At 71.2% G+C, this 115,343-nt stretch carries 92 protein-coding genes, 1 tRNA gene and 3 pseudogenes (2 of these 96 only partly in view); 60 read left to right on the top strand and 36 right to left on the bottom strand.

Annotation, left to right across the window (positions count from 1 at the left end):
- Both JT362_RS15670 and JT362_RS15665 read right to left on the bottom strand, forming a co-directional pair.
- Positions 1–288: the 5' portion of a DUF5938 domain-containing protein gene (locus JT362_RS15670; protein ID WP_260191936.1), read on the bottom strand. It extends 840 nt beyond the left edge of the window; only the first 288 of its 1,128 coding nucleotides appear in the window; it begins with the start codon at positions 286–288; the stop codon falls past the left edge of the window.
- 4 nt (positions 289–292) lie between these two features.
- Positions 293–1,027, bottom strand: coding sequence for an SDR family NAD(P)-dependent oxidoreductase (locus tag JT362_RS15665; protein WP_375546501.1), 735 nt, complete (start codon positions 1,025–1,027; stop codon positions 293–295).
- 261 nt (positions 1,028–1,288) lie between these two features.
- Here JT362_RS15665 and JT362_RS15660 point away from each other — a divergent pair, with 261 nt between their 5' ends.
- On the top strand, positions 1,289–1,927 hold the full coding sequence (locus tag JT362_RS15660; protein ID WP_260191934.1) for a TetR/AcrR family transcriptional regulator: 639 nt from the start codon (positions 1,289–1,291) through the stop codon (positions 1,925–1,927).
- A gap of 264 nt (positions 1,928–2,191) precedes the next feature.
- Here the strand turns inward: JT362_RS15660 and JT362_RS15655 are convergent, their stop codons facing one another.
- Together JT362_RS15655 and JT362_RS15650 are read right to left on the bottom strand one after the other, a co-directional pair.
- Entirely contained in the window at positions 2,192–5,599 is a 3,408-nt protein-coding gene (locus JT362_RS15655) for an FG-GAP-like repeat-containing protein (RefSeq protein WP_260191933.1), read from the bottom strand.
- A gap of 10 nt (positions 5,600–5,609) precedes the next feature.
- Positions 5,610–7,703 carry a family 43 glycosylhydrolase gene (locus JT362_RS15650; RefSeq protein WP_260191932.1) on the bottom strand — a complete coding sequence of 698 codons (2,094 nt, stop codon included), beginning with the start codon at positions 7,701–7,703 and terminating at the stop codon, positions 5,610–5,612.
- A gap of 203 nt (positions 7,704–7,906) precedes the next feature.
- On the opposite strand from JT362_RS15650, the gene JT362_RS15645 reads away from it, so the two are divergent.
- The 3 genes from JT362_RS15645 (at position 7,907) to JT362_RS15635 (ending at position 12,006) form a co-directional block, all read left to right on the top strand.
- On the top strand, positions 7,907–10,270 hold the full coding sequence (locus JT362_RS15645) for a glycoside hydrolase family 2 protein (protein ID WP_260191931.1): 2,364 nt from the start codon (positions 7,907–7,909) through the stop codon (positions 10,268–10,270).
- 14 nt (positions 10,271–10,284) lie between these two features.
- On the top strand, positions 10,285–11,649 hold the full coding sequence (locus JT362_RS15640; RefSeq protein WP_260191930.1) for an NPCBM/NEW2 domain-containing protein: 1,365 nt from the start codon (positions 10,285–10,287) through the stop codon (positions 11,647–11,649).
- Positions 11,650–11,859: 210 nt separating this feature from the next.
- On the top strand, positions 11,860–12,006 hold the full coding sequence (locus JT362_RS15635) for a nuclear transport factor 2 family protein (RefSeq protein WP_260191929.1): 147 nt from the start codon (positions 11,860–11,862) through the stop codon (positions 12,004–12,006).
- A gap of 4 nt (positions 12,007–12,010) precedes the next feature.
- On the opposite strand, the gene JT362_RS15630 is transcribed toward JT362_RS15635, so the two are convergent.
- Positions 12,011–13,753 carry a GMC family oxidoreductase gene (locus JT362_RS15630; RefSeq protein ID WP_260191928.1) on the bottom strand — a complete coding sequence of 581 codons (1,743 nt, stop codon included), beginning with the start codon at positions 13,751–13,753 and terminating at the stop codon, positions 12,011–12,013.
- Positions 13,754–14,500: a gluconate 2-dehydrogenase subunit 3 family protein gene (locus JT362_RS15625; protein ID WP_260191927.1), complete on the bottom strand. Its 747-nt coding sequence runs from the start codon at positions 14,498–14,500 to the stop codon at positions 13,754–13,756. It abuts the gene before it with no gap.
- A 60-nt stretch (positions 14,501–14,560) separates the two neighbouring features.
- On the opposite strand from JT362_RS15625, the gene JT362_RS15620 reads away from it, so the two are divergent.
- Positions 14,561–15,142 (top strand): ArsR/SmtB family transcription factor, encoded by a 582-nt coding sequence (locus tag JT362_RS15620; RefSeq protein WP_260191926.1) that lies wholly within the window; start codon positions 14,561–14,563, stop codon positions 15,140–15,142.
- Between the two features lie 11 nt (positions 15,143–15,153).
- A complete protein-coding gene (locus JT362_RS15615; RefSeq protein WP_375546500.1) occupies positions 15,154–15,363 on the top strand; it encodes a response regulator transcription factor in 210 nt (69 codons plus the stop codon).
- A 319-nt stretch (positions 15,364–15,682) separates the two neighbouring features.
- On the opposite strand, the gene JT362_RS15610 is transcribed toward JT362_RS15615, so the two are convergent.
- Positions 15,683–16,135, bottom strand: coding sequence for a MarR family winged helix-turn-helix transcriptional regulator (locus tag JT362_RS15610; protein WP_260191925.1), 453 nt, complete (start codon positions 16,133–16,135; stop codon positions 15,683–15,685).
- Positions 16,136–16,183: 48 nt separating this feature from the next.
- Between JT362_RS15610 and JT362_RS15605 the strand changes: the two genes are divergently transcribed.
- Positions 16,184–16,513: a hypothetical protein gene (locus JT362_RS15605; protein ID WP_260191924.1), complete on the top strand. Its 330-nt coding sequence runs from the start codon at positions 16,184–16,186 to the stop codon at positions 16,511–16,513.
- Between the two features lie 501 nt (positions 16,514–17,014).
- Here JT362_RS15605 and JT362_RS15600 read toward each other — a convergent pair.
- Positions 17,015–18,193 carry a cytochrome P450 gene (locus JT362_RS15600; protein WP_260191923.1) on the bottom strand — a complete coding sequence of 393 codons (1,179 nt, stop codon included), beginning with the start codon at positions 18,191–18,193 and terminating at the stop codon, positions 17,015–17,017.
- Positions 18,194–18,292: 99 nt separating this feature from the next.
- Between JT362_RS15600 and JT362_RS15595 the strand changes: the two genes are divergently transcribed.
- Entirely contained in the window at positions 18,293–18,922 is a 630-nt protein-coding gene (locus JT362_RS15595; RefSeq protein WP_260191922.1) for a TetR/AcrR family transcriptional regulator, read from the top strand.
- Between the two features lie 214 nt (positions 18,923–19,136).
- Here JT362_RS15595 and JT362_RS15590 read toward each other — a convergent pair whose 3' ends face one another.
- A complete protein-coding gene (locus JT362_RS15590; RefSeq protein ID WP_260191921.1) occupies positions 19,137–19,700 on the bottom strand; it encodes a DUF6292 family protein in 564 nt (187 codons plus the stop codon).
- Between the two features lie 1,040 nt (positions 19,701–20,740).
- Between JT362_RS15590 and JT362_RS15585 the strand changes: the two genes are divergently transcribed.
- A complete protein-coding gene (locus tag JT362_RS15585) occupies positions 20,741–21,892 on the top strand; it encodes a hypothetical protein (RefSeq protein ID WP_260191920.1) in 1,152 nt (383 codons plus the stop codon).
- 33 nt (positions 21,893–21,925) lie between these two features.
- Here the strand turns inward: JT362_RS15585 and JT362_RS15580 are convergent, their stop codons facing one another.
- Positions 21,926–22,309 carry a hypothetical protein gene (locus JT362_RS15580; protein WP_260191919.1) on the bottom strand — a complete coding sequence of 128 codons (384 nt, stop codon included), beginning with the start codon at positions 22,307–22,309 and terminating at the stop codon, positions 21,926–21,928.
- Positions 22,310–24,088: 1,779 nt separating this feature from the next.
- On the opposite strand from JT362_RS15580, the gene JT362_RS15575 reads away from it, so the two are divergent.
- Positions 24,089–25,768 (top strand): PLP-dependent aminotransferase family protein, encoded by a 1,680-nt coding sequence (locus tag JT362_RS15575; protein WP_260191918.1) that lies wholly within the window; start codon positions 24,089–24,091, stop codon positions 25,766–25,768.
- Positions 25,769–25,780: 12 nt separating this feature from the next.
- Positions 25,781–26,512 (top strand): hypothetical protein, encoded by a 732-nt coding sequence (locus JT362_RS15570; protein WP_260191917.1) that lies wholly within the window; start codon positions 25,781–25,783, stop codon positions 26,510–26,512.
- Between the two features lie 189 nt (positions 26,513–26,701).
- Here the strand turns inward: JT362_RS15570 and JT362_RS15565 are convergent, their stop codons facing one another.
- The 5 genes from JT362_RS15565 to JT362_RS15545 all read right to left on the bottom strand — a co-directional run bounded on the left by JT362_RS15565 (position 26,702) and on the right by JT362_RS15545 (position 31,092).
- Positions 26,702–27,265, bottom strand: coding sequence for a LuxR C-terminal-related transcriptional regulator (locus JT362_RS15565; RefSeq protein WP_260191916.1), 564 nt, complete (start codon positions 27,263–27,265; stop codon positions 26,702–26,704).
- Between the two features lie 320 nt (positions 27,266–27,585).
- Complete coding sequence (locus JT362_RS15560) at positions 27,586–28,002, bottom strand: nucleoside deaminase (protein ID WP_260191915.1); 417 nt, start codon at positions 28,000–28,002, stop codon at positions 27,586–27,588.
- Entirely contained in the window at positions 27,999–28,841 is an 843-nt protein-coding gene (locus JT362_RS15555; protein ID WP_260191914.1) for an LLM class flavin-dependent oxidoreductase, read from the bottom strand. The genes JT362_RS15560 and JT362_RS15555 overlap by 4 nt, the downstream gene beginning before the upstream one ends.
- Positions 28,842–29,000: 159 nt before the next feature.
- The gene (locus JT362_RS15550) at positions 29,001–29,843 is read right to left on the bottom strand and encodes a sugar phosphate isomerase/epimerase family protein (protein ID WP_260191913.1); all 843 of its coding nucleotides are present in this window, start codon (positions 29,841–29,843) and stop codon (positions 29,001–29,003) included.
- A gap of 373 nt (positions 29,844–30,216) precedes the next feature.
- A complete protein-coding gene (locus JT362_RS15545) occupies positions 30,217–31,092 on the bottom strand; it encodes a helix-turn-helix domain-containing GNAT family N-acetyltransferase (RefSeq protein WP_260191912.1) in 876 nt (291 codons plus the stop codon).
- A gap of 98 nt (positions 31,093–31,190) precedes the next feature.
- Between JT362_RS15545 and JT362_RS15540 the strand changes: the two genes are divergently transcribed.
- From JT362_RS15540 to arsB, 5 genes are all read left to right on the top strand, one after another.
- Positions 31,191–32,549, top strand: a complete 1,359-nt coding sequence (locus JT362_RS15540) for an FAD-dependent oxidoreductase (protein WP_260192054.1) — start codon at positions 31,191–31,193, stop codon at positions 32,547–32,549.
- 9 nt (positions 32,550–32,558) lie between these two features.
- Positions 32,559–33,761, top strand: coding sequence for an MFS transporter (locus JT362_RS15535; protein WP_260191911.1), 1,203 nt, complete (start codon positions 32,559–32,561; stop codon positions 33,759–33,761).
- On the top strand, positions 33,758–34,798 hold the full coding sequence (locus JT362_RS15530) for a flavin-containing monooxygenase (RefSeq protein ID WP_260191910.1): 1,041 nt from the start codon (positions 33,758–33,760) through the stop codon (positions 34,796–34,798). The genes JT362_RS15535 and JT362_RS15530 overlap by 4 nt, the downstream gene beginning before the upstream one ends.
- Before the next feature lie 399 nt (positions 34,799–35,197).
- Positions 35,198–35,518: an ArsR/SmtB family transcription factor gene (locus JT362_RS15525; protein WP_311202713.1), complete on the top strand. Its 321-nt coding sequence runs from the start codon at positions 35,198–35,200 to the stop codon at positions 35,516–35,518.
- Positions 35,515–36,612 carry an ACR3 family arsenite efflux transporter gene (gene arsB / locus JT362_RS15520; RefSeq protein ID WP_311202712.1) on the top strand — a complete coding sequence of 366 codons (1,098 nt, stop codon included), beginning with the start codon at positions 35,515–35,517 and terminating at the stop codon, positions 36,610–36,612. Before JT362_RS15525 ends, arsB begins: the two co-directional genes overlap by 4 nt.
- 193 nt (positions 36,613–36,805) lie before the next feature.
- Here the strand turns inward: arsB and JT362_RS15515 are convergent, their stop codons facing one another.
- Both JT362_RS15515 and JT362_RS15510 read right to left on the bottom strand, forming a co-directional pair.
- On the bottom strand, positions 36,806–38,920 hold the full coding sequence (locus JT362_RS15515; protein WP_260191909.1) for a sialate O-acetylesterase: 2,115 nt from the start codon (positions 38,918–38,920) through the stop codon (positions 36,806–36,808).
- Positions 38,921–38,937: 17 nt separating this feature from the next.
- The gene (locus JT362_RS15510) at positions 38,938–39,657 is read right to left on the bottom strand and encodes a FadR/GntR family transcriptional regulator (RefSeq protein ID WP_260191908.1); all 720 of its coding nucleotides are present in this window, start codon (positions 39,655–39,657) and stop codon (positions 38,938–38,940) included.
- Between the two features lie 139 nt (positions 39,658–39,796).
- On the opposite strand from JT362_RS15510, the gene JT362_RS15505 reads away from it, so the two are divergent.
- The 8 genes from JT362_RS15505 (at position 39,797) to JT362_RS15470 (ending at position 53,517) form a co-directional block, all read left to right on the top strand.
- Positions 39,797–41,902, top strand: a complete 2,106-nt coding sequence (locus JT362_RS15505) for a dipeptide ABC transporter ATP-binding protein (protein ID WP_260191907.1) — start codon at positions 39,797–39,799, stop codon at positions 41,900–41,902.
- Complete coding sequence (locus tag JT362_RS15500; RefSeq protein WP_260191906.1) at positions 41,899–42,786, top strand: ABC transporter permease; 888 nt, start codon at positions 41,899–41,901, stop codon at positions 42,784–42,786. The genes JT362_RS15505 and JT362_RS15500 overlap by 4 nt, the downstream gene beginning before the upstream one ends.
- A complete protein-coding gene (locus JT362_RS15495) occupies positions 42,787–43,734 on the top strand; it encodes an ABC transporter permease (RefSeq protein ID WP_260191905.1) in 948 nt (315 codons plus the stop codon).
- 32 nt (positions 43,735–43,766) lie between these two features.
- Entirely contained in the window at positions 43,767–45,317 is a 1,551-nt protein-coding gene (locus JT362_RS15490; RefSeq protein WP_260191904.1) for an ABC transporter substrate-binding protein, read from the top strand.
- A 12-nt stretch (positions 45,318–45,329) separates the two neighbouring features.
- On the top strand, positions 45,330–46,259 hold the full coding sequence (locus JT362_RS15485; protein WP_260191903.1) for a dihydrodipicolinate synthase family protein: 930 nt from the start codon (positions 45,330–45,332) through the stop codon (positions 46,257–46,259).
- Positions 46,259–47,764: a sulfatase-like hydrolase/transferase gene (locus JT362_RS15480; RefSeq protein ID WP_260191902.1), complete on the top strand. Its 1,506-nt coding sequence runs from the start codon at positions 46,259–46,261 to the stop codon at positions 47,762–47,764. The genes JT362_RS15485 and JT362_RS15480 overlap by 1 nt, the downstream gene beginning before the upstream one ends.
- 13 nt (positions 47,765–47,777) lie before the next feature.
- Positions 47,778–49,766 carry a sialidase family protein gene (locus JT362_RS15475; RefSeq protein ID WP_260191901.1) on the top strand — a complete coding sequence of 663 codons (1,989 nt, stop codon included), beginning with the start codon at positions 47,778–47,780 and terminating at the stop codon, positions 49,764–49,766.
- A gap of 61 nt (positions 49,767–49,827) precedes the next feature.
- Complete coding sequence (locus JT362_RS15470; protein WP_260191900.1) at positions 49,828–53,517, top strand: glycosyl hydrolase; 3,690 nt, start codon at positions 49,828–49,830, stop codon at positions 53,515–53,517.
- A 190-nt stretch (positions 53,518–53,707) separates the two neighbouring features.
- Here the strand turns inward: JT362_RS15470 and JT362_RS15465 are convergent, their stop codons facing one another.
- Positions 53,708–54,886, bottom strand: a complete 1,179-nt coding sequence (locus JT362_RS15465; RefSeq protein ID WP_260191899.1) for a XylR family transcriptional regulator — start codon at positions 54,884–54,886, stop codon at positions 53,708–53,710.
- A gap of 85 nt (positions 54,887–54,971) precedes the next feature.
- Here JT362_RS15465 and JT362_RS15460 point away from each other — a divergent pair, with 85 nt between their 5' ends.
- The 10 genes from JT362_RS15460 to JT362_RS15415 all read left to right on the top strand — a co-directional run bounded on the left by JT362_RS15460 (position 54,972) and on the right by JT362_RS15415 (position 68,770).
- Positions 54,972–56,075 carry a Gfo/Idh/MocA family protein gene (locus JT362_RS15460; protein WP_260191898.1) on the top strand — a complete coding sequence of 368 codons (1,104 nt, stop codon included), beginning with the start codon at positions 54,972–54,974 and terminating at the stop codon, positions 56,073–56,075.
- A 106-nt stretch (positions 56,076–56,181) separates the two neighbouring features.
- A complete protein-coding gene (locus JT362_RS15455; RefSeq protein WP_260191897.1) occupies positions 56,182–57,228 on the top strand; it encodes a branched-chain amino acid ABC transporter permease in 1,047 nt (348 codons plus the stop codon).
- Complete coding sequence (locus JT362_RS15450) at positions 57,225–58,232, top strand: branched-chain amino acid ABC transporter permease (protein WP_260191896.1); 1,008 nt, start codon at positions 57,225–57,227, stop codon at positions 58,230–58,232. Before JT362_RS15455 ends, JT362_RS15450 begins: the two co-directional genes overlap by 4 nt.
- The gene (locus JT362_RS15445; RefSeq protein WP_260191895.1) at positions 58,229–59,695 is read left to right on the top strand and encodes an ABC transporter substrate-binding protein; all 1,467 of its coding nucleotides are present in this window, start codon (positions 58,229–58,231) and stop codon (positions 59,693–59,695) included. The genes JT362_RS15450 and JT362_RS15445 overlap by 4 nt, the downstream gene beginning before the upstream one ends.
- A gap of 11 nt (positions 59,696–59,706) precedes the next feature.
- Positions 59,707–60,492 (top strand): ABC transporter ATP-binding protein, encoded by a 786-nt coding sequence (locus tag JT362_RS15440; protein ID WP_260191894.1) that lies wholly within the window; start codon positions 59,707–59,709, stop codon positions 60,490–60,492.
- Positions 60,489–61,262: an ABC transporter ATP-binding protein gene (locus tag JT362_RS15435; protein WP_260191893.1), complete on the top strand. Its 774-nt coding sequence runs from the start codon at positions 60,489–60,491 to the stop codon at positions 61,260–61,262. The genes JT362_RS15440 and JT362_RS15435 overlap by 4 nt, the downstream gene beginning before the upstream one ends.
- A complete protein-coding gene (locus tag JT362_RS15430) occupies positions 61,259–62,146 on the top strand; it encodes a sugar phosphate isomerase/epimerase family protein (RefSeq protein WP_260191892.1) in 888 nt (295 codons plus the stop codon). The genes JT362_RS15435 and JT362_RS15430 overlap by 4 nt, the downstream gene beginning before the upstream one ends.
- Positions 62,147–62,223: 77 nt before the next feature.
- A complete protein-coding gene (locus tag JT362_RS15425) occupies positions 62,224–66,939 on the top strand; it encodes a ThuA domain-containing protein (RefSeq protein WP_260191891.1) in 4,716 nt (1,571 codons plus the stop codon).
- 114 nt (positions 66,940–67,053) lie between these two features.
- The gene (locus JT362_RS15420; RefSeq protein WP_260191890.1) at positions 67,054–67,611 is read left to right on the top strand and encodes a hypothetical protein; all 558 of its coding nucleotides are present in this window, start codon (positions 67,054–67,056) and stop codon (positions 67,609–67,611) included.
- A gap of 4 nt (positions 67,612–67,615) precedes the next feature.
- Entirely contained in the window at positions 67,616–68,770 is a 1,155-nt protein-coding gene (locus tag JT362_RS15415; RefSeq protein ID WP_260191889.1) for a C69 family dipeptidase, read from the top strand.
- Between the two features lie 802 nt (positions 68,771–69,572).
- Here the strand turns inward: JT362_RS15415 and JT362_RS15410 are convergent.
- The 4 genes and pseudogenes from JT362_RS15410 to JT362_RS15395 form a co-directional block, all read right to left on the bottom strand.
- On the bottom strand, positions 69,573–70,019 hold the full coding sequence (locus JT362_RS15410; protein ID WP_260191888.1) for an STAS domain-containing protein: 447 nt from the start codon (positions 70,017–70,019) through the stop codon (positions 69,573–69,575).
- Between the two features lie 113 nt (positions 70,020–70,132).
- A pseudogene (locus JT362_RS15405) lies at positions 70,133–71,059 on the bottom strand (anti-sigma factor RsbA family regulatory protein); the annotation flags it as partial.
- 433 nt (positions 71,060–71,492) lie between these two features.
- Positions 71,493–72,599, bottom strand: coding sequence for an NAD(P)/FAD-dependent oxidoreductase (locus tag JT362_RS15400; RefSeq protein WP_260191887.1), 1,107 nt, complete (start codon positions 72,597–72,599; stop codon positions 71,493–71,495).
- Between the two features lie 20 nt (positions 72,600–72,619).
- On the bottom strand, positions 72,620–73,510 hold the full coding sequence (locus tag JT362_RS15395; protein WP_260191886.1) for a MurR/RpiR family transcriptional regulator: 891 nt from the start codon (positions 73,508–73,510) through the stop codon (positions 72,620–72,622).
- Between the two features lie 58 nt (positions 73,511–73,568).
- Here JT362_RS15395 and solA point away from each other — a divergent pair, with 58 nt between their 5' ends.
- The 6 genes and pseudogenes from solA to JT362_RS15365 form a co-directional block, all read left to right on the top strand.
- Positions 73,569–74,741, top strand: a complete 1,173-nt coding sequence (solA, locus tag JT362_RS15390; protein ID WP_260191885.1) for an N-methyl-L-tryptophan oxidase — start codon at positions 73,569–73,571, stop codon at positions 74,739–74,741.
- A complete protein-coding gene (locus JT362_RS15385) occupies positions 74,738–76,792 on the top strand; it encodes a hydantoinase/oxoprolinase family protein (protein WP_260191884.1) in 2,055 nt (684 codons plus the stop codon). Before solA ends, JT362_RS15385 begins: the two co-directional genes overlap by 4 nt.
- Positions 76,789–78,468 carry a hydantoinase B/oxoprolinase family protein gene (locus JT362_RS15380; protein WP_260191883.1) on the top strand — a complete coding sequence of 560 codons (1,680 nt, stop codon included), beginning with the start codon at positions 76,789–76,791 and terminating at the stop codon, positions 78,466–78,468. The genes JT362_RS15385 and JT362_RS15380 overlap by 4 nt, the downstream gene beginning before the upstream one ends.
- The gene (locus JT362_RS15375) at positions 78,461–79,435 is read left to right on the top strand and encodes a Bug family tripartite tricarboxylate transporter substrate binding protein (protein WP_260191882.1); all 975 of its coding nucleotides are present in this window, start codon (positions 78,461–78,463) and stop codon (positions 79,433–79,435) included. Before JT362_RS15380 ends, JT362_RS15375 begins: the two co-directional genes overlap by 8 nt.
- 17 nt (positions 79,436–79,452) lie before the next feature.
- Complete coding sequence (locus JT362_RS15370) at positions 79,453–79,941, top strand: tripartite tricarboxylate transporter TctB family protein (protein ID WP_260191881.1); 489 nt, start codon at positions 79,453–79,455, stop codon at positions 79,939–79,941.
- 12 nt (positions 79,942–79,953) lie between these two features.
- Positions 79,954–81,252 (top strand): annotated as a pseudogene (locus JT362_RS15365) (tripartite tricarboxylate transporter permease); the annotation flags it as partial.
- 48 nt (positions 81,253–81,300) lie between these two features.
- On the opposite strand, the gene JT362_RS35765 reads toward JT362_RS15365, so the two are convergent.
- Positions 81,301–81,924: a nitroreductase family deazaflavin-dependent oxidoreductase gene (locus JT362_RS35765; RefSeq protein ID WP_311202711.1), complete on the bottom strand. Its 624-nt coding sequence runs from the start codon at positions 81,922–81,924 to the stop codon at positions 81,301–81,303.
- A gap of 16 nt (positions 81,925–81,940) precedes the next feature.
- Positions 81,941–82,501 carry a TetR/AcrR family transcriptional regulator gene (locus JT362_RS15355; RefSeq protein WP_260191879.1) on the bottom strand — a complete coding sequence of 187 codons (561 nt, stop codon included), beginning with the start codon at positions 82,499–82,501 and terminating at the stop codon, positions 81,941–81,943.
- A 183-nt stretch (positions 82,502–82,684) separates the two neighbouring features.
- Here JT362_RS15355 and JT362_RS15350 point away from each other — a divergent pair, with 183 nt between their 5' ends.
- From JT362_RS15350 to JT362_RS15335, 4 genes are all read left to right on the top strand, one after another.
- The gene (locus JT362_RS15350) at positions 82,685–83,335 is read left to right on the top strand and encodes a TetR/AcrR family transcriptional regulator (protein ID WP_260191878.1); all 651 of its coding nucleotides are present in this window, start codon (positions 82,685–82,687) and stop codon (positions 83,333–83,335) included.
- On the top strand, positions 83,335–84,249 hold the full coding sequence (locus JT362_RS15345) for an ABC transporter ATP-binding protein (protein WP_260191877.1): 915 nt from the start codon (positions 83,335–83,337) through the stop codon (positions 84,247–84,249). Before JT362_RS15350 ends, JT362_RS15345 begins: the two co-directional genes overlap by 1 nt.
- Positions 84,246–85,856, top strand: a complete 1,611-nt coding sequence (locus JT362_RS15340; protein WP_260191876.1) for an ABC transporter permease — start codon at positions 84,246–84,248, stop codon at positions 85,854–85,856. Before JT362_RS15345 ends, JT362_RS15340 begins: the two co-directional genes overlap by 4 nt.
- A 145-nt stretch (positions 85,857–86,001) precedes the next feature.
- Complete coding sequence (locus JT362_RS15335) at positions 86,002–89,316, top strand: S8 family peptidase (RefSeq protein WP_260191875.1); 3,315 nt, start codon at positions 86,002–86,004, stop codon at positions 89,314–89,316.
- A 200-nt stretch (positions 89,317–89,516) separates the two neighbouring features.
- Here the strand turns inward: JT362_RS15335 and JT362_RS15330 are convergent, their stop codons facing one another.
- The gene (locus JT362_RS15330) at positions 89,517–90,272 is read right to left on the bottom strand and encodes a peptidoglycan recognition protein family protein (protein ID WP_260191874.1); all 756 of its coding nucleotides are present in this window, start codon (positions 90,270–90,272) and stop codon (positions 89,517–89,519) included.
- Positions 90,269–90,463, bottom strand: coding sequence for a hypothetical protein (locus tag JT362_RS15325; RefSeq protein ID WP_260191873.1), 195 nt, complete (start codon positions 90,461–90,463; stop codon positions 90,269–90,271). The genes JT362_RS15330 and JT362_RS15325 overlap by 4 nt, the downstream gene beginning before the upstream one ends.
- A 327-nt stretch (positions 90,464–90,790) precedes the next feature.
- Here JT362_RS15325 and JT362_RS15320 point away from each other — a divergent pair, with 327 nt between their 5' ends.
- Positions 90,791–91,483 (top strand): DsbA family protein, encoded by a 693-nt coding sequence (locus JT362_RS15320; protein ID WP_311202710.1) that lies wholly within the window; start codon positions 90,791–90,793, stop codon positions 91,481–91,483.
- A gap of 1 nt (position 91,484) precedes the next feature.
- Here JT362_RS15320 and JT362_RS15315 read toward each other — a convergent pair whose 3' ends face one another.
- The gene (locus tag JT362_RS15315; protein WP_260191871.1) at positions 91,485–92,804 is read right to left on the bottom strand and encodes a phenylacetate--CoA ligase family protein; all 1,320 of its coding nucleotides are present in this window, start codon (positions 92,802–92,804) and stop codon (positions 91,485–91,487) included.
- A gap of 84 nt (positions 92,805–92,888) precedes the next feature.
- On the opposite strand from JT362_RS15315, the gene JT362_RS15310 reads away from it, so the two are divergent.
- From JT362_RS15310 to JT362_RS15300, 3 genes are all read left to right on the top strand, one after another.
- A tRNA-Ala gene (locus tag JT362_RS15310) sits at positions 92,889–92,961 on the top strand.
- Between the two features lie 377 nt (positions 92,962–93,338).
- Positions 93,339–93,512, top strand: coding sequence for a hypothetical protein (locus JT362_RS15305; RefSeq protein WP_260191870.1), 174 nt, complete (start codon positions 93,339–93,341; stop codon positions 93,510–93,512).
- Positions 93,496–93,753, top strand: coding sequence for an exonuclease/endonuclease/phosphatase family protein (locus JT362_RS15300; protein ID WP_260191869.1), 258 nt, complete (start codon positions 93,496–93,498; stop codon positions 93,751–93,753). Before JT362_RS15305 ends, JT362_RS15300 begins: the two co-directional genes overlap by 17 nt.
- 86 nt (positions 93,754–93,839) lie before the next feature.
- Here the strand turns inward: JT362_RS15300 and JT362_RS15295 are convergent, their stop codons facing one another.
- Positions 93,840–94,244 (bottom strand): hypothetical protein, encoded by a 405-nt coding sequence (locus tag JT362_RS15295; RefSeq protein WP_260191868.1) that lies wholly within the window; start codon positions 94,242–94,244, stop codon positions 93,840–93,842.
- Positions 94,245–94,355: 111 nt separating this feature from the next.
- Entirely contained in the window at positions 94,356–94,661 is a 306-nt protein-coding gene (locus tag JT362_RS15290) for a hypothetical protein (RefSeq protein WP_260191867.1), read from the bottom strand.
- A 106-nt stretch (positions 94,662–94,767) separates the two neighbouring features.
- On the opposite strand from JT362_RS15290, the gene JT362_RS15285 reads away from it, so the two are divergent.
- Positions 94,768–95,313 (top strand): dihydrofolate reductase family protein, encoded by a 546-nt coding sequence (locus JT362_RS15285; protein WP_260191866.1) that lies wholly within the window; start codon positions 94,768–94,770, stop codon positions 95,311–95,313.
- Positions 95,314–95,319: 6 nt separating this feature from the next.
- Here JT362_RS15285 and JT362_RS15280 read toward each other — a convergent pair whose 3' ends face one another.
- Complete coding sequence (locus JT362_RS15280) at positions 95,320–95,916, bottom strand: class I SAM-dependent methyltransferase (RefSeq protein ID WP_260191865.1); 597 nt, start codon at positions 95,914–95,916, stop codon at positions 95,320–95,322.
- A 304-nt stretch (positions 95,917–96,220) separates the two neighbouring features.
- Between JT362_RS15280 and JT362_RS15275 the strand changes: the two genes are divergently transcribed.
- Together JT362_RS15275 and JT362_RS15270 are read left to right on the top strand one after the other, a co-directional pair.
- A complete protein-coding gene (locus JT362_RS15275; protein ID WP_260191864.1) occupies positions 96,221–98,413 on the top strand; it encodes a DUF6351 family protein in 2,193 nt (730 codons plus the stop codon).
- A 238-nt stretch (positions 98,414–98,651) separates the two neighbouring features.
- Entirely contained in the window at positions 98,652–99,734 is a 1,083-nt protein-coding gene (locus JT362_RS15270) for a M23 family metallopeptidase (protein ID WP_260191863.1), read from the top strand.
- On the opposite strand, the gene JT362_RS15265 is transcribed toward JT362_RS15270, so the two are convergent.
- Complete coding sequence (locus tag JT362_RS15265; protein ID WP_260191862.1) at positions 99,724–100,698, bottom strand: helix-turn-helix transcriptional regulator; 975 nt, start codon at positions 100,696–100,698, stop codon at positions 99,724–99,726. The genes JT362_RS15270 and JT362_RS15265 overlap by 11 nt on opposite strands.
- Positions 100,699–100,774: 76 nt before the next feature.
- Here JT362_RS15265 and JT362_RS15260 point away from each other — a divergent pair, with 76 nt between their 5' ends.
- Together JT362_RS15260 and JT362_RS15255 are read left to right on the top strand one after the other, a co-directional pair.
- On the top strand, positions 100,775–101,302 hold the full coding sequence (locus tag JT362_RS15260; RefSeq protein ID WP_260191861.1) for a DinB family protein: 528 nt from the start codon (positions 100,775–100,777) through the stop codon (positions 101,300–101,302).
- 40 nt (positions 101,303–101,342) lie between these two features.
- Positions 101,343–102,059, top strand: coding sequence for a VOC family protein (locus JT362_RS15255; protein WP_260191860.1), 717 nt, complete (start codon positions 101,343–101,345; stop codon positions 102,057–102,059).
- On the opposite strand, the gene JT362_RS15250 is transcribed toward JT362_RS15255, so the two are convergent.
- Together JT362_RS15250 and JT362_RS15245 are read right to left on the bottom strand one after the other, a co-directional pair.
- Complete coding sequence (locus JT362_RS15250) at positions 102,035–102,796, bottom strand: EI24 domain-containing protein (RefSeq protein WP_260191859.1); 762 nt, start codon at positions 102,794–102,796, stop codon at positions 102,035–102,037. The genes JT362_RS15255 and JT362_RS15250 overlap by 25 nt on opposite strands.
- A 9-nt stretch (positions 102,797–102,805) precedes the next feature.
- The gene (locus tag JT362_RS15245) at positions 102,806–103,972 is read right to left on the bottom strand and encodes an MFS transporter (RefSeq protein WP_260191858.1); all 1,167 of its coding nucleotides are present in this window, start codon (positions 103,970–103,972) and stop codon (positions 102,806–102,808) included.
- A gap of 40 nt (positions 103,973–104,012) precedes the next feature.
- Here JT362_RS15245 and JT362_RS15240 point away from each other — a divergent pair, with 40 nt between their 5' ends.
- A complete protein-coding gene (locus JT362_RS15240) occupies positions 104,013–104,585 on the top strand; it encodes a TetR/AcrR family transcriptional regulator (protein WP_260191857.1) in 573 nt (190 codons plus the stop codon).
- Positions 104,586–104,641: 56 nt separating this feature from the next.
- A complete protein-coding gene (locus tag JT362_RS15235) occupies positions 104,642–106,285 on the top strand; it encodes a RecQ family ATP-dependent DNA helicase (protein ID WP_260191856.1) in 1,644 nt (547 codons plus the stop codon).
- Here the strand turns inward: JT362_RS15235 and JT362_RS15230 are convergent.
- Positions 106,269–106,931, bottom strand: a complete 663-nt coding sequence (locus tag JT362_RS15230) for a response regulator transcription factor (protein WP_260191855.1) — start codon at positions 106,929–106,931, stop codon at positions 106,269–106,271. The two genes, JT362_RS15235 and JT362_RS15230, sit on opposite strands and share 17 nt — an antisense overlap.
- A gap of 166 nt (positions 106,932–107,097) precedes the next feature.
- Here JT362_RS15230 and JT362_RS15225 point away from each other — a divergent pair, with 166 nt between their 5' ends.
- From JT362_RS15225 to JT362_RS15205, 5 genes and pseudogenes are all read left to right on the top strand, one after another.
- Positions 107,098–107,952, top strand: coding sequence for a manganese catalase (locus JT362_RS15225; RefSeq protein WP_260191854.1), 855 nt, complete (start codon positions 107,098–107,100; stop codon positions 107,950–107,952).
- A gap of 76 nt (positions 107,953–108,028) precedes the next feature.
- Complete coding sequence (locus JT362_RS15220) at positions 108,029–109,087, top strand: putative manganese transporter (protein WP_260191853.1); 1,059 nt, start codon at positions 108,029–108,031, stop codon at positions 109,085–109,087.
- 24 nt (positions 109,088–109,111) lie between these two features.
- Positions 109,112–109,690: a hemerythrin domain-containing protein gene (locus JT362_RS15215; RefSeq protein ID WP_260191852.1), complete on the top strand. Its 579-nt coding sequence runs from the start codon at positions 109,112–109,114 to the stop codon at positions 109,688–109,690.
- Positions 109,691–109,761: 71 nt separating this feature from the next.
- Positions 109,762–110,334 (top strand): annotated as a pseudogene (locus tag JT362_RS15210) (MEDS and STAS domain-containing protein); the annotation flags it as partial.
- Between the two features lie 59 nt (positions 110,335–110,393).
- On the top strand, positions 110,394–111,497 hold the full coding sequence (locus JT362_RS15205) for a glycosyltransferase family 9 protein (protein WP_260191851.1): 1,104 nt from the start codon (positions 110,394–110,396) through the stop codon (positions 111,495–111,497).
- Positions 111,498–111,550: 53 nt separating this feature from the next.
- Here JT362_RS15205 and JT362_RS15200 read toward each other — a convergent pair whose 3' ends face one another.
- Both JT362_RS15200 and JT362_RS15195 read right to left on the bottom strand, forming a co-directional pair.
- Positions 111,551–112,270: a methyltransferase domain-containing protein gene (locus JT362_RS15200; protein WP_260191850.1), complete on the bottom strand. Its 720-nt coding sequence runs from the start codon at positions 112,268–112,270 to the stop codon at positions 111,551–111,553.
- A 62-nt stretch (positions 112,271–112,332) separates the two neighbouring features.
- A protein-coding gene (locus JT362_RS15195) for an nSTAND1 domain-containing NTPase (RefSeq protein WP_260191849.1) crosses the window boundary here: on the bottom strand, positions 112,333–115,343 show its 3' portion. 829 nt of this gene lie beyond the right edge of the window; only the last 3,011 of its 3,840 coding nucleotides appear in the window; its start codon lies beyond the right edge, outside the window; the stop codon is at positions 112,333–112,335.

Below are 115,343 nucleotides of genomic sequence, written 5' to 3'. Positions count from 1 at the left end.
GCTGGCCAGCACGGCCTCGTGGCCGTAGCGGGAGAACGGGCCGACGGTGTTCACCACGACCTTCGCGCCGCGGAACGCGTCGGTCAGACCGGCCTCGGTGTGCTCGACCTCCACGATCTCGTGGTCGACGGTCTGGACGCCGGGGACCGCCTCGACGGCCTCCTTGACACGGTTGTGGTCGCGGCCCGCGGCGAGGAAGGGCACGCCGTACTCGCGCAGGTACTCGCAGACCAGGCGCCCGGTGTAACCGGAGGCGCCGTAGACGACGACGGGCTTGTCGGTGGGCACGGCGTCACATCCCCATTCCGCCGTCGACCGGGAGACCGGCCCCGGTGATGAACTTGGACGCGTCGGAGGCCAGGAACACCACGGCGTCCGCCATGTCGTCCACCTGGCCGAGCCTGCCCAGCGGGGTCAGCTCCACGACGGCGCCCGCGGCCGCCTCGGGGGAGGGGAACAGGCCGAGTTCGGCGCAGTCCACGGCGAGCTGGTTCCCCATCGTCGTCGGCGTGAGACCCGGGTAGATGCAGTTGACCCGCACGCCGTAGCCGAGCTTCCCGGACTCCGCGGCCGCGACCCTGGTCAGCCGGTCGATGCCGGACTTGGTCGCCGAGTAGACGCTGATCCCGGGGAACGCGATGGTCGCGGCCACCGAGGCGACGTTGATGACCGAGCCGCCGGTGCCCGACGCGCCGCCCGGGCGCATCGCGAGCAGTGCGTGCTTGAGACCGAGCGCGGTGCCCAGCACGTTGACGTCGAGCATCTTGCGCACCTGCGCCGGGTCGAGGTCGGTCACGAGGCTCGTGATCTCGATGCCCGCGTTGTTCACCACGATGTCCAGCCCGCCGAACATGTCGATCACCGTGGCGACGGCGGTGGCCCAGTTCTCGTCGTCCGTGACGTCCAGGGGTACGAACTCGGCGGTGGCACCCGAGTCCCGCAGAGCCTGGGCGGTCTGCTTGCCCTCCTCCTCGAGGATGTCGCCGATCGCGACTGACGCCCCGGCGGCGGCCAGCGCCTCGGCCATGCCGGCACCCAGCCCCCTCGCACCCCCTGTGACCAGCGCTTTTCGTCCGGTTAGCTGAAAACTCGTCATTGAGTGACCTCCGTCGGTGATGTGGCTCACCCTAACCGAGTTGGGACGAACGTCAAGATTTTCTAGGACATCTGTCCGAAGTTTTTCGGGCGACTGTCCGATGCGCTAGGACGGGGGAAGATAGACTTCGGACAGCGGCTCGCCGGACACGAACCGCGCGAGGACCACGAACGCCGCCGACAGGACGCCCACGTGACCGACGTCGTTGAGACCAAGCAGGACAAGATCGCCCGCCGCCAGGTCGACAAGTTCCAGGCGCGGCGGACCCAACTGGCCACGGACGCCCTGAACACGCTCGCCGAACTGGGCTACGCCAGGACCAGCCTGCGGGACATCGCGCAGAACTCGGAGTTCTCGCTCGGCGTGATGCACTACTACTTCGCCGACAAGCGCGACCTGATCACCCAGGCCGTCCGCCAGTACGAGGCGGTATGCGTGACCCGGTACGACGAGGTGGTGGCCCGCGCGACGAGTGCCGAGCAGCTCCGCGACGAGTTCGTGGAGATGTTCTTCGACACCCTCGCCGAGGACGCCCCGCTGCACCGGCTCTGGTACGACCTGCGCAACCAGAGCCTGTTCGACGAGTCCTTCCGCGCCGACGTCCTGGAGATCGACGGACACCGGGAAGCCATGGTGGGCCGGGTCGTCAGCCGTTACGCCAGTCTGCGCGGCGGTGAGCTCACCGGGACACCGGCCGTCGCCTACACGCTGCTCGACGGCATCTTCCACCGCGCGTTGCTGCACCACCTGACCGGGATGACCGAGGCCGTGGCGCGGCTGCGGCTCGAGTTGTCGAAGGTGATGGACTACCTGGTGGCTGGTCCTCAGTAGACGGCGACGCCGTTCCCCGCGGACGCCATAACGTCCGCGTCGTCGTGCCGATCTCCCGTCAAGAGAGAGGGGAGTGCGATGACGCGCGGGTCGTCCATCCGAGTTCCTGGTCAGTCACCGCGCACGATGCTCAGTGCGACGGCACGCGCGACGTCGACCGGGACGGCGTCGGTCGGGGAGGTGAGCACACCGAGCACGGCGAGCGGGACGAGCATGGTGAGAACCAAGCCGAGGATCGGGGACGGGTGGGCCGTGGCTGTCTTCTCAGAGCGCGGTCTCGCCCGGTTGGCCGAAGAAGTCGTGCCACTTCACGCCGGGGCCGAACGTGGTTCCGGTGGACAGCGCGACGTAGGTGTCCGCGCTGGAGGTGTGGGTGAACGTGACGATGTCGTCGCGGCCGTCGCCGTCGAAGTCGCCCACGTACGGGAACTCACCGGCGAGGCAGAAGTGGTCGTGCCACTTCGCGTCCGCGCCGGAGCCGACAAACGACGACGTCCCGTCGGACAGCGCCACGTACACCTCGCCGCGGGCGTCGTGGGTGAAGGTGACGATGTCGTCGCGGCCGTCGCCGTTCAGGTCGCCGACGCGCGGGACCTCGGCGCCGGGCGCGAAGTGGTCGTGCCATCTCCTCGCCGTGCCGAACCCGGTTCCGGTGGACAGGGCCACGTAGACGTCCGCGTCGGCGCCCTGGGTGAAGGCGATGAGGTCGTCGCGGCCGTCCCCGTCGACATCCCCGAGCGCGGGGAACCACCCGCCCGGCGCGAACGACTCGTGCCACTTGGCCGACTCGCCGAACGAGGACCCGGTGGACAGGGCCACGTAGACGTCCGCGTCGGCGCCCTGGGTGAAGGTGACGATGTCGTCCTTGCCGTCTCCGTCGACGTCGCCGACCGCGGGTGCCTCACCGCGCAGCGCGAAGAAGTCGTGCCACTTGGCCGACTCGCCGAACGCGTTACCGGTGGACGCGGCCACGTACACGTCGGCGTCCGCGTTCTGCGTGAAGGTGACGATGTCGTCCCGGCCGTCCCCGGTGAAGTCGCCGGTCATCGGCGTCTCGCCGGGCGTGGCGAAGAAGTCGTGCCACTTCGCCGCCGCGCCGAACCCGGCCCCGGTGGACGGCGCGACCCACACGTTCGCCTCGGCGTTCTGCGGGAAGGTGACCACGTCGTCGCGGCCGTCGCCGGTGAAGTCGGTCGGCGAGCCGCCGTAGAACCGGCCGCCGCCCAGCATTACGTTGAGCTCACCGACCGACGCCAGCCCCTTGACCCCCGCCGTGGCGGTCAGCCGCACGAACCGCGTGTCGGCCCTTGCCGGCCAGGTCACGACCTTCGACCCGGTGGTCACCGGCCAGGTCCCGGACGCGACCTGGGTGAACTGTGTCCCGTTCGGACTGACCGACACCGTGTATCCGGTGATCATGCCGTTGGACGGGGACTCGTAGCGCGGCTGCACCACGATGCCCTGCACCCGGTGCGCCGCGCCGAGGTTCACCGTGAGCGACTCCGGCAGCGGTGCCGCACCGCCGAACGCCGAGTGCCACAGGGTTTCCGGCTTGCCGTCGACCGCGTGGCGCGCGTAGTAGGTGTAGCCGCGGTGGAAGCCCTGCTGGCTGGAGGCCGACGCGGTCATCTGGCTCTGCGGCACGAAGCTCGGCGGGTTCCCCACCGGGGTCACCCGCACGTTGTCGTACTGGGCGTTGACCCACGTGCTGGCCCGCAGCCCCGCGTTGCCGGTGCGGTGGCGGTGGTCGGTGACCGCCCCGACCTGCGTCCCGTCGATGAAGACCGTCAACCGTGGGCCCTGCATCCGCAGGCGCACCGAGTGCCACTGACCGACACCGATCGACTGCGGTCCCTTGACGAGGAAGTGGGTGCCCGCGTACTCGTCGACGCTGCGCAGTTCCCAGCCGGCGCCGCTGGAGACGTTCAGGTGGTAGCCGCCGAGCTTGTGCGAGCCGACGGTCTGGGTGCTGACGCGGCCGCTGAGCTCGGCGAACCCGGGCTGTTCGAGCATCAGGTCCGCGGACACCTCGTAGTCACCCCACCAGCGCGGGTCGCCGAACACGGTGGTCGGATGCATCCGCCCGGAGTTGTTCCACCGAATGGGTTGGCTGACCGTCTGCTGCCGGTAGCAGGTGCCCGCGCGGCCGGCGCCGCACGGCATGGCCTCGAACGCGCCGTTCACGTCGGAGAAGTAGCGCGCCAATCCGTTGGACGGCACCCCTTCGAAGTCCTCGGCGAACGGAAGCGGCAGCTGCTCGTCGACCCCGGCGCTCGGCGCACCGGTGCCCTTGGCCTGGCCGGTGGTGCTGGTGACCGTGTACAGGTGTCCAGGTTGGACGGTGAGCTGGAACCGGCCGTTCACCGGCCGGATCGTGCCAGCCGGCACGAAGTGCGTCGACTCGTTGTCGGAGGCCAGGTTCGTCGACCACACCCGCAGCTCGCCCGCCGGGAGCCCGCCGGTCACCGTGACGTCCACGGTGGTCTGCTGGGCGAGATCGAGCCCCTCGATGACGCTGGAGAACGCCGACCGGTCCGGCGCGGCGAGCGAGACCATGGTGGCCCCGGAGCCGAACCGGCGGCTACCCGAGTCCAGGTACTTCCAGCCCGGCTCGGTGAACTGCGCGGTGTGCGCGTAGGACCAGATCGACTTGCCGACGTCGTAGTGCCCCGACCACGGCCACTCGGCGAGCATCATCCCGGTGTCGGCGATCGGCAGGTTCGCGTACCACGCGGAGATCGGCGACCACGCCATGTACCCGGTCATCTTCGCGTCGATGTACATCCGGTTGAGCGCCCGCGCGATCGGCGCCGCGCCGACGTCGTTGGCGAGCGCGCTGTTCTCGCTCATCCACAGCGGCTTGTTCAGGTTCCGCGCCGCCTGCGTGCTGGAACAGTTCCGGTAGTGGCTGCGATGACCGCAGGCGAAGTGCACGCCGACCACGTCGACCGCCTCGCGCAGCGCGGCGTTCGTGGTCATGTCGTCGGCGATCCGCCAGATGGTGCTGCCCGAGGGCGGGCAGCAGTCGTCCGCTGCCACGATCTCGACATCCGGGTGTCGCTCGGCGAGTGCGCGGTCGAACCGGATCAGCCAGTCCGCGTCGTAGCCGCGCTCGTTCCAGCCGCCCATGTGGTCGATGTCGAGCCCGTTGCGTTCCGCACAGTCCAACCAGGACAGCAGGTAGTCGATGTTGTCCTGGGACCAGAACCCGCCGGAGAGCCAGCCCGGCGCGCCCCACTGCAGGCCTTGGAGCACGATGTCCGGGTTGCGTTTCACCGCCTCCTTGGCCAGCCACCACTCGTAGCCGCGGTCGCAGTTCACCTGACCCCGCACCCGCATGTGGCTGGACTCGGACCCGGACGTCGAGTTCGTGTCGCCGCCGATCTCGACCTTGAGCACCTGCATCGCCGCGCCGTAGTTCGGCTTGAACAGGTAGTCCAGGATCTGGCTTCGTTCCGGCTCGGGATAGTCGAACAGCAGCCGCGAGGACGCCCCCGCGCTCACCCCGCCGATGCCGCCGAACACGCGGCCGCCGCTCGTCCCGTCCACGGTGACCGATTCCACCGCGGCCGGCTCCGCCGTCACCGGAGTGGAGCCGGTGGCCGCCAGGTGCGGTACCGCGACCGCGAGGGCGGTGGTCACCCACAACGCTCTGCGCCAGACCGGTTTCATGTCCCGCCTCCTAGCCGGAGTTCACTTCCGCGTGCAGCACGTCGCCGAGATTTTCGAGGTCGTTCGACTCACTGACGCCGAACCGCCACCGGCCACCGGGGTACACGCCGGCAGGCCAGGACCGGCCGCCCGCGTCCCAGAGGGACTGCATGGAGATCAGCCCGTGCCTGCGCTGGTACCACTGGTTGTCCGTGGACCACGAGGAACCGTCGCGGTAGGCGGCGACCAGGGTCACGTCGGAGGTCCTCGTCACCAGCCACCTCGGGTACCCGGGCTGGTCGCTGTCCAGGTCGAGACGCACGTTGTTGCCGACCATGGCCGTGTCCACGGAGTCCAGACCCAGCGCCGTCTCCCACACGCCCGTGGTGGTCGCGCCGGTCACCCGCCAGCTCAGCGAGGTGTCGAGCCGGTCGTCGGTGAACTCGAGCGTCCAGTCCGCGGTCACCGGCTCGTTGCCCATGGGGATGCCGAGCAGGCCGATCCGGGAGCCGTTCGGCGAGATCACGATCCTGGCCGCGGCCCGCGCGCGGTCGGTCGGGCCCCACCCGCCGACGGCGAGGTAGGGCGCGGTCGACCTGGCCGAGGCGTCCAGGATGTCCCGGTGGTCCTGCCCGGTGCCGGACTCGTCGGCTGCCAGCGAGCGGACCTCGGTCGTCGGCCAGTGCCGCACGTCGGCGCGCAGGTACGGCGTGGTGATGTGGTGACCGCGGGCGACCACCGTGCCGTCGAGCCTCAGCGGTGCGAGGTACACTCCGCCCTTGCCCCAGCCGGCGCCGGTGACCCAGGTGGAGCCGTTCGGCTCGGTCACGATCTCGGCGGCGTGGCTGGGAATGCGGCCGGCGAGGTCGTTGATGGAAAACCGCAGCGGGGTTCTGCTGCGGTACACCCGGGTGTCCTCGTAGCCGGAGTCGCAGCAGATGGTGAGGTACCACCAGCCGTCGCGTTCGAAGACGAACGGTGACTCGGTCGGCCCGCCGTAGGTGCCGAACTTGGGGTGCTCGAACGCGATCCGCTTGGAGGTCCAGCGTTCCAGGTCGGTGCTGGTTCGGTAGGCGACCTGGTGGTTGCCGCCGAACGGCCCGCTGGTGGCGGTGTAGAACATCGCCCACTGCCCGTCGTGGCGCACCACCATCGGGTCGCGGGCGTCGTACCCGTCGGTGAACAGCGGGTTGGCCGGGCTGCGGGTCCACGTGTTCAGGTCGGTGGAGGTCGCCAGGTGCATCCGGTAGGAGGAGTGCTCCGGCGTGCCAGCCGCGTAGAACATGTAGTAGCGCCCGTCGTGGTGGATCACGTGCGGCGCCCAGATGTGGCTTTCCCCGGCGGCGGGATCGGCGGTCAGCGCGAACGGCCGCTTGGTCCACGGTCCGCGCGGCGAAGGCGCTGTCGCGTGGCCGAACTGCTTCTCGTCCAGCGGGTCCGCCGGCTCGGGGTGGGTGATCCCGAACAGGTGCCAGGTGCCGGTCGTCACGTCCCGGATCATCGTGTGGTCGTTGTAGTACCACTGCTTCTGCTCGCCGATCGACGGGTCGTAGACCCAGGTGAAGCCGCCGGCCGATACCGACGCGCCGGTCGTCGCGTACGGCTCGATCCGCACGTCGGGCATACCGCCGATCGGGTTGAGCGAGAGCAGGTCCAGGCCGGCGAAGTAGCCGGTGGACCGCCCGGAGCGACCGACGACCTCGATGGTCAGTTCGTGGGTGCCGGCGGACAGCGGCACCCAGCCGAGAGCGACCTGGACCTTGGTCACCGACGTCCGGTAGCCGTCGAAGGGCTGGCCGACCGGCACGCCGTCCAGCGACAGCCGCAGGATGCCGTAGTCGGGGGCGCCGGTCATCGTCGCGATGACGTCGTACTCCGCCGACTCCGGCACGGTGAGGGTGAGGGTGGCGCGGTCCCCGGCGCGCCCAGCGCGGAACCACAGCTGATGAGAACTGGACCACTGCACGCCACAGCAGTTCGCCTGGGACTGGATCGGCGCGGTGGCCTGCGCGCCGGCCACGAGCGACTCGCCCTCGATCCGAACGTCGTGCTCGGCGGTGGCGGTTCCCGTCAGCAGCCCGGCGGCGAGCAGCGCGACCAGCGCAGCGCACAGTGTTCTGACCATCGGGTTCCATCCCTTCGCGGGGCGAAACTGCGGGTTGCGGGTAATCGTTTTCTGATCCAGTCTGGGAGCGGTGGCTTATTGGCGTCAATCGCCCGAATGGCGGTCAGATGACTTACCTCCATCGCGTTAGCATCCGTTTTCGGGTGTGGTAAGAGGTCGGGCCAGTGGGAGCGACTATGGCGCGGGAAGGTGGCGGGACCCGGATGTCCCGGCGACGGCTGCTGCACACCGGGGCGGCGAGCATGCTCGGCCTTGCCGCATTGCCCGTGCTGTCGGCGGCGGCGAGGGGGGCGGGTGGCGCACCCGTGCGCGGCGCGGCGACCGTGACCGTGCCGCTGGTGTCGAACTGGCGGTTCGGCGGGCGGTTCGTGAACGACAACGCCACCCAGCCCGGCTTCGACGACAGCGGGTACGGCGTGGTCACGTTGCCGCACACGGTGGTCCCACTGTCCTGGCGGGACTGGAACCCGGCGGCCTGGGAGCACGTCTGGATCTACCGCAAGCACTTCGACCTGCCGCCGGACGCGGCCGGGCTGCGGGTGTTCCTCGATTTCGACGGGGTGCTCACCGCGGGCACGCCGTGGTTGAACGGCGCCTCGCTCGGCGCGCACCGCGGCGGCTACCTGCCGTTCAGCCACGAGATCACCGGCCGGGCGCGGTCGAGCGGCAACGTCCTCGCGGTCACGGTCGACTCCCGCTGGCTGCCGGTGCCGCCGAGTGGACACCCGAGCGGCGCCGGCGCGGTCGACTACTTCCAGCCCGGCGGCATCTACCGGCCGGTTCGGCTGCGCGCGGTGCCCCAGGCGTTCCTCGCCGACGTGTACGCCCGACCGGTGAACGTGCTCGACCCGGTGAACCGGCGGGTGGAGGTCGACTGCACCGTCGATGCCGCGACGCCGTTGTCCGGCGACATCGTGGTGGAACTGCGCGATCCCGACGGCTCGGTGGTGGCCACGCGGACCGTTCCCGCCGCCATGACCGCGCCGGGCCGAACGACGGTGCACGCCACGCTCACCGGTGTCGACGCGGTTCGGTTGTGGGACGTCGGCGAGCCGAACCTGTACGACGTGGTGGCGACGTTGCGGGTGGACGGTACCGCGGTGCACGACCACGTGGCGCGGATCGGCTTCCGCGAGGCGCGGTTCGAGAACGGCGGGTTCCACCTCAACGGCCGCAGGCTCACGCTGTTCGGGCTCAACCGGCACCAGATCTACCCCTACACCGGCATGGCGATGCCGGACCGGGTGCAGCGCCACGACGCGCGCATCCTGTTCGAGGAGTTCAACTGCAACATGGTGCGCTGCGCGCACTACCCGCAGTCGACGGCGTTCCTCGACGCCTGCGACGAGCTGGGGATGCTCGTGTTCGAGGAGGTTCCCGGCTGGCAGTACGTCGGCGGCGCGGCCTGGCAGGACCTCGTGGTGCGCGACGTGGAGCAGATGATCCGCCGCGACCGCAACCACCCGTCGATCGTCACCTGGGGCGTGCAGGTCAACGAGTCGGCGCCGTACCGCGACCTCTACACCCGCACCCGCGACCTCGCCAAGCGGCTCGACCCAGGCCGGCAGACCACCGGCGCGCTGCACGGCGGCCGGTACACCAGGACCGACTTCGTGCAGGACGTCTACTCCTACAACGACTACACGCACACCGACCAGGTGGCACCGCTTCGCCCACCGTTGCCCGGCATCCCGTTCCTGGTCAGCGAGGCGGTCGGGTCACTGGCCGGGCCGCACTTCTACCGGCGCACCGACTCCCAGGCCGTCCAGGCGCGTCAAGCGTATCTGCACGGCCAGGTGCACAACCAAGCCGCGGCGGACTCCCGCACCGCCGGGCTGCTGGCCTGGCAGGCATTCGACTACGACTCGATGAACGGGTTCACCGACCACCGGCTCAAGTGCAACGGCGTCGGGGACACCTTCCGGGTGCCCAAGCTCGGCGCCGCGATCTACCAGGCCCAGGTGGACCCACGCGTGCGGCCGGTGATCGCACCCGCGTTCTACTGGGACTTCGGGCCGGGCTCACCGGCGAACGGCCCCGGCGCGCGGGCGATGATCTGCGCCAACTGCGACCGGCTCGAGGTCTACGTCGGCGGCACGCACCGGGCCACCGTGCGGCCGGACGTCGCCGGCTTCGAGTACCTGCGCTACCCACCGTCCTTCGTGGACCTCACGGTCGACCCGGCGGGAGACCCGGAGCTGCGGATCGACGGGTATGTCGGCGGCGAGCTGGTCCTGTCCCGCCTGTTCTCCGCGAACACCGAGGGCGACCGGCTGTCCGTGGTCGCCGACGACGACGCGCTCACCGCCGACGGCTCCGACGCGACGCGCGTGGTGTTCCGCGCGGTCGACCGATACGGGGCGCCGAGGCCCTACGTCGGCGACGAAGTCCGGCTGACGGTGTCCGGCCCGGGTGTTCTAGTGGGGGACAACCCGTTCCCGCTGGGGCAGAACGGCGGTGTTGGTGCCGTGTGGGTGCGCACGCGCCTCGGACAGCCGGGCACTATCCGGCTCACCGCCACCCACGCCGGGCTCGGCGCGGGCACGGTCACCATCGAGTCCGCCTGACGCGGGGAGTGCCCATGTCGAAACGAACTGAGCGGGCCAGATTGGTCTTGGCCGGGCTCCTGCTGGTCGCGGTCCTCCCGGCGGGCGCCGGGACTGTCGAGGCGACCGGGCGGGCCGCGCCGGCGGTCACGGTTACCGCGCCGGAGCGGATCGCCCAGGAGCTGACCGGGTGGGACGTGGCGTTCGATTCGATCGGCGGCCGGCCGAGTCCGCCCGCACCGGCGCACGTCGGGTCGGTCGACGCGGAGATCGCACTGCCCGAGACGGTCCGCGACGTGCGGGTGGTCCCGGACGGGCCGGGCACCTTCACCGCCACCACACCCACCAGCTGGGACACCCTCGCCGCGGGCAGCCGCGTGTCGGTGAACTGGCGGTGGACCGCGCCGTTGCGGGTCGAGGACGCGCCGGACGAGCTGGGCCTCCGGGTGCTCGTGCGGTACGTCGACACGGCGGGCGAGCACGTGGTCGCCGGGCGCGACGCGGTCGCCACCCCGCCACCCGCCGCGCCGGCGCACGACGCCTACGTGAGCGACCTGCCGCTGAGCTTCGCGGTCAACGGCTACGGTCCGGTCGAACGGGACCGCAACAACGGCGAGCTCGACCCGCGCGACGGCGGGCCGATCCGGCTGGACGGCGTCACCTACGCCAAGGGCCTCGGGTTCAACGCGCGCGGGGTCGCCGGCGTCCACCTCGGCGGCCGGTGTGGCCGGTTCAGCGCGCAGGTGGGCATTGACGACGCCAAGCGCGGTGGCGGCTCGGTGGTGTTCCGGGTGTTCGGCGACGGCCGCGTGCTGTTCGACAGCGGACGGATGACCGGTGGCACCGCGTCGAAGCCGGTGGGCGTCGACGTGAGCGGGGTGCGGACGCTCAAGCTCGTCGCCGACCCGACCGGGGACGGTCAGGGCAACGACTGGGCGAACTGGGCGAACGCGCACGTGGCCTGCGGCGGTCCGGCACCGGCGGAGTACCGGCTGCGCAACGTCCGCAGTGGACTCTGTTTGGATGTTACCGCGAGCTCGACCACGCCTGGTGCGAACATCGAGCAGTGGACCTGTAACGGCGGCGCCAATCAGCGTTTCCGGCTGTCCGAGAACGCGAACTCGATCAAGTTCAGCGCCGTCCACAGCGGATTGTGTGTCGGAGTGGCCGGCAGCGTGCCGACCGACGGTGGGAACGTTATCCAGTGGACGTGCGGTCCGAGCGTGTCGCAGAACTGGCACGCGGTCACCGTCGGCCAGGGTGGCTACCAGTTGCGCAACGCCAACAGCGGCAAGTGCCTCGAGGTGCACCAGGCTTCGACCACGGCCGGCGCGAACGTCCAGCAGTGGACGTGCGCCGGGCGGCTGCACCAGTTCTGGGTGCTGGAGCGCGTCGGTTGACTCCCGTGACGTGGTCCAGCCGCCCAGAGGGTCAGCTGCCGGTTCTAGCCTCCGGCGCGCGACGGCGGGTGACCACGTCGTCGCGGTCGTCGGCGAACGCGACCAGTTGGAGGTTGCTGCGGGACGAGGTGCTCGCCCTCCACCGGAGGACGTCCCCCGCGTTCCCGGCCGGTCTCCGGGACCCCGAACGCGCGCGTCGTCCTGCACGACGTGATCGCCGCTTCGGGGCGAGTGGCCGTGCGAGGCGAGCTGACCGCCACCCATCGCGGAAAGTTCCACCAGATCGAGAACGGCCGCATCGTCCGCAGCTGGCACATCGAGGATCTGCATGGGTGGATCCGGCAGATGAAGGCCTGACGGGTCAGACCAGGGGGCCTGGTTTCGTGCGGTACTTGTTCACGATGCCGTCGGCGGCGCGGTAGGCGAGTGCGCAGACCGTGCCGGTGGGGTTGTAGCCGGGGTTCTGCGGGAAGGCCGACGCGCCGACGACGAACACGTTGGGGTAGTCCCACATCTGCAGGTAGTTGTTGACGGCTGAGTCGCGTGGGTCGGCGCCCATGATGACGCCGCCGCAGTTGTGCGTCGACTGGTAGCGCGCGCCGTCGTAGTGGTCGGACAGCTCTCCCACACTCATGGCGAAGTCCGCGCCCATCGCGTCGACGAGCTCCTTGAGCTTCGTGCCGAGGAAACGGACCATCTCCCGCTCGTTGCGCCGCCAGTCGAAGGTGATGCGCAGCAGCGGCAGCCCGTTGGCGTCCCGGTAGGTCGGGTCGAGGTCCAGGAAGTGGTCGCGGTAGGCGGGGCTCTCGCCCTGCGCTCCGACGATCAGCAGATGGGGGTAGTACTGGCGGATCGCCTGCTTCCACTCCGCGCCCCAGGTCGGCGTGCCCGGCGGGACACCGACGTCGCCGATCGGTAGCGTCGGGGTCGTGTACTTCACCAGCCCGCCGCCGAGGAAGCCGAGGCCGGTGTGGTCGAAGTTGTCGCCGTTGAGGTCGTCGAAGGCGACCGTGCTGCCGCAGGCGGTCATGTACGGCTTGAAGTCCTTGTCCCTGAAGTACGCCGCCCCACCCGCGCCGTCGACCTGGTAGGTGTAGTTCTTCCCGATGACACCGGCCCCGGTGGTGGGGTCGTAGGGCGTGCCCATTCCAGACAGCAACAACAACCGGCAGTTGTTGAGCGTGAACGCGGTCAGCAGGACGAGGTCCGCCGGCTGCTCCCGCAGGCGACCGGCGGCGTCGTAGTAGCGTACCCCGGTGGCATGCGTGCCGTCGTGGAGGATCTCGACCACGGTCGCGTTGGTGCGCAGCTCGAACCGGCCGGTGCGCATCGCCTCGGGGATGACGGTCACGGTGGGGTCGGACTTCGCCCCGACGCGGCAACCGAAGTGCCCGGTGAAACCGCAGTAGGTGCAGGACTCCCTGGTAATGCCGGCCGGGTTGGTGTACCGCTTGGACAGTGCGGCCGCCGGACCGGGGAACGGGCTGTAGCCGAGGTCGTCCGCCGCCTTGCGGAGGACCGACCCGGCGTAGGTCTCGATCAGCCGCGGGACGGGGTAGTCGCGTGCGCGCGGGCCCTCGAACGGGTTGCCCCCTGGCACCTTCCTGCCCCTGATGTTGCCCGCCTTCCCCGCGATACCGGCCATGTACTCGAACCGGTCGTAGTAGGGCTCCAGCTCGTCGTAGGTGATTCCCCAGTCCTGAATAGACATGTCCGCCGGGATGGCCCGCTCGCCGTAGCGCCGCACCGTCCTGCTGCGGATCTCGAAGTCACGCGGGGTGAACCGCCAGGTCTGACCCGACCACGACACACCGGACCCGCCGATCCCGCTGCCCGGAGCGAACGACCCGACGCGGCGAAGGGGCAACGCGCGCTCGCCCAGGCTGTGCCGCAAGGTCCAGGTCTCCACCGACGTGTCCTGCGCGAGCTCCTTGTCCACCGAGTACCGGAGCTCGTCGTGGCCGTGCTGGAAGTTCTCCCGCCCGCGCGGCCCACCGCGTTCCAGGCCGACGACCGACATGCCGGCCTTGGTCAGCTCGGCGGCGAGAATCCCGCCCGTCCAGCCGACTCCGACACAGACGGCGTCTACTTTGGACAGCTTCATCTACCGCACACCTTTCGGGACCACGTGATAGGGGAGGTGCCACTTGCCGACGTACTCGGCGTACGGCTCGCCGTATGCCGAGGGGTCGCCGGGGAACCCCACCCACTTCCAGCCGACCATGCCGCGGTTGCCGTCGTGCATCGGGTCGGAGAACAAGCCCTCGCGGACGTTCTCCAGGAACATCGCGAAGAACGACGCGGACGTGTATCCGGACCGGCCGTCGGCGAGCCTCAGGTCGACCTCGCCTCCCTCCAGCGCGGTCAACGTCTCGTCCTGCTTCGCCGCTGGCAGCTCGACGAAAGTTCTGTCGCCATAGGTCTTCTGGCAGTGGTCGTCGATCGTGCGCAGTGCGCGCCGGTAGACCTCGCGCGGCGTGAGCGGCAGCTGGTAGCCGTGCCCGCCGTGCCCTGGCTCCTCGAACGGGCCCCGCAGGTACATCCGCTCGCCGCGGCCCCACCCGCCCGCGAGGCGGCCGTCGATGTAGTGCATCACCCCGGCGTCGCGAGCGCCGGGACTCCCGTCCTCGGGGAAGACGCGTTCCGCCATGGCCTCGACGGTCGCCGCCTCCGCGTCGGTGAAGAACCGCAACGGCGGCACCGCGCTCCCACCGGCCGTCGCCGGCGCGCCGGAAGCGACCTGACCACCGATAACCAGACCACTGGTCGCAACGGCGATCAGACCTCCGGCGCCGGTGAGCACCGCACGGCGGGTCGGCCCACTACTGGACATCTCTGCTCGTCGTGTCATGTCAGGCAGCGTGCCGGCGTGGACGGGTGGTGTCAGTAGACCTAGTGCTACTATCGGAACATGTCTTCCGGGAATAAGCATTCCCATAGCACGGACCCGCGCGCACTGCGGGCGCTGGCGCACCCGGTGCGGCTCGACCTGCTGTACCTGATCGAGCGGGAAGGTCCGCTGACCGCGAGCCGCGCCGCCGAGCTGCTGGGACTCACGCCAAAGGTGTGCTCCTACCATTTGAACCAACTGGGCAGGTACGGCGTGGTGGAGGAGACCGGCGAGGGGAAGGGTCGGTCCCGGCCGTGGCGCCTGGCGATCGCCGACATCACCTACGTCCACGACCCGGACGAGGAGCCGGCGACCACGCGAGCGGACGACGCGTTCGCCAAGGCGATGCTGGCCAGGGATGCCAAGGTGATCGAGACCTTCATCGACGATCGGCACGGGCTCCCGCTGGGCTGGCGCAACGTGTCGACGATGTCCAGCAACCCGTTGCGGCTCACCCCGGAACAGCTTCGTGAGCTCGGGCGCGAGCTGACCGAGGTGGTGGAGCGCTACCGGACCATGAGCCGGGAGCCGGCCGAAGGGGCGCATCCGGTGCACATCGTGCTGTACGCCCTACCGACGGAGCTGACGGGTCTCACCGACTGAGGAGAAATCAGGTGCTGAACCGGCTCACCGACCGCGAGCGGCAGGTTCTGGCCCTTATGGCACAGGGCCGCTCCAACGCGGACATCGCCGCGACCCTCGTGCTGAGCGAACGTGCGATCGCCAAGCACATCAACAACATCTTCACCAAGCTCGACCTGCCTCCCGCCGGTGACGTCAACCGCCGGGTGCTGGCGGTGCTGCGGTTCCTCCGTCAGGCGTAGCGGCTGGCCGTGGTGACGGAATCGGGCGGTGCGGGTGACGATCATTGGCAGTGCGGACGCGTTCGGCCCGGGCGGGCGCTTTCAGACCTGTATCGCCGTCAGGGCCGGTGGAGACGCCGGTCCTCGGCCGCAGGTCGAGGACCATCGTCCCGAACTCCGGCTCGGGGTGAGCTCGCCGAATCTCCGGCCAGCGAAGGAGCTCAGCGAGAGGTCCGCACGCTCCTCTACACCCTGTGAGATCAGGAGCTAGCGGCTCGTCTAAGTGTGGTGGGTCAGCCGCGGGAGCCCGGAAACCGCCGGGCACCGGTGCGGGCGGTCGTCAGGGTGTGCCGGGGTCGTCGGAGCCCAACGCGGTCACCAGGGCGCGGATCACCTCACGGGCTTCGTGTAGGCGGGCGGGGGGCACCGCCGCGCGGGCGAGGACGGCCGCCCGGTTCTCATCGGACTTCGCGAAAAGGTCGGTCGCCGTCGCCTGGCCGCGAGCGGTCAGGGCGATCAGCGGGGAACGGGCGTGGTCGGGGTTCGCCTGGGTCGTCACCTGCCCGTCGGCCAGCAGGTCGGTGACCACGCGCTGCACGCTCTGCGGCGCGAGGCCCAGTCGCCGAGCCGCGCTCGGCACCGTTCGCGGACCGTCCGACAACACACTCAGCACGTGCCACCGCGCCGCCGTCTGGCCGGACGCCCGCGCGATGGTCTCGCTCGTGCGCCGGGACAGCCCGGCCAGTTCGTAGACGTCCGCCATCAGCAGGCGGTAGGCCTCCAGGTCATCCATGACGACAGTGTACTGTTGAAATAACAGCATCCTGTTATGGAGGACCTGATGATCATCCGAACGTGGCGTGGCTGGACGGACACTGCCGACACGGCCGCCGCCTACGAGGAGCTCCTCAACGGCACGATCGCGCCCGACATCATGCGGCGCCGCATCGCCGGACTCCGCGAGCTGGCGGTGTTCCGGCGCGCCGGGGAGGGCGGCGGCGCCGAGCACCTCACGCTCATGACGTTCGACGACTGGGACGCCGTGACCGAGTTCGCCGGCCCGGACCCGTCCGCGTCGGTCGTACCGGCGCCGGCGCGTGCCCTGCTCGCCCGACACGACGAGCACTCGCGGCACTACGAGCTGCTCCAGAGCCACCTTCCCCTGCCCTGACCTCCGCGGGTGATCCGCGCACGGCCGAAGGCGGCGGGCCGGCGACCAGCAGTGCTCCCGCTCGCTGGCGCTGACGTTCGAGCCGGACCCGCTTCCAGTTGCCGTGCGGAACCGGTCGCCAGATTGGGGTATCGCCACGGCGCACCAGTCTCCTGTCCGGCCGGACGAACCCCCGGTGAACAGCCACTCACCGCTGCGGCGGAGGAACGGTTCAGGTGGGCACGGTGGGGTGTGCGGACCAGACTCGGAGCGCGGCGCGAGGGATTCGCTCGAGGCTGTCGGACCGAACCGCGACGGCAACCCTTTCGGCGGGGGCCGTCAACTCGCTGCCGTCCTCGGGCAGCGTGGTTGACTCGTCGAGTTTCGCGCTGGAGCTCTACTGGTTCGGCCGCACCTTGCACGGCTGCGTCTACGGCTCCATGGACCCGGTGGTGACGCGATTCCGCGCAGGCTGGGTCTCGCCGCGCTGACGACCGACCTGGCCGGCGTCAACGACGCTCGTTACCAGCCGACCGGGAGGCTGTGGAGGCCGTAGACGGCCGCGTCGTCCTTGAACGACAGCTCCGAGACCGGGACCGTCACCCGCAGTGTCGGCACCCGTCGGAAGAGGGTGTCGAACACGATTCGCAGCTCGACCCGTGCAAGGTTCTGGCCGATGCACTGGTGTGCGCCGTAGCCGAACGCGATGTGGTTGCGGCCGCCCCGGTGGATGTCGAGCTGGTGCGGGTTCTCGAACACGTCCGGGTCGTGGTTGGCGGCGTTGCCCAGGGTGAGCACGCCTTCGCCCGCCTTGACCGCCACGCCGCCGACGACCGTGTCCCGTACGGCGACGCGGGAGGTCACGAACTCGGTGATCGTGAACTCCCGCAACAGCTCGTCGACCGCGCCAAGGGTCTTCGTCGGGTCGGCGCGCAGCTCCGCCAGCTGGTCGGGGTGTCGCAGCAGGGCCAGCGCGCCGAGCGAGATCATGTTGGCGGTGGTCTCGTGCCCCGCGATCAGCAGCAGCACGGCGAGGCTGACGAGGGCGTCGTGGTCCTCGACGCCCTCCGCCCTGCGCTTGACGATCTGCCGGCCGACCAGGTCGTCGGTCGGTGCCGCCTCCTTCTCGGTCACCAGCTTGTCCATGTACTCCCGCAGGTCGTCGGCGGCGGCCTTGACCTGCTCCGGCGTCGAGAGCCGGGAGATGAGCGTCCTGGACCGGGACTGGAAGAAGTCGTGGTCGGTGTAGGGCACGCCGAGCAGCTCGCAGATCACGAGGGAGGGCACCGGCAGCGCGAGCGCCGGCACGAGGTCGGCCGTGCGGTCCTGGCTCGCGAGCATGGCGTCCACGTGGTCGTCGACGATCTGCTGGATGCGTGGCCCGAGCGCGGCGAGCCGCTTCACCGTGAACTCGCCGAGCACCATGCGCCGGGCCGGCCCGTGCTCCGGCGGGTCCATCGTGAGCAGCGCCGGCTTCAGCCCGTTGTCCTGCTGGACCCGGCGTGTGCCCAGGAACGGGAAGTTCGGGTTGGCGCGGTCGGCGGAGAACGCCGGATCCGTGAGCACGGCGCGGACGTCGGCGTGTCGGGACGCCGCCCAGACCTCCTGTCCGCCGTGCAGGGTCACCCGCGTCATCGGTCCGGGTTCGGTCGTCGACGCGTCACCCTCGAACGGGCAGACGCGCGGTGGAAGGTTCTCCATGTTCACCCCATGCATCCGGAAGGAAGTCGTCCGTTTATCTCCACAGTAGCCATCCGGAAGCGTTCCGTCCACATTCGGTAGGAATGGGATAATCCCCGGATGGCGACTTCGGACAGCCCGCTGCGCGCGGACGCACGCCGCAACCGGGACCAGATCCTGGTCGCGGCGCGCGAGATCTTCACGGAACGGGGGGCCGAGGTGGCGATGGAGGAGATCGCGCGCCGCGCCTCCGTCGGCGTCGGCACGCTCTACCGGCGGTTCGGCGACCGCGAGACGCTGATCCGCGCGGTCTTCCGGGAGACGATCCAGACCGTCGTCGACGAGATCCGCGCGGCGCTCGCCGAGGAGCCGACCGGCTGGGCCGCGCTGACGCGGATCATGCGGCAGTCGGCCTGGCTGCACGTCGGCTTCCAGTCGGAGTCGCCGCTGGTGCGTGCCGCGATCCGCGTGGACGAGGAAGGGGTGCGGCTGCGCGAGCAGGCGCTGGACATGCTCGAGGAGGTCGTGCGCAAGGCGCAGGCGGAAGGTGCGTTGCGTCGCGACGTGGGGGTGGGGGACCTCGCGCTGCTGTTCATGTACGTGATGAAGCAGACGCAGGCGGCACCGCCGCAGGCGGCGGCGCTCGCTCCCGGCCGCCTGCTCGCGATCCTGATGGACGGGTTGCGCGCGCCCGCTGCCGACGGGTTACCCGGCCGGCCGCTGACGCGCGCGGACCTGGAGTTCCACTAGCTTGAGTGTCAACGGGGTCGCGGGGTGCTGGGCTTGGTCGGCTGGTTCCGGTGCACTGGGACAAACAGGACCAGGACCGGCTCGACGCGTTCGTCGGCGCCGTGCGTGGGGCGGCACCACGCACCCGTACACCTTCACGTGACGGGCCGGGCGCACCGTGCTCGGCGACGGTCCTCGATGACGTGCTGGGCCGAGCGGTGCCACTGACCCAGAGTCAGGAGACAAGCGGGCACACGGCCGCCATCCGCGCGGCCAGCTCTCCGCGGTCGGTCGGCAGCGGGACCGGTCGGATTCTGGTCGCGGTCTGGTCGGATGCCGTGTCGGCGACGAACCGGGCCACCGTGTCGGGTGTCGGTACGGTGTCGCCGTCGAGGTAGGCGAGGACGACGGGTGCTTCGGCGGGGGTGGTCTCGACCGCGAGGTACCAGCCGAGGCGCTCGTCCCAGAGCAGCATCAGATCGTGGTCGGGCCGGGTGCGCAGGCGCCGGTCGAGGCCCAGGTAGGCGGTGGCGGTGTCGCTCACCTCGCACCCGGTCGCCTCCGTCGGCACCCCGACGGCCTCAGCCACGTGGCTGACGTAGACGGCCAGTCGCCCGCTGAGGGGTACCTGGCCGGGCACGGAGTGCTCCAGGCCGAGCATGGACAACATGGCCGTGAACTCGACCTGGTCGCGGGCCTGGCCGGCGACGGTTCGCACGGCTCGCCGCCGCTGATCGCCGCGTTCCCGTTCGGCTTCGGCCCGGGCCTCGTTGAACTGCGATCGCGGGGTGGATGTCATGGCGCTCCTGTCGTCAGGCGTGGCTCGGCGGTCGGGTGCGGCATCGTTCGGTACGGTCCGTGCCGCCACACCGTCGCGGCCGTCTCCGGACGGATCACCGTGAACAGGGTCGTTGACGCTCGGGGGCCGATCCGCACAACGAGGCGAGCGAAAACCAGCGAACGGGCCGGAAGAACGCGACCCAGGACGGCGTCACGACCAGACCTGGTCCGTCGACGACGAGGCCGGCGCCGGTGTCGACATGCGGGATGCCCTCGACATTTTCACGGTACACCATGCGCGGGCGTGTCGTGGTGTACGTTGGAGGGTAATGGGATCCTTCGGAGTGGCCGCGATGTGACGCGCTGTTCTGAACAGCGAGCATCCTGCCGCGCCCTGTCGTGCTCCGTCGACCGGGCGACCACGAGCCACTGTCTCGAAAGGACATTCGTCATCAACACGCCACCACCCAACGACGTGCAGTTCAGCCACCCGTTCGTCGAGCCCGCGCGGAACGCACTCGCCCACGGCGACACGACCTACGGGGATCTCTTCCGTGAGCCGGATTTCGCGCCCGGGACCATGCCCGCGGACGAGCCCGTCGACGTCGTCCGGTCCGTGCCCCGCCGCAGCGGGGGCGGCGCCGCTAGGACCTCCGCCAGTACCAGGGCGAGGAACCGTCGCCGGGCGGCGTGACCTCACCGTCCATGATGGATCGCCTGATGACAGGCGTACGGCTTCGGATCCGTGTGGCCGCGACCGCGCGTGTCATTGCGGCCATCGCCGATCTCCCGTCGGACCACTTGACGTTTCCGCGCACCGCCTTCGGGTGTTGATGGTTGACCGGCTGGCGCTCGGACGGAACACGCCGGCCGCGTGCTCGTGCGGGTTGCCAGGGCGGCGGGTGGGAGAGTGGCCAGCAGCGCGACGCTGGCTACCGGTCCGGCGGCGGAGTCGTGCCATGGTGTGGCACACCACCTCTCCCCGGCCGTTTCCCCAGGCCACCGGCCGGGTAGCCGGTGCCGGCGCGACCGACGTCCACCGGCGAGGAGGGAACACCCTTGAGCACGGCCGGTTTCACCGGAGACGAGCACGTCGTGGCCATCGGCCTGCTCGCTGATCCCGGCTTGCCCGCGACCCTCGTCGACCGGTTGCACGAGGTGCTGCTCGACCAGCTGCGCACCGAGGTCAGCGAGTCGATCGCCTGGACGGTCGACACGGTGTACGACCCGTTCGAGGAGATGTACCCGGACTACAGCCAGCTGGCCGAGAAGGCACGCGAGCACGTCCGCGACACCGTCTGGGACCTCGTCGTCTGCGTCACCGACCAGCCGATGCAGGACGACTCGACGGTGGTGGTGGCCAACCTGCACCTCCGTGACCGGGTCGCGGTGGTCTCGCTGCCGGCGCTCGGCGGGCGGCGGCTGCGCCGGCGACTGACCGCGGCGGTGGTGGCGGTCATCGCCCGGCTCCTCGCCGACGATCCGCGCGTGGTCGGTCCGCACGGCGGGTGGCGGGCCCGCCACCTGCCCAGCGCCCGGTTCCGACCGAGTCCGACCTCCGACGATCCCGACCAGGTCGACATCGTCCGCCCGCGCCGACGGGCACTGCTGCACCTGCTGGCCGGGATGGTGCGCGTCAACCAGCCGTGGGGACTGCTCCGCGGGTTGTCCAGGGCGCTGGCCGGTGCGCTGACCGGGATCGCGTTCGGCCTGCTGTACTCGAGCATCTGGACCCTCGCCACCTCGATGGGCCCACTCCGGCTGGCCGGACTGGTCGTCGCCGCGATCGCCGCGATGGTGGTGTGGATCATCGTCAGGCACCAGCTGTGGGAGTCCCCCCGCATCGGCGAATCCGGCCGGGAAGCGCACGTCCGGCTCCGCAACGCCAGCACCCTGCTCACGGTCACCGCCGGCACCGTCGCGTTCTTCCTCGCGATGCTCGCCATCGCGGTCGCCGCGGTGGCGCTGGTCATCCCGCCCCCGTACCTGGCCACCACTCTCGGCCACCCGGTCGGGGTGATCGACTACGTGGTCATCGCCCTGATGGCCAGTGTCCTCGGCACCGTCGCCGGCGCGGTCGGCTCGGGCCTGGAGAACGACACCGCCGTCCGCGAGGCCACCTACGGCTACCGCGAACAGGAACGCCGGGAACGCGTCGCACGGGAGGCGGACAACGGCACCACACCCACCCAGCGGTACCGGCGGAACTGACCCGGACGGTGTTCACCACCGACCCGTTCCGGGTCACGCCTGGAACGCCGCTTCCCGTGGCCGGTGTGCGTGGCCCCGGGTGTACTCGTCGACGCGGAGCAACATCGCCACGACCATGGCCGGCACCATGAGCACGTGCCCGACGACCATGACCGCGGTCGTCGTGACCCAGCCCGCGAAGTAGGCAGGGTACATGGCCACGAACGGCAGGAACATCGCCAACGCCATGTCCCGCACCGCCGGCCAGCCGCACCCGCGGAAACGCATCCACAGCGACATGCCGATGGTCATGTAGGTCGCCATCAGCAGTGTCCGCGGCACCGTGTCCTCGGTCAGGGCGGTCCAACCGAGCCATTCCCACAACATTCTGGCCGGCATGCCGAGGGCGAACATGCCGACGAACATGGCAGCGGTCATCTCGAGCAGATGCCGAACGAAATTCCAGATCGGACCTCTCACGACGGCAACCTCCGGGTTCTTCGACGGACACCTGCACTGCATACCGTTGGGGGGTATCGTATGAGAGGAAGTTAGCACGCGCCAACATCGGTGACAAGTGCCACCGGTCCGGGCACGGACGATCTCCGGGGTCGCCAACCGGACGCCGAGCAGTCGCAGCACCTCGTACTCCCGCGCGGTGCCGCCGGCCCGGCGCGACTGCTCCGGCACCCAGCGGTGACCGGTTGACTCGGCGTGATCCGCGGGGGTGCCGCTGCACCTGGGTAACCAGGAGGTCCGCCTCATCCAGGACGTCACCCGGCGTCGGCATCCGCGGTTCGGCCCGCCGCGGCACAACCCGCCAACCTGACCTGGTCGGCAGTGAAACGGTCGCGTCGATGGGGTCGAGTGCGCTCGAACCGTCGGCGCGATGGTGACCAGCGGCCGGTAGTAGTCGGACGGGTGGGGTCCTCGACGGGCCGGCCATCCACCTGAACCTAGGCGTCGGCGAGAAGGGTGGGTGTGGGCGCGGCAGAGCAGAGCGGTGGCGATGGAGCGTTGCGGGCAGCCACGTCCGGCGGCGGGCTGACCGACACCACGGCGGCCCCTGCTCGGCGGTGACGGGCCGGGCACGGCGGCGCAGGGTCTCCAGGACGGCGGCGCACGCGGTGGGGACGCTGGTTGGCCAGCACCCGGGCGGCAGCGACGGCGAGCAGCGGCAGACGCGCTGGTGGATGCGCAGGTGGGCCCGGTGTTCGAGGGTGACCGGCCGCGCCCGCCCGCGGAGTGCGGTACGACCTCGGGCTTGCCCAACCCCTCGGCGAGCCGCGACCGCCACGAACGTGTTCGTGGGACGTCCGGCAACGCCAGCCATCCAGGCTCGCTGTGGGTACCGTCGATCCACTCCCTTCAGTGACGGAGTTCGTCGCGGACGGTGTGAGGGCACTCGGAAGCTCACAACACTGTCGTTCTATGGGTGTACAGCTCGGAGCCGACGGTCAGCGCCACGGCGGCCAACCAGTCCGGGCCGATGTCGGTGAACCTGCCGTGGGCCGGAGGGCGGCTTCAACCGGTCCCCGAGCGGGAGGTGGAATCACATCGAGAGATCGGATGCCCTGATGCGGTAGTCGCGGACCGAACGGTCTCACCGTGCGCCACCGGCCGCGCAACCCGTGGAGGTGGACTCCGCTTCCGATCGGGTTTTCACACCTCGGGAAAGCGGGGGCCGGTGGCATGGTTGCCCGTATGGGAAGTTCGGCAACGTGCTCCAGTTCGACGGTGCTCGAACCGACCCGCACCCGTGGGGCGCGGAGTGGTTGCGGGGCTCCCGATCCAGCGCCCAGCTCGGTGCCAGTCCCCGCAGCTGAAGGCCTACTTCCCTTGTGTGACAGCGTCGAACGCCCATGTCCGCCTGTTGCCCACCGGAGGAACCCATGACCGCCGTCATCTCCGAACAGGGACCGCACGATCACGTGCGCGACCCGAACCCGCCCTACCGGCGCGGCTCGGCCGACGACAAGTCCGGGGTCGTCCTGCACCGTTGTCGCGCACGCCGGTCAGGGCGGCTCCATCCCGCTGATTTCCGCGATCCACGCTCGAGGAACCGCTGGCCAACATCCACGGCGACAACGAAAGCGTCAGCGGGTCCGAGCTGGAGCACGTGACCCTCGCCGAGGCGCTGCTGCTCAACGCGCTCGCCAAGCCCCGCCACCGAACTCCTCGCCCGATCGGAGGGCGGACCAACACAGGAAGGTGACAATGACCATCGCAGACAAGGCACGCAACCACGCCCGCACAGCGGGCGCGAACACCGCGCCGACCCCGACGGACCAGGACTTCGCGCTTCCGCCAGAAGGTGTGCCCGAGCCACAGCGCAAGGCGGTGCTGGACAAGCTGGAGAACTACTTCGCCGACCTCCAGAGCAGGTTCCTCGGCTACCAGACCAACGAGGACCTCAAGCTGCGCGAGCCGATGGCCCGGTTCCTCGACTACCACTTCAACAACGTCGGCGACCCGTTCGAGGACTCGCACTTCACCCTGCACACCCGGTGGGCCGAGCGCGCGGTCCTGGACTACTACGCCAAGCTGTGGCACGGAAAGCCGCGCACCAAGGTCAACGGCGAGGTGCCAAAGGACGCCTACTGGGGCTACGTGCTCACCATGGGTTCCTCCGAGGGCAACAACTACGCCCTGTGGAACGCCCGCGACTACCTTTCCGGCAAGACCCTCATGCGTGAACCGGCCGAGGACGGCGGCGCGCAGTACGTCTGGGTGCAGGACACCGCGCCCGTCGACAACCAGAACGCCTACTCTCCCGTGGGCTTCTACTCGCACGACACGCACTACTCGGTGGCCAAGGCGCTGCGGGTGCTGAACATCCCGAACTTCTACGAGGTCGGCACGAAGCTGTACCCGTACGCCAACCCGCTGGACCCGGGCAAGCCGTGGGACCACGAAGTGCCGTCCACCGACGGAGACAGCGGACCGGGCAGCATCGACGTGGACAAGCTGACGAAGCTGGTGGAGTTCTTCGCGAGCATGGGCCACCCCGTGGTGATCAACCTCAACTACGGCAGCACGTTCAAGGGTGCCTACGACGACGTCGCCGGCATCTGCGATCGGCTGCGGCCGATCTTCGCCCGCTACGGGCTGGACAAGCGCAAGGTCCGCTACGGCCGCGACGAGAACGGCAACGAGCTGGTCGACGAGCGCACCGGCCACTGGATTCACGTCGACGGCGCACTCGCCGCGACCTACGCACCGTTCGTGGAGAAGCTCGTCGACGCCGGCGAGATCAAGCCGGCGACCCCGCTCCCGAAGTTCGACTTCCGCATCCCCGAGGTCGCCTCCATCGTCACCAGTGGGCACAAGTACCCCGGCGCGCCATGGCCCTGCGGCGTGTTCATGACCAAGGCGAACCTCCAGATGCAGCCGCCCGAGCAGCCCGCCGTGATCGGGTCGCCGGACACCACGTTCGGCGGGTCGCGCAACGCGTTCTCGCCCCTGGTCATGTGGCACTTCTTGGCCAAGCACTCCGAGCGCGACCAGATGACGATGATCCGCAGGGCGCTGGAGGTCACCGACCACGCGGAGAAGAGGCTCAGGGAACTGGGCGGCACGTGGGAGGCCGCGCGAACGCCACTGGCGCTCACGGTGCGGTTCAAGCAGCCACCGCCCGAACTCGTGCACAAGTACTCGTTGGCCACGGTCCCGCTCCAGGTGGGGGACAGGGTGGTCCACTACGCACACCTGTACGTGATGCCCCACGTCACGAAGGAAGTGGTCGACGCGCTGGTCGCCGACCTTGCCAAGTCCGGCCCGGTCAGCATGCCGGTGCAGCGTGGCGGCACTGACCTGGCGACCTACGTGGACGGCTCGGCCGACACCGACGACGTCGCGCGCCTGGCCCTGGTGCGCCTCTCCGGCAACGCGTTCTAGGAAGGACCGGCCATGACCACGTCCCACGACGAGGAGACACCGGACATCCACGGCTTCGTACTGATGGGTGACCAGGTTGTGTACGGCGGTCACCTGGCGATGTTCACGATGGCGGCCCACCGCTACCAGGTGGTCGCGACGTTCGGGTTCAGCGCCAAGGTCGGGAAGACCTACCTCGACGCTCGGCACGCGGCGCCGACGGCGACGTTCGTCGTCGTCAACCAGGAGAAGCTGCTGCTCGAAAAGATGGTGACCGAGCGGAAGTTCACCGGCTCGATCCTCAAGGTGGTCGACAACGACCTCCACGACGCCAAGCCGATCGTGTCGGACGTCCCGGTGGAAATCACCGCCGTACTGCACAACCGGCAGTTCCTGGACAACGGGGACTACCCGCCCAAGCCCTCGTACCTGCTGTTCGGGAACGGCCAGGAGGCGCACGTGACGCACTACATGACGAAGAAGCCCGACTACCAGTTGCTGGCCGCCGTGAGCGTGACCGACTCGGAACTCACGTCCGCCGAGCTCGCGGCAGGGGTGCTCGTGGAACTCCAGGGAGTGGAGGAGAACCACACCCCCACGACGACGCCGATCCCACCGGGCACGGTCGTGCGGGCCCTCGGCCCGCAGGGAAAGAAGGTCACCCTGAAGGTCACGCACACCCACTGGTTCGACACCAAGGAGCTGAACGGGCCGACCAACTACTCCGCCAGCCTCGTCGAAGCACTGGACGCGGCCGCCGTCTGAGCATCATGACGGTGGTGCCGGATCGGGCGGCCCCGATGGTCGACACGGCACGCGATCCGGCGGCCGTCGAGTCCCGGTGCCGGGCCACCCTCGCCGCGAACTCACCCGGCAGTCCGGGTTCCGGCGAGCCGAGTCGCGTTGGGTCCGGGTGCGGTACAGCCGCGGCGGGCCCTCCGCGGACCGTGGATGTCAGGAGTTGCGCGGGGTTACCAGGCCGGATTCGTAGGCGAGGACTACGAGTTGGGCGCGGTCGCGGGCGTGGAGTTTGGTCATGGCTCGGTTGATGTGGGTTTTCGCGGTCATCGGGCTGATCACCATGCGGTCGGCGATCTCGTCGTTGGACAGGCCCCGCGCGACCAGGACGACGGCCTCGCGTTCGCGGTTGGTCAGTTCCTCGAGCCCCGTGCCGGTGCCGTTGTCGAGTGGCTGGGTGACGTACCGGTTGATCAGTTTGCGGGTGATCGAGGGTGCGAGGAGGGCGTCGCCGCGCGCGGCGACGCGTATGGCGTGCAGGAAGTCCTCCGGCACGATGTCCTTGACGAGGAAGCCGGCCGCGCCGGCACGCAGCGCGTTGAAGACGTACTCGTCCAAGCCGTAGTTGGTCAGGATGACCACGTGCACCCGCGCCAGGGTCGGGTCCGCGGCGATGCGCCTGGTCGCCTCGATGCCGTCGATGCCCGGCATCTGGTCGGCGCGGTCCTCGGCGGGCTGGCACTGGCCCGCTCCCGCCGCACCGACGTGCGGACGGTGCACATCGGGTGAAACCCGGCGTCGAGCACCGCTCCTAGCGCGGTCTGGCGGGACTCGTGGTCGGTCGACAGCCACGGACAGCCCGGCTGCACGCGATGGTCGACGTCCGGGACGGGATCGTCGTGCACGAACACGCCATCGCTGGGACCGGCGGCTTCCGTCGCCACCCAGCGATGGACTGGCTGAGGCGAACGCCGCCTATGCCGGGCCGTTCGCTGTCGCGCACCACGCCGGCCGCGGTGGGTGGCAGTCCCGAGCGAGTGTCCGCACCGGGCGGTGGTCGATCGTCCATGACGGGCAGGTTCGTGCCACCGCGAGCCTTGTCATGGGTAGTAGCCCTCGACCGGGGTCTTCGCCTCCTCGTACAGGTGTGGGCCGTCGGTCGGCACGGCGGGGAAGTCGCCCGCGGTGCGCAGTTCGCCGAGCTGCGCGCCGGACAGGGCGAAGACCACCCGTCCGATCCCGGAACGGGACAGCGCGCCCGCGCACATCCCGCACGGTTCGCAGCTGGTGTACATGGTGGTTCTCGCCGCCGTCACCGGGTCCAGCTGCTGTGCCGCCCAGCGGGCCACCTTCAGTTCGGGGTGCGCTGTGATGTCGTCGTCGGTGAGGGTGGTGTTGCGTTCCTCCACCAGCACCGAGCCGTCCGGACCGGCCAGGAGCGAGCCGAACGGCGGGTTGCCGGCCGCGCGTGCCTCGGCGGCCAGCGCGATCGCTCGTCGCAGGTGTTCCTGGTTCACTGGATCTCCCTCTCTGGCAACGCTTCTCGGACGGCGGCCAGCATGCGCCACGCCGCCCGCGGGTGCCGGGTCTCCTCGGGGTCGCCCGCGTACGGGTCAAGCACCACCGCCCGGACGCCGTCCGCGCGCAGCTGTTCGAGGTCGTGGGTCACCTGGTCGAGCGTGCCCTCGCCGAGCCGCCTGTCGTCCACCGGCGCGTCGGTCAGTCGCAACAGGACGCGTGGGGCCAGGGCGGGCACCGGGCGGCCCTCCTCGTCGGCGATCTCCTTCAGGCGGGCCAGGTACTTCCGCCAGTCCTCGGGGGTCTGTCGCAGCGGGTGCCAGGCGTCGCCGAGCCGGACCACCCGCCGCAGCGCGCCGTCGCTGTGCCCGCCGACCCAGATCGGGATGTCGCCGGCGCGGTAGCCCTCGTCCCGCCACGCCTCGCGGACGGTCGTGATCAGCTCGTCGGTCAGCGCGCCCCGGCGGTGGAACGGCGCACCGAGCGCCTCGAACTCCTGCCGGGCCCAGCCGACGCCGACCCCGAGCACGAACCTGCCGCCGCTCAGGTCGTTCAGGTTCGCCGCCATCCTGGCGACGAGCAGGGGATGCCGGTACGGCGCGATGAGCACCGTCGTGCCGAGGGTGATCCGGTCGGTGACCCCGGCGAGCCAGGACAGCGTGGTGAACGGTTCGTAGAAGGGTGCCGGGTACTGCGCGGCCACGTCGGAGGTGATCACGACGTGGTCGGACACCATGAGCAGGTCGAACCCGAGGCCTTCCACCGTGCGCGCCCAGTCGCGCAGTACGGCGGGGCGGCTGCCGGGCCCGAAGTTGGGGACGTTCACACCGATCAACACGCCCCAAAGACTATGCCGCCGAGGCGCCGGGAACGAACCGACCGCGCTCGGCACCACCACCGACGTCGTCCACCCCCCGACCCCTCCCGCTCCGCGGGATCGTCGGATCACCGCGGGGCGGGAACGGTCCGGTGTGGAGTGACGCGAACGGCCGCTGGCTCAGCAGGACCGGGGGACCCGGATGCTCCTGAGGTAGTCGTAGGAGACCCTGGCGGTGCGCACCGGGTCTGGTTGCTCGTCGCGCTCGACCACGAAGTGGTGCGAGCCGAGGCTCCGCAGGTGCGACAGGATGCTCGGGAAGTCGACGGTGCCCTCGCCGAGGTCGGTTTCGATGCCCTCGGTCGGAACGCCGTCCTTGAGGTGGAACAGCGGGAACCTGGTCGGGTACCGGTCGATGTAGTGGATCGGGTCGGCGCCCGCACGCAGGATCCAGTACAGGTCCAGTTCGAACCACACCGACTTCGGGTCGGTCTCGGCGAGCCAGATGTCGAACAGGACCTCGCCGGTGTCCGGGTCGGTTTCGAACTCGTTGTCGTGCAGGTGCGCGTACCAGCGCAGGCCGTAGGACTTCGCGGCCTCACCCCAACGGTTCATCTCCTCGGCCATCCGCCGGTAGCCGTCCGCGGTCTGCTGGCCGTCCATGTAGGAGACGCCGACGTACTTCTGGCCGAGCGTGACGGCCCGCTCGAAGGTGACCTCGGCGAGGTCGCCGCGGAAGTCGTAGGGGTTGTGGTGGCTGCCGACGACCTTCAGACCGTTGTCGTCGACGATCCCGCGGAACTGCTCGGGCGTGCGGTTCCCGTAGTCGTAGGCGGGTTCGATCTCCGAATAGCCGGCGTCGGCGATCATCGCCAGCGTGCCCTCCGGGTCCTCGGCCAGCATGCTCCGCACCGAGTACAGCTGGAAGCCGATCTTGCCGGGCGGCACGGGACGGCCGTGGCTCGGGCTCGCCGCGGCGGCGGTGCCCGGCGCCGCCAGCGAGGCCGCGCCGAGCACGGCCACCGCCCCGGCACCGCGAATGAAACCCCTGCGTGACGACTTTCGTTCAAAACCAGCCATCTTTTGCATCCTATCGCCAAAAGTCGGGTCGGCTGACTGTAAGCGTTGCTAAGGAACGAGCGCAAGAGTCCTGGGCGGGGAGCCGCGTTCCAGTTGGCCGACCGGACCAGGCGGTGTTTCAGCTGTGGCGTAGCTAGGTGGCGGACGGTGGCGTTGCCCCCAGCTTCGCCCATGGGAGGACGCGGTGTGGCGGGTGACCGAGGTCGGCGACGCGTGCCAACTCCTGACCGCCTGATAGGAGAACCGGGGCCGGGAGCAACTGCCCGTACCGCGCGGCCGTTGAGGTCCGGCGCGGATGCCCGGTGGACCCCCTTGGTCAACTGGGGCAGGTGACGGTGTCGGCGCGGCGTTCGATGAGGACGGTGTCGTGCCAGGTGTCGTTGACCTGGGCGATGCGTTCGCGGATGCCGACGGTGCGGTAGCCGGCGGCGTGGTGCAGGGCGATGCTGGCGCGGTTCTCGGTGAGGATCGCGGTTTGCAGGGTCCAGAGGTCGGCTTCGTCGGCGGCGAGGACTTGCTGACGGATGAGGGCTTTGCCGATCCCGCGGCCGCGGTGGCCGTCGGCGACGTAGATGGAGCTTTCGGCGACGCCGGCGTAGCACTCGCGGGCGGAGACCGGGGACAGCGCGGTCCAGCCGACGACTTCGCGGTTGTTCTCGTCGCCGGTTTCGGCGACCCAGCGGTGGTCGGGCAGCCACTGGGCGTCGAGGGTGGCGCGGCTGGGGACGGTGGTGTCGAAGGTGGCGAGGCCGGTGGCGATGCCCTCGGCGTAGATGCGGCGTACCGCCGGCCAGTCGCGAGGCTCCATGGCGCGGACCGTGACGTCGGCTGGCACGTCCTCGGGGCAGCAGGGGCGGGGTGCGAGCAGGCCCATCACCGCGTCGGCGGCGTGGGGTAGGCCGGCGCAGCAGGCTTGGTTGACGGTGACCCGGGTGCTGGTGCCTTCCTTGTGCAGCAGGAGGAAGCCGACGTCGGCGAGCTTGCGCACGTGGTGCGAGCAGGTGGACTGGCTGATGCCGAGCAGGTCGGTCAGCGCGCCGACGCTGAGTCCGCCGGGGGTGGTGGCGACGGCGTGCAGCAGGCGGACCCTGGTGGGCTCGGACAGGCAGGCGAACCACTCGGCGTAGGTCGCGGCCTCCGCGTCGGGCAGTACCGGGTGAGCGGGGGCCGTCCGCGGGGTGGCGATCGTCATACGCCCATTATCGACCAGGGTCGATGGTTGCGTCAATCGACGACCGTCGATACAGTCCACTCTGATCAATCGAGCTGGATCGATGAATGGGGCGTGTGATGGTGGAGTTGCCCGTGGTGGTGGTCGGTGCCGGGCCGGTGGGGCTGGCGGCGGCGGCCGAGCTGGTGGAGCGTGGTCTGGAGCCGCTGGTGCTGGAGCGCGGCGAGCAGGCTGGTGCGGCGGTGGCGCAGTGGCACCACGTCCGCCTGTTCTCGCGGTGGGCGGAGTTGGTCGACCCGGCCGCCCGCCGCCTGCTCGAGGCCCGTGGCTGGACGCATCCCGCCCACGACGAGTACCCGACGGGCGCGGACTGGGCGACCCGGTACCTGCGGCCGTTGGCCGAGGCGCTGGGGGACCGGGTGCGGTTCGGTGCCCAAGTGGTGGGCGTGGCTCGCCGTGGCCGGGATCGGGTGGTCGACGCGGGTCGGGACAGCCAGCCGCTGACCGTGCATGTGCGCGCCGCGAGCGGTGAGGAGCGGATCACCGCGCGCGCCGTGGTCGACGCGTCCGGCACGTGGGGGTCGCCCAACCCGCTGGGTGGTGACGGGTTCCCCGCGGTCGGCGAGGCCACGGCGGCGGATCGGATCGTGTATCGGGTGCCGAACCTGGACGACGGCGTCGTGCGCGCTCGGTACGCGGGGCGGCATGTGGTGGTCGCGGGCAGCGGCCACTCGGCGTTGACCGCGCTGGTCGCGCTGGCCGGGGTGGCCGAGGAGGAGCCGTCGACCAGGATCACCTGGCTGCTGCGGCGGGGCGAGGTGGGCGCGGCGTTCGGCGGTGGTGACGCCGACCAGTTGCCGGCGCGCGGGGCGTTGGGGTCGCGGGCGAAGGCGGCGGTCGAGTCCGGGCGGATCGAGGTCGTGCCGGGATTCCGCACCGAGGCGGTCGAGCACGCCACCGACGGGCGACTGACCCTCGTCTCGTCCGACGGGCACGAGGTGTCCGGTGTGGACGAGGTGGTGGTGCTCACCGGGTTCCGGCCGGACCTGTCGTGGCTGTCGGAGGTGCGCCTGGAGCTGGACGCGACGCTGCAGGCGCCGGTCGCGCTGGCGCCGCTGATCGACCCGAACGTCCACTCGTGCGGCACCGTGTACCCGCACGGCGTCACGGAACTCTCGCACCCGGAGCCGAACGTGTTCCTGGTCGGGATGAAGAGCTACGGCCGCGCACCGACGTTCCTCGCGCTGACCGGGTACGAGCAGACCCGCTCGATCGCGGCCGCGCTCGCCGGCGACCACGCCGCGGCGGAGCTCGTCGAGTTGGTGTTGCCGGAGACGGGTGTGTGCGGCGGCGGCGGGCTGGTCGACGAACCAGCGCGGGAGGGTGGCTCGTGCGCCGCACCCGACGACAGCTCGGCGGGCGGATCATGCGGGGCACCGGCCGAGCAGCCGTCCCCGCCCCTGTCGGCGACCCGCTGATCGATACCGGTGGCGACCGAGGCGGACCTGCTCACCGATTCGGGGCGGCGGCTGGCGCTGTCGACATTGTGCGCGACGCAGATCACCAGCTGGGGCGTGTTGTACTACGCGTTCCCGGTGCTGGCCGGCGACATCACGGCTGCCACGGGCTGGTCGACCGCGGCGATCACCGCGGCGCTGTCGGCCAGCCAGCTGGTCGCCGCGCTGATCGGAATTCCGGTCGGCCGGTGGCTGGACCGGTACGGGCCGCGCGAGGTGATGACCGCGGGCTCGGTGCTCGCCGTCCCCGCGGTGGTCGCGGTCGCGACGGCGTCGAGCCTGGTGTGGTTCGTCGCGGCCTGGCTGCTGGTCGGTGCGGCGATGGGCGCGGTGCTCTACCCGCCCGCGTTCGCCGCGCTGACCCGCTGGTACGGACCCGATCCGGTGCGCGCGCTGACCGTGCTCACGCTCGCGGGCGGGCTGGCCAGCACGGTGTTCGCCCCGCTGACCGCCGCGCTCGCCACGCGGCTGGACTGGCGCGGGACCTACCTCGTGTTGGCCGCGGTCCTCGCGGTGGTCACGGTGCCGGCGCACTGGTTCGGGCTGCGGCTGCCGTGGCCACCCCGGCCGGAACCCGAGCCGGGGCGCGCCCACACCGGGCCTCGACGCGTCGCGCGCAGCGGGCCGTTCGTGCTGCTGGCCGTGGCGTTGAGCCTGACCGCGCTCGCCACGTTCGCCGCGGTGATCAACCTGGTGCCGCTGCTGGCCGAACGCGGTGTGTCGACCGGGGTGGCCGCGGTCGCGCTCGGGCTCGGTGGCGCCGGACAGGTCGTCGGCCGGCTCGGCTACGCCACGCTCGTGCGCCGCACCAGCGTGCTCGCGCGCACCACGGGCATCCTGCTCGCGATCGCCGCGACCACCGCGGCGCTCGGCCTGCTGACCACCGGTCCGGCGCTGGTCACGGGCGCGGTCGTGGCCGGCATGGCGCGCGGGGTGTTCACCCTGCTGCAGGCCACCGCGGTCACCGACCGGTGGGGCCGCCGGCACTACGGCCACCTCACCGGGCTGCTGTCCGCCCCGATGACGATCACCATGGCGCTCGCGCCGTTCGCCGGCGCGGTTCTCGCCGACCTGCTCGGCAGCTACAGCACCGCCTTCCTCGTCCTCGGCGCCATCGCGGCGGCCGGGGCCACGTTCTCCCTTTCGACCATCCCGAGTAAGGACATGTCATGACCGAGATCGACGCGACAGTGGTCGGTGGCGGGCAGGCCGGCCTCGCGGCCGCGTACGCCCTGCGCCAGGCCGGCCGGACGCCCGTGGTGCTCGAGGCCGGTCCGGAACCGGTCGGTTCCTGGCCGTCGTACTACGACAGTCTGACCCTGTTCTCCCCGGCCCGGTACAGCGCGCTGACCGGCATGGCGTTCCCCGGCGATCCGGACCATTACCCGCACCGCGACGAGGTGGTCGACTACCTGCGCCGCTACGCCAAACACCTCGCCGACGAACTCAACGTCGACATTCGCACCGGGCAGCGCGTGACCGCCGTCCGCCCGGCCGAGCGCGGGTTCACGGTCCGCGTCGAGGACGGCTCGGTACTCACCACGCCGATCGTGATCGCCGCCTCCGGCGCGTTCAGCCGGCCGTACCGGCCCGCGCTTCCCGGCCTGGGGTCGTTCACCGGCACGGTGTTGCACTCCGCCGACTACCGCGAACCCAGCCCGTTCACCGGCCAGCGGGTGGTCGTGGTCGGCGCCGCCAACACGGCCGTGCAGGTCGGCGTCGAGCTCGCCGAGCACGCCACCGTCACCCTCGCCACCCGCCGTCCCGTGAGGTTCGCGCCCCGACGGCCCTGGGGCCGGGACGTGCACTTCTGGTCGGTGGCCAGCGGGTTCGACCACCTGCCGATCGGGCACCTGATCAAGAACCCGCCACACATGCCGGTCAACGACGACGGTAGCCACCGCCGCGCCATCACCGCCGGTCGCCCCGACGAACGCCGCGTGTTCACCGCCATCGACGGCGGTGCGGTCACCTGGCCGGACGGCAGCCGCGAGCACGTCGACACGATCATCCTCGCCACCGGATACCGTCCCGCCCTGCCCTACCTGGACCCCGATGCCGTTGCGCACTCGCGGGGCCTGTCCACCGTCCACCCGGGACTCGGGTTCGTCGGCATGGAATGGCAGCGCAGCTTCGCCTCGGCCACCCTCCGTGGCGTCGGCCGCGACGCCCGCTACGTGGTGCGCAAGCTCCTCCGCGCCACCCGCTGACCGGGAACCGGCAAATCAGCCGCAGGTGGTGCGAGGTTCACCTCGGCGGTCGATGAATCGAAATGTACTGGGCTATTCGCTGGAAGACCCCCGACGGTGCCGGGTCGAGGATCTCGGCGACCAGCTCGCGGACGCGGCGGTCGGTGTCGTCGCGGATGGGGCTTACGGCGTCGACTCGGCCGCGGCGGGGTTGACCTTCTCGGTGGTTCGGAGCCGGCGGAGCGGACGGCGATCCGGCCGAGCGCGTCGTGCCGCAGCAGGGCGGCGGCCATCCGCGACCGTCCGGTTCGACTCGGAACTGGCGTGCTTCGATGATGCTCGGTCCAGCTGGACGGCCGGTGACGTCCCGCGTGACGAACGCCAGGAAGTCGAACGAACCGACTGTCATATCATGCTGGTGTGATCTCAGTACGCGCTGATATGTCCGAGGCCGACCTGTTCCGGGTGCTGGCCGACCCCCTGCGCGAGCGGATCGTGCGACTACTCGCCCGCGAGGCCCTGTGCACCTGCCACCTCGTCGAGGAGACCGGCGCGACCCAGACCAACGTGTCCAACCACTTGCGGCACCTGCGCGCCGCCCGCCTGGTCACCACCGAACCGCACGGTCGCTACACCTACTACCGGCTACGGCCCGACGTGCTGCGCGAACTCGCCGCCACCCTGACCGCCCTCGCCGACACCGCCGAGGAGAACACCGGCTCGCGGAGGCCGTGCCCGTGAGCCAGACCGACCAGACCGCCGCCCAGGAGACCGGCGACGTCGACGTCCTGCACCGGCTGTCCTTCCTGGACCGCTTCCTGCCCGTCTGGATCATCGCCGCGATGGCCGCCGGGCTGCTGGTCGGCACCGTCGTGCCCGGCCTGCAGGACGTGCTCGACGCGGTGAAGATCGGCCAGGTCTCACTGCCGATCGCGCTCGGCCTGCTGCTGATGATGTACCCCGTGCTGGCAAAGGTCCGCTACGACCGGCTCGACACCGTCACCCGCGACCGCCGCACCATGGCCCTGTCCCTGGTCCTGAACTGGGTCGTCGGCCCGGCGCTGATGTTCGCGCTCGCCTGGCTCATGCTCCCCGACCTGCCCGAGTACCGCACCGGGCTGATCATCGTCGGCCTCGCCCGCTGCATCGCCATGGTGATCATCTGGAACGACCTCGCCCGCGGCGACCGCGAGGCCGCCGCCGTGCTGGTGGCGCTGAACTCGGTGTTCCAGGTGGTCATGTTCGGCGTGCTCGGCTGGTTCTACCTCGACCTACTGCCCGGCTGGCTCGGCCTGGAGTCGGAGTCGGTGCCGTTCTCCCCATGGGAGATCGCACTCAACGTGGTGATCTTCCTCGGCATCCCGCTCGCCGCCGGTTACCTCTCTCGTCGCCTGGGTGAGCGCGCTCGCGGCCGCACCTGGTACGAGGAGCGGTTCCTGCCGCGCGTCGGTCCGATCGCCCTGTACGGGCTGCTGTTCACCATCATCGTGCTGTTCGCCCTGCAGGGCGAGACGATCACCTCCCAGCCGCTGGACGTCGCCCGGATCGCGCTGCCGCTGCTCGTGTACTTCGCGGTCATGTGGGCGGGTTCCTACGCCCTCGGCCGCGCGGCCGGGCTGAGCTACCCGCGCACCACCACCCTCGCGTTCACCGCCGCCGGCAACAACTTCGAACTCGCCATCGCCGTCGCCATCGGCGTCTTCGGCGTCACCTCCGGCCAAGCCCTCGCCGGCGTCGTCGGCCCCCTCATCGAAGTCCCCGTCCTGGTCGCGCTGGTCTACGTCAGCCTGCGGCTCCGCCGACGCTGGACCAACCAGGAGGCTCACCGCGACTGAGCCGGGTGCACGAACGGGCTCGGTGGTCGACCGTGAACCGTCCACTCGGCGGCCGGGACAGAGGACGGGCCGGTGATCGCGAAGGCGATCGCCAGGTCCGTAACTGCCTGAGCGATTGTCGACCGACGAGGACGGGCGCCCGTTCACTGATCCTGGGATGTGTTTCTCGCGGCGGTGGAGTTCGGCGGGACAGCTATTCGACGGGGATCTGGAAGGCGAGCAAGCCAAGGCCGAGACGGTCGATGACGCGGGGGCCGGAGTGACGGTGGGCCACATACGCCACGGTGGCGTCGGCGGGGACCGGGCGGTCGAGGGTCAGTACCAGGCCGCGACCGCGTTGCCAGCGGACCGACTCGACGACGGTGCCCGGCACGCGGAAGTCCGCCGCCGCGCCGGTTTCCACGGTCAGTGGAGTCCTGGGGGAGTGGAGTTTCACCACCAGCTGGTTCGGGTTGTCGTCGGTCCGGTGAACCGTGCGGGGGTTGGGCGGCGCCAGCTTCGCAGCGCCGGGGCGATACAGGTCGTCCAGGAGCAGGGCGGCGTTCTGTTCGCCGAGGGTCCGGTAGCCGTCGACGTAGTCGAAGTGGCAGCCGTCGTGGCCGTTGAGGCCGGTTGTCGACTGGAGGCGCAGGTTGTCGATGGTGTCCGGCAGCCGTCGTTGGGCGTCTCGCAGGGTCACCGGGTCCGACTCCAGGCAGGGGGAGCTGCGGACCTGGTGGACGTAGACCGGCAAGGTGGCTCCGTAGTCCTTACGCCAGTCCGCCACCAGCTCGGTGAACCCGGCGACGTGCACCGCTGTCCGGTCGCGGTCGGCCTCGCCCTGGTACCACAGCATGACGTCGATGGCGCCCGGACCGGCCAGGCCCGCACGGGTGAGGCGGTTCAGCAGCATCCCGTAGCTGGTCGTGCCGTCGGTGGGGTCGTCGTCGTCACGGGCGAAGTAGCTGATCGGCTGGCCGCCGCGGGCACCGTTGACGATGGCGATCGGGACGCGGAGCCTGGCGGACATCAGCTGCCCCATCCGGACCGCCCACTGGCCGACCGCCGCGACGCGCTGGACGTTGTCGCCCGTGGCGTAGGTCCAGCCGTCGATGGCGGCGGCCAGTTCGGGGCGGTTGTTGTTGGACGTGCCGAACGTACGCACCCACCGGGACCGATCGGCCTCCGACGACGTCGCGTTCGGCTGCTTGCCGGCCTGCGCGTTCGACTGGCCCTGCACCACGATGACATCACCCGCGACGACGTCGACCGCCCGGCCGATCCGGTGGCGCCCGCCGTCGGCGGTGCGCGCGACGAGCTCCAGGTCGGTCGAGGTCAGTGCGACCGGCAGCGTGACGGTGAAGGCGAACCGTGGTCGCGCCGGTGACACGGCCGCCCGCCGGACCGTCTGCCTGCCGTCGCGGGTGGTACGCAGCTCGACCGCGGTGACGGCCGGATCGGTCGCGGCCCCGGTGACCGGCACCCGCACGGTGCTGGCGGTGCGGCCGGGCCGGGGGACCACCTGCCGCGACCGCGGGGCGGTGTCCACCCGGACCAGCGACGGCCGGGCGTAGAAGGCGAGCCGCCGGCCGGTGTAGTCGCCCGCGTTCTTCGCGGCGGTCCAGTCGGGGCTTCCGCCCTGACTCGCGCCGATACCGACGTCCATCGTCTGCGGGGCCGGGGTGGTGAACCCGTTGACGGCCAGGACCGGGGTCGCGGACGGCGCTGCCGCCGCCCGGGGGCCACGGGCGTCCCGGGCGTCGGCGAACGCGTGCACCTGGAACGAGCCGTACCCGTTCGCCCACAGGACCGCGTCGTCGGCGTCGTGGACGGTCTCGGACGCACCCGGGATCTGCCCGGAACCCGTTGCGTTGGACTTGTTCGGCCACATCTCGACCCACCCGGAGCCGCCGTCGGTCTCCGTCACGCCCGGCACGTTGGAGGCCACCGTCAGGTCGTCCACGAACCGGTGCCGCGACCGCTCCATCCTGGTCGGCAGGCCCAGGTCGTCGACGTCGGCGCCCAGCGCCTCCATCGACGTCCACACCCAGCTCGTGCCTTCGTCCGTGGTGAGCTCCAGGCAGTAGCCGAACCGGTCGGCGCCGTCGTCGAGGCCGGTGGTGTCCTCGAACGTGTACGGCGGCGTCTCGTCCAGCCAGTTCGCGGCGGTGGGCAGATCGAGTACCCGCACCAGGCGGTAACCCTCGGCCTCGGCGGCGCAGGACGTCGACGGGACCGGTTCCGCACCGGCGGCACCGGGGGCGGCGGAAACGGTCGCCGCGGCGAACACCAGCGCGGCGCAACCGCCGACGAGGCGGGTGGGCGTCATGGGCTCTCCCTCACAGGTCAGTTCGGCGGGTCCTCGGCGAGCTTGGACTCGATGCCGACGTAGTGGTCCTGGATCGCGGCGCGCGCCTGGTCCGGGTCACCGGTGAGGATCGCGTCGAGGATGGTGGCGTGGCCGTGATAGGCGTCCATCGGCGTGCGGCCGCCGCGCGCCGGCGGAGCCGCCGCGTGGAACGCCAGCCAGAACAGGTCGAACAGCCGCAGCAGCATCGTGTTGCCGAGGTCGCGGAACAGCAGCTGGTGGAACATCCGGTCCTGCTCGGCGAAGCTCTCGCCCCGCTCCGCGAGGTCGCGCATCGCCGCCAGGGTCTCCCGCAGAGCGGTGACGCTCTCCGGGGTCATCGCCCGGATCGCGTCGGTGATGAGCGCGGTCTCGAGGGTCTTGCGTAACGCGGCCAGCTCGCGCAGTGCCCGCTTGTCCTGCATGAGGCCGTACGGGAGGTGGTCGAGCAGCGGGTCGAACGAGAAGTCGCGGACGTAGACGCCGCTGCCGCGCCGCGTCTCGAGGACGCCGGTGGACTCCAGTGCCTTGACCGCCTCGCGGATCGAGTTGCGACTGACGCCGAACACTCTGGCCAGTTCGGACTCCGGCCTGAGCGGATCGCCGGGGCGCAGCCCTTCCTTGAGGATGTGGTTCCTGATCTCGTGCTGCACGAGCTGGTGTAGGGGAGCCCGGTCGGCCAGCCGCCGGAACTCCTGGTCGCCCTGCTGAGTCGCCACCTTTTCGATCAACCTCCTGTTCGGTGCTGGCTTGTAGGATATCTTACGAATCTTGACACCCGCTTCACAGGACCCTTACGGTGCGAAACCTGTAGGACATCTTGCAGCACTTGCAGGTTGACGCCAAGGAGGTCGTCGGTTGTCTGGAGTCGTCAACGACGTGACCCGGACCGCCCACAGCGGCGCCACACCCGTCGTCCCGGTGCTGAGCCTGCGTGACCTGGTCGTCGAGTTCGGCACGCCCTTGGGCGTGGTGCGCGCGGTCGACGGGATGACCTACGACGTAGTCGGGGGCGAGACGCTCGGCGTGGTGGGGGAGACCGGGTCCGGCAAGAGCGTGTCCGTGCTCGCCGCGCTGGGTCTGCTCAGCTCCCCGAACCTGCGCCGGGTGACCGGGCAAGCCGTGCTCGGCGACGTCGACCTGCTCGCCCTGCCCCAACCGGAGCTGCGTCGGCGGCTCGGCCGGGACGTGGCCGTGATCTTCCAGGACGCGATCTCCGCGCTGAACCCGGTACAGCGGGTCGGCCAGCAGATCGCCGAGGCGCTGCGGGTGCACGACCGCGCGCTGTCGGCCGCCGCGGCGCGGGCCCGGGTCGTGGAACTGCTCGGCATGGTCGGCGTTCCCCATCCGGCGACGCGCTACGACCAGTACCCCCACCAGTTCTCCGGTGGCATGTGCCAGCGCGTGATGATCGCGATGGCGATCGCCAACCGCCCGAAGGTGCTGATCGCGGACGAGCCGACGACCGCGCTGGACGTCAGCGTGCAGGCGCAGATCCTCGACCTGCTGCGGGTGGCGCGGCAGGAGACCGGCGCGGGCGTCGTGCTGATCACCCACGACCTCGGGGTGGTCGCGGAGACCGCCGACCGGGTCGGCGTGACCTACGGCGGCCGGATCGTGGAGTCGGGCGACGTCACCCAGATCTTCACCCGGCCACGACACCCCTACACCGCGGCACTGCTCGGCGCGCTGCCCCGGCTCGACTCGGCGTCCCACCGCCTGCTCCCGATCCCGGGACAGCCGCCCGACCCGAGCGAACCGCCACCGGGGTGCGCCTTCGCGCCGCGGTGCCCGATCTCCCGCGGCCGCACCGTGTGCACCGAGGTACGGCCGGAACCAGTTGCCACCGGCGGTGGCGCGAGCGCCTGCCACTTCCCTGACGAGGCCGCGAGCCTGCTGGCCGCCAAGCCGGACGACGACAGCGAACCGGACAGCGAACCGGCCGTCGAACCGCGGGACGAACCGGCCGACGCCGTGCTCGACGTCCGGGACGCCGTGGCGCGCTTTCCGGTGCGTTCCGGGGTCTTCGCCCGCGCGTCCGCGTGGGTGCACGCCGTGGACGGGGTGTCGCTGCGGGTCCCGGCCGGGCGGACCCTGGGCCTCGTCGGCGAGTCCGGGTGCGGCAAGACCACGCTCGCGCGGCTCGTGCTGCGCCTCGTCGAGCCGACCGCCGGCAAGATCCTGGTCGACGGCGACGATGTCGGCAGGGCGGGCCGGTCCCAGCTGCGGCGGATCCGGCGGCGCGCGCAGATGGTGTTCCAGGACCCGTACGCCTCGCTGAACCCCCGGCTGTCCGTCGGGGACAACGTCGCGGAACCGTTGCGGCTGCAGGGCGTTCCCCAGGGGCAGCGCCGGAGCCAGGTCGCCGAGCTGTTCACCAGGGTGGGGTTGCGGACCGAGCACGCGGACCGCCTGCCGGCCGAGTTCTCCGGCGGCCAGCGCCAGCGGGTCGCGATCGCGCGGGCGCTGGCCTCGCGGCCTGGGCTGCTGATTCTCGACGAACCGGTGTCCGCGTTGGACGTGTCGGTGCAGGCACAGGTGTTGAACCTGCTCGCCGACCTGCAGCGGGAGACCGCGATGGCGTACCTGTTCGTCAGCCACGACCTGGCGGTGATCCGGCAGGTCGCGGACGAGGTCGCCGTGATGTACCTGGGCCGGATCGTCGAGTCGGGTTCGGTGCGGCGGGTGTACGAGGACCCGCGTCATCCGTACACGCGGGCGTTGCTTGCCTCGGTTCCGGTGCCGGATCCCGTCGGTCGCGCCGGCCGGCAGCGGGTGCCGCTCGGCGGTGACGTTCCCAGCCCGGTGAACCCGCCATCCGGTTGCCGCTTCCGGACCCGGTGCCCGATCGCGACCGACCTGTGTGCCGAGGAGGAACCACCGTTGCGGCTCGTCGCGGGCGGCCACACCGCGTGTCACTTCGCCGAGCGGACCGCCGGCCAGGTACTGGAGGCACGCTCATGACCACGGCCACCTCACCCCGGCGGCGGCTCGCGCCGCTGCGCCGGTTCACCCGGTCCCGGTCGGCCGTCGTCGGCGCCGTGGGGTTGCTGGTGCTGGTCGTCCTCGCGGTGTTCGCGCCGCTGATCGCCCCGTTCGACCCGACCGCGCAGGACGGCGAACCGCTGCTCGGCCCGTCCGGGGCGAACCTGCTCGGCACCGACCAGCTCGGCCGCGACATCCTGTCCCGGCTGATCCACGGCGCGCGCGCCTCGCTCATCGCAGCCGGCGGCGCCGCCATGGTCGGTGCGGGCATCGGGGTTCCACTGGGGCTGCTCGCCGGCTACCTGGGGCGGTGGGTCGACGCGATCGCGATGCGACTGGTCGACCTGCTGCTCGCGGTGCCGGGGATCCTCCTCGCGCTGGTCATGATCGTGGTGCTCGGCCCCGGCCGGCTCAACCTGGTCCTCGCGATCGGGATCGGCGCGGTGCCGGAGTTCGCCCGGCTCACCCGGGTCGCCACGCTCGGCATCCGGGACCGCGACTTCGTGCTGGCCGCCAGGGGGATGGGCGCGAGCACGGCGGACACGATGGTGCGGACCGTGCTGCCGAACGTGCTGGGTCCGATCGTCATCCAGTTCGTCATCACCGCGTCGATGGCGGTCGTGGTCGAGGCCGGCCTGACCTTCCTCGGCCTCGGCACCCCGCCGCCGGCGCCGTCCTGGGGCGGGATGCTGCAGGACGCCCGTTCGTACCTCTACCAGAGCCCTAGCTACGGGCTGTTCCCCGGACTCTGCCTGGTCCTCACCGTGTTCTGCCTCGACCGGATCGGGCGCGGTCTGCAGCTCGCGGTGAGCGGCGGCGGCCAGCACCCGGCGACACGCGTCAGCATCGGAGGTGCGGTCTAGATGTACGGACACCTGGTTCGCCGCCTGCTGCAGTTCGCGGTCGTGCTGCTGCTCGGCTCGGTCGCGGTGTGGGGCTTCACGTTCGCACTGCCCGGCGATCCCGCGACGGTGCTACTCGGCCCGAACGCGACAGCGGCCGAGCTGGCCGCGACCCGCGCCCGGCTCGGCCTGGACGAGTCCTTCGCCGGGCAGTACCTGTCGTGGGTCGGCCACGCGGTCACCGGCGACCTCGGCGCCTCGTACTACTCGGGGCGGCCGGTCGTCAGTGAGCTGCTCGACCGGATCCCGGCGACGGTGCAGCTGGCCGGGGTCGCGATGTTCCTGACCCTGGTCATCGCGGTGCCGGTCGGCATCACGGTGGCGCTGCGGCCGTACTCGGTGGCCGGCCGGGTGCTGCAGGGCTACCTCACCGCCGGCCTGGCGGTGCCGACGTTCTGGCTGGGGCTGCTGCTGATCATAGTGCTCGCCGTGCAGCTGCGGTGGCTGCCCGCCTCCAGCGACTACGTGCCGCTCTGGGAGGACCCAGGTGGCGCGCTGACCGCCACGATCCTGCCCGCGGTCGCCATCGCCGTGCACACCTCCAGCGTCACCGCCCGGTTCCTCGCCACGTCACTCGGCGAGGTCATGGGCAAGGACTACATCCGCACCGCCCGCGCCAAGGGCGTGCCGGAACGGGACGTGATCCGCCGCCACGCGCTGCGGAACGCGTCGCTGCCGACGGTCACCATCGTCGGCCTCCAACTCGGCACCTTCCTCGGCGGCACCGTCGTCATCGAGGCCGTCTTCAACTACCCCGGACTCGGTCGCCTGCTCTACACCGCGATCGGCGAACGCGACTACGCCCTCGTACAGGGCGGCGTGCTGTTCGTCGTCGCCACCTTCCTACTGCTGAACCTGCTGGTGGACGTGTTCTACGCCGTCCTCGACCCCCGCATCCGGCTCACCTGACCCCACCCGTCCAACCCCCAGAGGGCATCACCATGACCATGTCACCGATCCAGTCCCGCATTCTCGCCCGTCGAACGTTCCTGCGGACCGGGTTGCTCGCGGCCGGCGCGCTCACCGCTGCCCCGCTGCTCGCCGCCTGCGGTTCCGGCAGCGGCACGGGCGGGGGCGCCACGGCCGGCAAGATCACGCTCGGCACGACGAAGATCATGCAGTTCGACCCGTACCTCACCAACACCGACATCCACATCCACGCCTTCTACACCTACCTCGTCGACTACCCGTCCGACGGCACCTACGAGCCCACTCCCGCCGGCGCCGAGAAGTGGGAGTTCGCCCCCGACCGGGGGTCGATCACCATCACCCTGCGGGAGGCGACGTTCCACTCCGGGGCACCGGTGACCGCCGCCGACGTCGTCGCCGGGGTGAAGCGCGCGCAGGACCCGGACGCCGCGTTCACCCTCGCCCAGCCGACCGCGTTCGTCGCCTCGGCCACCGCCGTCGACACGCGCACCGTGCGGCTGGACTTCAAGCGGCCAACCCCCGAGCCGCTCGTGCTCGACTGGATGTTCGCCTTCCCACTGATCCCGGCGGCCAGCAACATCCCGGCGAAGCTGGAACGCGAGCCCGCCGGCTCCGGACCGTTCCGGCTCGAGGAGTACCGGCGTGACCAGCGTCTGGTGATGCGGAAGAACCCCGACTACTACGAGGCGGACAAGCCGTTCCTCGACGAGGTGGAGTACCGGTTCTACACCGACGAGGACGCGCTGGTCGCCGCGTTCGAGTCGGGTTCGGTCGACGGCGCCGCGTACATCGGGTTCCGGCACGCGGACCGGCTGCGGGACCGGTTCACCCTGGTCGAGGGCAGCGGCCGGATGTCGATCTTCTTCATGAACGCCACCATCCCGCCCTTCGACAACAAGCTCCTGCGGCAGGCGGTGGCGCGGGCGATCGACCGGGACCGCATCCTCAAGCAGGTCAACTTCGGCATCGGCGACCCGGTGTACACGGCGTTCATGCCGTCCTCGCCCGCGTTCGACCCGGCCTACCTCGACTCGCACGGGTTCGACCTGGACGCGGCCGGGGCGCTGCTGGAGCAGTCGGGCGGCGCCCGCAAGGCGGTCGCGGGCGTGGTCTCGGGGACCCCGGACGTCTCGACGCTGGAGATCATCCAGGCCGACCTGAAGAAGATCGGGTTCGAACTGGAGATCGCCCCGCAGGAGGAGGCGTCGTACCTCGACGCGCTGTTCGCCAGCAAGCTGGAGTGCTGCGCCGCGGCGCAACCGAACAACCTGCAGAGCCCGTCGCTGATCGCCCGTGGCCGGCAGATGCTGACCACTGAGGAGAACACCACGTTCCGCGACAAGGTGCCGCCCGCGTACGTCGACGCCGTCGCCGCCGCCGCTTCCGCCGTCACGCCCGAGGCGCGAAAGACCGCCTACGCCGCGCTGAACGACGTTCTCGTCGACGAGGCGTGGGCGATCGGCATCAGCACGACGCCCTCGCTGTTCGCGCTCGTCGAGCGCGTCACCGGCCTGGTGACCGACCCACGCGACTTCGTCGACCTCACCGAGACCAAGGGCTAGAGAGGGAACCGCATGACTGGCTTGCGTTACTCCGGTGGACCGAACATGGCACTGCTCACCGCCGTGTTCACCCCGTTCGCCGAGACCGGTGAGCTCGACCTGGACACCGTCGCGAAGCAGGCGGACGACCTGGTCGCGTGGGGTTCGGTGGCGGCGTACGTCGGGGGCACCGCCGGCGAGGGCGCCTCACTGTCCACAGCGGAGCGCAAGGCACTGGTCGAGCGGTGGTGCGAGGTCGCCGAGGGCCGGCTGGACGTCATCGTCCATGTGGGACACACCAGCCTCACCGAGGCGCGCGCGCTCGCCGCGCACGCCAAGTCGACCGGGGCGAAGGCGATCTCCGCGGTCGCGCCCTACTTCCACCGGCCGGAGACCGTTGACGCGCTGGTCGACGCCTGCGCGGCCATCGCCGACGCCGCACCGGGTCTCCCGTTCACCTACTACCACATCCCGTCGATGACCGGCGTCCACCTGCGGGCCAGCGATGTGCTGCTGGCCGCCAGGGAGAAGATCCCGACGTTCGCCGGGGTCAAGTTCGCCCACAACGACATGGTCGACCTGCAACGGTGTCTGCACCTCGCTGGCGAGGACCACGAGGTCTTCGTCGGCGTGGCCAAGCTGGTGCTCGCCGCGTGGCAGTGGGGTGCGCGGGCGGCGATCGGCTCCGTGTACAACTTCGCCGGCCCGCTGTTCCGGCAGCTGCTCGACAACGCCGTCCGCGGTGAGCTGGACAGCGCGCGGGAGGAGCAACTGCTGGCGCAGCGGGTCATCGACACGGCCGCGCGGTACGGCGGGGAGCTGGCCGGCTTCAAGGCGCTTGGCTCCCTGTCCGGGGTCGACTGTGGACGGTGCCGTCCGCCGCTGGTGTCACCCGGGCCGGAGCAGGTGGCGGCGTTGCGCGCCGAGGTGACCGAGCTCGGGTTCCTCGGCCGGGTCCGCTGATGGCGACGAACGTACTGGTCATCCAGGCCGACCAGTTCCGGGCCGACTGTCTCGGCATCGCCGGGAACCCCGACGTGCGTACCCCACACCTGGACCGGCTCGCGGGCGACGGCGTGCACTACCGCGACGCGTACGCCCCGTTCCCGGTGTGCACCCCGTCCCGGTACTCGCTGCTGTCCGGTCTGCACGTCCGCCAGCACGGCGGCTGGACGAACCACTGCACGCTCGCCCCCGGCATCCCGACCTTCCCGAGGGCGCTGCGCGAGGCCGGGTACCGGACGGCCGCGGTCGGCAAGATGCACTTCACGCCCACCTACCTCGACGTCGGCTACGACGAGATGGCCCTGGCCGAGCAGCACGGGCCCGGCCGGTACGACGACGACTACCACCGCGAGCTGGCCGCGGCCGGGCTGGCGCCGGTGACCGACCTGCTCGACCAGGATCACGAGCTGCGCGTGCGGGCTCCCCAGTCCTATTGGGACTCCTACGGCACCGGCCGGTCGAACCTGCCGGAACAGTGGCACTCCAGCACCTGGATCGGCGAACGGGCGCGCCGGGCGCTAGCGGACTGGTCCGACGACGGCAGCCACCTGCTGCACGTGTCGTTCATCAAGCCACACCACCCGTTCGACCCACCCGCGGGTTGGGACGACCGCTACGACCCGACCGAGCTGACCCCGCTGCCCGGCTGGACGGACACGATTCCGGCCGCGGACCAGCGGCACCGGCGGGAGTACTTCGACTTCGAGCCGCTGGACCTGCCTCGGCTGCGGCGGGTGATGGCGCACTACTACGCGACCATCACGCACCTGGACCACGAGGTCGGCCGCATGCTCGACCTGCTGCGGGAGCGCGGGCTCTACGACGACACCCTGATCTTCTTCACCGCCGACCACGGTGAGTACCTCGGCTTCCACCACCTGCTGCTCAAGGACGGGCCGATGTACGACCCGCTCGTGAAGGTGCCGCTGCTGGTCAAGTTCCCCGGGCGGCAGCGAGCGGGCGAGACCTCGGACCAGCTGGTCTCGCTGATCGACCTCGCACCCACGGTCCTGTCCACCTGCGGCGTGACACCGGCGGCACCACTGCCGGGAAAGGACCTGACCGACCCGGCGGCCGGGCACGACTGCGTCTTCGCCGAGGACCGCAGGCGCGGCGTCGCGGGGATGGCCCGCACCGACGCGTACAAGCTGCTGTGGTCGGACGTCGCGGGAGAGGCGCTGTTCGACCTGGGCGCCGACCCGCACGAGCTCACGAACGTCGCCGACGACCCGGCGCACGGCGACACCCTGCGGCGGATGCGTGAGGCCGCCGCGCGGTGGGCGCTGCACGACGCGACACCACCGACCTACCTGGACCCCGACGCCCCGCGCCGTCCCTCGGTCACCGGCGGCGGGGCCGACCGGCGGGAACAGTTCGCCGACGCGGTGGCCGAGCACCTCGACGGCTCCTGCACACCGGCGGCGCACCCGCCGATGAACACCGTCCTCCCGTCCGGCCACTGAGAAGGAGCGCACCATGCCCACTCGTCGTTCCATCCGATATCGCGCCGTCCTGGCCGCCGCCGTGGTGACCGCGACGGCGGCGGCACTCGCGCCGGTCCAGCACGCGGCCGCCACCGACACCGCCACGGTGGACCCGTTCCGCGACACGACCACCGTCCTGTTCTCCAGCCCGAACGTGCCGTCCGGGTGCTACCGCATCCCGTCGGTCACCCGGGCCGTGGACGGGACGCTGCTGGCGTTCGCCGAGCACCGGTTCCACACCTGCGCCGACAAGTCCAACATCGAGACGGTCGTCCGCCGGCTCCCGCCCGGCGCCACCGAATGGCTGCCGCCGGAGACTGTGGTACGCGGCGAGCCCGGTGCTCCGGAGGCGCCCGCGACGCGCGGCAACCCCGGCCCGGTGGTGTACCGGAAGCTGCCGGGCGCGCCGAGTACCGACGCACCGCACGGCCGGATCGTGCTGCTGGGCACGCACAACCCGGTGAACCCGGAAACGCCGGGGAGCAACCACCGGAACGCGCCGCGCACCCCGTACGTGGTGCACAGCGACGACAACGGGGCGACCTGGAGCCAGCCGACCACCCTGTCCCACCTTGACGATCCGGCCTGGGGTCACTACGCGACCGGGCCGGTGCACGCCATCCAGCTCACCCGGGGCGCGCACGCCGGCCGGATCATCGCGGGGATCAACTACGGACACGGCACGGCCCACGGGGCCATGCTCGTCTACAGCGACGATGCCGGCGTCACCTGGCACCGGGGTGCCAGGGCGGAGTATCCCGCGGAGCGCCGGTTGGTCCCGCAGGAGCACAGCCTGGTGGAGCTGGCCAACGGCGACGTCATGGTCTGGACCAGACAGAACTGGTCCCGCGGCACCCCCGAGGAGGAGGCCGACCCGAACGTCCGGCCGCACCGGGCGATCGCGATCAGCAAGGACGGCGGCGCGACCTACCACCGCGACTTCACGCTGGTGCCGGGATTCGAGGCGCCGCCCATCCAGTCGTCGGCGCTGCGGCTGCGCGCCACCGACGAGGGCGACGCGTACAACCGGATCCTCACGATGGCGCCCTCGGTGAACGTGGAGCCGAGGATCCGGCCGACGATCCGCTCGTCCTTCGACGAAGGGCTCAGCTGGCAGTCGGTCGACACCCCGCTGGACTCCAGCGACGAGGGCAACCAGGTGTACGGCACCAACGACCGCGACGTCTCCGTCGAGGAATGCGCCTGCTGGGGCGGCTACTCCGACATGGTGGAGCTGCCGGGCGGGAACGTCGGCCTGCTCTACGAACGCGGAACCACCGACTACCGTTCGGAGATCGCGTTCGTCCGGCTGAGCGCCCGCGACCTGAACACCCCGTCCAGGACCCACGACCTGCGCGGCCGGACCGCACTGGCCTTCGACGGCGTCAGCACCACCCGGGGCCGGTTCGGCCGAGGGCTGAGCTTCGACGGACAGCAGGGCCGGGTGCAGCTGCCCTACCGGACCACCCCGGTACTGGGCACCGGCGACTTCACCGTGTCCACCTGGATCAGGTACGACGACACCAGCCGGGACCAGGCACTCTTCTGGGCGTACGGCATGAACGGCGCACCCCAGGTGTGGCTGCGGGCCGAACCCGGCCGTGACCGGCTCCGGGGCACGGTGACCACCGAGACCGGCTCGACGACGGTCACCTCAGCCGACGCGTACGCCGACGGCGGGTGGCACCACGTCGTGCTGCGCCGGCAGGGCGGCAGGGTTTCGCTGCTCGTCGACGGCGTCGCGGTCGGCACGGCGTCCGGTGCGGCGGGAGCCGTCCGGTCCAGCGATCCCACGCCCGTCTACATCGGACAGCGGCTGGACGGGGCGAACCGGTTCCACGGCGCCATGGACGAGTTCCGGGTGTACGACCGCGCCCTGTCCGGCGTCGAGTTGACGTGGTTGCGGTTCGGCAACCTGGGCGGCAAACGTGGCCTCACGGCACACCTGCCGATGAACGCCGTCCTCCCACCGAGCGCCTGAGCGGGGGCGCGCGATGTTCTCCGGACGCCGCCCTTCGCCGGCCGTGGGTGCCGTTCTGGTGATGTTGCTCGGTGGTGGCCTGGTCGCCGCCGGCCCGACAGCCGCGACGCCGGTGAGCGCGGGGCCAGCCCCGGCGTTCACCGCCGCGACCTTCGCCGACCCACCACCGACCGTGCGGCCGAAGTACCGCTGGTGGATGCCGATGGCCTTCACCGACGACGAGCAGCTCCGCTCGGAGCTCGCCGACATGAAGGCCATCGGTGCCGGTGGCGCGGAGGTCCAGACGACCACCGCCGCCGGCCCACGGGCGTTCGACCCCGACTTCCTCGCCGAGTACGGCTGGGGATCACCGGCGTGGGCGCGGAAAATCGAGACGATGGCCGAGCGCGCGGACGAGCTCGACCTGGCCCTGGACTTCACCATCAGTCCACGGTGGCCGGCCATCGTGCCGACGGTGACCGACGTCAACGATCCACGGGCGTCCCAACAGCTGGTGTTCTCACACGCGTTCGTCAGGGGCGGCACGACCTACGACGGTGCCCTGCCGACGAACTACCGCCCCCGACACCCGAACGGCGCGAAGCGCACGCTGGTCGCCGCGCTGCTCGCCCGCTGCGCGGACCCGGCGTGCGCCAGCCAGCGCGGCGAACCCCTGATGCTCCACCGCGACAGCGTGCGCGACCTCACCGGCGAGGTCGGTGACGACGCCACGCTCCGCGTCGACGTGCCGGGCGGCGCGGGCGACACCTACGTGCTGACCGGCTTCTTCCAGACCGGTGACGGTCAGCGCCGCAACAACTTCACCACCACCAAGCCGAACTACTTCCTCGACCACCTCAGCGAACAGGGGGTCCGGGCGACGACCGAGTTCTACGACTCGGCGATCCTCACCCCGTCGGTGCGCGAGGCACTCGACGGCGTCGGCCGGGTCGACCTCTTCGAGGACTCACTCGAACTCGGCGAGTCACAGAAGTGGACGTGGGACTTCGCCGAGGAATGGGAGCGTCGGCGGGGGTACTCGCCGGTCTCCGTGCTTCCCGCGCTCGCGGACGGGGGAAGCTCCGGCTTCACCGGCGCGCCGTTCTTCGACTTCACCGACGGCAGCGGTCCGCGCATTCGGACCGACTACCGGCAGACCTGGAACGACCTGTACCTCGGCGCGCGGCTCGATCCGTTGCGCCAGTGGGCGAACGACCGCGGTATGGCGCTGCGCGGCCAGCCCTACGGCGGACCCATCGACACACCGGAGGCCGCCACCCACGTCGACGTGCCCGAGGGCGAGTCCCTGGTGTTCCACGACAGCATCGAGCCGTACCGTCTGGTGTCGGTCGGCGCGCACCTGAACGGCACCCCGGTGGTGTCCAGCGAGTGTTGCGCGGCACGGGAGAGCGTGTGGGCCACGACCGCGGGCGGCGCGCAGCGGCCGGGCAACCTGCGCTCGGTGTACCGCGGCTACGCGGGTGGCGTGACGCAGGTGGTGTGGCACGGCTACCCGTACCTGACGAAGGGGGAGGGGTCGTCCGACCAGACGGTGTGGCCGGGCATGTCCTACGGCGGCAACAACTCGTTCTCCGAGGGGTGGGGCGCCAAGGGCGGTCCGAACTGGGCGGACTACCGGGCGATCAACGACCACCTGGCCCGGCTGCAGCTGGTGCTCCGGCAGGGCACGCCGACCTTCGACGTGGCCGTGTACCTGCAGGACTTGGGCCTGCGTTCACCCGCGACGCGGCTCACCGGTCCGGACGCCCTGCTGGAGAGCGACTCGCCGCTGGCCGAGCGCGGCTACACCCATGAGTACCTCAGTCCGGCGCACCTCCGGCTGCCGTCGGCCCGGGTGTCGGACGGGCGGCTGTTCCCGGAAGCCGGGGCGTACCAGGCGATCGTCCTCGCGGACCAGACGACGATGGCGGTGGACACCGCACGCCGGTTGCTCGACCTGACCCGGGACGGGCTGCCGGTCGTCTTCGTCGGCGACCTGCCCTCGGCGACCCCCGGCTTCCACGATCCGGCCGCGCGGGACGCCGAACTGCGTCGGGTGATCGCCCGGCTGGTCACGCGGCCCACCGTGCACCGGGTCGCCGACCTCGCAGCCGTCCCGGACCTGCTCGCCCGGCTCGGCGTCACGCCCGCCGCCGCGCACGCGACCGACTCCGCGGACGTGCTGAGCGTCCGCCGCAGCGACGAGGCCACCGACTACTACTACCTGTTCAACCAGCGGTCGTGGGCTACCGAGCAGCGGCTGACCCTCACCGGTGACGGCCGGCCGTACGAGCTGGACACGTGGACCGGCGAGATCACCCCGCTCACCGACTACCGGCGTACGGCGCGCGGCGTGGTCGTCGACGTCGCGCTCGAACCCGCGGACATGAAGGTCATCGCGTTGTCCATTCGCCGGGACGACACCTTCCGCCCGGCGCCAAGGACCGGACACGGCCCGACCGTCGGGCGCAACCACGGCCTCGGCCCGGTGCCGCTCGACGACTGGACGCTCCAGGTGGAGAGCTGGAGCCGGGGCGAGTCGGGGCTGCCGGGCGACACCGCCAGGACCCGGCTTCCGGCGACGCCACTGACCGCCGGTGACCGCGGCGCGCTGCCGCCGTGGTCGGCGATCACCCCGGAGAAGGGGTACGACGTCGATCTCGGCGACGTGTCCGGGATCGGGACGTATCGGTCGACGTTCGCCCTCGACGGCGCGTGGCGAGATGTGCGGACCGCGCACCTCGACCTGGGCGCCGTCGTCGACACCGCGACCGTCACCGTGAACGGGACCAGGATCCCGGCGATCGATCCGCAGGACCTCCGGCACGTCGACGTGGGCGACTACCTCCGGCCGGGCGAGAACACCCTGGAGGTACGCGTCTCGTCGACCCTGCTCAACGCGGTTCGGGTGGCACCGGGCACGGGCGCGGCCGACCGGGATCGCATGGCCTACGGTCTGCTCGGTCCCGTGCGCCTGACACCGGTCGCCGCCCGGCAACCGACCCTGACCGTCGAGCCGCTCGAGCGGGAACTGCCGCTGGCCGAGGGTGGCGTCAACCGGTCACGAGTCCGGATCGCCAACCACTCGCCACGACCGGTGCGGGTGTGGGTCGACGCGGTGTCCGGCCACGGCATCCAGGCGGTGCCGGACCGGCGGAACCTGCGCGTTCCCGGCCGGTCGTCGGTGACGACCGCCGTGCGCCTGAGCGGCGGGAACGGAACGGGGACGTCCACGCTTGAGATCGACGTGGCGGCGTCCAACGGCGCGCGCGGGCAGGCCCACGTGACGCTGCGGCATTCGGGCGACCTGGCGCTCAACCCGACCGGCAGCCCGTACCCACGGGTCTGGGCGTCGAGCCACCAGTATCAGCATCCGCCGTCGTTCCTCACCGACGGGCAGGCGTCGTCGTACTGGGTGTCGAGCGGCCAGACGCCCGGCGAGGCGCCCACCACCGAGCGGCCGGAGATCATCGGCGTGGACTTCGGGCAGCCCACGGTCGTGCGCGCGGTGAGCACGAGCGGACGGGGAAACTGGGCACCGAGGACGTACGATGTGCAGGCCTCCAGGGACGGCAAGCGGTGGACGACCGTGGGGTCCGAAGTGGACGCTCCGAGCGCCGGCCACGTCACGGCGGTCACGCCGGTCAGGGCGCGCTATGTGCGGCTGCGCGTCACGCGGGGCTGGTATCCCAGCCTGCCAGGTCACAACATCCAGCTGGCCGAGTTCGCCGTCCACGCGAACCCGGTCACCGAGCCCGGAGGCCGACGATGACCAGAACGCCGGCCATCCGCGCGCGGTCGCCCACTACTCGTAGGTCGTTGCGGCCCGCATCGCGTCCCGAACGACCGCCCAACCGTGTAGCCGGCACAGTCGTCCAGCCAGCCGGCAACGCCCGCACCGTCGTCGGGACCCGCGTGCGGGTCGGCCAAGCCGTGCTCGAAAGGAGCACCCGGGCGCGCCGTCACTCCTGCCAGAACGCCTGGCGGGCGACCGGGCCGTTCACCGTCCGGCGGTACTGGCCCGGCGATTGGCCGGTGTGCTTCTTGAAGGCGACGCTCATGTACTCCGAGTGGCTGAAGTTAAGCCGGTCCGCGATCTGCTGCAGGGTCCAGTCCGTCGAGGAGAGCAGCTCGGCGACGTGTCCCATTCGGACCCTGATGATCTCGCCGTGCACCGTTCGGCCGAGGGTCGCGACGAACCGGTGGTCCAGTGCGCGCCGAGAGAGGCCGACGTGCCGTAGCACGGCGCTCACGGCGACGTTCTGGTCCGACCGGGCCCGGATGAACCGCAGCGCCTCGGAGACGAGCGGATCGTCCACGGCGAGGATGTCGGACGACTGCCGGGCGGCGATCCGGGTGGGCTCGATGAGCCGGAGGCCGGGCTCGAGGGCGTGGCCCTGCATCATCAGATCGAGCAGATGTGCCGCCAGGTACCCGGTCGCGGTCGTGTTGGGTTCGATGCTCGACAGCGGCGGTGTCGTGAGGTTGCCGATCAGCTCGTCGTTGTCGACGCCGATGACCGCGACGGCGTCGGGCACCGCGAGCCCGGCGATCTTGCAGGCCTCCAGGACCTCCTGCCCGGCGATGTCGTAGCAGGCGAGGACTCCGACCGGCTTCGGTAGCCCGGTGAGCCAGGCCGCGAGACGCTCGCGGTCGGCCGCGAGCATGCCCGACGGCTTCATCCGGAACTCGTGTGGTGTCGCGCCGCGCTGGCGGACGTAGCCGGCGAACCACTCGCTCCGCTTCACCGACCAGGCGAACCGCTCGTCGCCGCAGAAGGCGAAGTTGCGCAGGCCTCGCTCGGCGAAGTGCCCGACTGCCCAGCGGGCGATCGTGCCGTCGTCGGTCTCCGCCCCGGGCAGCTCCGGCACGAGCCGGGCCGCGCTCAGGTCGACGGTCGGCAGGCCGAGCCGCCGGATGAACCTGGCGGTCTCCTCGGTCTCGATCCGGGCCAGCACTCCGTCGCCGTGCCAGCCCTCGAGCCACGAGAAGTCGGTCTCGTGCCTGCTGTGCTCGGCGAGGTAGAGCGACCAGTGCGGATGCTCCTCGACGTACTTCTTCACCCCGACGAGCAGTCCGCGCGCGTAGGCGTTCGAGGTCTCGACCAACAGACCGACGTGTCGCGTCTCCTCGACGGGCATGTAAAAAATCTAAGCCCTGATGCTGGATTGCGCATGGTTCGCGTCGGCGTGTCCTCCGTAACCTTCACGACACAGGAGGTCAACGATGACGCAGCCAGTACGGATGGCCATCGCAGGACTCGGTTTCGGGTCGGAGTTCGTGCCGATCTACCAAGCCCATCCGGACGCCGAGCTCGTAGCCGTGTGCCAACGGACCGAGGCCTCGCTCCACGAGACAGCCGACCGGTTCGGCGTTCCGCGCCGTTACACGGACTTCGCCGCGATGGTCGAGGACCCGGACATCGACGCGGTGCACATCAACACCCCGATTCCGGATCACGCGCACCACACCGTCACCGCGCTTCGAGCGGGCAAGCACGTCGCCTGCACGGTGCCGATGGCCACGACGCTCGAGGAATGCCGGTCGATCGTCTCGGCCGTGCGGGAATCGGGCAAGAACTACATGATGATGGAGACTGTCGTCTACTCCCGCGAGTTCCTGCACGTCGCGGATCTCCTCGCGAACGGGACGCTTGGCCGGATCCAGTTCCTGCGCGGGGCGCACCACCAGGAGATGGCCGGGTGGCCCGGATACTGGGAGGGCCTTCCGCCGATGCACTACGCCACCCATGCCGTGAGTCCGGTGCTGTCACTGGCCGGTGCGCTGGCGGAGAGCGTGGTGTGCCTCGGCTCGGGACGCATCTCCCCGGAACTCGCCGCGAAGTACGGGTCGCCGTTCGCGGTGGAGACCGCGCTGATCACCTTGCGGGATTCGCCGATCGGGGCGGAGATCGCTCGGTCGCTCTTCGAGACCGCCCGCGAGTACGTGGAGAGCTTCACCGTGTTCGGGGAACTGGCGACATTCGAATGGGAACAGACGCAGGGATCGGGCCACGTCCTGCACGTCGGCGAAATTCCCAAGCCCGTCGACATCCCGGACTTCGCTCACCGGCTGCCACCGGAGGTCGCGCCGTTCACCACCCACGGCGTCTACGACGCCGAGAACGAGCACCTCTCGTTCATCCAGGGCGGTGGGCACGGCGGATCACACCCGCACCTGGCACACGAGTTCGTCCGCAGCATCGTCGAGGGCCGGGCGCCCGCGATCGACGAGGTCACGGCGGCGAACTGGACCTCCGTCGGCATCTGCGCCCACGAGTCGGCAATGGACGGTGGGCGTCGGGTGACGATCCCGGACTACACCACCTGACGGACGCGCGGCCGACGGCCCGTGCGGCGCGCCGCACGGGCATCACCGAGTCACAGGTCGTCCGACGACCATGCGCCGATCGGCGCCGAACTTGTGGGAGGTAGCGATGACGCCTGCCCCGAGCAGGCTGGCGCCGCTGCGCCGGCCCCCCGTCTGGGTCGCCACCGTGGTCGCGGTGGCCGTCGCCGCCTGGGTGCTGTTCCTCGCCGACGGCACCCCCGCCGGCGCGGCCGTCGACGACCCCGGCAGGTTCCTGGTGACGGTCCTGGACGGCATCACCTTCGCCGGCCTGCTGTTCGTCGCGGCGTCCGGCTTCACGCTGATCTTCGGCCTGATGCGCACGGTGAACATGGCCCACGGGTCCCTGTTCCTGCTGGCCGCCTACGTCGCGATCCGGGTGCAGGAGGCGATGGTCGGCCGGTCCCGCAACCTCGACCCGGCCGACGTGGGCGTGCTCGACTGGCTGGTCCCGCTGCTGGCGGGCGCTGGTGTCGCGGCCGTGCTCGGTCTGCTGATCCAGCAGGTGTTCCTGCAGTGGAACGAGGGCCAGGAGATGCGGCAGACCCTGCTGACCCTGGCCATCACCGTCGTGCTGGCGGACCAGATGTTGCGTGAGTTCGGCGGGCTGGCGCAGCGGATGGTCTGGCCGGGCGGCGTGACCCACTTCTTCTCCGTCCTGGGCGAGCGCTACGCGGTCACCAGGATCTTCATGCTCGCCATCGCCGTGCTCGTCGGCGTCCTGCTGTGGCTCTGGCTGAACCGGACGAGCGTGGGCATGGTCATCCGGGCCGGCGTGGACGACCGCCAGATGGTGCGCGGCCTCGGCATCAACATCCGCCGGGTGTTCGCCCTCACCTTCCTCGTCGGCTCGTTCCTGGCCGGGGTCGGCGGGGTCCTCGGCGCGTCGTTCGCCGGTGCGGCACCGGGGACGGACGGCAACTGGCTGCTCAACGCGCTCGTCGTCGTGATCATCGGCGGACTCGGCTCGCTCAAGGGCGCCGCCGCCGGTTCGCTGTTGTACGGCACGGTGGTCGCCTTCTCGCCCGCCTATCTGCCCGCTCAGTACTCCTACTACGCGATCATCATGACGTTCGGTCTCCTGGCGCTCGTGCTGGCCGTCCGTCCAAACGGGCTGTTCGGGAGGCCGGCATGAAGCTGCGCGAACACCTGACCGGGGAGACGCTCGCCCTCGCCGGCCTGGTGCTGGTCCTGGCCCTGCTGCCGAGCCTGGCCACGGCGTTCTTCGTCAACTTCGTCATGACCCAGACCCTGATCCTGGGGCTGGCCGCGGCGACCATCGTGTTCCTGGCCAAGTACGGCGGCATGACCTCGCTGGCGCAACTCCTGATGTTCGGGATCGCGGGCTTCATGTTCGGCAACGCGGCCCTCGACGGTGGCGCGCGCGGCCTGAACCTCGGCTGGCATCCGTGGGCGGCCGTGGGGTTCGCGATCCTCGTCACGACGCTGGTCGCGTTCGTGCTCGGTGCGGTCGCTAGCCGGACCACGGGCATCTACTTCCTGATGCTCACCCTGGTCTACGGCGTCGTCGGCTACTTCGTGTTCGCCCAGATCGTCGAGATCTCCGGTCCTGGCGGCATCACGAGCATCCAGCGGCCGGAACTGCTCGGACCGCCGGTGCGGCTGTACTACGCGGGCCTGCTCCTGTCGGTGCTGGCCTACGCCGGGTTCCGGATGCTCGGGCGAACGGCGTTCGGGCTGGCGCTGCAGGGCGTCCGCGACGATCCGGTCCGGATGGCGTCACTGGGGTTCAACGTGCCGCTGCACCGCGCGCTGGCCTTCACCCTGGCCGGGTTCGTGGCCGGTCTGGCCGGCCTGCTGAACGTGTGGTGGAACGGCCAGATCGATCCCGCTTCGATCTCGATCGGCCCGACGCTGATCCTGCTGATCATCGCCGTGATCGGCGGCATGTCCTCGCTGGCGGGCGCCTGGCTCGGCGCGTTCGTCTACGTCCTGGTGCTCACCTACCTGCGCGACCTGCCGCTGGTCGACCGGATCGGCATCACCGAGGCCCGGTTCAACACCGTCATCGGGGTCATCGTGCTGGTGATCATGGTCCTCTCCCCGGAGGGCCTGACGGGGATCGTCCAGCGGCTGCGCGGCACGACTCGGAAGGAACTCGGAGGTATACGGCCATGAGCGGACCGAAGTTACGAAAGGCGTTGGTGTTACTGGTGTCGGCGGGCCTGGCGCTGGTGACCGGGTGCGCCGGTGACGGGGACGACTCGGCGGGTCTGCCCGCCGACCAGCAGAACTCGGTGGCCGGCGGATCCGGCTCCGGTGACGGGATCCGGCTGGGCATCCTCGGTCAGTGCGAGGGCCCGTTCGGCGGCTTCCACGAGGACGTGGTCGCGGGCACCACGCTGGCCCTGGCGCGGTTCGCCGGTGCGACCCCCGAATCCTCGACCAGCGCGCTGGAGGGGTTCAGCGGTGCGGAGGTCGCGGGGACCCCGATCGAGCTGGTCGGCATCGGCTGCGGCGACGACACCGCCGACCGCGTCGTGCAGGAGGTGCGCCGGTTGGTCGAGCAGTTGGGCGCCAACGTGATCATCGGCCCGCTCTCCGGGGACGAGGGAATCGCGATCGCCGAGTACGCGAAGTCGAACCCCGAGCTCACCGTGCTGGCCGGCATCTCCGGATCGCAGGAGCAGACGCTGCAGGTCCAGGCGCCCAACTACTTCCGCTTCTACGGCGACGGCGCGATCTGGAACGCCGGACTCGGCGACCTGCTGCACAACGAGGAGGGCTGGGACACGGTCGCGGTCATCGCCGACGACTACAGCTTCGGCCACACGTCGGCGGCCGGCTTCATCGCGGACTTCTGCGGCGTGGGGGGCAAGGTCACCCATCGCGTGTTCCCGCCGCTCGGCACCACCGACTACTCCTCCTACATCGCTGCGCTGCCGGGCCCGGACGAGGTCGACGGGTACTTCTGGGCCGTCGGCGGGACCGGCACCCAGGCCGCGCTCGAGGCCTTCGTCAACGGGCAGGGCGACCTCTCCGGTGACCAGCACGCCGGCAACCTGTTCTTCAACCCCGACCTGGCCCAGGCGCTCGGGACCGACATCGCCGGCGCGTACGTGGGTGGCTTCGCCACACTGCCCGCCGACGTCCGGACCCCGGAGATCGAGGAGTACCTGGCCGCCGCGGACGAGACCTGGGAGTCCATCCCCGGCTCACTGAGCGGCAACGAGCCGGCGCCGCCGTCCGTCGCCGCCGCGTTCGGCTTCTTCTACGGGTACTACACGGCCGGCGTGGCGCTGGTCGAAGGGCTGGAAGCGGTGGGCGGCGACGTCTCCGACCTCGACGCCTTCCACGAGGCGATCGCGGGTCTCACCCTCGACCTGCCCTACGGCGAGATCAGCCTGGACGAGAACCGCAGCGGCATCGTCGACGTCGGCCTGTCGCGCCTGGCGCTCGACGACTCCGGGAACGTCGTCCAGGAGACCGTGGCCATCGTCCCCGGCGTCGACCAGACCTTCGGCGGCACGTTCAGCCCCGACACCCCCTCGCCCGGCCGGGACTTCCCGGCCTGCGAGGAGCGTGAGCTGCCGTGGGAGGGCAACGCCATTCCCGTCGTCGACGGCGTCCCGCAGAGCTAGGAGGGCCAGCCATGGCGTCCACCCCGGCGTCCACCCCGGCGTCCACCCCGGCGTCCACCGTCGAGGTTCGCGCGGTCACGGTGGCGTTCGGCGGCCTGCGCGCCCTGCGCGGCGTCGACCTCGACATCGCGCGGGGCGAGCGACTGGCCATCATCGGACCGAACGGAGCCGGCAAGACCACGCTGTTCAACGTCATCGCCGGCGACATCGCACCGACCACCGGCGCGGTGCTGATCAGGGGTCAGGACTGCACCCACCTCCCGTCCCGGCACCGCCCCCGGCTCGGCCTGGCGCGGACGTACCAGAAGGCGCGGGCCTTCGCCGGCCTCACCGTGCGCGAGAACATCTATCTCGCGCTCGCCGGTCACCGCGGCCGGCACCGGGCGCTCTGGCGGTCCTCGGCCGACCGCCGGATGCGCGACGAGGCCGCCGAGGCCGCCGCCAGGGTCTGGTTGTCCGGGCAGCTCGACGCGGTGGCGGGCGAGCTCGCACACGGACAGCGCAGGCAGCTCGAACTGGCGATGGCCATCGCCACCCGGCCGGACGTGCTGCTGCTCGACGAACCCGCCTCCGGCCTGTCCCGCGGGGAGCGGGAGCGGCTGGTCGAGTTGCTCGAGTCGCTCGACGAGCAGCTGACCCTGCTGCTCATCGAGCACGACATGGACGTCGCGTTCCGGATCGCCGGGCGGGTCGTCGTGCTGGCGGACGGCGAGCAGGTCATGGCCGGATCACCAGAGCAGGTACGTGCCGATCCGCACGTCCACCGGATCTACCTCGGCACGGAGGCGCCGGCATGAGCACGAACGACGCGCTGCTCGAGGTGCGCGACCTGCGTGCCGGCTATGGAGCGTCCCTGGTCCTCGACGGCCTGAGCCTGCGCATGGGGGCCGAGTCGGTCGCCGTGGTGGGGCGAAACGGGATGGGCAAGACCACCCTGTGCGACACGCTGGTCGGGTTCCTCCCGGCGTCGGGCGGCGAGATCCGGCTGGCCGGTCGGAGAGTCGACGGGCTGGCTCCCGAGAAGGTCGCCCTCGCCGGGATCGCCTACGTGCCCCAGGGACGCCGGCTCTTTCCGTCGCTCACCGTCGACGAGCACCTCGCCATGATGGCCCGGCGAGCCAGGGGACGGCGCTGGACGCCCGACGCGGTCTACGAGCTGTTCCCTCGGCTCGCGGAGCGCCGCCACCACGGTGGAGCGGACCTGTCCGGCGGGGAGCAGCAGATGCTCGCCGTCGGCAGGGCGCTGCTGCTGAACGCGCCCCTGGTCGTGATGGACGAACCCTCCGAAGGCCTGGCACCCACGATCGTCGACGTGCTGGTCGACGTCGTCGGTCAGCTGGTGGCCGAAGGCGTGGCCGTGCTCGTCGTCGAGCAGAACCTGCGGGCCGCGGTGCGGCTCGCGAACCGGCAGCTCGTCATGGTCTCCGGCCGCATCGAGGCGGAGTTCACCGGTGACGAGTTGCTGGATCGCCCCGAACTGCAGCGTCGCTACCTCGGAGTCGGCTCCGCGCCGGCGTCGGCCGGTGTCGCTGCCGGAAGCCGGCACGAGGAAGGGGAACGGACATGACCGCGACGAGGGCGCTGACGAGGGCACTGGGGGCCAACACCTGGATCTGGACCTCGCCGCTGACCGACGAGGGGCTGGCCGAGCTGGCGCCGAAGATCCGCGAGTGGGGCTTCGACGTGATCGAGCTCCCGGTGGAGAACCTGGGCGACTGGGATCCCGGCCGGGCGGCGAAGCTGCTCGACTCGCTCGGCCTGTCGGCCACCATCGTCGTGGCCATGGGGCCGGGTCGCGAGCTGGTCGCCACGGACCGGGAGACGATCACCGCGACGCGCGACTACCTGCGGCGGGTCGTCGACGTGGCGGCGGCGGTCTCGTCGCCGGTGATCGCCGGTCCGATCTACACGTCGGTCGGCAGGACGTGGCGTATCGGTGAGGCGGAGCGTCGTGGCTGCTACGAGCAACTTCGCGACAGCCTCGAGCCCGTGGTTCGGCACGCGACGGACGCGGGCGTCACCGTCGCCGTCGAACCCCTCAACCGGTACGAGACCAGCCTGATCAACACCGTCGACCAGGCGCTGGAGGCGTTGGACGGTCTCCCGGCCGAGGGCTGCGGCGTCGCCCTCGACGTCTACCACATGAACATCGAGGAGCGCGGCATCACCGAGGCGATCCGGAGGGCCGCCGGCCGGATCGCGCACGTGCAGGTCTGCGCGAACGACCGCGGTGCGCCGGGCGCCGATCACCTGAACTGGCCCGGCATCGTCGCCGCGCTGAACGCGGCCGACTACCGGGGGCCGCTCGTGATCGAGTCGTTCACCGGCGACAACGAGACGATCGCGACGGCGGCGTCGATCTGGCGGCCGTTGGCGAAGACGCAGGACGCCATCGCCGTCGACGGGCTCGCCTTCCTCACCGGCGTGGTGCGGGGAGGAGGTGCGTCCTAACCGACATGCGCAGGTCGGGCTGTTCACCTCGGAGGATCTCCGGTCCCCATCCGCAACGAAGCGACGGTGAGATGTCAATGCGACGACTTTCCCTCTACCTCACGTTCACGGTGGTGGCGGCGTTCCTGGCCGCCCTGCTCCCGGGCAGTGCCATCAGCTCCGCACAACCGCCCGAGGACGACTACCAGGTCCTGTTCTTCCACAAGACCACCGGGTTCCGGCACGACTCGATCGAGGCCGCGCTCACCGCGGTCGAGGACCTGGGCGCCGAACACGGGTTCACCGTGACGCAGACGCAGGACTCGTCGGTCTTCACCGACGAGGGCCTCGGCGAGTTCGAGGCCGTGGTCTTCTACACCGACGGTGAGAACACCCTGAACACGCCACAGCGGACCGCGTTCGAGCGATACACCCAGCGCGGCGGCGGCTTCGTCGGCCTGCACTCCACGTCCAACACCGACAAGGCGGACTGGCCGTGGTGGCGCGACCTCTTCGGTGGGGCGTTCTTCGTAAACCACCCGCCCATCCAGTCCGCGACGGTGCACGTCGACGACGCGGAGCACCCGGCGACGGCGCACTTCGGCAGCTCGTTCCAGTGGCCGGACGACGAGTTCTACAACTTCGCCGCGAATCCGCGCGACGCGGGAGTCAAGGTGTTGCTGACCGTCGACGAGGCCACCTACAGCGGCGGGCAGATGGGTGCGGACCACCCCGTCTCCTGGTGTTCGGAGTACGACGGCGGCCGGACGTTCCAGACCGCGCTCGGGCACTCGGCCAGCCACTACGCCGACCCCGGCTTCCGGCAGCACATCGGCTGGGCCATCGACTGGGCCGCCGGCAACACCGAGGCCGACTGCGGCGAGCCGCGCACCGGCATCCCCACCGCCGCGGCCTTCGAGAAGGTCGCGCTCGACGACAACACGGCCAACCCGATGAAGCTGGACGTCGCCGCCGACGGCCGGGTGTTCTACACCGAGCTGGGCGGCGCGGTGAAGGTCTACCACCCGGACACCCAGCAGATCTCGACCGCCGGCCAGATCCCGGTGTACCGGGGCCAGGAGAACGGCCTGATCGGCATCGCGCTGGATCCGGCGTTCGAGCAGAACGACTTCCTCTACCTCTTCTACAGCGACCCGGCGTCGAGGACCGTCGACGGCATCGCCGGCGGCGTGCAGCACGTCTCGCGGTTCACGCTCGACCCGCTGACCGAGACGATCGACCTGGACTCCGAGGTGGTGCTGCTGGAGATCCCCCACCAGCGGGTCGAGTGCTGCCACAGCGGCGGGCACCTGGACTTCGACGCCGAGGGCAACCTCTACATCTCCACCGGCGACGACACGAACCCGTTCGCGTCCGGCGGGTTCGGGCCGTTCGACTACCGTCCGGGTCGCCAGCCGTGGGACGCGGCCCGGTCCTCCGGTAACGCCGCCGACCTGCGCGGCAAGATCCTGCGGATCAACCCCATCGAAGACGCCACCGGCGGCGACGCGCCCGGCGTCGGCAGCACCTACGACGTCCCGGGCGACAACCTGTTCACCAGCGGCGAGCACGACGGCCTCTTCCCCGGAGGCACCTACGACCCGGCGCTCGGCCGCCCGGAGATCTACGTCATGGGGCTGCGCAACCCGTTCACCCTGGACATCGACCAGGAGACCGGTGTGCTCACGTTCGGCCTGGTCGGCCCGGACGCCAACCCCGCCGGCGGCGTGGACCCCGACCGGGGCCCGCGTGGCTACGACTACTGGGCCCAGGTGCACGAGGCGAGCAACTACGGCTGGCCGTTCTGCATCGTCAGCGACCAGCCGTACCGGCACTACGACTTCGCCACCGGTGCGGTCGGCGAGCCGTACGACTGCGCCGGCGGACCGGTGAACGACTCGCCGAACAACACCGGCATCGACCGGCTGCCGCCGGTCGAGCAGCTGCCCACGGTCCGCTACCCGTACTGCGACAGCCAGGGCGGGTACTCGGCCCCGCCGCCGCATCCCGAGGTGCCGTGCGGTCCCGTCGCCGGCGGGTCCGCCTACGGGACCGGCCGCGCCGCATACGCCGGCGACACGTACCACTTCGACCCCGAGGTCACCGCGGACGGCAGGTTCCCCGAGTTCTTCGACGGCAAGCCGTTCGTCATGGAGTGGGAGCGCGACTTCATCGCCACGATGGACCTCGACGAGAACGGCGGGTACGTCGACGGATCGCTCAGCGAACAGTTCCACGGCTTCCGGTTCGACGACAGCCTGCGCCTGCGCAAGCCGCACGACATGGAGTTCGGCCCGGACGGCAACCTGTACCTGATCGAGTGGGGCGACGAGTTCAACTTCGGCGGCGGCGGGGTCAACCCCGACTCCGGCCTGTTCCGGATCAGCTACGTCAAGGACGGCCGGACCCCGACCGTGCACTCGTCGGCGTCGCCGGACAACGGCCAGCCGCCGGTCGAGGTGAGCTTCTCCTCGGAAGGGACCTTCGACGCCGACGGCGACGCGATCACCTTCGCCTGGTCGTTCGGCGACGGCGTCACCAGCACCGAGCCGAACCCGACCCACGTCTACACCGAGGCGGGCGTCTACACCGCGCAGCTCGTGGTCACCGACAGCACGGGCCGCGCGGCCACCTCGAACCTCACGATCACCGTCGGCAACACCGAGCCGGTGGTCACCATCGACCTGCCCGCGCACGGTCAGGTCTTCGAGTGGGGTGACGAGGTCCCGTTCCGCGTCACGGTGACCGACGCGGAGGACGGCTCCACCGCTGACGGCACCATCGACTGTGCGGAAGTGCTCGTGCAGCAGGGCGTCTACCACGACACCGGCGGCGCGGTGCACGTGCACCAGGGCCCGTCGCAGTACGGCTGCGAGGGCACCATCGTCACCGATCCCGAGAGCGGGCACGAGGGCGCCAACGTCACCACGATCATCACGGCCAGCTACACCGACGCCGGTGACCACCCGGACGCGCGTCCGCTCACCGGTGGAAACAGCCACCTCCTGCGACCGGCCACCACGGAGGCCGAGCACTTCACCGAGTCCTCCGGCGTCACCACCGGCCCGGGCAACGACCCGCTCGGCGGCGGCGAGACGATGCGGGGTGGGAACGGTGCCTGGGCGGCGTACGACCCGGTGAGCCTGGGTGGTGTCGACTCGCTGGGACTGCGGGTGTCGGCGCTCGCGGACACGACCGTCGAGATCCGGCGGGACGCACCCGACGGGCCGCTCCTGGGCACCGCGGACGTCCGGGCGTCGGTCGCGGCCGAGCGGGTGCCAGGACAGGACGGCTTCGGCAACGCCGTGCGGTTCAACACCGGCACCGCCCTTCAGTACGCCGAGCTGCCGACGGGCGTCGTCGGTGACCTGACCGGGGACTTCACCATCGCCACCTGGGTCAACCGCGCGGCCACCGGGCAGGACTGGTCCCGCATCTTCGACTTCGGCTCCGGGACCGGCACCAACATGTTCCTGACCCCGAACGCCGGCGGCACGCCAGGGCTCCGCTACGCCATCACGGCCGAGGGCAACTGCTGCGAGCAGCAGATCAGCCACGACCAGGAGCTCCCAGCCGGGTGGCACCACGTCGCGGTGACCCTGTCCGGGACCACCGGGACGTTGTGGCTCGACGGAACGCCGGTCGCGACGAACGCGAACATGACGCTCAACCCGGCGGAGCTGGGCGAGACGACCCAGAACTGGCTGATCCGGTCCCAGTACCCGGACCCGTACCTCGACGCGGCGCTCGACGAGTTCCACATCTTCGGCTCCGCGCTCGACCAGGCGCAGATCCAGGCGCTGATGGCGGCACCCGCCGGTGACGGCGGTGACGTCGGCGATGTCGTCGCCTACGACTTCGACGAGACCGGCGGCACGACGCTCGTCGACTCGTCCGGTCAGGGCAACGACGGCTCGATCGTCCTGAACCCGGACGTCGCGAACTGGACCGACGTCACCGTCGACCTCCAGCCGAGCGAGGGCAGCACGAAGCTCTACCTGGTGTTCCCCGGTGCCGAGGCGAACGTCAACTGGCTGCACTTCGACGCCGAGTCCAGCGTCCAGGTGCCGACCGTGTCGGCCACCGTGGCTCCGGCCGAGCCGGACGGCCAGGAGGGCTGGTACGTGACGCCGGTGACGGTGACACTGGCCGCGGACGACGCCGACGCCGACATCGAGTACCGCGTCGACGCGGGGGAGTGGGCGCCGTACACCGGGCCGGTCACGCTCGACCAGGACGGCACCCACGCGGTCGAGTACCGGGCGACCAACGAGGCCGGGACCTCGGAGCCCGACGTGGTGGAGGTCGCGGTCGACGTCACCGCCCCGGAGACCGTCGCGGTCGTCGACGGTGACCTCGACGGCGACGTCTACCTGGGGCCGGCGACCCTGATGCTCGCCGCCACGGACGTGGCGTCCGGCGGCGTCGAGACGCACTACCGCCTGGCCGGCGAGGCCGACCCCGTCGTGTACTCGGGACCGGTCACACTCGACCCGGCGGCGGCGCACGAGGTGGAGTACCGCTCGGTCGACGCGGCGGGCAACGCCGAGGACTGGCAGCGGTTGACGGTCGTCGTCGCCGACACCACGGTGATCGTCGGCGGGGTCGACAGCCACGTGGTCAACCGGACCGTGTCGAGCGGTACGACCATCAACGACCTCATCCTCGACGAGGAGCCGTGGAGCGGTCGCGGTGCGTTCCTCCAGCACGTCAACGAGGTCATGCGACAGCTGCGTGCCGAGGACGTCATCACCGGACGGGAGGCGGGCTGGATCCGGCGGGCGGCCGCCCACAGCGGCGTCGGGAGGAACTGAACCCGACCATTACACCAGCTCAGGCAGGGTGTACCGGACACTCCGGTCACCCTGCCGGCTGGTTTCCGAAGCACAACAGGCCCTCCCGCGCCCGGCCGCGTACGATCGCACGACATGGCACGATCTTCGACACGACCCAGGTTCGGGCACGTGGTCGCGCTCGGGGCCGCTCTGCTCGTCATCCCCACGGCCGGGGTCCCGGCGGCGGACAACGGGACCAGGCCGGTCCCCGACCGGGTGGAAGCCTCGGAGCTGACCAAGAGCATCGGGTTCTACGTCGGCAAGAACCGGACCGACGACGGCTCCGTGCTGCTCGGCGGCTTCGGTCACGAACCGTCCAGCCACTGGCTCGAGATCGTGCCACGACGCCAGTTCCCCGAGGGCGCGACGACCCGCGTCGGGGTGACCGAGGAAGCGAGCTATCCCGGCGAGCTCACCGAGATCCCGCAGGCCCGGCGGACCAGCAAGTACATCACCTCGAACTACTCCGAGTTCGCGGGCTTTCCCGCGCCGCTGACCAACGGAGGTCTGAACGAGCACGGTGTCGCGGCCCGCGACATCTGGTCGCCGTCGAGCGAGCGCCTGCTCGCGCTCACGAAGAACCCGCAGGTCGGCCCCAACTACAGCGACCTGGCGCGGATCGCCATGGAGCGGGCCCAGGACCGCCCGTGAGGCGGTGGAGATCGTCGGGTCGCTGATCGACGAGTACGGGTTCTCGACCTATGGCGGCAACTCGCACCTGTTCGCCGACGAGAACGAGGGCTGGGTCCTGGTCAACTACGGCGGGAGCCAGGGGCTGTGGGCGGCCGAGCGGCTGGGGCCGGACGAGGTCCGCGTGTCGTTCCCCGGCTATCTCAACCCGTTCCCGCTCGACTACCGGGATCACCCGGACGAGTACCTGGCGTCGGACAACTTCGTCGACTTCGCGGTCGACCGGAAGTGGTTCGACCCGGCGGGGAAGGCCTGGTTCGACCCCCAGGAGGTCTACGCCGGGTGGCAGCCCGACGAGCGGGTGGTGACGCCGACGCACCCGTGGGGCAACAACGTCCAGTCCGATCTGGAGCGGGAGCTGCGCGCGGACCTGGGGCCGGTTTCGCTCTCGGACATGCTGGCCTACGTCCGGGATCCACGGTGGTCGCACGACCGCTCCGGCTACGGCCACGTGGCGCAGCTGGGCAACGCCGAGCATCCGGAGCTCAACGTCCTGTGGACGGCCGTCACGGGCGCGGTGTCCACCCCCTACGTGCCGGTCTACATCGGCGCCAAGGACGTGCCGCCGGAGTACAAGCAACACCGCTACCTGACCAGCGACGCCGCCTCCTCGCACCTCGCGGCCGACTACGCGCCGCTGGAGGCCACCCGCTACGCGCCGCGGACGTTCAAGCGGCTCATGTACCACATGTGCGAGCACCCGAGGACGTTCCTCAAGCCGGTCACGGCGGAGATCGAGGCGTTCGAGCAGCGGCTGCTCAAGGAGCAGCGCAGGATCGGCGGGAAGGCGCAGCGGCTGTTCGCCGCCGGCCGCGACGAGGTCGCGCGGACGTTCCTGACCGACTACGTCGAGCGCCGTCTGCTCGACGCGCTCGACCTCGGTGAGGACCTCGCCCAGGAGGTCGAGCGCGAGACCAGGAAGCGGTGGGGCATTCGCATGCCGACCGGCCGCGATCTACCCGGCGAGACCTACCGTGCGGAGAGCCAGAGCATGAACCGCGGCGGCCTCCCGGGCTCGGCGAACGACATCGTGTTCTGCTACCGCGAGGGCATCGACGACTACCCCCGTGAGCACGGCTCGTACCGCGGCCTGGCGGGAAGGCTCGTGTCGCCACGTTAGCTGCCGCGGGGTGTGTCCGACCCCGCGTTGGTCAGCGGGCGCCCCCAGCTCGGGCGGTCGCGGAGTTCCAGTACCCCGCCGAGTGACCTGTGGTCCGAACTCCCAGTCGTCGGGTACCACGGCCGCGTGGCGCCGGGAACGAGCGGAGCTCGAAGGTGAAGATGGTCAAGAAGGTGCGGCCACCGGCAAGATTGGGCCGGCTGCTGTTCCGGCTACCGACTCATTTCCCAGCGGGTGGGTCTCGGCTGGCTGTTCGGTAAAACGCACTATGCTGGTCAATCACATCGGCCGGGGTCACCGGGATGCCATATGTGGAGTTCACCATGTCGTTGCTGGGAGTGAACTTGCATTAAACGGATCTGAACCCGTCCTGCTTTGTGCACGGTTTTCTCTGTTTCTGCAGATCAGGTACTTGTGGAAACCGCAGCCCCGGCGCATGCGACGTTAGTGCAGCACGCCGTGGCTGGTCTCGTGTTCATGCCGCGTCCAGGTCGGCGGGCGTTTCCGGCGTCGCTCGTCGAGCACATCGGCGCCGTCGGCGATGGCGCACCGCCGGCTGTTACGACCTCAAGCCTGCGTCGCCGACCAGCCGCCGAACGGTTCGCCGCCTGACCGACCACCGCCGCCCCGTCCGCGATCGCGTTGAACGACAGCCGTCGACGTCCAGCGTAGTTCGGGTGGAGCTCAGGAACTGGAGTATCAGTGGCGGCAGGCTCCAGCCCAGTGGGCGAGGTCGCACCAGCATCCGCGAGGAGCCATAGGCGGAGCCTGGACCCCTTCCTCGTGGCGACCTGCTCCGGTATCACGTGGAGCTGATGTGATTTTGCGGTGGGTTGTGCGTGCGCTGGTGCTGAGCGTCGTGGACGTTCGGGACCACGCACAGGGTCGTGTCCAGGCCGGTGACGTGGATCGGTCTGAGTACTTCGGGTTGCTGGGCCACGATCCGCAGTGTGCTGCCCAACGAGCGGCAGCGGTGATGGTGGTGGACCAGGGTTCCCAGACCGCGTGCGCCGAGAAACGCGACGCGGCTCAGGTCCACGACCACCGGCGCGGGTGGCACCACGATCGCTTCCGCGTACTCCAGCTGTTCCTCCAGCATCAGCGCGGTGACCAGATCGACCTCCCCGCACGCCTCGACGAGCACGGTATGGCCCTGCACGGTCCTTTTCACCCGCAGCGGCCGGTCGCCGGTGAGCGTCTCGAGGTCCACCGAGAGTTCCTCGGAGTAAAGCTGGTTGTTGTCGTTCATGTCGGCTCGCCCTCCCGAAGCTCGATCGCTCGTTCCAGCGCTGACCGCCCGTCCATGTCACTTCCGCATGTCCCGCGTCGACCGAGAGCGCGGACGCGACGGTCAGGAGACGATCACCGGGGATGTCCAGCCCGGTGGAAGTGGACGCGGATGGTGGTGCGATCGTCGCTGCGATGGATGCGGACCAGATCTGTGAGCAGGTTTGTCGCGAGGAGGCCGCGGCCCCGAATCTGTCCTGGTGTCGCTGGCAGTCGCCCGACGAGGGGATCGGGGATCGTCCCGGCGTTGGTGGTCTGGAACACCACCGCGTCCTTGGTTGTCCAGGCCAGCACCCGCGGGTTGCCGGTGCCGTGTTCGATGCTGTTGGTGACCAGCTCGTTGACAACGAACGTAACGTCGTCGAGCCGGTCGGTCTCGACACCGGCTTGTGCCGCTCGCTGCCTGGCCCAGCGCCGGATGAGCGGGAGTTGATCGGCCGCCACGGCGTGTTCCTGCGCCGAGGCCGGTTCGGTGAGCGGCGTGTTGTAGGCGTCGACGACTTGCTCGGGAGCGTAGTCGCGACTGCGCCACCATCGGTCGCCGTCGACCATGATGGGATGCGTGGCGGCAGCGTCGGCCAGCACCACCGGATCCAGCCCCTGCGCGTCGTAGGGGCACAAGATGGTGACCTCTCGACCGAGGAACGCGGCGTTGATCAACGCTTCGTGTTGCACGCATGCCGGGTACTCGCTACTGCTGCGACCGGGCCAGATCGGTTCCCCGATGATCCGAGCCCGGCGGTCGGTGTGCTGGTCGGCGAACGCCCGCAACACCCCGGGGATGATCCGGCCGGGGTTGCGCCCGGCCTTGGTCATGTCCAGCCATCGCACTTCGTCCACCCGTCCGCCCCGGATGCCCACCTCGTCCTGGATCGCGCGCAGGTTCGGGCCGGGAACCGCGACCGCCACCGGCTCACCAGCCGCCTGCCCGTCGAGAATGAACGGGACCGTGTGCGCCAGGTACTCCGGTTCGTCACGGTAGAACACCGCAGAATGGGTGAAGGGGTCGTGATCGAGTGACGCGGGTTCGTACCAGCTCGTGCCACGTCTAGAGGGACCGGGGTCCGAATCCATACCAGACGATACCCCGCCGCTCACCAGTGGAAACCTTCGGGCCCTGGGCCGGTCGACGACGGGTCGAAGGCCCGGTAACGCCGCCGGGGACGGAGCCGTTCCGGAGATGCCGTCAGGCATGCTCGGCGGTCGGAATCGGCGATGATCTGGCCGCCGACTGCCATCAGTGCCGTCCATAGGTCCGTCCGTGGTCGGTTCGCGGGTCAGTCCTGATACCGCGGCATGTCCGGGTAGCGCTGGTACAGGCGGTTCCGGGTGCCACTTGGCGCAGACCTTCGCTCGACGTACGAGATCGGCCGCGGCCAGGGTGGCGGCGACGATGCGGCGTCGCCGAATCTGTCTGGGCATCGAGCCCGGAGCGTCACTGCTCGCCGGGACGGCGGGCGGGTGTCGGGGTCGGGTGTGGACGGCGGAAGCGGTCCACGCGGTACGGGCGCAGCACGTCTTCTTCCGCGCCCGAGCAGACCTCCCGGGCCGCCAGCTCGCCGAGCAGGGGAGCGAGGGTCACCGCGCTGTGGCTCACCACCACGTAACGGTGTGCGCCCAGCGGTCCGACGACCGGCAGCCCGTCGGCGGGCAGAGCGCGTTGGCCGACGACCGCGGACTCGACGCGCACCGGGTACCCCAGCCGGTCGCGGACTCGCTCGGCCATGGTGGACACCACCGAGGGTGGGACGGGTCGCGCCGGGTCCGCGAGCACGTCCTGGTCGAGGGTCTGTGCGACCAGCGCGCCACCTCCCGCGGGGCGCAGGTTGACCGTGCTCGTGGTGACAACCCGGGACAGTCGTGCCGCCACCGGTGCCGTGCGGGCGAGGAAGCCGACCGCCGCGTTGCCCGGGGCGGGCTCGATCATGGGCACGTCCTCGTGCAGTGCCGCCGTGTGCCGGCCGAGGCAGGTGACCACGTGGTCGGCGGTCAGCGCGGTGCCGTCGGACAGCTGCACCGACGCGCCGGTGCGGTGCTCCTCGACGCCGACCACGCGCTGGTTGGTCGACACCGGAACCCCGGCGAGCATCATGGCTACGAAGGCCTCGGGGTGGCAGTGCGCCTCGTCCGGGAACCACGCTGCGAGCGCGTCCGGTTCGACCCGGAGGTCCGGTTCCAGCGCCGTCACCTCCGCCGGGGCCAGGAAGGACGCCGGGTACCCGGTGGCCGCGAGCCGGGTCACGCGTTCGGTGAGGCGGGTCCGGTGCTCCTCGGTCGCGGCGACCTCCAAGTGCCCGTTCGGCACCAGCCAGCCCGCCGCCACCCCGCCCAACCGGTGGTGCTCACGGATCGCGGCCGCGTTGAGTTCCTGGTAGTGCGGGGGTTGCTTGTTGTTGCCGTTGACCCACGCGAACGTGGCCGCCGACGTGCCGGTCGCGGGTGCCGGCGCGGCGTCGAGTACCCGCACCTCGTGCCCCCGGGCCGCGATGCGGTTGGCCACCGCGGCACCGAGCACCCCGGCTCCCAGTACGAGCACTCGCATGGCACCTCCGGCGTCGAAGCTCAGTCCAGTGGCGGCAACGGCGACATGTCCAGCTCGGCGCCGCTCGCGCTCGCCCGTAGTTCGTTCACCAGCCGCAGCGTGTCCACCGCGGCCGAGCGGTTGGTGACCGCGACGCTCAGCGTGAGCGCGTGCGCGAGCACCAGGCCCGCGGTGATCTCGCTGGCCGTACTGGTGGTCGACTGCGGCGTGGAGAGCACCGCGTGCACCCGGTCGGCGAGTGCCATGCCAAGGCTCTCGGTGACCACCACGACCTTCGCGCCGACGCGTTCGGCGTGCCCGACCACCAGCGAGATCTCCCGGAACTCCCGGATCGGCGCGAACACGACGACCACCTCGTCCCGCCGCAGCGCCAGCAACTCGTCCGCGAGCCGGAAGCCGGTGGTCTCCACGCCGCGCGCCCGCAGCCCGATCCGCTTCAGCGACAGGCAGAGGTAGCTCGCCACCACGCCGGCCGGGCCGATGCCGTAGGTCATCACCTCCGGCGCCCCGATCAGCGCGTCGACCGCGCGCCGCCACGCCACCATGTCCAGCCCGCGGCGCAGCTGTCCGAGGAGCGCCACCGTGTCGTCCAGCACCCGGCCGACCGGACCGTCCTCCGTGGCTGCCCGAGCGAGGCGGTCGTCCATGGTCGCCGCCAGGTCGCGCTGCCGGGTCAGCGTGCCGAGGATCGTCCGCTTCAGCTCGCGATAACCCGTGTAGCCCAAGGCTTTCGTCGCGCGTACGACCGTCGCGTCGCTGGTCCCGGTCCGCGTGCCCAGCTCGCTCGCCGAGCACGCGACGACGATCTCCGGGTGGTCGGCCATGTACTCGGCCACCATGCGCTCGCTCGCGGACATCCCACCCGCCAGGGCCGCCACCCGCTCGTGCAGCGGAGCATCTGTAGCTTCCATTACCTTATTGACTCCTTCTTGTAGCGAATCCTACAGTGGCCGGTCAAGGGAGGTCTTGATGACGGATCGGGACACGGATCGGGCCGGTGGCGGCACCTGGGATGTCGTCGTGGTCGGCGTCGGGTCGATGGGCAGTATGGCGTTGTGGCACCTGGCCAGTCGGGGACTCCGCGTGCTGGGTGTCGAGCGGCACCAGATCGGGCACGAGCTGGGCGCCGCGGGCGGGCGCACGCGGATCTTCCGCGTGGCCTACAAGGAGGGCGCCTGGTACGTCCCGTTGCTGCGGCGTGCCGACGAGTTGTGGACCGAGCTGTCCGCGCTGACCGACACCGAGTTGTTGCGCCGCACCGGCGCGCTGACCATCGGCCCGGCGGGTCATCCCGAGGTGGTCGAGGTGCTGCGCAGCGTGCGGGAGTTCGACCTGCCGCACGAACTGCTCGACGGCCCCACACTCGCCGCCCGCTACCCCCAACACCGCCTGCACGACGACGACCTCGGCGTGTTCGACCCGCAGGGCGGCCTGCTGGCGCCGGTCACGGCGATCCGCACCGCCACGGGGCTCGCCGAGAGTCTCGGGGCGACGGTCCACACCGGACGTCAGGCGGTGCGGATCGAGGAAGCGGGTGACCATGTCCTGGTGCACACCACCGACGGGGTCGTCCGCGCGGGCCGGGTGCTGGTCTGCGGTGGTCCGTGGACCGGCGAGCTGTTCGGTGACGTCCGGGAGCGCTACGAGATCCGCCGGGTCGTGCTGCACTGGTTCCGCGCCGCCGACCCGGACCTGTTCGGACCGAGCCGCTTCCCGGTCGGCATCCGCCGCAGCGGGCCAGAGGCCGGGCTGTCGTTCTTCCCCGCCGGGCCGGACGGGCTGGTGAAGATCAACCTGCACATCCCGAAGACGCCGGTCACCGACCTCGACGAGTTCGACCGGACCGTGCCCGCCGACTACACCACCCGCGTCGAGGCGGCGGCCGCGCGGCTGTTCACCGGGGTCGAACCGGCCGCGGCCCGGGCGGCGGCGTACTTCGAGGGCTACACCCCCGACAACCACGGGCTGATCGGCCGCCCGGCAGGACACTCGCGCGTCGTGTCGATGAGCGGCTTCTCCGGGCACGGTTTCAAACTCGCGCCCGTGCTCGCCGAGCTGGGCGTGGACGTGCTGTTCGACCGCGCCGCCGGGGGCCCGCTCGACCACCTCGCGCTCGCCCGGACGACAGGAGGCCACGCGTGATCCGCATCGGAGTCGACGTCGGCGGCACGTTCACCGACGTCACCGCGTTGGACTCGGCCACCGGCCGGTTCCACGTCGTCAAGCTGCCCTCGACCGGCGACGACCAGTCGATCGCGGTCACCGAGGGCATCCGCCTGGTGCTCGCGGACGCGGACGCGACACCGGAACAGGTCGACTACCTCGGGCACGGCACCACGGTGGCCACCAACGCGTTGCTGGAGCGCAAGGGCGCTACGACCGCGCTGCTGGTCACCGCCGGGGTGGCGGACGTGTTGGAGATCGCCCGGCAGCGGCGCCCGCACCTGTACGACCTGTTCGCCGACAAGCCGCCCGTGCTGGTGCCCCGCGACCGCACGGTCCCGGTCGCCGAGCGGATCGGCGCGTCGGGCGAGGTGGTGCGGGAGTTGACCGACGCCGAGGTCGACCGCGTGATCGAGACCGTGCGGCGGACCGGCGCGGCGGCCGTCGCCATCTGCCTGCTGCACAGCTACCGGTCGGCCGGACACGAGCAGCGGGTGGAGGAGGCGCTGCGCGAGCGGCTGCCGGAGGTGTTCGTGTCCCGGTCCAGTCGGGTCGCACCCGAGTTCCGGGAGTACGAGCGGTTCTCCACGGCGGTGATCAACTCGTTCGTCGGGCCGGTGGTGTCCCGGTACGTGCGCAGGCTCAGCGAGCGCGTCGCCGCGACCGGGTTGCCGGTCGGTCCCCGGGTGATCCAGTCCAACGGCGGTCTCGCGTCGCCCGAGGCGGTCGCCGAGCGGCCGGTCACCGTGTTGCTGTCCGGACCGAGCGCGGGCGTCGTCGGCGCCGGCTACCTCGCCGGGCTGGCCGGACACCGCGACCTGATCACCTTCGACATGGGCGGCACGAGCACCGACGTGTGCCTGGTGCGCGGCGGCCGGCCGCGGTCGGCCAGCGAGCGCGGCCTCGGTGGCTACCCGATCCGGGTGCCGTCGGTGGACGTGCACACGATCGGGGCGGGCGGTGGCAGCATCGCCTCGGTCGACGGCGCGGGCGGGCTGCGGGTCGGCCCGGAGAGCGCTGGTGCCCGACCGGGCCCGGCGGCCTACGGCCACGGCGGCACCCAGCCCACGACGACCGACGCGAACGTGGTGCGGGGCAGGCAGAACCCGGTGTCCGCACTGGGCGGAGCGATGCCGATCGACCGCGTCGCCGCCGAGCGCGCGGTCGGCACGGTCGCCGAGGGCCTCGGCTGCGCACCGCTGGAAGCCGCACGCAGCATCGGCCGGCTCGCCAACTCGCACATGGCTCGCGCGGTCCGACGCGTGTCGGTGGAGGCGGGCGAGGACCCGAGGGACTACGTGCTGATGGCCTACGGCGGCGCCGGCCCGCTGCACGCGGCCGAGGTCGCCGAGGAGGTCGGCATGACCAGGCTGCTCGTGCCGCCGAACCCGGGCACGTTGTGCGCACTGGGCCTGCTCGTCAGCGACGTGCGCAGCGAGTTCAGCCGCGCGTTCCTGCGGCCGGCCGAGGCCGCCGTGCTGCCCGCGCTGAACGAGACGATCGCCGGGGTGGTCGCCGAGGCCAGGGCATGGCTCGACCGTGAGGCCCGGATCGCGACCCGGCACACGGTGACCGTCGCCGCCGACGCACGCTACCCGCGACAGAACTTCGAGCTGCGGATCGCGCTGCCCTCCGACGAGCTCGACGAGGCCGCGCTCGCCGCCGCGATCGCCGACTTCCACGCCCAGCACGAGAAGTCCTACGGCTTCGCGCACGCCGACGCGGCCGTGCAACTGGTGAACATCCGCGCGGTCGCGCACGGCGAGGTCGCGAAGCCCGACCTGCCCCGGCTACCCCAGGGCGGCGCCGCGCCGGACCCCGCCGCCCTGCGCGAGACCCGCGAGGCCGACTTCGGCGCCGACCACGGCACCGTGCCCACACCAGTGTTCGACCGGGCGAAGCTGTTGGCCGGCAACACGATCGCCGGCCCGGCGATCGTCGAACAGCTCGACTCGACCACGGTCGTCCCGCCCGGGTGGACGGCCACCGTCGACGAGTTCGGCAACCTGCTGATCGAGGTGATTCGATGACCACGGACCGGACCGTGGACCAGGTGACCGTTCAGGTCATCGGCAACGCGATGCTGTCGGTCGCCGAGGAGATGGGCGCGGTCCTGCGCCGGGCCAGCTACTCCACCAACATCAAGGAACGCGCCGACTGCTCCACCGCCCTCTTCGACGCGCGTGGCCGCCTCGTGGCACAGGCCGAGCACATCCCGATCCACATGGGCTCGATGAAGGGCCTGGTGACCGAACTCCTGGACACCGTCGGGGCCGACGGCCTGCGCGACGGCGACGTCTACATCACGAACGACCCGTACACCGGCGGCGGCACCCACCTGCCCGACATCACGATGGCGGCGCCGGTGTTCCTCGCCGGCCGGCTCGTCGGATTCAGCGCGAACATCGCCCACCACTCGGACGTCGGCGGTCACGTGCCGGGCAGCAACTCCGGTGACTCGACCTCGATCTTCCAGGAGGGGCTACGGATCCCCGCGGTCCGGTTCATGGTCGGGGGCACCGTGAACGAGGAGGTCGTCGCGTTCGTCACGCTGAACTCGCGACTCCCGGAGGAGCGGCGTGGCGACCTGCTCGCCCAGCTCGCCGCCGTGCACACCGGCGGCAGGCGGTTCGCCGACCTGCACGACAAGTACGGCAGCGAGACCGTCGTGGCGGCGAGCGAGCAGCTGCTCGAGTACGCGCGGAAGCGCCTCGAGCTCGCGGTCGGCGCGATCCCGGACGGCGTCTACACCGCGGCCGACTGGCTCGACGCCGACGAGCCGGGTCAGGAACCGATCCGGGTGCGGGCGGCGGTGACCGTCCGCGGCGCGGAGCTGTCGGTGTCGTTCGACGGCACCGGCCGCCAGGCGAACGTCGCGATCAACGTGGTCCGGTCCGCCCTCGAGGCCACCGTGTACTACGCACTGAAGGCCGCGCTGGACCCGGACATCCCGGCCAACGGCGGGTTCTTCGACGCGGTCGCCATCGACGCGCCGGAGGGCAGCATCGTCAACCCGCGCTCGCCAGCACCGGTCGCCGCGCGCACCGACGCCTGCCAGCGGATCGCCGACGTGCTGCTCGCCGCGCTGGCGAAGGCGGTGCCGGACCGGGTACCGGCCGGGTCGCACAGCTCCATCACCTACGTGACGTTCGCCGGTACCGACGCCGACTTCTTCGTCTACCCGGAGGTGATCGCGGGCGGCGCGGGCGCGCGCCCGGACCGCGACGGCCTGGACGCGGTGCAGGTGCACGTCACGAACTCCTCCAACCTGCCGATCGAGGCGCTGGAGCTGGAGTACCCGCTGCGGGTGGAGACCTACGAGCTGATCACCGACTCGGGCGGGGCGGGGGAGTACCGAGGCGGGCTCGGTGTGCGGCGGGACATCCGGGTGCTCGCCGACCACGCGACGTTCTCCGCGCACGCCGACCGGCAGACGTTCCCGCCGCAGGGGCTCGCGGGCGGCCGCGACGGCAGCACCGGCCGGTTCGTGCTGCGACCAGGTACCGACACCGAACAGGTGCTGCCCGGCGGGCGGGTCTCCGGAATCGCGCTGCGCGCCGGCGACGTGCTGCGGATCGAGAGCCCCGGCTCGGGCGGCTACGGCGACCCGCACGCCCGGCCGGCGGAGTCGGTCGCCGCGGACGTGCGACAGGGCAGGGTGAGCGCGGAGAGCGCCCGGGACGACTACGGCCGGTCCGATGCGTAGGGCCGCGTTCGCCCTGGTGGCCTGCCTGACGCTCGGTGCGTGTTCCGGGACGGCCGAGAGCGCGGCCGACTATCCGAGCCGGGCGATCGACTACGTGGTGCCGTTCGCGGCCGGCGGGTCGACCGACATCGCCGCACGCGCCGCGGCCGACGCGCTGTCCGGCGAGCTCGACGTGCCGGTGAACGTGATCAACAAACCGGGCGCGGACCAGATCATCGGCACCGACTCGGTGCGCACCGCCGACCCGGACGGCTACACCCTGCTGGCCGACGGCGCGGGGTCCAGCTCCATCCAGGGCCTGCTGCCGTACGTGCCGTACCCGTGGGACGACCGCACGTTCGTCGCCCGGTTCGCGCAGGGGCCGCACGTGTACGTGGTGGGCGGGGACTCGCCGTACCGGGACTTCGACGCGGTCGTCGCGGCCGCGCGGGAGGACCCGGAGCGGTTCACGGTCGGCTGGATCGGCGGCAGCAGCACCAGTGACTTCGCGACGCTGCAGTTCCTCGCGTCGAGCGGGATCGACGCCGGGAAGGTGCGACGGGTGCCGTTCCGCAGCTCCGGCGAGGTGATGCGCGCGGTCGCGGCCGGCGACATCGACTTCGGTGCGGGCGGTGCGAGTTCGGCGTTCAGCCTCGCCGGCACCGGAAAGCTGCGCGCCGTGGCGGTCACCGGCGACACCCCGGTGGACGAGCTGCCGGACACGCCGACGACCACCTCGCTGGGCCACCCGGAGCTGGACATGCGGTACTGGGTCGGCGTTTCCGCGCCGCCCGGGCTGCCCGGCGACATCACCGGCAAGCTCGCCGACGCCGTCGCCGCGATCGCGGAACAGGACGACGTGGTCGCCCGGCTGCGCGCGGTGGGGCTCGAACCAGCGGTGCTGACCGGCGAGGACCTGCGTACCGCCATCGGGCGCGAGAAGGACCGGTTCACCACGCTGTCCGACCAGGTCGGCGTCGCGGGCTGAGGCCAGGAGGAGGCACGATGACAACGAAGTCACGGCCCACGTCGGCGGCGTGGACGCCGATGCTGGTCCTGTTGCTGCTCGCCGCGCTCGCGGTCGAGGAGGGGCTGCGGCTGCTGCTGACCGTGGACCCGGCCGCGCAGGCGGACATGGCCGGCTGGTACGTGCTGGCGTTGGGGCTCGTGCTGGCCGTCACCACGCTGTACGCGGAACGGCCGGGGCGCGCGGTGTCCACATCGGAGGAGTCCGAAGAGGAGGGTGTGGTCCGGCCGGCCACGCCGCGGCGGGACATGGTGCTGTGCCTGGCCTTCTTCGCCGGCTACGCCGTTCTGCTCGGGACCGCCGGACACGTCGTCGCGGGCTGCGCCTCGGTCCTCGGGTACCTGCGGTTCGTCTCGCGTTACCCCTGGGTGCGCGCGATCGCTTACACGGCAGCGGTCAACGCCGTGCTCGTGACCCTGTTCGAGCTGTCGGGAGTGGTGCTCCCGACCGGACTTCTCGGCTTCTGAGGGAGGCGACCCATGGGGTTTTCCCAGTTGATGGCCGGGTTCGGCGAGGTGTTCCGGCCTGAGGTGCTGCTGCTGGCGTTCCTCGGCTGCCTGGCGGGAACGATGGTCGGCATCCTGCCCGGGCTCGGCCCGGTGTCGGCCGTCGCGATCCTGTTCCCGCTCACCACCTACCTCGGGCCCGCGGCCGCGATCGTGGTCCTCGCCGCCATCTACTACGGCGCCATGTACGGCGGGTCGACGAGCGCGATCCTGCTGAAGATCCCCGGCGAGGTGTCGTCGCTGCCCGCCGCGATCGAGGGCTACCCGATGACCCGCCGCGGCCGCGGGGGCACGGCGCTCGCCATCGCCGCCGGCGCCTCGTTCGTCGCGGGCATCGTCGGGACCGTCGGCATCGTGCTGGTCGGGCCGAGCCTCGCGGGGTTCGCGCTGGAGTTCGGGCCGCCGGAGATGCTCGGGTTGGTGTTGTTCAGCCTGACCGCGATCGCGGGCCTGTCGTCCGGCTCGGTGGTGCGCGGCATCGGGATGGCCGCGGCCGGGATGCTGGTCGCGTCGGTTGGCCTCGACCTGACGAGCAGCCAGCAGCGGATGACGTTCGGCTCGCTGCAGCTCATGCAGGGGCTGGACATCGTGCCGGTGATGATCGGCCTGTTCGGCATCGCGGAGGTGCTGCGCGTGTTGGAGCGCGGCACGGTCGACGCGCGTGCCGGTCGGGTCGGCGGCTTCCTGCCGACCAGGGACGAGCTGCGGCGCAGCGCGGGCGCCGCGGGTCGCGGCACCGTCACCGGTTTCGTGTTGGGACTGGTTCCCGGCATGCTCCCGTCCACGACGACGTTCCTGAGCTACGCGAGCGAACGCCGCCGCGCCGAGCGCAAGGGGAACTCGCGTTTCGGCGACGGTGCGGTGGAGGGCATCGGCGGCCCGGAGGCGGCGAACAACGCCACCGCCATGAGCGGGTTCGTGCCGCTGTTCAGCCTGGGCATCCCGACCGGACCCACGATGGCGTTGATCATGGCGGCACTGATGGTGTACGGCGTCGTGCCGGGTCCGACCATGTTCACGTCCAACAGCGACATCACCGCGGCCGTGATCGCGAGCTTCTTCGTGGCCAACGTGATCCTGCTGGTGCTGAACCTGCCACTGGCACCGGTGTGGGCGCGGGTCGCCCGCGTGCCGTACGGCCTGCTCGGCCCGATCATCCTGGTGTGCTGCGGGGTGGGTGCCTACACCGCGCGCAACAGCGTGTTCGACGTGTTCGTGTGCCTGCTGTCGGGGATCGCCGGCTGGGCCATGAGCAAGCGCGGCCTGCCGGTCGCCCCGTTCGTGATGGGCTTCATCCTCGGTCCGATGCTCGAGCTGTCCCTACGACAGAGCGTCGCCATCTCCCCGGTGTCGATGCTGCGGAGCCCGATCTTCCTGTTCTTCCTGGCCGCCGCGCTGATCTCGGTCGCTCTCGCCTACCGGATGCACCGCCGCCGGCAGGTCCCGGCCGACGCGAACGCCTGAGTTCGTGCGGGGGACGAACCGGATGAACGGCATGTGCCGCCCGACCGCTCGGAAATCGTCCGCCGAACCGTCGACCGAGAAGCCCATCAGGCGCGGGAGGAGGAACTTCGCGGCCATGCGATGCCGAGAGGCGTACTTCGCCATGATCTCCGCGCCCTCCTCGACCGGCAGCGGCACACCCGTCACCGGGATCGTGCGCCTGCCGACCTGGATGGTGACGTCGGGCGTGTGGAGAACGTTGCGGTACCACGCGGCTCCCGGCCCCCATCCCGACGCGACCACGTAGCCGTCGCCGGCATCGTGCGCGATGACCTCGAGAACGACCTGACGTCGCTTGCCGGTGACCCGGCCGACGTGGTGAACGAGCATCAGGCGACCGCCGAACATCCAGCCGAGACCTCGCCGGTAGAACGCGATGGGCAGCCGGAACAGTAGCCGGCTCAGTCCCTTCGGCAACCCGACCTGCTTGACGATCTCCATGGTTCCGCTCCTCTGTTCATGTGCCCACCAGCCTGTGCAGGACGGTCGCCACCGCGCCGGTGCCCGGACCGCCGAGTCCGCGATGCAGGAGCAGGCCGTCGACCGCGGCCACGAGCACCGCCGCTGTCTCGTCGGGGGCCGGTACCCCGTGTTCGCGCAGCCAGCTCCCCAGCCGTTGCCGGAACTCCTCGACCACGCCACTGAGCTGTTCACGCAACCGCTCGTCCCGGGTGGCCGCCAGGTACGCCTCGACGAACAGCAGCGACATCCGGTCGGCCCCGGTGTACCGGTCCACCGCCGCGAGCATCGCGTCGACCGCCTCGGCGGGGGTGCGCTCCGCGTCCCACGAGGCGTCCGCCTGGGCCAGCACCTGCCGCATGAGGCCGACCACGGCCTCGTTCAGCAGCGCCGGCAACGACGGGAAGTGGTAGTGCACGACGCTCGGACTCACTCCCGCCCGCTCGGCCAGGACCCGGGTGCTGACCGCCGTCCAGCCGCGTTCCGGGATGAGCTCGACCGCGGCGGCCAACAGCCGCTTCCGCACCTCGTGTCCGCGCGCCGCCGCCGGAGAACTCATCAGCACCTCTGGGTCAGTTGACCTGATCGATCGTCCTGTACGAATGCCCTGACCGTACACCCTGGTGCGGCGAGGAGCGAAGGGGGTGGATCGGCATGTGGGCCACCGTCTCCCGAACTACACAGGCGTGTAGTAAAGTGTCCGATTGGATAGGATGATGTACGTCTGAGCAGGAGGATGGGTATGCAGCCTGATCCGGAGGACCTCACCGCTCGTGCCCGGATCCGGGATGCGGCGCTCCGGTTGTTCGGGGAGCAGGGGTTCGACCGGGCGACGATCCGTGGGATCGCGGAGGTCGCGGGGGTGTCCTCGGGGTTGGTGCGTCACCACTTCGGCTCGAAGGAGGCGTTGCGTGACGAGTGCGACGCGTATCTGGCAAGAGCGCTGACGCGACTCAACGACCAGGTCCGGGCCGACATGGCCACGAGCGAGACGAACTACCTGGCCGTCGCGGTGTCGGTGTTCGCGCCCTACCGGAGCTACATCTCGCGGGCGCTGGTCGAGGGCCGCGTGGCGCCGCTGTTCGACACGTTGGCCGACCTGAGCGCGGAGTGGCTCGCGGAGCGCGACGAGAACCGTGCCGATCCGCCGGAGGTTCCCCTGAAGGCGCGGGCCGCGGTGGGCACCGCGATGTCACTCGCGGTCAGTGTGCTCTACGAACACGTTTCCCGGCGTCTCGGTGTGGACGTGTTCAGCGCGGAGGGGCAGGTCCTGCTCGCCAGGACCCTCCTCGACCTCTACTCACATCCCTGGCTCAGTCCGGAAGAGGCCGCCGCGCTCCGGGCTCGACTACCCGAGGACAGCGGCTCCGACACAGCAGAAGGAGGCGCGTGATGACCGAGACGATCTCGGTGCGTGGACTGGTCAAGACGTTCGACGCCACCCGGGCGCTGGACGGCCTGAACCTCAGCGTCAAGACCGGCGAGGTGCACGGCTTCCTGGGACCGAACGGCGCGGGGAAGAGCACCACGATCCGGATCCTGCTGGGCTTGCTGCACGCGGACGCGGGCACGGTCCAGTTGCTCGGTGGTGACCCGTGGCGCGACGCGACCGAGTTGCACCGACGCCTGGCGTACGTGCCGGGAGACGTCACGCTCTGGCCGGGACTGTCCGGAGGTGAGATCATCGACCTTCTCCTGCAGGTACGCGGCCGCGTGAACACGTCGAGGCGGGACGAGCTGATCGAGCGCTTCGACCTCGACCCGCGGACCAAGGGCCGGGCCTATTCGAAAGGCAACCGGCAGAAGGTCGCGCTGATCGCCGCGCTCGCCTCCGACGCCGAGCTGTTGATCCTCGACGAACCGACATCGGGCCTGGATCCGCTGATGGAAATCGTGTTCCGTGAAGTCGTACGCGAGGAGCAGGAGCGCAACGGCCGTACCGTCCTGCTGTCCAGCCACATCCTCGCCGAGGTCGAGGCGTTGTGTGAACGCGTCACGATCATCCGGGACGGCCGGACCGTCGACACCGGCAGCCTGGTGGAGATGCGGCACCTGACCCGGACCTCGATCCGCGCCGAACTCTCCAGGCCCGCGGACGGCCTCGCCGACCTGCGGGGTGTCCACGACCTGCGGATCGACGGCGAAATCGTGCACTTCGACGTCGAGCCCGGGACGCTGGGGGCGACACTGCGCTTCCTCGACTCACGCGGCGTGCGGGCACTGACCAGCAGCCCGCCGACGCTCGAGGAGCTGTTCCTGCGGCACTACGCCACAACCTGCGACAGCACGCCGGAGGCGGCGCGATGAACGTGTTGGCGGGAACGCGGTTACTGACGCGGTTGGCCGTCCGCCGCGAGCGGACCACCGCGCCGTGGTGGATCGTGGCCGTGGTGGGCCTCGGCCTGACGATGGTCGCCTACATCGACCGGAACATGCCGACTCCGGGCGTACTGGCCACCTACGCCGAGACGATCAACGCCAACGTCTTCTTCCGAGCGCTCGGCGGCGGGACCTCGGTGATCGCCGACCGCGGGTTCATGACCGCGTGGCGCAGCGGCGGTTTCCTCTACCTCCTCACCGCGATCGCCGCGCTGCTCGCGGTCGTGCGGCACACCCGGGCCGACGAGGACACGGGCCGGACCGAGCTGCTCCGTTCCGGTGTGGTGAGCCGGTTCGCCGCGCTGACCTCAGCGCTGCTGGTGGCCGCGACCGTATCGCTGGTCGCCGGCGCGCTGACCGCGCTCGCGCAGATCGGCGCCGGGTTGGCGCCGTTCGGTTCGCTGACCTACGGCGCCGCCATCGCCGCGGCGGGCTGGCTGTTCGGTTCGATCGCCGCCGTGGCCGCCCAGCTCGCGCGGAACGCCCGTACGGCCAGGGCGATCACGTTGTTCACCCTCGGGATCTCCTACCTCCTGCGCTACGCCGGCGATGCCAGCGGTCAGGCGTGGCTGGCGTACGTCTCACCGATGGGATGGATCCACGCGGTCCAGCCGTACCGCCACGACAGGTGGTGGATGCTGGCCGTCCTCACCGGAACCGTGGCGGTCCTGGTGGCCGTCGCCTACCTCCTCAACGACCGCCGTGACCTCGGGGAGGGTCTGCTCCCCGAGCGCCGTGGGCGCGCCACCGCTCCTGGTCTGCGCGGTCCGGCCAGGCTGTCCTGGCGGCTGCACCGAGGCCTGTTCACGAAGTGGGCGATCGGGATCGGCGTGTTCGCTGTCGGCGCCGCCGGGATCGGCACGATCGTTCCCGACGTCGGCGCGCTGCCGCCGGACAGCTTCGGGCTTCTGCAGCAGGGCTTCGGCAGTGGCGGCAACTCGGCCGACTACGTCGATTTCTTTCTGTGGGCCGGAGTCCTGCTCTTCGCACACGTCATCAGCATCTACCCGGTACTGATGATCCAGCGGCTGCGGGCCGAGGAGCGTTCGGGCCGGGCCGAACTGGCTCAGGGCACCCCGATGACCCGTGTCCGGTGGGCGGCCGGCCAACTGGCCGTCACCGCGCTCGGCACAGCCGGACTGTTCACGTTGACCGGGCTGGTCCTCGGATTCTGCTACGGCCTGTTCACCGACGACCTTCCGGGCCCGCTGGTCCCGGTTCTGATCGCCGCACTGAGCTGCGTCCCGGCGGCGTGGCTGATCACGGCGGTCAGCTTCCTGGCGTACGCGCTGACGCCGCGGTTCGCTATGCCGATCTCGTGGGCCGTCGTGGTCTGGACCGCCGTACTCGGCAAGATCGCCGGACCGCTGTACAACGTGTGGGGCGGGACGCCGTTCGAGCCGTTCCACTACGTGCCCAACACGCTGGCGGGCCAGCCGTTCAGCCCGTTCCCGATCCTGACGACACTGGCGCTGACAGCGCTGCTCCTCCTGGGTGGGCTCACCACCCTGCGACGTCGCGACTTCGGTCGGTAGTCCCGCACGCGCCGTGCTCGGTGGCGGGTACTGGACATGTCTACAAGCCGCCGTCACAGCGCCGTTCCGCTCGCTGGCACAGTCCAGTAGGAACTGTCTCAAGAAGACGGAAACGTGTCCGTACCGGACGGAACAAGGGAGACGAATGCGACGGCCATTGGTGATCGCGGCGGCCATCACGGCAGTGGCGCTCGCGGCGACCGTGGGAGCGACGAGCCCACCGGTGTCGGCCGCTCCCCGGCACCAGCAGGACGTGCCGGAGCCCCAGCGGGTCACCCTGCTGACCGGCGACGTGGTGACCGTCACCGGCACCGCCGGCGGCGCCGCCCAGATCGACGTGGACCCAGGGCCGGGGCGCGACGGGGTCCGCTTCTCGACCACCCGGCGCGACGGGCAGCTCTCCGTCCTCCCGTCGGACGTCGAACCCATGGTCGTGGACGGCAGGCTGGACCCCCGGCTGTTCAACGTGACCCAGCTGATCGAGTGGGGCTACGGCGACGCGGACGCGAGCGAGATCCCGCTGATCGTGCGCCAGGCGGACCCGGACCGGCGGATCGCCGCCACCGAGGCCGCCCGGCCGCTGGCCGCCCTGGGCATGACGTCGATGCGGGTGCCCAAGGACGAGGCCACCACCGCGTGGCGCGACCTGACCGGCCCGAGCACGCTCAGCGACGGCGTCTCCCGCGTCTGGCTGGACGGCAAGGTCGAGGCGACCCTCGACCACAGCACCGCGCAGATCGGCGCACCGGCCGCCTGGCGGCGGGGGTACGACGGCAGGGGGGTGACCGTCGCCGTCCTGGACACCGGGTACGACCCCGGGCACCCGGACATCCGCGACGCCGTCACCGCCGCGAAGAGCTTCACCGGCGCCGCGTCCGCCGCGGACGGCCACGGACACGGCACCCACGTCGCGTCGATCATCGCGGGGTCGGGCGACGCCTCCGGGGGGCGTCACCGGGGCGTCGCTCCCGGCGCCGACCTCGCGATCGGCAAGGTGCTCGACGACGGCGGCTCCGGCGCGGAGTCCTGGATCCTGCGCGGGATGGTCTGGGCCGCGACCGAGGCCGACGCGGACATCGTCAACATGAGCCTCGGCGGCCCGGACAGCCCCGGCGTCGACCCGGTCGAGGCGGCCGTCGACCGGCTCACCGAGGAGGCCGGGACGCTGTTCGTGGTGGCCGCGGGCAACTCAGGCGACCAGCCGGGCACGCTCAACTCGCCGGGGACCGCCGACGCCGCGCTGACCGTGGGGGCCGTGGACCGGTCCGACCAGCTCGCCCCCTTCTCCTCGCGCGGCCCGCGCCAGGGCGACGACGGGCTCAAGCCGGACATCACCGCGCCAGGGGTGTCCATCGTCGCGGCCCGCGCCGAGGGCACCAGCATGGGCGATCCGGTCGACGACAGCTACACCGCCGCCAGCGGCACCTCCATGGCGACCCCGCACGTCGCGGGCGCGGCCGCCGTACTCGCGCAGCGGTACGAGTCGCGGCGCGATCGGCTGTCGCCGGCCGAGCTGAAGGCCGCGCTGATGAGCACCGCCGAGCCGACCGATGGCGCGAGCGTGTACGACCAGGGCACCGGCCGGGTCGACCTCGGCCGGGCCGTCCAGGGCGTCCGCTCGGACACCGGAAGCATCTCGGAGTTCCTGGAGTGGCCGCACGGCCCCCGGCAGCGCGTCACCCAGAAGATCACCTACCACAACGACACGTTCTGGCCGGTCTTCCTGAGGTTCGAGACCGAACTGACCGGGGCGGACGGCCGGGCGGCCCCCCGCAAGCTGCTCGAGGTGGGACGCAAGCACCTGGTCGTGCCGCCGCGCAGCAAGCGCTCCGTGCCCGTCACCGTGCACGGCGACGTCGCGCCCGGCGCGTACACCGGCACCCTCAGCGCGCGCTCGCTCGACGGCCGGACCACGCTGCGCACCGCGCTCGCGCTCACCGTGGACACCGAGCGGTACAAGGTCACCGTCGACGTGATCGACCGCGACGGGAACCCGTCGTCCACGAGCAACACGGTGTCCTTCAACAACCTCGACACCGGCGAGTTCGTCCAGGCGCGTACCAACGGCGGGTCCGCGGTGCTCCGGCTGCCACCCGGTGACTGGCACTTGCAGACCCAGCTCATCACCCCGGGCGACGGGTCGAACGACCTGATTATCGCCGCAGCCACCGTCAGGGTGGCCGGGGCGGCGCAGAAGGTCACCGTCGACGCACGGCGTGCCGAACAGCTCAACGTCGACGTCGGTGAGCCGGACGCCAAGCACCGCGGCCACTGGATCATCTACCGGTTCCGGTCCGGGGAGAGCGACTTCAGCTACGGGTACCTCGGCTACAACTGGGACGAGGGATCGGTACCGGAGGAGATGCCCTACGTGTTGCCGATCCAGCGCGACGGGCTCACGTTCTTCCACCAGTCGGTCTGGGTCAAGGAGAACGCCGAGCCGACCCCGTGGGCCTACCAGGTGGTCCGGCACTACTCAGACGGGGTGCCCGCCAACCCGGCCGTCCGGGTCGACCGCGCCGAGATGGCCCACATCAGGGCGAACTACCGGTCCGGCAACACCGACATCCAGTGGTACTCCTACCTGGGTATGGGACCGCTCGTCCCCGGGCTGGACACCGCCACCCCGCAGTTCCACTTCGCCGCGCCCGCGGTGATCGACCAGTACGTCACGGCGGGATACACCTGGCGCCGGTCGATGACCGCGCCGTACCCGGCGGACTTCGGCGGGAGCGCGACGGTCGCCCCCGAGATCACCCTCGAGGCCGGTGACGAGCGCGAGGAGGTGTGGAACGGCGGCGTGATCGGGCCTTCGCTGCAGAACCCGGAGAAGGTCGGCACCCGGGACGGGAACGCCCTGCGTTACTCGCCCATGGACTACTTCGCCGACTCGACGCCGGGTCACTGGGGCAACGCGCACGCCAACGGCACGGTCGTGCTCACCCGGGGTGACTCGCGTGGCGAGGAGATCGCCAGTGCCTCCTACAACCGGTTCCTCACCCTCGGCGTCGAGCTGCCCCCGGAGGACGCGGCCTACACCCTCACCGTGCATGCCGACCGGTCCGGTTCGTTCCCAGCCGGGGCGACCGGCAACACCGTCCACACCGAGTGGCGCTTCCGGTCCGCGCGGACCGAGGAGTCGACCGCGCTGCCGCTGCTCGCGGTGCGGCTCGCGCCGCGTGGTCTGGACACGATGAACCGCGCCGAGGCGGGAACCACCACCGAGATCCCGGTGCGGATCGAGGGCACCCCCACCGGCAGGGACCTCACCTCGGTCGAGGCGTCCTTCGACGACGGGGCGACCTGGCACGAGGTCCCGGTGCGGCCGGACGGCGACGGGTGGCTGGCCACTGTGGACAACCCGGACTCGGGATTCGTCTCGCTGCGGGCCACGGCGGTCGCGGACGGTGGCAGCGCGGTCACGCACACGTTCGTCCGCGCCTACGCCCTGTTCGGCTGATCCCGGCGTGGGGGGGGGGGGCCCCCGCCCCCCCCCCCCCCCCCCCCCCCGGGGGGGGGGGGGGGGGGCGCCCCCCCCCCCCCCCCCCCCGGGGGGGGGGGGGGGGGTTGGGGTTTCACCGGGGGGGGCGGGCGGCTCTTCGAGCCGCCGGCCGCTTGGGGTTTTTCGATCTTCCTTCGTGCTTGCTGGGTGCGTGTTGGTTACTGGGTGCTGAGTGCTTGTTGGGCGAAGGTGGCGTTCCAGGTTGCTGGGCCGACTATGCCGTCTTCGGTTAGGCCTTCGGCGTGTTGGAAGCTGAGGCAGGCTTCTTTTGAGGCTGGGCCGTAGGCGGCGTCCGCGGACAGGGGGTAGCCGATGGCGGTCATTTGTTGTTGCCAGGTGGCTACCGCGGGGTGGTGGAAGGTTGGGGGGTAGGTGAAGTAGACGCCGGGCCAGGGTGGGGGGCCGGGGGTGCCGTCGGGGTTCAGGGAGCCGTCTTGGACTTTGGCGTAGAGGGGGTCGCCGGGGCAGGAGGTGGCTAGGTGGTCTCGGTGGCCGTTGATGGGGTCGGCTGCGTTGCCGCCGGAGCGGAGGCTGGAGATGGCCGATTTGATGGCGGTTGTCAGGCCTTCTGTCAGGGAGTCCGCGGCGCCTACCAGGGCGCAGACGGCGTACCAGTTCTGGTTGCCGGAGGTGGTGCCGTTGGCGGCGGTGCGGACGTGGGGACCTCGGGCCACGAAGATGTAGTCGTGTTGGCAGACCATGTGGGTGTAGGCGATGTCGGACCAGCCGTTGGTGTCCATGTGGTAGTTCTGGATGCCTCGGACCTGGGCGGCGCAGTCGGCGTGGTTCGGTCGGGCCACGTTGCCGGCGCCTACGTAGTGGACGGTCACGCCGCCGTTTTGGGGGGTGATGTTGTTGGAGACGCTGCGGGGGGCTCGGGCGCCCCATTGGGATCTGGTGACGAAGGTGGTCACAGGTTGAACCCCCGGTCGCAGTTGGGGCCGGCGTTGAGGGGTTCGCCGGTGTAGGGGTCCACTCCTGCTGGGGACGGAGCGGGTGGTGTGGCGGGGGCCAGGCCGGGGGTGAGGGCCAGGCCGGTGGCCGCGGTCGCGGCGGTGGCGGTGATGCGGAAGAAGTGTCGTCGGGATGGTTCGGGGGGCGGCATGGTGGGCTCCCTCGCGTCGATCACTGGGGTTGCAGGGTTACGGTGAGGACTTTACAAGTTCTTTAATCATTGCGGCAATTCTTGACATTCTTGCTGCGGTAGCGTCGTGGGCGGGTGGCTGACCGGCGGGGGGTGCGGTCGAACCGGTCGGTACGCAGGGAAGGACGTGAGTCGGTGGGTGGAGCGGCGCGGAACGCGCGGAAGAAGCGGCAGGCGCGGACCGCGTCCCGGCAGGGGCCTGCGGCGGCAGCGCGACCGGCGCCTGTGGCAGCGTCGTCGGCGTCGGCTTCGGCGGGGCGGCGTGGTCCGGGCGACCGGAAGAAGGTCGTGATCGGTGCCGTTGTGGTGGTGCTGCTGATCGGTGCGGTGCTGGGTGGGGTGATCTACACCAACAGTCAGAAGAACGCGACCGAGGGGCAGCGGATCGAGACCGCGTCGAGTGAGACGTCGTATCCGGCGCGGCGGGAGGGTGCCGTCGTGGTGGTCGGTGAGGACGGTGCGGACGTCACGCTCGACGTGTACGAGGACTTTCTCTGTCCGGCCTGTGGGGCGTTCGAGGAGCAGTACGGGGACGACGTCGAGCGGCGGGTCGCGGACGGCACGGTGCGGGTGCGGTACCACCTGTTGCCGATGCTCAACGAGCGTTCGGACCCGGTCGGGTACTCGATGGACGCCGCGAACGCCGGGTTGTGCGCTGCGGATGCCGGGAAGTTCCCGGAGTTCCACCTGAGCCTGTTCCGCGCGCAGCCGGAGGAGGGTGCGCGCGGTTGGGACACCCGGCAGCTCATCCAACTGGGTAGGGATCTCGGCATCACTGGGTCAACCTTCGGGTCCTGTGTGGAGGGTGACGAGTACGACGGCATCATCAGGACGCACTTCGACGAGGTGCGCGAGACGTCGTACCTGCTGCAGGACCACGACGGCGAGAAGCTCTTCGGCACGCCGACGCTCGCGGTCGGCGAGAAGGTCGTCCAACCGTCCGATGAGGACTGGCTGGACAAGCTCGTGCGCGACGCGTAGGTCAGTCGAGTCCGTCGAGCGGGGGTGGGCCCTCGGTCCAGCGGGTGAACCGGCGCGCCTTGCCGACCTCGGTGCGCGGCACGCTGCCGGAGGCGAGGACCCGCACCACGCACGAGAGCCCGAGCCGCTCCCGCAGGGCGACGGTGAGCGCGTCGGCCAGCCCGGTGTCGGAGCCGACCGGCTCCACCGCGATCCGCAGCTCCGGCCGCGCCGCGTCCCGCCGATCCTCGACGACGAGGTAGTGCGGGCCGACGCGTTCGTCGGCGAGCAGTACGGCTTCGATCTCGGTGGGGAAGACGTTCACCCCGCGCACGACCAGCATGTCGTCGGTGCGCCCGAGCAGCTTCGACATGCGCCGCAGGGTTCGGGGTGCACCGGGCACCGGCCCGGCCAGCGCGGCGACGTCGCCCGACCGGTAGCGGAGCAGCGGCATCCCGGTCTTGGTGAGCGTGGTGAACACGAGCTCGCCCGGCGTTCCGTCCGGCACCGGTCGCCCGTCGGCGTCGACCGCCTCGACGAGGAAGTGGTCCTCGGCGACGTTCAGCATGCCGTCGGAGTCCAGTGACTCGCAGGCGACGCCGGGGCCGATGACCTCGGACAGCCCGTAGATGTCGAGTGCGCGGAGCCCGAGCAGCCGCTCGATCTGGGCGCGCATCTCGTTGGTCCACGGCTCCGCCCCGAAGACACCGGCGCGCAGGCTGTCCGCGCGGACGCCCGCGGCGGCCATCGCCTCCCCGAGAAAGATCGCATACGACGGCGTGCAGGCGAGAATGTCCGGCCGGAGGTCGACCAGCATGCGCACCTGCCGCTCGGTCATCCCACCCGAGAGGGGTACCACGGTCGCGCCCAACCGTGTCGCTCCGTGATGCACTCCGAGACCGCCGGTGAACAGTCCGTAGCCGTACGCGTTGTGCACGACACTGCGACGGGTGGCACCGGCGCCGCCGAGCGCGCGGGCCATGACCTCGGCCCAGATGTCCACGTCCTGGGCGGTGTAGGGCACGAGGGTCGGCCGCCCACCCGTTCCCGACGACCCGTGCACGCAGACGACGTCCTCCGGCGGGGCGGCGCGGAGCCCGGCCGGGTAGTGCGCCCACAAGTCACGCTTCGTGACCATCGGTAGCCGGTCGAGGTTCTCGAGGGTGACGTCGTCACCGTGCGTGATCCCCGCGTCGGTCAGCCGCCGAGCCTGCAGCCCACCGGCGGCGAGCAGCCGGTCGACGAGGCGGTGCAGGCGGCGTTCCTGGACCTCCCGCCGCAGGTCGGGCCGGACACCCTCGGCATCGGGCACCACGAGCGGCACAACCTCGTCGTCGATCACCGCTCCGGTCTAGCACGCGCCGAGCCCCGGGGGAACCCCGAACGCGGCGGGCGCGTGGGGGTGATGTAGTGTGTTCACACGCAAGGGGCTGTAGCGCAGCTGGTAGCGCACCACACTGGCAGTGTGGGGGTCAGGGGTTCGAACCCCCTCAGCTCCACCGCGAAATTTCATGATAAGAGACGCCCGCTGACCTGCGATGACCTGGTCGGCGGGCGTTCTTGTTTCGACATCCGGTACCTGCCCAATGGCCGTTGTGTCGGGTTCGCCGCTCGCGCATAGGTAGATCGTCGATCCCTCACGGCCTTGGCCGCCCGGGGCACGGCTACGGCATCGGTCGCGACGTCGCGGAGACCTCTACACCGCGTTGGACCGGCTGTCCGGCCGACGGGTGGGTGGAGATCGACCGGGGAGGTCGTGGACGGCGGCCAGACTCGCGACCGAGGTCGAACGGCTGCGGGGCAACACCCGGGTGGCGGAACAACGGCTCCGGCACGGCCAACGGTGGACTCCGACGCTGAGCGACTGGAATTGGCGATGGCGATGTACCGGAAGCTCGACGACGAGATCGCGGACAATCTGCTCGCCGCTGGCCGCAATCGGTTGGATACCCTCACCGCGCATCTGAGTAATTTAGGGCCGCATGCGGCGGAGCAGGCCGCGCAGCCTGGCTGGCGGGCCGAAGGACGGCAACGTGATCGTCACCGGTGATTTCAATGCCACGTCGGGTGGCAACAGCCCTTCGGCGCGGGAAATCAGGGAACTCGGCGGGCAGGGTTTCGACGTCAACGGCGGTGACATCCACGACGGGAAGGGCGGCGCCTCCTTGAGTCACAAGCCGATCGACCACGTGCTGCCGCGCGGTGTCGGTTCCTCCGAAGCCACGCGATGGGACCGGCGCCAGTCCGACCATGACGGGCAGGAAGTCGACGTGACACTGCCGAACTGGTAACGCTCACCGGACGGTGATGTGGGTCCTGGTGGCGGAGCGAGGCTCGTCGCCAGGGCCCAGGTTGGTGAACGTGGGTTCGCCGACCGTCACGCCGTTGCCGGTGCGCACGACGATGGCGTTACCGAAGTCGTGCTCGAGGCCTTGCCGAAGTGGACCTCCCACTTCTCCCCGGGCGCTGCCCGTTCGTCGAGCGCCTTTTCCAGTTTCTCCGCGTCGCCCTTCCACATCTCCTGGAGAGTCGCGATGTCGACCTCGCCCGCCATGAGGCGTGCGGCCAGGCCGTCGATGTCCTTGGACTCGGTGCCGACGCCGTCGTTCCGCGGCCACACCGCATTGCCGCCACCGCCCTGCTGGATGTTCCAGTTCACCATCTTCAGCGTCCGGGCCGACCAGGTGCGCTCCCATGCCCGCAGCTCGCCCACGGCCGACGTGAAGACCTCTGCCTGGCCGTGCAACTCGCGGTCGACCCGGCCGCGGATCTCGTTGGCCACTCCGACCGCGTCGTTGACGAGTTTGGGTCTCCTGAGCGTTCTTCGGATGGAAGGTGAGCGTGCCGCTGGCCATATCCGACTGGATGTTGTTGAGTTTCTGCCGCTCGGCGGTCAGCTGGCTCTGGTTGTGCCGGAGTGTCTGCGCGCATTCCCCAGCGCGCGGGCGACCTTGCCGGTCAGTTCGGCGCACCTGTCGAGGTCATCGACGAGTTTGCGCCTGTGCTGGTCGTACCGCTGCGCCGTCTCACCCATCCACGCCTCGCCGCCGATCACCCTGTTCGCGGTGTCGTTGATGGTGTCCGCGGCCCACGACAACTGCTTGACTTGCGACTTCCATGCGTCTTCCAGGGCGTCGAGCGAACCGAGCGTTCCGGCGGCTGGACAGAATTGGACGGCCTTGCACACCGGCTGGGCCACGCACCAGCGGGCCGGCCGGAACCGGGTGAACGATCGGGGAGGCGGACGCCTTTGCGGTTTCCGGGCCCTGGCGATGAGTTCTCGGCCCTGGCGGAGTCTTACTGGCATGAGGACACTCGCGATCACCCAGAACGTCACCCTCGACGGCTCCATCGAGATGCTCGGGGACTGGTTCGACCCCGCCGACCAGGATCAGGAGATGCTGGCGGCGACGCGGCTGCAGACGGAGCAGGAGGACGCTCTGTTGTTGGGGCGGCGGACCTTCGAGGACTTCCGTGGGTACTGGCCGCGGCAGACCGACGACCAAACCGGGATCACCGAGGAGCTGAACCAGGTTCAGAAGTACGTCGTCTCCTCGACGATGACCGACCCGCGGTGGCGGAACTCGACAGTGCTGGCGGGGGACTGGCTCGCGCGGGTGCGGGCCATGAAGGAGCAGCAGGGCCGGGACATCGTGGTCACCGGCAGCATCACCCTGACGCACGCGCTGATCGAGTCGGGGCTGGTCGACGAGTACCGGTTGTTCGTCTACCCCACCGTTCAGGGGCGCGGGCGGAAGCTGTTCCCGGACGGGTACGAGGTGCCTCGGCTGCGGCTGACGGCGGCCCGTGGCTTCCGCAACGGCGTGACCCTGTTGCGTTACGTCCTTTGAGGGACGTCAGCGGTCGTCCGGGCGGAGGACGGCGACGATGAAGGCCGCGTCGTCGGTGAGTGGGCGTAGGTCCCAGGTGGACAGGAGCAGGTCGGGCACCAGGCCGGCGGTGCGGGCGTCGGCGAGGAACTCGTCGAACGGGTAGCCGCGGTCGGCGCCGAAGCCGATGGCGGCGCGGCCGTCCGCCGCCAGGTGGGCGCGGAACCTGGTCAGCACCTCGCGGCGGGTGCCGGGAGCGAGGAACGTCATGACGTTCCCGGCGCAGACGATGGCGTCGAACCGGTCGGGGAGGTCCAGTTCGGCCAGGTCGCCGACCAGCCAGCGCGGTCCGGGGTGGTCCTGTTGGGCGGCCTCGATCAGGACCGGGTCCACGTCCACGCCGACGACGTCGTGGCCCGCCTCGGCCAGGGCACCGCCGACCCGGCCGGGGCCGCAACCCGCGTCGAGGACGCGGGAGCGGCGCGGCAGCATCGCGTCCACCAGCCGCGCCTCGCCGGCCAGGTCGTCGCCCGCGCGGGCCATCGACCGGAAGCGCTCGACGTACCAGCTCGAGTGGTCCGGGTTCTCGGTGACCTTCCGCATCCACAGGCTCTGCTCGACCATGCGGTCATTATCCCCGCGACGGGGCGGACCCGCGGACGCGGTCATCGCGGGCGTGCGGCTCCACGTCGGAGCCTTCCGGGGACGGGAAGCCTTGTGGGTGACGGCGTCGGGGAGGTGGCCCCGGTGGGACGGGCGGACCGTGGGCGTGGTGTCACCCCGCCCGGTTCCGGGGGAGAACTCGGCTTGGTTGAGCCGATCTCAGCCGATTGGCCGATTGGCGCGCCGACGTCCGCGTGTCACGATCTTGATGCTCGCCGCGGGGACCGGGCTTCGTTGCCAGTCATCGGTCTCCTGGGGGACGAGGATGGTTCTCGCTCGGCGCGGTGTTCGTGGTCTCGTCGTCGGCCTGCTGGCCGTGCTCCTGCTGGTGCCGCTCGTCGGCGTGGCCGCGCGGGCGGACTTCGTCGGGGCGGGGTTCCGCGTCCAGGTGGTGTCGACCAGGGCCGACATGGTGACCGGGGGAGACGTGCTCGTCCGGGTGCACCTGCCGCGGCACGTCTCGCCGGGCCAGGTGACGGTGTCGGCCGGCGGCCGGGACGTGACCGGCGCCTTCCGCGCGGACGGCGGCTCGCTCGTCGGGCTCGTGGACGGGCTTTCCGTGGGGCGCAACACGATCGTCGCCCGGGTCGGCGGGAGCGGCCGGGAGCGGCTGACCGCCAGCCGCGCCGTGGTGAACCACCCGATCACCGGGCCCGTCTTCTCCGGGCCGCACCAGAGCCCGTTCGTGTGTGAGACCGACGCGTTCCGGGTGCCGGTCGTGGGTGCCTCGCTCGTCCCCGTCGCCGACGGCTCCTGTTCGGCGGGGACGCGGGTCGACTACGTCTACCGGTCGACCTCCGGCTGGTTCCGGCCGTTGACCGACCTCCGCGCCCGGCCGGCGGACCTGGCGCGCACGACGAACAACGACGGGCGCACGGTCAACTACATCGTCCGGGTCGAGAGCGGCACCATCAACCGGGGGATCTACGAGCTCGCGGTGCTGCACGACCCGGTCACCGACCCGGCTCCCGGACCGGTGGCCCGGCCGGCCGGCTGGAACGAGCGGCTGGTCTACAGCTACGGCGGCGGCTGCCGCGCCGGGTACCGGCAGGGCGGCGGAACCGAGACGTTCCCGCCGCCGATGGGCCGGATCCTGACCATGCCGAGCCCGGTGCACGACGCCTGGCTGGCCCAGGGCTACGCGGTCGCCGTGTCCAGCCTGACCGTGCTCAACAACAACTGCAACGACGTCATCTCCGCCGAGACGACGATGATGGTCAAGGAGCGGTTCGTCGAGCAGTACGGCGAGCCCCGGCACACGATCGGCTGGGGCGAGTCCGGCGGGTCGATGCAGCAGCACCTGATCGCGCAGAACTACCCGGGCCTGCTCGACGGTCTCCTGCCCGGCGCGAGCTTCCCCGACACCCTCGTGCAGCTGGTCACCACCTCGGACTGCGCCCTGCTGAACCGGGCGTTCGACACCTCGGCCGAGTCGTGGACCAGCGCGCAGCGGGCCGCGGTCGCCGGCTGGGGGTCGGCCGCGTACTGCACCTCTCCCTACAGCGCGGACTGGGTGCAGGCCTTCCAGGCCGGCGCCGGTCCCGACCCCACCTACGGCGGCTGCAGCGTCGCCGTCCCACGAGACCTCGTCTACCACCCGGCGACCAACCCCACCGGTGCTCGCTGCACCTACCAGGACAACGCGGTCAACGTGTACGGCCGCGACCCGGCGACCGGCTTCGCCCGGCGGCCGCTGGACAACGTCGGTGTGCAGTACGGCCTGGACGCGTTCGACGCCGGGGTGATCAGCGCCGAGCAGTTCCTCGACCTCAACGAGCGCGTCGGCGGGTTCGACATCGACGGCGGCCTGGTGCCGACGCGGACCGTCGGCGACACCGACGCCGTCGAGGCCGCCTACCGCACCGGCCGGGTCAACGTCGGCGCGAACCTCGACACGGTCCCGATCATCGACCTCCGTACCTACTTCGACGCCATCCCGGACCCGCACGACAGCGTGCGCAGCCACAGCATGCGGGCCCGGTTGGTCGCCGCCCACGGCTCGGCGGACAACCACGTCATGCTGGTCACGGACCGGGCCGGCACGGGCGCCGCGCACCCGGCCGCGGTCGGCCTCGAGGCGCTGCGGCTGATGGACCAGTGGCTGACCGCCGTCGAGGCGGACACGTCGACCACCACGCTGGCGGACAAGATCGTGCGGCACCGGCCGGCGGACGCGGTCGACGCCTGCTACCAGGCCGACGGCACCAGGGTCACCGACCGCGACCGGTGTGCTGACCTGTACCCGACGCACGAGAACCCGCGCCTCGCGGCCGGCGAGCCGCTTGTGAACGACGTGCTCAAGTGCGCGCTCAAGCCGGTGTCGGCGGCCGACTACGCGCGGCCGCTCACCGAGGACCAACTGGCCCGCCTGCGCGCCGCCTTCCCCGGCGGCGTGTGCGACTACAGCCGTCCCGGCGTGGGTCAGCGGGCACCCGAGGGCAGCTGGTCACGCTACTGATCGGGCACAGTCCGGGTTCGGGAAGCTTGTCAATACGTACCCGTGATTCGTTTCGTTCACGTGACCCAAATGTTGTGACTCATGTCATTTCCGGTGGATTCCCGCTGGAAGCGGGGCGCATAGTCGCGGTCGCCCCGACCCCGGACGTGTGCGTGTTCCCCCGCACCCACGCGTCCCGAAAACCCCTGGAGTACCTATGGGTGCGCGTCGAAAACTGACGCGAGCCACGACCGCCGCAGTGCTGACCGCATTGACCGCTGCCGGGACCGTGTCCCTGCCGTCCGCCTCCCCGCTCGCGGCCCCGCTCCCGGCGGCGCAGCAGCCGTCCGGATCGATCGACGACCAGATCGCCGCGGCCGATGCCGAGCTCAAGGCAGCACAGGCGAAGCTGGCCAAGACGTTCGCCGCGTTCACCGACGCCGAGCAGCGGCACCGGCAAGCCAGCGCGGCGGCGAAGGCCGCGGCCGAGAAAGTCACCCGCACCCGCGCGGAGGCCGAGGCCGCCGCGACGAAGGAGCGGTCCATGCGGTCGCGGTTCGACGAGTTCGCCGTGGCCAGCTACAGCCAGGGCAGCACGGTCAGCTCCGTCTCCGGCTACCTCGGCTCCGACAGCCCCAAGGACCTGCTGGACCGGGCCGCGATGATGGACGTGATCGCCGGCGAGTACGTCGACGTCCTGGACGGCACGCGTCGCGCCACCGACCGCAAGGCCGCGGCCGACCGGGACGCGCGGGCCGCGCTGGACCAGGCCGTCCGCGACCGCGACGCCGCCGGCAAGGCCAAGACCGACGCCCAGCGCGCCTACCAGCGCGCGGTCGGCGAGCAGGACGCCGCCAAGGCCGAGATGGCCCGGCTGGCCGATCGCCGCGCCTCCCTGGCCGCCGCGCAGCCCAGCACCGACACCGGCTCCGGCTCCACCGGCCCGGTGGTCTCCGCCGGCGGCGTGGTGCGGCCCGCGGAGGGCACGCTCACCTCCACCTACGGCGCCCGCTGGGGCACGATCCACTACGGCATCGACATCGCCAACAGCATCGGCACGCCGATCCTGTCCGCCATGTCCGGCGAGGTGATCGACTCCGGGCCGGCCAGCGGGTTCGGGCTCTGGGTGCGCGTCCAGCACGCCGACGGGCTGATCACCGTCTACGGCCACATCAACGAGTCGCTGGTGAGCGTCGGGCAGCAGGTCGCCGCCGGCGAGCAGATCGCGACGATGGGCAACCGAGGTCAGTCGACCGGGCCGCACCTGCACTTCGAGGTGCACCAGGACGGGAACAAGATCGACCCGCTGCCCTGGTTGTCCAGCCACGGCGTCAATCTCTAGCGTCGATCTCCGCGTCACACCTGGAGAATCGGCCGGCCCACTCGCGGAACAGGTCGACCAGTTCGGGCGGCCGCACGACGCGGAACTCGGCGCCGATCGAGCCGAAGGCCATCGCCGGCCAGTCCAGTGAGTCGCTGGTCATGTGGACGTGGCAGCGGTCGTCGTCGATCTCCTCGACCGTGCTCCACCGGCCGATCCGTGCGCGCACGGTCTCGGCCGGGGCGTCGACCAGTACCTCCACGGTGTACGGCCGGGGCATCCGGCCGATGCGGTCGACGACGAACTCGGCCGCGTCCGCCGCGGGCAGCTCGCGCGGGCGGAACCGCGCGCCGGTGCGCCGCGGCGCGCCCACCCGGTCGAGCCGGAAGTTGCGCCAGTCGTGGCGGGTGAGGTCGTAGGCGACCAGGTACCAGCGGCGGCCGCGCACCAGCCGGTACGGCTCGACGTGCCGGCCGGTGTGCTGCCCGTCGCCGGAGGTGTAGTCGAAGCGCAGCCGCTCGGTGTCCCGGCAGGCGAGGGCGACCGTGGTGAGTACGTCCGAGTCGACGGCCTCGTGGGTCCGCCCACCCCACTCGACGGGCACCGTCATCGTGCCGAGCGCCTCGGCCCGGCGGCGCAGCCGGGCCGGCATCACCTGGACGATCTTGGCCAGTGCGCGCACCGAGGACTCGGCGAGCCCGGCCACCGTGCTCTGCGCCGCGTGCTGCAGGCCCACGGTCAGCGCGATCGCCTCCTCGTCGTCGATGACCAGCGGCGGCAGGGCCGCGCCCGCGGCGAGCTGGTAGCCGCCGTCGACGCCGCGCTGCGCCTCGACCGGGTAGCCGAGCTCCCGGAGCCGGTCGACGTCGCGCCGGAGGGTGCGCACGGAGACGCCGAGCCGGTCGGCGAGTTCGGGGCCGGGCCAGTAGCGGTGGTTCTGCAGCAGGGAGAGCAGGCGCAGGGTCCGCGAGCTGGTGTTCGCCATGTCTCCTCGTATTCAGGACAGGAAGTGGCCGCTGGGGTGGTTAGCGTAGCTCGTGACGGACGACGAAAGGAACGAGATGACCGCCTCCACCACCATCAGCACCGAGCGCGCCGACCTGCTGCAGACGCTGGCCCAGCACCGCCACTTCCTGCGGTTCACCACCCGCGACCTGACCGACGAGCAGGCGAGGGCCAGGACGACCGCGAGCGAGCTGTGCCTGGGCGGGCTGATCAAGCACGTCTCCGCGATGGAGCGCCGGTGGGTGAACTTCTTCGTGGAGGGCCCGGAGTCCATGCGCGACTTCGCCGACATGACCGAGGAAGACCTGGCCGAGTTCACCGACGGGTTCCGACTGCTGCCCGACGAGACGCTGGCGGGAGTGCTGGCCGACTACGCCGAGGTCGCGCGGCGCACCGACGAGCTGGTCGCCACGCTGCCAGACCTGGACGCGTCGCACCCGTTGCCGGCCGCGCCGTGGTTCGAGCCGGGTGCGCGCTGGTCGGTCCGGCGGGTCCTGCTGCACATCATCGCCGAGACCGCCCAGCACGCGGGCCACGCCGACATCATCCGGGAGTCGCTGGACGGCGCGAAGAGCATGGGCTGACCGGACCGGTTTCGTCGGTGGTCGGGTGCATCATGCCGGCATGACTGTGACAGGACGTTTCGAGCTGGTCGCGTTCGACGCGGCGGACATCCGGCGGACGGCGGACTTCTACGTCGCGCTCACCGGCTGGACGAAGGTGAAGGACGAGGAGGACTGGATCACGCTGCGTGGCGGCGACGGGCAGGAGGTCGCGTTCCAGCTCGCCCCCGACCACCGGCCGCCCGAGTGGCCGGGGCAGGAGCTGCCGCAGCAGATGCACCTGGACCTGTTCGCCGAGGACCACCAGGCGGCGGCCCGGCGGGCGGAGGAGCTGGGCGCCACCAGGCTCGCGGACGGCGCCCACTGGGTGACCCTGGCCGATCCCGCCGGTCATCCGTTCGACATCTGCCAGAAGGACGGGGTGACCGGGCCGGAGCTGCCCCTGTTCGCGGTGACCGTCGACGCGCCGGACGCGATCGGCTTGTCCCGCTTCTACGCCTCGCTGATGGGGATGGAGGTGACCTACGAAGGGCCGGAGGGCGCGATGATCAGCGGCGACGGTCGCAGCGTGCTGTTCCAGCAGGTCGCCGAGTACACCCCGCCGCGCTGGCCCGACCCGGCGGCGCCGCAGCAGGCGCACCTCGACATCCAGGTCGACGACCTCGACGCGGGCGAGACGCGGGCGCTGGAACTGGGGGCCACGCGGTTGGACGCGGGCACGGACACCTTCCGGGTCTTCGTCGACCCGGCGGGTCACCCGTTCTGCTTGACCAGCTGAGGGCTGCGGAGGGTCTCGCGCGCGACGAGGACGCCGCCGACGAACGCCACCGGCATGGCGATGATCGCGACCGGGGGAATCGCGCACAGCAACGACGCGGGCAGGCCGAGACCGATCGCCAGCCCGCGTCGCTTGCTGAGCGCGGTCCTGCGCTGGCGCAGGTCCATCCCACGGCGGTAGAACGACACGGCGACCAGCTCCAGCGCGAAGAACCACGCGGTCACCAGCGCGAGCAGCACCGGCACCACGGTCTGCCCCAGCACCGGCACGAACCCGGCGACCACCAGCGGAATCGTGAACACCAGTGACCGCAGTACCAGCAGCAGGCCGTCCCGCACGCCCATCCACAGCAGGCGCCACCACGGCAGCTCCTCGTCGCTGGGCGGGTCGCCGAGGTCGTCCTCGACCTTCTCGGCGATGTGCTCGTAGAACGGCGCGCCGACGGCGAGGGTCAGCGCGGAGAAGCTGATCAGCCCGACGACCATCGCCGCGGCGAACAGCGCCACGCCGGCGGCGACCCGGACCGCGGCCCGCAACCCCTCGCTCCAGTCGTCGGCGAACGGGGTGACCAACGCGGCCAGGTCGTCGACCCAGAAGACCAGCGCGATCATCGCGCCCAGCAGCAACAACGCGGTCAGTACCGCCGGCAACGCGCCGAGCAGCAGCAGCTTCGGCGACCTGAGCAGGATGCCGAGCGCCTTGCCGAAGAATCGGACACCAGTGAGGAAATCGCGCACCGCGTACTTCTACCAGCGAGCGTCGGCGGGTTCGTCGGCGGGACGGCGGCGCCGCGACGCGGGCAGGGCCGACCAGGCCACCGCCGCGACGGCGCAGGCGGCGGCCAGCACCGGGACGGCTCCTGGGGTGACACCGACCAGCAGACCGCCCGCCGCGCCACCGGCCGCCGCGCCGACGTACACCGTGCTGCTGACCAGCGCCATGGCCGCGGTCGCGTGCTCCCGGCCCGCGCGGTCGAGCATCAGGGCCTGGATCGCGGGCGGCACCGCCCACGCCGTGGCCGACCAGGCGACGAGCAGCCCGACCGTGAGCCACAGCGGCACGGGCCGGGCGAGCCAGCAGCAGGCGAAGGCGACCATGGTGACCGCGAACGCCGTGGCCGCGGCGCCGAACGCGCGGTGCGCGCCCCGGCGGTCGACCAGCGTGCCGGCCAGGCGGGCGCCCGCGATCCCGGCCAGGCCCGCCACGACCAGCAGCGTCCCCAGCGCGGTCGGGGTGACGCCGGACAGGCCGGCGAGGAACGTCGCCAGGTAGGTCTGGAACGCGAGGTTCCCGGCCACCGCCAGCACGGTCACCACGAGGATCCGCCGCACCGGCGCGGTGAGCAGCCCGCGCGGCGACGGCGGCGCGGCGAGGCTGGTCCGGGGGAGCCAGCGCAGCAGCGCCACCAGGGCGAGCGCGCCAAGGCCGCCGCCGAGGACGAACGTCGCGCGCCAGCCGAGGGCGGCGCCGAGCCAGGTGCCGGCCGGCACGCCGAGCACGATCGCGCCGGTCATGCCGGCCATGACCGTGGCGAGGTGGCGGCCGGCGGCCCCGTCGGGCGCGAGGTGCGTGGCCAGCGCCAGCACCGCGGGCAGGACCGTCGCGGCCGCGAGCGCGGCGACCACGCGGAGCGCCATCAGCACCGGGTAGGCGTCGACCGCGGGCACCACGAAGTTCGCGGCGCAGAACACGAGCAGGGCGCCGACGAGCAGCGCGCGCCGGTCCACCCGGCCGAGGAGCACGGCCGACAGGGGTGCGGCGAGCGCGTAGACCAGCGTGAACACGGTGACGAGCTGGCCGGCGGCGCCGGTGGACACGTCGAGGTCCCGGCCGATGGCCGGCAGCACCCCGATGATCACGAAGTCGTCGGTCTGGACGGCGAACGCGGCGAGGGCGAGAGCGAAGAGGCGCACCGCATTAACGTAACACTCGTTACCTTTATAGGGTCGACCCATGGCCAGGACCGCGGACCCGGCGCGTCGGGTCGAACTGATCGACGCGATCACGGCGGCGCTCGCCGAGACCGGGCTGGCGACGTTCTCGTTGCGCACGCTGGCCGCCGCGCTCGGCCGCTCCACCCGCGTGCTCACCCACCACTTCGCCGACAAGGACGCCCTGCTGGCGGCGGTGCTGACCCGGCTGGACGAACAGCAGCACGCCGCGCTCGCCGCCACCCCCGGCTGGGACGATCCCGCCGTCGGCATCGGCACGATCGTGGCGGACTCGTGGCGGCGGCACCTGTCCCCGGCGGAGCTGCCCCGGACCAGGCTGATCCACGAGATCGAAGGCCTGGCCGCGGCCGGGCGGCTGACCGGTCAGGTGCCGGCCTTCGTCAGCGGGCGGGCGCGGTTCGTCGCCGCGGCCCTCGAGGTCCGCGGGCTCGGGCCGGAGGAGGCCAGGACGAAGGCGACGCTGCTGAACAACGCCTACTCGGGCCTGCAGGCCGACCACCTCACCACCGGCGAGTCCGCCCGCACCGAGGCCGCGCTGGCGGAGCTGTGCGCGCTCGCCGACAGCTGGACCTGAGGTGTCGGCACCGCGCACGTGGGTAGCTCTCCGTTCCGACCAGGAGGGAGCCCACCGTGCGACATCGGCACGAAACCGGCCGGGACCTGCGGCGCGTCGCCGAGGAGAAGTTCGGGTGGTCGCGGCTGCGGGACGAGCAGCTGCTGGCGATGGAGCACGTGCTGGCCGGCCACGACGTGCTGGCCGTGCTGCCGACCGGGGCCGGCAAGTCCGCGATCTACCAGGTGCCGGCGCTGCTGCTGGACGGGCCGACCCTCGTGGTGTCCCCGCTGATCGCCCTGCAGCACGACCAGCTGGACGGCATCGACGACAGCGACGCGCCGCCTGCCGTCGCGGTGAACTCCGCCCGGCGCGGCGCGGAGAACCGGCACGCGTGGGAGTCGGTGCGCGACGGGTCCGCCGAGTACGTCTTCCTGTCCCCGGAGCAGCTGGCCAAGGACGACGTCGTCGACGAGCTCGCCGGCCTCGGCGTGTCCCTGTTCGTCGTCGACGAGGCGCACTGCGTCTCCATGTGGGGCCACGACTTCCGCCCCGACTACCTCCGCCTCGCCCCGGCGGTCGAGCGGCTCGGGCACCCGCGGGTGATCGCCCTGACCGCCACCGCGGCGCCGCCGGTGCGCCGGGACATCGCTGAGCGCCTCGGGCTGCTGGACCACCGCGAGGTGGTGGCGAGCTTCGACCGGCCGAACCTGCACCTCGCGGTGACCCGCCACACCGGCGACGACGAGAAGCGCGACGCCGTCGTCGACCGGGTGCTGGCGCTCGCCGAGGACCCGGCCACCCGCCCCGGCCTGCTCTACACCGCCACCCGCAAGGACACCGAGGCACACGCCGACGAGCTGGCCCGGCACGGGGTCCGGGTCGCCGCCTACCACGCGGGCATGAAGGCCGGCGAGCGCGACCGGGTGCACCGGGAGTTCATGGCGGGCGACCTGGACGTCGTCGTGGCCACCTCGGCGTTCGGCATGGGCATCGACAAGCCGGACGTGCGGTTCGTCGTGCACGCCTCGGTGCCGGACTCGCTCGACTCGTACTACCAGCAGATCGGCCGCGCCGGGCGGGACGGCGAGCCGGCCGCCATCACCCTGTTCTACCGGCCGGAGGACCTCGGCCTGCAGAAGTTCCTGACCGCGGCCACGGCGCCGGAGGACGCGCTGGTCGAGGTCGCCGACGCCCTCGACCGGCACGACCGGCCGGTGCGCCCCGCGGAGCTGACCGACGAGGTGTCGCCGGCCCGGCGGACCAGGGCGGTCAACCTGTTCGAGCAGGCCGGCGTGGTCACCACCACGGAAGGTGGGCGACTCGATCCCGAGCCGGGCCTCGACCAGGACGACGCGGTGGCGCGGGCGACCGAGGCGGCGGAGACCCACCAGCGGATGATTCGGTCCCGGCTGCACATGCTGACCGGGTACGCCGAGACGACCGGCTGCCGGCGCCAGTTCCTGCTCGGCTACTTCGGCGAGCAGCTCGAGCAGCCGTGCGGCAACTGCGACACCTGCGACGCCGGGACCGCCGAGACCCGCCGGCCCGGCACCGACCGGTTCCCCCGCAACAGCACCGTGCGGCACACCGAATGGGGTCGCGGCGTGGTGCTGTCGGTCGAGGAGGACCGGCTGACCGTCCTGTTCGAACACGAGGGCTACCGGACCCTGTCGGTGCGGGCGGTCGAGGAGAACGACCTGCTCACCCAGGACGGCTGAGCAGCCCCGCCTGACCGGCCAGCGCGGCCGCCTCCGCGCGGGTGGTGACCCGCAGCCTGCGCAGCAGCGTGGCCGTGAGCCGCTTGACCGTGCGCTCGGAGACGTGCAGCTCGGCGGCGATCTGGACGAGGGTCCGACCGCTGGCGAGCAGCCGCCACAGCCGGTGGTCGTTGGCGTCGAGCCGGTCGCGGATCTCCCTTGCGGCACCGCCGGCCTCCGCGGACAGCCTGGCCAGCACGTCGTTGGGCAGCACCGACCAGCCGTCGATGACGGCGAGCAGCGGCAGCAGCAGCTCCTCCGGCTCCGCGGTCTTGTCGACCACGCCCCTTGCTCCGACGTAGACGGCGTGCAGCGCGGGCTCGTACGTGTCGTGCGTGCGCATCGCGATCACCCCGACCGCGGGCTCCGTCCGGCGGATCGCCGCGATGGCCCGCAGCCCGCCGGGTGGCGCCAGCCCCAGGTCGACGAGCGCGAGGTCGGGCCGGTGCCGGCGCACCGCGCCGGCGGCCTCCTCCGCCCGGCACGCGGACGCGACCAGGTGCACCCGCCCGTTGCTCACCGCCGGCAGCAACAAGCCCAGCCCGCGGGCGAACAGCGGTTGGGCGTCGACGACCACCAGCCGCACCGGGGCGTTCGGCGTACTCATCGTCCGCCTGACTCGCGAAGGACACAGGGCACGGCAACGGATTCCCGGAGTACTGATCGTCAATCCGCCGCGGGGCGACCCGTTGGGGCCACGTTTGCCCGTGGCGGGACACCGGCGGCGAGAAGCATGGGAGAGGAAGGAGAGACCCGAGGGAACGAGGAGCGCCATGTTCTACCACGTGCAGACCCTGCAGTTCGAGGCCAAGCCGGACGGACCGGATCCCGCGTTCGCCAAGCGGCTCCAGGAGGTGCTCGGCGGCAAGTGGGGCGAGCTGACCGTCGCCCTGCAGTACCTGCAGCAGGGCTGGAACTGCCGGATGCCGGGCAAGTACAAGGACATGCTGCTCGGCATCGGCACCGAGGAACTCGCCCACGTCGAGATGATCTGCACGATGATCGCCCGGCTGAACGAGGGCGCGCCGCTGTCGGTGCAGGAGGCCGCGGTGTCCGACAACCCGATGCTGGCCGCGATCTACGGCGGGTCCAACCCGCAGCACGTCATCAACAACGGGGGCGGCGGCTACTACCAGGACAGCTCCGGCGTGCCGTGGCTCGGCGCGTACACCACGTCGTCGGGGAACCTGATGGCCGACTTCCACCTCAACGCGACCGCCGAGATGCAGGGGCGGCTGCAGGTGGCGCGCCTCTACAACATGACCGACGACCCCGGCGTGAAGGAGATGCTGCGGTTCAACCTGGCTCGCGACCACCTGCACCAGCAGCAGTGGCTGGCCGCGATCGAGCAGCTCAAGGCCGACGGGCTGGAGGACCTGCCGGTGCCGGAGGCGTTCCCGAACGAGACCGAGCAGAACCTCGACTTCGCCGTGCAGTACATGAACTGCAGCGACGGCCCCGCCGCGGGCGACGGTCCCTGGGCGTCCGGGCCGATGCCGGACGGGAGTGGCCGCGACTTCAGCTACGAGGAGAGCCCGCAGCCGCACGGTGACCGCCCGGTCCTCCCGCCGGGCGACCCGCGCCTCTACGGGACGCCGAAGCCGGACATGGCGCCCGACAACCCGTGACCGCCACCGGGGCGGGCCGGCCCGGCCGGCCCGCCCCGGCCCGTCCACAGCACTCGTCCACGAAGGAGGCGGTGAGGTGCAGGAGCTGCTGCTGCTTCCACTGGCCGACGCGTACCTGCAGGTCGGGGTGTTCGTCGCGGTCATGTCCGCCGGCGCGGCATGGCTGCGTTGGCGCTACGCCGACCGCGCCACGGACTTCGTCGTCCGGCACCGGCGGGTCGGACCCCTGTTCGGCGCGCTGCTCGGGGTATCACCCGGTTGTGCCGGAGCGCTGCTGCTGATCCCGCTGTTCACCCGGGGCACCGTCTCGTTCGGCACCATGGTCGCCGCGCTGACCGCCACCATGGGCGACTCGTCCTGGGTGATCATGGCCGCCGAGCCGACCACCGCGCTGTGGATGCACGCGGTACTCCTGGTCACCGGCACCGCCACCGGCTACGTGGTCGACGCACTGGGGATCTCGCCGCGCCTCGCCACGGCTTCCGCCGAGCCGAGGGAACGGCCCGCGCCGCTGCCCGCGCTGGCGACGACCGGCGGACCGGGTGCGGCGATGGCGGCGCGCGGTCCCGTGCTGGGGTCGCCGGCCGCGGCCTGGCTGGTGCTGGGCGGTGCCGCCACGTTCCTGGCCGTCCCGGTCGCCTTCCAGCTGTTCGACGCCGGGAGTCTGTACCTGCTCGTCGGCGTCGCCGGCACCGTGCTGGCCGCGGTGGTCCTGCTCGGCGAGCGGTGGCGGCCGGTGACGCCGCGGCCCGGGCTGGCCGCGGCGTTGCGGGAGAGCGCGGTGGAGTCCGCGCGGATCGTCGGCTGGGTGGCCGGGGTCTACCTGGCCTGGCAGGTGGTGGAGCTGGGGACCGGGTTCGACGGTTCGCAGCTGCCGCTGACCGGCATGCTCGGCGTGCTCGCCGCCGCGCTGGTCGGGCTGATCCCCGGCTGTGCCATACAGATCACGTTCACCGGCCTGTACCTCACCGGCGCGGTGCCGGCCCCCGTGCTGCTGACCAACGCCGTCAGCCAGGACGGCGACGCCCTGATCCCGCTGCTCGCCGGGCAACGGGTGACCGCCGCCATCGCGACCGCGACCACCACCGTCCCCGCGGTCCTGGTCGGCTCCCTGGCCCTGCTCGTCATGCACTGACCCACCATCGATGAAGGAGCGGACATGCCCCTCGCCGTCGCACCACCGAGCATCATCACCCACCAGGTCGGGCAACACCGGGCGGCCGACCTGCTGTTCGCCCAGCTGGAGAAGCTGCACGACGCGCCGGTCGACCACGCGAAGGACCTCGTCGGGCAGGCGGTCGTCGCGCTGATGAAGCACTCCGTGGCGGAGGAGACGCTGCTCTACCCGCTCGTCCGGGAGCGCGTTCCCGGCGGCGACGAGCTCGCCGACCAGGAGATCGCCCGCCTCGACCTGGCCGAGCAGACCATGAAGGACCTCGAGGGCCTCGAGCCGACCGACGAGCGGTTCTGGCCCCTGGTGCACGACCTGATCGCCCAGGCCCGCCGGCACGTGTACGAGCAGGAGTTCCGCCTCTTCCCGCTGCTGCTGCGGTCCTGCCCGAACGCGGAGCTGGTGCGGCGCGGAGAGGCGGCCCGCAGAAGCGGGAAGCTCGCACCGACCCGTCCACATCCCGCCGCCCCGAACGAGGGCGCCGCGCTGGCCGTGCTGGCACCGGGCGTCGGCCTGGTGGACCGGCTCCGGGATCTGCTCAGCGGCCGCAACCGTCGACCGTCGTAGGGGGAGGCGGAACCGACTGTGCTGCCGCTGGTTTCGGGGCGCGTTACGGTGGATGTCATGCGCGCGCAGGGAGTGACCCGGAAGCGTCGGTCCGCGCGCGGGTCGCGGCCACCGAGCAGGCCCTGGCGCGGGGCTACACCGGTTTCCGGGCGGTCGTCGACGCCACCGCCGCCGTCCGCACGGCCGCCCAGCGGGACGCCTTCGCCCGCTTCGAGTACCTGATCGACCAGAAGATGAGCGCCCTTCCGGTCTCGGCGATCTGCGCCTACGACGCCACCGAGCTCGGGCCGGCCACGGACGAGCTGGTGTGCCTACACCCCTTCACCTGTCCGGACGCCGGCCCCTTTCGGCTCTACGCCGACGATCCGCCCGCCTTCGCGGTGAGCGGGGAGCTCGACCTGGCCGGTGAGGCACTGTTCGGCACGACCCTGCGCCGCACGTTGCCGCTGTCCGCCACCCAGGGCCCGATCGTCATCGACGGCCGAGGGCTCGAGTTCGTCGACCACCGAGGGCTGCGGCACCTCGACCGGCACCTGACCCGGGTCGGGACCACCGCCGTGCTGTGGACCGAAAGCGATCTGCTGCGGCGCGTCGCCGGCATCCTCGAGCTGAGCAGCCTGCGCGTGACCGGGCCGGGCGAGTAGCTCCTTCTCCTCCGGGTACACGAGGTCCGTCGCATTCGCCGACCTGCCTGGAGGAACGCATGCCGATGGGGGAGGCGATCGGTCCACTCGAACCCCGGTGGTCCCCGGTGCGCCGGATCGCCGTACTGCGCGGCGGTGGACTCGGTGACCTGCTGTTCGCCGTGCCCGCGCTGGACGCGCTCGCCGCCGCGTACCCGGACGCCGAGGTCGTGCTGCTCGGCGCGCCCGGCCCGAGCGACCTGCTCGCCGGCCGGCCCGGCCCGGTGCACCGGGTGGTTCCGCTGCCGCCCGCCCATGGCGTGCACGAGCCGCCAGGGCGGCGCGATCCGGCCGAGGACGCCGCCGCCCGGCGCCGCTTCGCCGACCGGGTCGGCCCGGTGGACCTCGGTGTCCAGCTGCACGGCGGTGGGCGCTGGTCGAACCCGTTCCTGCTGTCCCTCGATCCGAAGTGGACAGTGGGTGCGCGTACCGGGGACGCCGTGTCGCTCACCCGCTGGATCCCGTACCGCTACTACCAGAACGAGGTCATGCGGGGCCTGGAGATCGCCGGTCTCGCCGGCGCGCCGCCGGTCCGCGTGGTGCCGAGGATCGCGCGCACACCGGCCGACCGCGACGCCGCCGAGCGCGCGCTGTCGGGCCTGCCGCGGCCGCTGCTCACCGTGCACCCCGGCGCCACCGACCCTCGACGGCGGTGGCCGCCGGAGCGGTTCGCCGAGGTCGCCGTCGCGGTGGCCCGCGCCGGTGCCGGCGTGGTGGTGCTCGGCACGCCGGCCGAACGCGACCTGGTCGAGCTGGTCACGAAGCTGGCGAACGACCGGCTCCCGGACGGTGTCGTGCGCGCGCTGACCGATCTCGATCTCGACGGGCTGTGCGGGGTGCTGGACGCCAGCACGGTCGTGCTCGCCAACGACAGCGGACCGCGGCACCTGGCGGAGGCGGTCGGCACCGCGACGGTGGGGGTGTACTGGATGGGCAACGCGCTCAACGCGAGCTCGTTCGGGCGGGCCCGCAACCGGGTGCTGATCTCCTGGACCTCCGCCTGCCCGGTCTGCGGGGTCGACTGCACCCGCGAGGACCTGCCGCGCTGCCCGCACGACGTGTCGTTCGTGTCGTCGGTGCCGACCGGGGACGCGGTCCGCGAGGTGACCGATCTGCTGGGCTGACGGTCAGCGGCCCTCGAACACCTCGGGCGGCTCTTCCGGCTCCATGGCCGTCCTCAGTCGAAGAAGCGCGCGAGGTGTTCCGGCGTCGGCGGCGGGGCGCCCTCGGGCAGCGGGGTCAGGTCGGCGAACACGCTGGCGCCGTCACAGCCGACGTGCCTCGGGTACCACCGGCGGTCGCTGCCCGGGCGGTCGCAGATGCCCTTGAAGGTCTGCGTGTCGAGCAGCCGGACGTGGGTCGGATCGGCCACCGCGTTGACGAACCGCCACCACGGCGACATGACGTGCAGGACACCGCCGGGCCGCAGCACCCGGTGGCAGTCGTCGACCAGCGGCAGGAAGTCGACCAGGTGCTCCAGCACGTGCACGGCGAACACCCGGTCCACGGAGCCGTCGCGCACCGGCATCCCGCCGCTGAGGTCGGCCACCAGGTCCACCGCGCCGGCCGGGCGCAGGTCCACGCCGAGGTTGTCCGGGTACTGCTTGCTGTCCCCGCACCCGATGTCCAGCGCGACCGGCGCGCGGCCGCCGACGCGCACCCGATCCCACACCGCGAGCACCCCGGCGAACCGCCCGACGAACTCGCGCACCAGGTCCAGTTCCGCCGCGTGCTCCACCGACCCGGTCACGTGCGCGACCCCACCGCGGAACTCGACCCCGACGTCGAGTTCGCGGGTGCGCCGGTCGTGGGCGAGGGCGTCGGCGACCGTGCCGCACAGGTGCCGGTCGAGGCGGTCGTGCCGCCCGGCCGAGATGGGCTGGATCGCGACGGTCATCCACGCCTCCGTCCGGTAGGGGTCGACCCCGGGCGTTTCCCGTTTCCGGCGGTCGAAACCGGCTAGCACACCTGGCGGTACGGGTAGTCCTGTACGTACTGGTCCCACTCGGCGAGAGTGATGGGATCTCCGGCGGAGGCGCACACCTGCTCGATCGCGCGTTCAGGCTCGACCGTCCACAGCCGCGCCACCCGGTCGCTCCCACTGCCGGCGATGGTGCGCCCGTCCGGGCTGAACGCCACCGAGTTCACGGTCCCCGACGAGGCGGTCAGGGTGGCCACGTGCTCGGGCTCGCGGGAGTCGGTGACGTCCCAGAGCCACACGGCCTGGTCGGCGGTGCTGGCGGCCAGCAGGTGCCCGTCCGGGTGGTACGCGATGTTGAGGACGTAGTTGCTCGGGCCCGTGAGCACAGGCCCGACCCGAGTCGGGCGCGTCCTGTCGGTGACGTCCCAGAACCGCACGGTCCTGTCCGCGCTGCCGGCCGCGAGGGTCCGGCCGTTCGGGCTGAACGCGACCGAGTAGACGTAGTTGGCCGGGCCGGTGAGGGTGGCCAGGTGGTCGGGCGAGGTGGGATCACCGATGTCCCAGAGCCACACGGTCTTGTCCACGCTGCCGGCCGCGAGGGTCCGCCCGTTCGGGCTGAACGCGACCGAGTAGACGTAGTTGTCGGGACCCGTGACCGGCATCGGGCGGCCGGGACGTGCGGGATCGCTGACGTCCCACAGCCATACCGTGTTCTCGTCGCCGCCGGCCGCCAGTGTCCGCCCGTCCGGGCTGAACGCGACGTACTGCGACTGCGCGGTGGGTCCGCGCAGCGGCGCGCCCAGTGGCGTGGCGCGCACCGGATTCTCGATGTCCCAGAGTTGGACCCGGCCGTCGATGCCGCCGGTGGCCAGGACGCGTCCGTCCGGGCTCAGCGCGATCGAGCCGACGGAGCGGTTGGCCGGCACCGGATTGGCTCTGGGCGGGCCGAGGCGTCTGGGGCGTTGGGTGTCGGTGATGTCCCAGACCCGGAAGTGTCCGTCGTCGATACCGCTACCGGTGACCAGCGTCGCGCCGTCGGCTCCGAACTGCGCGTTGAAGATCGTGTCGGCGGACTCCGTGACGACCGGGCCGGGGACCGCCCACAGCCGCGCCACGCCGTCCGATGCGCCGGTGGCGAGGGTCGCCCCGTCCGCGGTGTAGGACATCGCGGTCACCGGGCCGGGGTGGGGCAGGGTGAGGCTGGTCGTGCGGGTGGTCAGATCCCACAGCCGCACGGTGGCGTCGGAGCTGCCGGCGGCCAGGCCACGGCCGTCCGGGCTGAACGCGAGTGCGTTGATCCAGCTGGTGGCGCCGGCGAGCGGCTCGCCCATCGGTTCGGGCGCGTCCCGGCGGGCCAGGTCCCAGAGGTAGACGTTCTTGTCGCCGCTGCCGGCGGCGAGCGTGTGGCCGTCGGGGCTGAACGCGACGGCGAAGACCTTGCCGGTCGGGCCCGACAACGCGGCGAGTGGTGCCGGGCGGTCCGGCCGATCCAGGTCCCACAGCCGCACCGTGCCGTCGGCACCGCCGGCGGCGAGTGTTCGACCGTCCGGGCTGAACGCCACGGCTTGCACGTAGTCGCCGAGACCCTGCAGGGCCGGACCGCGCCGGGGCTCCCGTGGGTCGCTGAGATCCCACAGGTGTACGCGGTTGTCGGCACTGCCCGCGGCGAGTGTTCGGCCGTCCGGGCTGAACGCGACGGAGTAGACGGTGTTGTCCGCTCCGGTCAGCCGGGCCAGTGGTGCCGGGGCGGACGGATCGGTGACGTCCCACAGCAGCACGTTCCGGTCGCCGCCGCCCGCCGCCAGCAGCCGGGCGTCCTGACTGAAGGCGACGGTGAAGATCGTGTCGTCGAGACCGGTCAGCGGTGCGCCCAGCGGTGTGGCCCGCCGCCGCTGGTCCAGCCGCCACAACCGAACCGTCCGGTCGGTGCCCCCGGCCGCCAGGAGGCCACCGTCGGGAGTGACCGCCACCGCCTGCATCGCGCCTTCCGGGCCGAGAACTCGGGCGGCCGCAGTGCTCGCCGTCGCGTCGATGAGGCTGGCCCGGGCCTCGGGAGTCGGGCGGATCGTGTAGGCGGCCACCGCCAGCTGCTTGGCCAGCGAGGCGTCGTGGCTCCGTAGCCGGTTGGCCTCACCGGCCACCTGACGGGAGATCGCCATGTCCCGCTCATCGATGGCCACCGCGCGCTGCCGGAACACGTAGGCGGTGAGCCCGCCGGCGACGAGGACGAGCACGCTGAGCGCGGCGACCAACCTGCGCAGCACCCTGGTTCGCCTGCGCTGGATGCGCTGCTCCACCTCCTGCTGCTGGACGCTCGTAGCGAGGAACTCGCGCTCCAGGCCGTTGAGGTCGTGCTCGTGGTCGCCGTCCGCGGACCATTCCTGTGCGGCGACCAGCTTTCCGCCCCGGTATAGCGCGTCGGGGTCGCGGCCAGTGTCCCGCCAGATCTTCGCGTCGATGGCGAGTTGGCCGTGGACGCGCAGGCCCGCTCGGTCGGAGTCGATCCACCCGCGCAACCTGGGCCAGGCCGTCAGCAGCGCCTCGTGCGTGATGTTGACGCTGTCGGTGTCCGCGGTGAGCAGCCGTTGCTCGACGAACGTGTCCAGCACCTCGCCCAGCGCGGCGCCCTCGTCGTTCGAGCCCTCCGACAGGATCTCGGAATAGGGCACCCGACGCCGGGCGTCCGCGACGCGATCGCCGAGGTGGACCAGGCGCAGCAACAGCCGGCGAGCCGTGCGTTGCCGCGACTCGGTGAGCTCGTCGAACACGGCGTCCGCGGTGCGGGCGATCGCCCCGCCGATGCCTCCGGTCGCGGTGTAGTCGGCGATGGTCATCCTGCCGCGCGCCCGCAGCCAGGTGGCGTGCAGCGCGTGCGACAGCAACGGGAGCGCGCCAGGTTCGTGTGCCGTGCCGGGTGAACCGGACGGGCTCGGACCGAGTTCGCGCAGGAGCAGCTCGACCAGGCCGTCGTCCACGTCCAGTCGCGCAGTCCGCGCCGGTTCGACGATGGCGCTGCGCAATTCGGACGGCCGCATCGGCCCCACCACGA

Source organism: Actinophytocola gossypii (genome assembly GCF_025165815.1).
GTDB lineage: Bacteria > Actinomycetota > Actinomycetes > Mycobacteriales > Pseudonocardiaceae > Actinophytocola > Actinophytocola gossypii.
This window is presented reverse-complemented; position numbering and strand designations above follow the sequence as displayed.

What these genes read in the sequence shown, in the direction of transcription:
- JT362_RS15275 (WP_260191864.1), top strand. Translation starts at nt 96,221, where the DNA reads ATGGTTCTCGCTCGGCGCGGTGTTCGTGGTCTCGTCGTCGGCCTGCTG.
- JT362_RS15420 (WP_260191890.1), top strand. Translation starts at nt 67,054, where the DNA reads ATGGCACGATCTTCGACACGACCCAGGTTCGGGCACGTGGTCGCGCTC.
- JT362_RS15480 (WP_260191902.1), top strand. Translation starts at nt 46,259, where the DNA reads ATGGCGACGAACGTACTGGTCATCCAGGCCGACCAGTTCCGGGCCGAC.
- JT362_RS15495 (WP_260191905.1), top strand. Translation starts at nt 42,787, where the DNA reads ATGTACGGACACCTGGTTCGCCGCCTGCTGCAGTTCGCGGTCGTGCTG.
- JT362_RS15545 (WP_260191912.1), bottom strand. Translation starts at nt 31,092, where the DNA reads ATGACGATCGCCACCCCGCGGACGGCCCCCGCTCACCCGGTACTGCCC.
- JT362_RS15490 (WP_260191904.1), top strand. Translation starts at nt 43,767, where the DNA reads ATGACCATGTCACCGATCCAGTCCCGCATTCTCGCCCGTCGAACGTTC.
- JT362_RS15580 (WP_260191919.1), bottom strand. Translation starts at nt 22,309, where the DNA reads ATGACCGCTGCCATGTTCGTCGGCATGTTCGCCCTCGGCATGCCGGCC.
- JT362_RS15345 (WP_260191877.1), top strand. Translation starts at nt 83,335, where the DNA reads ATGACCGAGACGATCTCGGTGCGTGGACTGGTCAAGACGTTCGACGCC.
- JT362_RS15575 (WP_260191918.1), top strand. Translation starts at nt 24,089, where the DNA reads ATGACCATCGCAGACAAGGCACGCAACCACGCCCGCACAGCGGGCGCG.
- JT362_RS15450 (WP_260191896.1), top strand. Translation starts at nt 57,225, where the DNA reads ATGAAGCTGCGCGAACACCTGACCGGGGAGACGCTCGCCCTCGCCGGC.
- solA (WP_260191885.1), top strand. Translation starts at nt 73,569, where the DNA reads ATGACGGATCGGGACACGGATCGGGCCGGTGGCGGCACCTGGGATGTC.
- JT362_RS15625 (WP_260191927.1), bottom strand. Translation starts at nt 14,500, where the DNA reads ATGACACGACGAGCAGAGATGTCCAGTAGTGGGCCGACCCGCCGTGCG.
- JT362_RS15305 (WP_260191870.1), top strand. Translation starts at nt 93,339, where the DNA reads ATGGCGATGTACCGGAAGCTCGACGACGAGATCGCGGACAATCTGCTC.
- JT362_RS15380 (WP_260191883.1), top strand. Translation starts at nt 76,789, where the DNA reads ATGACCACGGACCGGACCGTGGACCAGGTGACCGTTCAGGTCATCGGC.
- JT362_RS15225 (WP_260191854.1), top strand. Translation starts at nt 107,098, where the DNA reads ATGTTCTACCACGTGCAGACCCTGCAGTTCGAGGCCAAGCCGGACGGA.
- JT362_RS15600 (WP_260191923.1), bottom strand. Translation starts at nt 18,193, where the DNA reads ATGGAGAACCTTCCACCGCGCGTCTGCCCGTTCGAGGGTGACGCGTCG.
- JT362_RS15395 (WP_260191886.1), bottom strand. Translation starts at nt 73,510, where the DNA reads ATGGAAGCTACAGATGCTCCGCTGCACGAGCGGGTGGCGGCCCTGGCG.
- JT362_RS35765 (WP_311202711.1), bottom strand. Translation starts at nt 81,924, where the DNA reads ATGGAGATCGTCAAGCAGGTCGGGTTGCCGAAGGGACTGAGCCGGCTA.
- JT362_RS15205 (WP_260191851.1), top strand. Translation starts at nt 110,394, where the DNA reads ATGCCGATGGGGGAGGCGATCGGTCCACTCGAACCCCGGTGGTCCCCG.
- JT362_RS15400 (WP_260191887.1), bottom strand. Translation starts at nt 72,599, where the DNA reads ATGCGAGTGCTCGTACTGGGAGCCGGGGTGCTCGGTGCCGCGGTGGCC.
- JT362_RS15665 (WP_375546501.1), bottom strand. Translation starts at nt 1,027, where the DNA reads ATGGCCGAGGCGCTGGCCGCCGCCGGGGCGTCAGTCGCGATCGGCGAC.
- JT362_RS15620 (WP_260191926.1), top strand. Translation starts at nt 14,561, where the DNA reads ATGTCTTCCGGGAATAAGCATTCCCATAGCACGGACCCGCGCGCACTG.
- JT362_RS15435 (WP_260191893.1), top strand. Translation starts at nt 60,489, where the DNA reads ATGAGCACGAACGACGCGCTGCTCGAGGTGCGCGACCTGCGTGCCGGC.
- JT362_RS15280 (WP_260191865.1), bottom strand. Translation starts at nt 95,916, where the DNA reads ATGGTCGAGCAGAGCCTGTGGATGCGGAAGGTCACCGAGAACCCGGAC.
- JT362_RS15455 (WP_260191897.1), top strand. Translation starts at nt 56,182, where the DNA reads ATGACGCCTGCCCCGAGCAGGCTGGCGCCGCTGCGCCGGCCCCCCGTC.
- JT362_RS15475 (WP_260191901.1), top strand. Translation starts at nt 47,778, where the DNA reads ATGCCCACTCGTCGTTCCATCCGATATCGCGCCGTCCTGGCCGCCGCC.
- JT362_RS15230 (WP_260191855.1), bottom strand. Translation starts at nt 106,931, where the DNA reads ATGAGTACGCCGAACGCCCCGGTGCGGCTGGTGGTCGTCGACGCCCAA.
- JT362_RS15425 (WP_260191891.1), top strand. Translation starts at nt 62,224, where the DNA reads ATGCGACGACTTTCCCTCTACCTCACGTTCACGGTGGTGGCGGCGTTC.
- JT362_RS15530 (WP_260191910.1), top strand. Translation starts at nt 33,758, where the DNA reads ATGACCGAGATCGACGCGACAGTGGTCGGTGGCGGGCAGGCCGGCCTC.
- JT362_RS15260 (WP_260191861.1), top strand. Translation starts at nt 100,775, where the DNA reads ATGACCGCCTCCACCACCATCAGCACCGAGCGCGCCGACCTGCTGCAG.
- JT362_RS15285 (WP_260191866.1), top strand. Translation starts at nt 94,768, where the DNA reads ATGAGGACACTCGCGATCACCCAGAACGTCACCCTCGACGGCTCCATC.
- JT362_RS15355 (WP_260191879.1), bottom strand. Translation starts at nt 82,501, where the DNA reads ATGAGTTCTCCGGCGGCGGCGCGCGGACACGAGGTGCGGAAGCGGCTG.
- JT362_RS15485 (WP_260191903.1), top strand. Translation starts at nt 45,330, where the DNA reads ATGACTGGCTTGCGTTACTCCGGTGGACCGAACATGGCACTGCTCACC.
- JT362_RS15465 (WP_260191899.1), bottom strand. Translation starts at nt 54,886, where the DNA reads ATGCCCGTCGAGGAGACGCGACACGTCGGTCTGTTGGTCGAGACCTCG.
- JT362_RS15640 (WP_260191930.1), top strand. Translation starts at nt 10,285, where the DNA reads ATGTCGAAACGAACTGAGCGGGCCAGATTGGTCTTGGCCGGGCTCCTG.
- JT362_RS15610 (WP_260191925.1), bottom strand. Translation starts at nt 16,135, where the DNA reads ATGGATGACCTGGAGGCCTACCGCCTGCTGATGGCGGACGTCTACGAA.
- JT362_RS15340 (WP_260191876.1), top strand. Translation starts at nt 84,246, where the DNA reads ATGAACGTGTTGGCGGGAACGCGGTTACTGACGCGGTTGGCCGTCCGC.
- JT362_RS15200 (WP_260191850.1), bottom strand. Translation starts at nt 112,270, where the DNA reads ATGACCGTCGCGATCCAGCCCATCTCGGCCGGGCGGCACGACCGCCTC.
- JT362_RS15375 (WP_260191882.1), top strand. Translation starts at nt 78,461, where the DNA reads ATGCGTAGGGCCGCGTTCGCCCTGGTGGCCTGCCTGACGCTCGGTGCG.
- JT362_RS15335 (WP_260191875.1), top strand. Translation starts at nt 86,002, where the DNA reads ATGCGACGGCCATTGGTGATCGCGGCGGCCATCACGGCAGTGGCGCTC.
- JT362_RS15500 (WP_260191906.1), top strand. Translation starts at nt 41,899, where the DNA reads ATGACCACGGCCACCTCACCCCGGCGGCGGCTCGCGCCGCTGCGCCGG.
- JT362_RS15325 (WP_260191873.1), bottom strand. Translation starts at nt 90,463, where the DNA reads ATGCCGCCCCCCGAACCATCCCGACGACACTTCTTCCGCATCACCGCC.
- JT362_RS15650 (WP_260191932.1), bottom strand. Translation starts at nt 7,703, where the DNA reads ATGGTCAGAACACTGTGCGCTGCGCTGGTCGCGCTGCTCGCCGCCGGG.
- JT362_RS15440 (WP_260191894.1), top strand. Translation starts at nt 59,707, where the DNA reads ATGGCGTCCACCCCGGCGTCCACCCCGGCGTCCACCCCGGCGTCCACC.
- JT362_RS15430 (WP_260191892.1), top strand. Translation starts at nt 61,259, where the DNA reads ATGACCGCGACGAGGGCGCTGACGAGGGCACTGGGGGCCAACACCTGG.
- JT362_RS15410 (WP_260191888.1), bottom strand. Translation starts at nt 70,019, where the DNA reads ATGAACGACAACAACCAGCTTTACTCCGAGGAACTCTCGGTGGACCTC.
- JT362_RS15595 (WP_260191922.1), top strand. Translation starts at nt 18,293, where the DNA reads ATGGCGACTTCGGACAGCCCGCTGCGCGCGGACGCACGCCGCAACCGG.
- JT362_RS15255 (WP_260191860.1), top strand. Translation starts at nt 101,343, where the DNA reads ATGACTGTGACAGGACGTTTCGAGCTGGTCGCGTTCGACGCGGCGGAC.
- JT362_RS15645 (WP_260191931.1), top strand. Translation starts at nt 7,907, where the DNA reads ATGTCCCGGCGACGGCTGCTGCACACCGGGGCGGCGAGCATGCTCGGC.
- JT362_RS15540 (WP_260192054.1), top strand. Translation starts at nt 31,191, where the DNA reads ATGGTGGAGTTGCCCGTGGTGGTGGTCGGTGCCGGGCCGGTGGGGCTG.
- JT362_RS15470 (WP_260191900.1), top strand. Translation starts at nt 49,828, where the DNA reads ATGTTGCTCGGTGGTGGCCTGGTCGCCGCCGGCCCGACAGCCGCGACG.
- JT362_RS15445 (WP_260191895.1), top strand. Translation starts at nt 58,229, where the DNA reads ATGAGCGGACCGAAGTTACGAAAGGCGTTGGTGTTACTGGTGTCGGCG.
- JT362_RS15370 (WP_260191881.1), top strand. Translation starts at nt 79,453, where the DNA reads ATGACAACGAAGTCACGGCCCACGTCGGCGGCGTGGACGCCGATGCTG.
- JT362_RS15655 (WP_260191933.1), bottom strand. Translation starts at nt 5,599, where the DNA reads ATGAAACCGGTCTGGCGCAGAGCGTTGTGGGTGACCACCGCCCTCGCG.
- JT362_RS15460 (WP_260191898.1), top strand. Translation starts at nt 54,972, where the DNA reads ATGACGCAGCCAGTACGGATGGCCATCGCAGGACTCGGTTTCGGGTCG.
- JT362_RS15265 (WP_260191862.1), bottom strand. Translation starts at nt 100,698, where the DNA reads ATGGCGAACACCAGCTCGCGGACCCTGCGCCTGCTCTCCCTGCTGCAG.
- JT362_RS15570 (WP_260191917.1), top strand. Translation starts at nt 25,781, where the DNA reads ATGACCACGTCCCACGACGAGGAGACACCGGACATCCACGGCTTCGTA.
- JT362_RS15605 (WP_260191924.1), top strand. Translation starts at nt 16,184, where the DNA reads ATGATCATCCGAACGTGGCGTGGCTGGACGGACACTGCCGACACGGCC.
- JT362_RS15630 (WP_260191928.1), bottom strand. Translation starts at nt 13,753, where the DNA reads ATGAAGCTGTCCAAAGTAGACGCCGTCTGTGTCGGAGTCGGCTGGACG.
- JT362_RS15215 (WP_260191852.1), top strand. Translation starts at nt 109,112, where the DNA reads ATGCCCCTCGCCGTCGCACCACCGAGCATCATCACCCACCAGGTCGGG.
- JT362_RS15240 (WP_260191857.1), top strand. Translation starts at nt 104,013, where the DNA reads ATGGCCAGGACCGCGGACCCGGCGCGTCGGGTCGAACTGATCGACGCG.
- JT362_RS15515 (WP_260191909.1), bottom strand. Translation starts at nt 38,920, where the DNA reads ATGACGCCCACCCGCCTCGTCGGCGGTTGCGCCGCGCTGGTGTTCGCC.
- JT362_RS15590 (WP_260191921.1), bottom strand. Translation starts at nt 19,700, where the DNA reads ATGACATCCACCCCGCGATCGCAGTTCAACGAGGCCCGGGCCGAAGCC.
- JT362_RS15350 (WP_260191878.1), top strand. Translation starts at nt 82,685, where the DNA reads ATGCAGCCTGATCCGGAGGACCTCACCGCTCGTGCCCGGATCCGGGAT.